We start from the raw sequence: 115,343 nt of genomic DNA on the forward strand, positions 1-115,343 counted from the left end.
TACTGAACAGTTTGGAACGTACAGGGATGGATAGTATTTCCGAAATACACACAAACTCAATATTTACTAAAAAAATATAAAGATAAGCTAGAAAGTACCCCTTATTGGGTATTAGATTTAAGCAACAATAGCGGTGGAGATTACAGTATTGGCTTACAATTAATAGATTATCTCTATACAAAACCTATTTTAAAATACAACGCAGAAATGCGAATGACCCCATCAAATTTTGAAAAATGGTATCAATTTATAGCAGATTATTATGAGAATGCAGATACCAAAACCAAACAAACGCTTGATGAGCGAATGCGTAAAATGAAAGCGCACTATGGCGAACTCTATAATGAAAGTGGAACACAGACAGACACTTTAAGAATTGATAAGGCAAAAGCTAATCCTAAAAAAGTAGCGTTACTAATTAATAAAAATACAGTAAGTAGTGGCGAACTTTTTACGATGCTGGCAAGGCAAAGCGATAAAGTAACAGTAATGGGCACAAATTCAGGTGGAATGATGGACTATGGCAATGTGGTGACTTACAAAACAACGTATCCAACCATAAGAGTGCAGTTGCCTACAAATCGACAGTTATGGCTTAACACTAATTTTTCAGTAGACAAAGAAGGCTTAAAACCGGACATTTATTTAAAAGGGAATAATTGGATAGAACAAGCTGAGAAATTAATAACAGAAAAAAAACCGTAGTTATCGATTGAATTTTGTGTTGAAGCCCTAATGCAAAGCCGAAACGTTACCAGCAATTTTATGATGACGGACCCTCGAAAATAAAAATGAGCGAAGCCAATTTTTTAATATTAAAGCTTTAACAACATTATGAAACAACAGCATTTCCAGATAAATCAAAATCAAATAAAAGCAGTTTTATTTGGTGTTGCAGTTGGAGATGCGCTTGGAGTACCAGTAGAATTTAAAAGCAGACAGGCTATCAGCGAAAATCCTGTTACTGATATGATTGGTTACGGAACTTACAATTTACCCCCAGGAACTTTTTCTGACGATAGTTCGCTTACGTTCTGCCTCGCTGAAGCTTTGACATCCAAGTTTAACCTAAACACAATCGGTCAAAATTTTGTAAAGTGGTGCTATGATAATTATTGGACTCCCAGAGGTGATGTCTTCGATATTGGCATCGCCACTCGACAAGCAATTGACCGTCTTGCAAGAGGCGAACGACCAGATTTAGCCGGAGGCTTTAAGGTGTCTTCAAATGGGAATGGCTCCCTAATGAGAATTTCACCTTTGCTTTTTTATTTGTTGGACAAGCCAATAGATGAACGCTACGAAATAACCAAACAAGTATCTTCAATTACTCACGGACATATTAGGTCTGTAATTGCTTGCTTTTATTACCTTGAGTATGCCAGACAGCTTTTTGAACGAAAGGACAAATTTGAAATTTATAAAAACCTGCAAACGGTAATTTCAGATTTCCTTAATTCATTAGCAATAAGTGCAACAGAGATTGCATTGTTTGACCGTTTACTGAAACAAGATATAAACGACTTAACAGAGGAAAGTATTTTTAGCAGTGGTTATGTATTGCATACGCTCGAAGCAAGCATCTGGTGTTTGCTTACAACTGACAATTACAAGGATGCTGTTTTGAAAGCGGTAAATTTAGGCGAAGACACAGACACTACGGGAGCAGTTACGGGCGCACTCGCTGGACTTCTTTACGGACTTGATAGTATTCCAACAAATTGGTTAACACAAATAGCAAGATATAACGACATTGAAGAACTTTCGGAACGGTTAGCCGAGCATCTTGCTAGTGAGCAACGAAGAAGCCGTTAAACATTAGCAACAATAATCTCTGGCTAAAACCTATCTTTAAACTAACAATATACTCTCCTACTAATAATGACAGTCGAAAATAGAAATGCTTTATTGACAACATTGTTTTACAGCATATCAGTGTCAGCAATTGTGCTAATGAATAATTCTGCCCAATTCAAATCCGGACCTTGTACTCCAGGCTTAGATTTATTATCGTTCTTCCTTTTAGGGCCAATAAGTATAGTGCTTTTAATCAAAAATGGGCTCTCGGCATTCTGCTACGAAAAACAAACCAAACAATCATTCCTTATCCACGTATTTGCATTAACCATTTGGTTGCTAGTATTATTTTTAAACTAAATCCAACAAGCCCGCTAAATCCTTATTTAAAATGTTACCATGCTCCAAAAAACTAAGTTTGCAGTAGCAACACTCGCCATCATTTTTTTATTGGGCTGCAACGCAACAAACCAAAGTGCAGAAGATTGGAAATCCATCACCATTGGTTATTATGTATTTGATTTTCCGGGCGATTTTGAATTGATTACTGAAAAAGGTATTGACTCCTATGTCGGTAAAATTAAAAATGACAGTATGCAGTTTGCTTTCGATTTTGGCATGTATACAAATAGTCTGGAAAAGTCCCCCGAAGAATATCTGCAAAACGGAAGTTGGCGTGAGGATCTTAGTTTAAGATTTATGGAAGATGGCGTTACGTACAACCAAAATACACTGCCAAAGGTAAAAGTTTTACTGATCCGCCCTGCTACTTTAAAAGACAGCTTGCTGGGAAAAGGCTGCGATTACGTTGCAAACTGCCAATATGCAGCTACGCAATTTAACCACCCTATTTATTTACCAAATGAAATTAAGCAGCTAAATTTCCTGATTGACACGGTGGATCATCACTACAAAAAAATAGTGTGGACAAAAGCGCCAATAAAAGGTGCCGCCTCAATTTATTTAAAGAAGTTGAACAGCGATAACTTAAACGCACAAAGTTTGGCCCTATCAATGTACAGCGGCTCATTAACTGCCAAGCAACAAGAAATGGCTTTAAAAATTTTTAAATCTGTACGTGTGAAAAATAAATAATAGCCCTAATTTAGGATATGAGATCTATCCTAGTTTTAATTTTATTTGGATTAACAGCTTGCGGAAGATTACAAAAACCAATTGAACAATCGCAACCAAATACTGGCGAAACACAAGAATCAAAAACAAGTCTAAAAACCGACAGCGTTTACGCTTTTAAATTAAGAATTGACACATTGCATGAAATCACTATTAAAAGAGAATATGTGAACCATTCAAATTACCATCAAACCTTCTATCTGAATAATGAAAAAATATATACAGACACGACCAACTATCTTGTCGACAGTAGCAAATACAGCAAGGTAATTGCCGAAAATGGCAATGTTCTACTTTTTATGGAATGTGATGGGCGACCAAACTTAGATTACATATCCGCTTATGCCATTGATATCAAAAACAAAAAAATGACTTATCTGTCTTCAAGCGTTTTCAATGATAGGCCGGGAGGCAAAACCAAACCTTTTACTGACATTGATGGAGATGGATTTTTGGAATACGGTGGTTTCGACTTATCGGAAATGCACCCACACCCGGATTCTATGTACTACAATCCTTCTAAATTTTACGAAATCAAAAAAGGCAGGCTGCTTTTCGACAGCCTACTCACTAAAAAAGAAGATATAAAGGAGAATGGAATTTACTTGGCTCAACCGCTTGATAAATACGGCAATTGCTGTCAGGTAATAAAAAAGCCGAAGTACAAACGCTAGTCAAACCATTAGCTACTATTAGAATAAAACACCTACTAAAAGAAATGAAAAACTTACCATTATCGGATTTTCCTACTATCATTACAGAAAGATTAATAATTCGACAGCCAACGCTGAGTGATATCCAAGAAATATTTTTGCTTAGATCTAACTCCGCTGTAAATAAATATCTTAACCGCAAGCCCGATGATACACCGGAAGAAACCTTAAACTTTTTTAACAAGGTTAATGAGAACTTCGAAAGTAAAATAGGAATTTATTGGTCAATTATGCAAAAACTTGACGATAAAGTGTTGGGAACAATCTGTCTGTTCGATTTTTCAGATCAGCATAAAAAATGTGAAGTAGGATATGAACTCCTACCTAACTATCAACGCAATGGAATAATGACCGAAGCACTAAGGGCAGTGACTAAATTCGTTTTTGAAACATTAAATTACGACACGATTGAGGCTTTTACACATAAAAAAAATCGGCGTTCCATTGACCTTCTTTTAAAATTGAATTTTAAAGAAACCGACGGGATAGAACTTAACAACGCTAACATAAAGATGTACCAATTACCCCGCCATTTATAATACTTCTAATTATCTGAGAAAATCTGCATAAGACAAATAGCTATTCAAACCAAATACCTAGTCATTTTCTAAATTTTGATTTTTATTTCATATTAATTAATTTGGGGAAGCCATTTCCTCCCGTTACGCTCCTTTACATCATCTTTAAGAACCATAACCAACAAACATCATGAAAAAAACTGATTGCGAAATCTGCGATCAAAAAGAATTGCCATTGAATGATACCATTAAAATTGATGGTAAAGTATATTGTGCAAATTGCCTTGAAACGCATTTCCCCGACCAAACTATGCTTGCAGGAAAGAAAATTGAGAAAGAAGTTGACCCAACAATTTGCGCATCATGTGCAAAAGACTTTGGCGAACAAGAACTTCAAAAAATTTCTACCTATCCTGTTTGTCAACAATGTGAAATCGACATTAAAGAGAGAGTCTTTCCACTATGGGTTAAGCTATTTTTTATAGCTGTTTTATTAATAGTAGCAATATCATTTGCTTGGAATTGGAAATATTACAGTGCTTATTCCAATATCAAAAAATCAAATGAGTATATGCAATCTGCCAATTATGGTAAAGCAACTGCCCTAATGCAGCTAGCAAGCGAAAAAGTTCCAGAGGTGGAAGATATCAAATCATTAGCAACTTATTTTAAAGGATTAGATTTAATGTCAAGAGATAAAAGTACTGAAGCTCTTGTTGAATTTGAGAAACTCAAAGACAAGCTTCCTCCAGATTATAATCTTAAACCATTAATCATTCAAGCTAGAGTAGGTTCATCTTTCGACCGAAAAGACTATGAAGGATTTTTGGAGGCAAGCAAAGAAAACTTGGCACTAGATTCAACTCAAGCAATATCTTTAACTTCAGTTGCATCTGCTTATGCATGTTTATACGCCCAACAAGGTAAATTGGAAGATAAATTGAAAGCAGTTAGTTATCTTGATAGAGCAAAAAAAATAGACAGCAATAGCAAAGAAATGAAAGACTATTACAATATGGTTGAATATAGGCTTTATAGTCGTAAAGTCATCAAAAGAAGCGATTTCATTAAACAATTTCCAAACGGTTGGACCAAATAAATCTATTACTATGTTTTTTATACCCGGCGAATTAATTTCAATTGTAACTTTTCCAGGCGTTATTGTGCATGAATTTGCACACATGCTTTTTTGCAAAATTAGAAAAGTAGCTGTATTTGACGCTTGCTATTTCAGAGTGGGAAATCCAGCAGGTTACGTAATCCATGAAAACACTAACAATTTCACGAGTACATTTTTAGTAGCTATGGGGCCTTTTATAGTTAATACGGCACTCTGTTTACTTATTTGTTTACCAGCTTATATGCCTATGGAGTTCTTTGGTATTCAACACCCACTCTCGTATTTTTTGATTTGGTTAGGGGTATCCATAGGAATGCATGCAATCCCCTCTAATCAGGATGCCAATAATGTTTATCAACAAGCTAAGGAGCAACTTAAAAAAAAGAATCTATTAGCCATTATATCTTTCCCACTTATTGGACTTATTTACATTTTTAACCTGCTTCGATTTTTTTGGGCTGATGTAATTTACGGAGTTGCTATTGGCATCGGTATTCCTAAATTAATTTTTGGCTAGGTTATCATTTAAACGAATCCCCTCACCAAAAAAATCTTTAAAAAAGAAACGGGGACTCGGCATACCACCTTGTCCCCGCCATCTAAATTAACGCTCTCAGATATATAAACTCATTTGAATTACCTTTATTGCATGAGCAGAAAAATTTTTTCATTTTCTAAAAACCGTACCAAAGCAAAAGCCCCGAACTAGGTCCGAGGCTTTGCTATATAACAATCAAAAATGAAAAACTATGGCATTAACACAGTGTCAATTACGTGGATTACGCCATTAGATTGGTTTACGTCAGCGATAGTGATTTTAGCATCATTACCTTTTGCATCTCTTACGTATAAATCTTTACCTTTTGACCAAAAAGTAAGGTTTTCGCCTTGTACGGTTTTCATTGTTGCTTTACCGTTTCCTTTTTTAACTGCAGCCCAAACCGCTTTAGAGCTATAGTTTCCTGCCAATACGTGGTAAGTTAAAATTTTGGTTAACATTGCTTTGTTTTCTGGTTTAACCAAAGTTTCTACTGTGCCTTTTGGCAATTTGTCAAATGCAGCATTAGTTGGTGCAAATACAGTGAAAGGACCTTTTGATGATAACGTTTCTACCAAACCTGCTGCTTTTACTGCTGCAACTAAAGTAGTGTGATCTTTAGAGTTAACTGCGTTTTCCACAATGTTTTTTGTAGGGTACATTGGAGCTCCGCCAACCATTACTGTTTTTTGTTTTGACATTTGAGCCGAAGCGTCATTTCCTACAAACATTACTGCTAATGACAATGCGCCTAGGGCTACAATTTTTGATAACTTTTTCATACTATTAATTTTTTTGATGGATTAAATTGTTTTCTCACATTTACGGAAACCGATAGTTGCTTGGTTTTTTATTTTTAATTTTTTTTGAAGGGATTAGTTTGATCTGCCTCAAAATCAAGGCTAATAGAATTCATGCAGTATCTTTTTCCCGTTGGCTTAGGGCCATCATCAAATACGTGGCCCAGGTGCGATCCACATCTCCCGCACAATACTTCGGTACGTACCATATTATAAGATAAATCTTCCTTGTACACTACGCTACCTTTTGCGCCGGGTTCAAAAAAAGAAGGCCATCCGCAGCTGCTTTCAAATTTCGAATCTGAACGGAACAGCCTATTACCACAAACCGCACAATAGTAAGTGCCTCGTTGATTAAACGTATTATATTTTCCAGTGAATGCTTTTTCCGTAGCACCCTCTCTCGCCACAGCATATAAATCGGGCGATAAAATTTTTTTCCATACGGTGTTGCTCACTTTAATTTTATTGGTTGCCGTACGAGAATAATATGGATTTTTGGCCTTCTGCTGTGCAAAAAGGGCAAATGCAGTGCCAACTAACAGGAGCACAAAGCATTGTTTTATTGTTGTCTTCATTGCTTTAATTTTATTTTTATTTACGAACTCCAATCAAAAACAGATTTTATTTGTTTCAACTATCATACAATTTTATATTTTTGTCACAAGCAATTTTATTTTTGAACACTCAGGTAAAGCTTTCTGAACAAGAAATTGTTTCGTTATTGCTTCAGCAAGACGAACGAGGATTTAATTATCTCTACGATAATTATTCGGCAGCGATATATGGGGTTGTTACCAGGGTGGTAGCTTCAAAAGACTATGCCGATGAAGTGATTCAGGATGTTTTTGTAAAAATTTGGAAAAACATCGCTCAGTTCGACGCAGAGAAGGGCCGTTTATACACTTGGATGATCAACTTGGCACGCAATACGGCCATAGATTATGTGCGATCCAAAGGATTTCAGAACGAACAAAAAAACCAAAGTATTCCAGATTTCGTAAATGACAGTAATCAGTACTCAACTACGTCAAATGTTGATCACATTGGGTTGAAAGATGTTTTGGCTCAAATTAAGCAAGATTGGCGGGAACTGATTGAATTAGCCTATTTTAAAGGTTATACGCAACAAGAAATTGCCGAAAGGCTCGATATTCCAATTGGGACTATCAAAACACGAACTAGAAACGCCCTCATTGAATTAAAACGATTGTTAAAAGACTACAGGTAAAATTGGATATTAAAGAGTACATAGCATCAGGCATTATCGAAGCCTACGTAATGGGACTAGCCTCTGAGGAAGAAGTTCGCATTTTGGAATGCGTACAAAAAAATAATCCAGAGGTTAGGCAAGCTATTTTGGAGGCTCAAAGTACTCTGGAAGACTTTGCCTCTCAACAAGCTATTGCCCCACCTGCCGAATTAAAATCGACCATTTGGGCCAAAATTTCTGAGGAAAGTGCTGAAAAACCAAAATCTGTAACTGTGCCTCAACAAATACACGAGGAAGAAGAAGTTACCAGCATTCCGCTGTACCCACCACAAAATACCGTAAGCCCAAATAAAACGTTCAATTGGTTTGCGGTAGCGGCAAGTATTTTATTAGTGGCCAGTGTAGCATTTAATTTTTATCTAAGCAATAATCAAAAGGCCACTCAGGAAAAGTTAGCCTCTTTAATTACCGAGCAAAAAAATAACACCATCGCTTATCAAAACTTAAAAAGCAGATGGGACATGGCTAATGACCCAACCGTGAAAACAGTGCCATTGTTAGGTGTTGAAAAACATCCCGACATGAAAGCAATGGTATACATGGAAGAAAAATCAAAACAAGTGTATTTGACCTTGGAAAACATGCCAGTTGCACCAGAAAATCAACAATACCAGTTATGGGCCATTGTAGATGGCAAACCGGTAAGCTTAGGTGTATACGACCAACAAGCCAAAGAGGAAATGCAAAAAATGGCCGTAATCAACGCTGCCCAAGCTTTTGCCATTACGCTTGAAAAACGCGGCGGCAGCCCCACTCCTACCATGGAAAACATGTATGTGATGGGTAAAATCTAATTAATTCATTTGAATCTTTTATTGGCAATTGCCTAAGCGTGGATTATCTAAAGAAGCGCATTTAAAAAGGTACTTGCTTTGCGAATAAGCTGGCGATGGATTATCAGTAACCACTAAAGACGGTAATGCAACACCTTTATAGCTAGGCATAGTTGTTTGCGCTGCCGACCCATTGCCCAAGCAAACATCTTTTGCAGCAGCATTTCCATTAAAACTGTAGTCAATCATTGCGTCCAACAATCGGTATACGGCATAATAATCGTAGGCATCTATCCCAGTTCTAGTACTCGGCAAAACATGATCGGCTACATAGTTATAACCACTAATGGATGCTGATTTTACCAAAACAAAATCCTTTTCCGCGTTGGCAATATTGCAATTTTTAAAGATATCGATAGCCATGCGATGATCGTTGGTATCATCATCATCATACACTTGCGTAATCAGCTTTGTATTAGCAGGAAAACTCTTCAACTGCGTGTCACTTAACCAATAGCTGTACCATTGCGCCATCGCAAAAATAAACCTTCCATTTTGTCCCCAGCCTTCTTCATTAAAGGCTTTTGAAGCTAGGCCAAAGGAAGCGCCACCACCAAAAGAGTGTCCAACAAAGCCTACTTTTTTGGTATCGATAAGCTGTGGATAATCTGTTACTGCTTTTTTGAAACTTTGCCACAATGTATTGTACCTCGAATCAATATCTACCCCGGTAGTTGGATATGGGGCAAAAACAACTACGTAACCTTTTTTTGCAATGAATTGATATAGGCCTAGGTTATAATTCACGTCTTCACCACCATAAGGATGTGAGTAAAATAGCACAGGTCGTGGCCCTGTAGCTTCCTTTGGGTAAAAAATAGTAACCTGTTTCCCCGTATAAGTTGGGCTAGCAAAACTTACGCTGGCAACGGTATAGGTGCCATCTGCACCGTATCCACTTTGTGGCCTAGAAATTGGGCCTAGTAAATCATCGTCAGTTTCTACTGGAACAGTATCGGTGCTGTGTTTGGAGCAAGATAAAAATGCAGCTAAAAAAACGAAAGCAAAAAGGTAGGCTTTTCTCATAAAAACATCATTTAAACTATCACTTGGAGTAAAAAAAATCCCCTTAGGTTTAATTCAAATAAAGATTTATCGATTAGCTTAACGATGCAAAAAGAAATTACCTAAAAGTGAGCTCACTTTAACTAGAAAGATGTCCTCTTCGCAAAAGCCCATTCCAAAAACTTAGGAAATGCTTTGCCCCAAGTGGGCACATCGTGTTTACCGCCCACCATTTCGTAATAAAAAATATCATCTGGCCGCTGGAAACCCTTTTTTACTAGCTCTTTAATTACATCAACGGTGTCATCTATGGAGTCGATAATAAAATTTTGATTTCTATCCGCTTTTTCGTCTTCAGTGCCAGTCATTAACCAAAATTTTAGGTTAGGCTTTTCTTTGGAATCCGCTATCATTTGATGTAAAATTCGATCACTATCGGTGTAGCCTTCACTTAAATCTTTTGTACGCCACCAAAAAGAACCCGAAAAAACGCCCACCACATCGAAGATATCACTATGGTTCCAAGCCACATCAAAAGCCGTTAAACCACCTAATGAAAATCCAGCGAAGGCCTTTTTACCATTGATGGGCTTACCTATTTCTTGGTGTAAAAAAGGCAGTAGCTCATTCAGTACAAACTCGGTATATAATTGCGCCTTGCTTCCCCTCTTTTTAAAATCAGGCTTATTTGCCACGCCATATTCCTGCAAGCGTTCTTCTCCAGCCTTAATTCCAACGGTAACCACAGGTTCTATCAGCCACTTGGCATAAAGAGATTTTAAGCTTTCCTCTAGCTGCATCTGCGCTAAATCCTGGCCATCGTTCACTAAAAGTAGGTGCAGCACCTCATTACCCAGTAAATTTTCTGGCATATACACTTCTATGTCAACAGTACGTTGCAGCGATTTCGATTTGAGTTGGTAGGCAGTTTTAATAACGACAAGTTTAAATTTACAGAAAGGCGAAGCTGTAGCGCTCCAATCCTCCCAATTAAAATGCAAAGTTACCAATAACTCAAAAAACAGGCAACCCGATAATTGAATTTGTGTTTTGAAATATTTGTAAGATTTTTTGTGCGTTGAAAATGATTTACTTATCTTGATAAAACAAATCCATTGCCCATGAGAGAAGAATTACAAAAATGGTATAGCCCTAGTCTCAATAAAGACATGGAGACTTTGGTTTTTGGCGATGCCGGACAACCAGTTATTTTGTTTCCAACCAGTATGGGCCGCTATTACGAGAATAAGGATTTCAAACTGATTGATGCCGTAGCGAACTTTATTAATGAAGGAAAAATCAAAGTTTACTGCCCTGATAGTGTAGATGCTTTGAGTTGGTACAATAAAAACATACACCCGGCAGATAGGGTAAAAAATCACATTTGGTACGATAAATATGTGTTGGAAGAGCTGCTTCCACTGGCAAAAAACCAAACCGGACATGCCAAAGTAATTACCGCCGGATGCAGTTTTGGTGGTTACCACGCCGCTAACTTTGGCTTTAGACATCCTTGGGCGGTAAGCCATATTTTTAGCATGAGCGGCGCTTTTGACATTACAGGACAGCTTGATGGTTTTTATAACGATGATGTTTATTTCAATAATCCGGTTGATTTTTTGCCAAATAACATCAACCCTGAACTTTGGGACTTGAAAATTGTTCTAGGAACCAGCGACCGTGATATTTGCCGACAGGACAATGAAAGATTATCAGGGATTTTGCACCAAAAAGGCATTAACCACTGGCTGGATATCCGACAAAACGCCGACCATGATTGGCCAATTTGGAGAGACATGTTCCCGGAATATATTTATCAATTATAAGGTAGTCAGGTATTAGGATTTAGGTATCAGTCAGCATTTAACCACTTCAACTTTTAAACAACAATTAAAAAACATATAGTACCGATGAAGAAAATAGGAATTTTATTTGGCCAAGAGCGTTCATTTCCTCAAGCTTTTGTAGATCGAGTAAATCAAAAAGCAGTTGCTGGAATTACAGCCGAATTTGTAAAAATTGATAAAGTTTTCCAAGCTGAACAACCTGAATATGCCGTAATTATAGATCGAATTTCTCAAGATGTTCCGTTTTACAGAGCCTATTTAAAAAATGCAGCTATGGGCGGTACTGCCGTAATTAATAATCCGTTTTGGTGGAGTGCCGATGAAAAGTTTTTTAACAACGCTTTGGCGGAAAACATTGGTGTTCCCGTACCTAAAACAGCTTTAATTCCGTCGAGAGAGCACCCAGATGACACCAACGAAAACTCCTTCACCAATTTGGTAATGCCTTTTGATTGGGACGCAATTTTCGAATACACCGGTTTCCCTGCCTACATGAAACCTTTTGATGGCGGCGGCTGGAAAGAAGTTTACAAGCTGCGCAGTAAAGAGGAGTTTTTCGAAAAACACAGCGAAACCAAGCAAACGGTGATGATGCTGCAGGAAGAAATCATTTTCGATGAGTACTTTAGATGTTACTGTATTGGCGGAAAGCATGTGCGCATTATGCAGTACGAACCACGCAACCCGCATCATTTGCGTTATGTAGTTGATGGACCAAAACCTAGCGAAAAGCTGCTAAAAACCATCGAAGATTATACCTTGAAACTGAACCAATATTTAGGCTATGATTTTAATACGGTAGAATTTGCAGTGCGCAATGGCGTACCAATAGCCATTGATTTTTGCAACCCAGCACCAGATGCAAGCCTGGAAAGCGTAGGCGCCGAAAACTTCGAGTGGGTGGTAGAAACCGCAGCAAATTATGCGATAGAAAAAGCCTTAGCGCAAGAATTTGGCAAAAACAACCTTACTTGGGGCAACTATGTAAAAAGTAGTGCCACCGGAACTCCATTAACAGGCAAAGCGCCTAAAACCGCAGCAAAAGCTAAACCAGCGGCAAAACCAAAGGCGGTAGCTAAAACAACAACCAAAAAATCAACCAAATAAAACCAATTTAACTATCTATGAATGAGTTTACCTTAGGGATAGAAGAAGAGTACATGATTGTTGATCCCGTAACAAGGGAACTAACATCACACGACCAAAAAATTGTAGAGGCTGCTCAAAAAATCCATAAAGATCAAGTAAAGGCAGAAATGCACCAAGCGGTAGTAGAAGTGGGAACTGGAATATGCAGAAACACTACCGAAGCGAGGCAAGAAATTTCTCAATTACGTTACACTGTGGCGCAACTTGCCGGAGAACAGGGACTCCGCATTGGTGCAGCTGGCACTCACCCCTTTTCGCACTGGGAAAAACAGCTCATTACCGAGCATCCGAGGTATAATGAAATTGTAAACGAGCTACAGGAAGCAGCCCGCTCCAACCTTATTTTTGGGCTACATGTACACGTGGGGTTTCAATCAAGGGAACTGGCCATACATATTGCCAATCAGGTGCGCTATTTTTTGCCCCATGTATTTGCTTTATCTACCAACTCCCCTTTTTGGGAAGGTAGAAATACCGGTTATAAATCGTTCCGCACCAAAGTGTTCGATAAATTTCCGCGTACCGGAATTCCTGATATTTTCAATAGCATTGAGGATTACGACAACTATGTAAAACTCCTTATCAAAACCAACTGTATTGATAACGCTAAAAAGATATGGTGGGATATCAGGGTGCATCCGTTTTTTGAAACGATTGAGTTCAGGGTGTGCGATTGCCCGATGTTGATTGACGAAACAATGGCTTTTACGGCCTTATTTCAGGCGTTATGCGCCAAGCTTTACAAATTGCGCTTGCAAAATTTAAACTTCATTTCCTACAGCAGGGCACTCATTAACGAGAACAAGTGGAGGGCGGCCCGCTACGGAATTGACGGAAATTTGATAGACTTTGGTAAAGAAATGGAAGTAAATTGCCGAAATTTGGTGCTCGAATTATTAGACTTTGTTGATGATGTAGTAGATGAGTTAGGTAGCCGCGAGGACATTAACTATGTACACCAAATTTTAGCGAATGGTACCGGAGCTGATAGGCAGTTGGCTGTTTATGAGCAAACCAAAAGCTATGAATCTGTGGTGGATTATATCACAACGCAAACCTTAATTGGTGCAAAATAAAATGAGCGATTTAAATAGCATAAAGATAGCCGTTATAGACATGAATAACGGGTTCCCCAACCAGGGAATGAGGGGTATACACGAAATTTTACATCGATATAAAACCTATCATCAGTTTGATTTAGTAGTAGATGTATTTGACATTAGACAAAAAAACGAAGTACCAGATTTAAGCTACAATATCTATATCTCTAGCGGTGGTCCCGGCAATCCTTATGATGGAGAGGGGCAGCAATGGGAATCGGATTTTTTCGATTTACTGGATAGGATAGATGATTTCAATTTGATCCATAATGAAAAGAAACACGTTTTCTTAATTTGCCATTCATTCCAGTTGGCCTGCAGGAAATATGGTTTGGGAGAAGTAATCCAACGCAAATCAAATGCATTTGGCATTTTCCCAATTACGATGACAGCTGAAGGAGCAGAAGAACGGGTTTTTAACGGATTACCCAATCCATTTTTTTCGGTAGACAGTAGAGATTGGCAAGTGGTTCAACCAAATCAGGTTGTTTTTGAAAAGATGGGCGCAAAATTATTGGCCATAGAAAAGGAAAGACCCCATGTGGACTTAGAACGCTGCATGATGGCCATCCGTTTCTCACCTTACATGATTGGCACGCAATTCCATCCCGAAGCAGATCCCGTTGGCATGAAAATGTACTTGGAACTACAGGAAAAAATGGACCTGATTATCAAAAATCATGGTAAAGAAAAATATGATGACATGATTGGCAGTTTAGAAAACCCTGATAGAATTATGCTTACCCAAAGTGTTATTTTACCTAATTTTTTGGATGAAGCCATCAACACCTTACAAGCGGTTTAGGCAGTACAACCATCATTGCAAGGTACAGCCTGCTCCGATAATTCGGAGAAGCAGTCTTAAAGCATTTCGGTGTTGATGAGATTGCTTCGTACCTCGCAATGACGAAACCAACAACGCAATTACCATGACAACAAGCCACAGAAAAACATTCAACGGTAACTTTAGCGAAGAAAAGTATCAAAATTTCTTAAGTCAGCTGGATGAAGGCTATCCCAAAATCACTTTTCGGGTAGCCGAGTCTCCATTGTTTATTCCTGACGATTTAAAGCAGAAATTAATCAGGGCTGGGGAAGAAATCATCCGCACAATTAAGCAGCCGAACTTCAAAAGTCTTACGCAAAAATCAATCCCAGGCAACTGGGAAGTTCCCAATGAAAATGACCACCCACATTTTTTAACCTTTGATTTTGGACTGTGCAAAAATGCTAACGGCGAAATTGTGCCTATGCTAATTGAGTTGCAAGGTTTTCCTTCGTTGTATGGTTTTCAATCACATTTGGCCAATACTTACAAAAAAGCCTACCAGCTTGACCCCAATCTTACACCCTACTTCAACGGATTAACCGACCAAAGTTATTTCGACTTGCTCAAAAAAGTAATTGTTGGGCCTCATGATCCAAAAGAAGTGGTATTGATGGACGTAGATGCCCCAAATCAGAAAACTGCAATCGATTTTTTCGTTACGGCAAGTAAAATCGGCATCAAAATACTTTCTATTGAAGATATCACGCAAGAAGGCAAAAAGCTTTACTATGTTGATGGTGACGAAAAAACGCAGATTAAGCGCATTTACAATCGTTTAATTTTCGACGAAGTGGCTAGTGACACCAGCATTTTCAATAAAGGCTTTGATCCCCGGGCAGCATTAGACGTGGAATGGATTACACATCCTAATTGGTTTTATCGTATCAGCAAGTACACTATGCCTTTTTTAAATGGCGAATTTGTTCCCGAAACCAAGTTTTTAAATGAAGTAGATACTATTCCAACAGATTTAGAAAACTATGTGCTTAAACCCCTATTTTCATTTGCTGGTATGGGTGTAATTATTGATGTTCAACCTGAAGATATTGCTAAGATAACTGATCCAGAAAATTGGGTGTTACAGAGAAAGGTAAGTTACGAACCAGTGGTGCAATCACCAAGCGGAGGGGTTAAAGCAGAAATACGCTTAATGTACTTGTGGCCTGATGGCGAAGAGCCGCAGCTTTGTATTAATTTGGCACGTTTAAGTCGCGGAAAAATGATTGGCGTACGCTACAACGCAGATTTTGACTGGGTTGGCGGTACTGTTGGTTTAATGGATGACACGCCATAAGTGGTTACTAAATGCAGCCGCTTTTTACAATCTTCCAACAATTTAGCATCCAGCAATTACACAATTAAGCTATATTTGTAAACATGGATATTCAGTTCATATTGATGATAGCGATTTTTGTACTGGCCGTAGCCTATATTGGCAGGTTGGTATATCGTAGCGTTAGTCCAAAAAGCAACTCTTGTAGCACTGGCTGTGGTAAATGTGCAGCAAACTTTGATCAAATTCCTGATTTAAAAAAATAGTTGCTATGGTTGAAAAATTTGCTGCCTATTTAAAAAGCCGAATGCCCATTACAGCGCAGCAAGCTGAAGAAGCTGTAAGTTGTCTAAAAACCAAGCAAGTTAAAAAAGGACAGTTTTTACTTAGTGCCGGCGATTTAAAAAGCGAAGCCTATTTCGTGAACAGCGGTTTATTACGCTACTATTCTGTTGATGAAAAAGGCAAAGAGCACATTATCCAATTTGCGCCAGAAGATTGGATGGTATCTGATAGGGATACCACTGTTTTCAATGAGCCTTCCATCTTTTTTATTGATGCCATTGAAGATACCGAAGTTGTAGTAGTAAAGGGCGATTTTTTCCCGGCCATGAAAAACATCATTCCTGAAATTTTAGAACTGAATATCTTGATGCTGCATAACTCCATTCGGTTTATGCAAAAGCGAATCAACATGTTATTGAGCGCCACTGCCGAAGAACGCTACCTTGATTTCATTAAATTGTATCCTAATTTAACGTTACGTGTTCCACAGTGGATGATTGCCTCCTATTTGGGCATTACGCCAGAATCATTAAGCAGGGTGCGTAAAGATTTGGCTAAAAGGCACTTCAAATAAAATAGCCATTGTTAATGTAGCAAAGTTTGCTAAATTCGTTAATGCTATTTCAATTCAACTTATACAGTTGCCTACCGCTTATTTTCTTTTTTCATATTGTTGTTTATAGCTTGCTTTTTTTTATCCGCGGCTTCAAACAAGAGCAGTATGCGGATAAGTTAATGGGTTCTTTTTTGTTCATAGCCGCCTTACTAATTGTCCCTTTTATGGTTGGGTTTGCCGGTTGGTACGACAATCAACCCTATCGAGATATTTTATTTTTTGTTCCTTTGGTACACAGTTTAGCCATTGGCCCGCTGTTATACTTTTATGTGAAAGCAATTTTTAACCGAGAGCTGAAGATTACCGCCTGGCAATGGCTTCATTTTGCACCGGCAGCGCTTTATCTATTGGTGAATACCGTTTTTAGTTTACTGGATTTATTTTATTTTAAAACCTACCATCTCACTAATGAACATGAAGATCCAGATTTTGCGACTTGGTATACCTACCTTTCCATCGCTAGCATACTGATTTACCTGTTTCTATCCATCAAACATTACCAACAATACAAGCGGTTTGCGGCCATTACCACATCATTTGCGGATCAAGTAAATCTAAAGTGGCTGCTGAATTTTTTATACGCATTTGCCTTGCTTAGCGTAATGCCTATCATCAACTCCATCTTATCCAACTTTACTTTTTTTGAACGATTAAGGTATTTTGGACCTTGGTACTACTATGTAGCTTTTGCAGTAGTGGTGTACTACATTGCTATTCATGCCTATCAGCTTTCAAGCCTTTCGTTAAACAAAGTGATGTTTGAGCCGCAATTATTGCAGGCTATTGATGAAGAAATTAGTGAACAAAACCATAAACAAAGCAATGGCTTAGCTGATGAAAAGTTGAACCACATCAAAAAGGAATTAGCTACCTTAATGGAAACGCAGTTGCTATTTGAGCGACCAGATTTAACACTTACCGAAGTGGCGAAAAAACTCAATACCAATTCGGTGGTACTCAGCAAGGTGGTAAACCAGCATTTTGGATTGAACTTTAACGATTACATCAATCAATATCGCGTTAGCGCCGTAATCAAGCGTATAGAACTTCCTCAGTATAAAAATCAAACCTTATTAGCCATTGCATTCGATTCGGGGTTTAACTCGAAGGCAACATTTAATAGAGCATTTAAAAAATTCACCAACAAAAACCCAAAAGATTTTCTGTAATCTATCGAAACCAACTAGCTATAAACGACTCATTTTATAATTTGAGCCCTGTTTTTTGACGCAAATCATAATATGAAGCGATGTGTGTTCATGGTACTGCTTACTTCGTACCAAAAATATGCACATCATGAAAAAACTTCTCCTTTTAATAATTTCAGCTATCAGCTTACCCACTTATAGCAAAGCACAACAAAAGGTGGATACCACTAAAACAACCACCCTGCAACAAGTGCTGGTTAATGCAACACCTCCGCCTATCACCATCAAAACAGATAAAATAATTTTAAATGTAGATAAAAATACCAATGCAGTTGGACTGAACGCCTTAGAGCTGCTGAGGCAAGCTCCAGGTGTAACGGTAGACGGGCAAGATCAGGTTAAAATGAGTGGTAAAACCGGTATTCAGGTATTAGTTGATGGTAGATTGCAAAGCCTAACTTCACAGCAAATTGTCTCCTTACTCAAAGGAACCAATGCTGCCAACATCAAAAGCATCGAAATTATTGCCAACCCATCCGCTAAATATGATGCTGCTGGTAACGCTGGAATTATCAACATCGTACTTAAAAAATCAGAACAAAACGGGCTTAGCGGCAGCCTTACAGCGGGTTACCAACAAATGAAAAACTACAGGCAAAACAGTGCCTTTAACCTTAATTTCAAGCAAAATAAAGTGTTGCTGTTTGCTAATGCGAATTTTGACAATAGCCTGCAAAACACACAGGTGAATAGTAGCAGAATTACCAGCGACAATACTTTTGATCAGCAAGGAATAGAAAAGCAGGGCTACAGTAACCCAGGTATGCGTACAGGGATTCAATACAAAATTGATGAAAGCCATCAAGTTGGCGCATTGTTTAACTATCAGCAGGTTTGGGACGATTTTCCGTCAGCCGCTAGCACCAATATTTACCACATTAATCAACTAGCGGATCAGCTTACTACGGTAACCCAAGCAAACTTGACCGAAAACCGCTGGGCCTACAACCTCAACTACCAATACACCAGTAAGCGCAAAACCACCTTCAGTATCGATGCCGATCAACTTAACTATAATGCTGATTTAACTAATGCAGTATCCAATGTTTTCCTATATAATACCACAACTGAAAACTTTGAGGCTAGCACCAAAACACAAATCAGCTTATCTTCAATTAAAGCTGATGCAACCTTTAGTTTACAAAACATCAACGTGGAAAGTGGATTAAAGTACTCGGCAAGCACTACCAAAACCAGTTTAGGTGCTTTGCAAACTAATAACCAAGGCTATGCTTTGGCGCAACGTAATCAGTTTAATTTTAGGGAAGACAACTATGCCGCTTACATTAATTTGAGCAAAAACATAGGCAAGTGGAATGTACAGGCCGGTTTACGCACAGAGTTAACTGCTTTACAGCGAAAAACGTTACTAGCGCCAACAACCAATAACTTACCAGATACCAACTATGTAAATTTCTTTCCAAACCTCTTCCTCCGCCGTCAGCTAAACCAAAAAATTTCTATTGGATTTGCGTACAATACACGTATCACCCGCCCGTCGTTTCAGGATCAAAACCCTTATCAATACCGTACAGATTATTATTTTTCTAATCAGGGCAATCCTTTATTGCTGCCACAAATTAGCCAAAGTTTAACTGCCGACATCACCTTGAACGGCCAAACCCAAATTAAACTAGGCTACAGTAGCACAAGTAATTTGATAGAAATTATCAGTACGCAACAAAACGACCAAACCTTAACCTTACCCGTTAACGCAGGAACTAGGAGCATGCTTAACTTAAGTATCAGCTCGCCTGCCCAAATAGCCCGCTTTTGGAACATTTACTACAGTGCCGAGCCTTACTATCAGTTTTACAATGCAGATTTGAGCAGCTATAATGGCTTAGCTAAAATAAATAACGGAGGTTTCGGTTTTAACGCCTACCTAAGCAACACGCTAGTGATTAGCAATACGCTTAAGGGAAGTATCAGCTGGTGGTTCAACTATGCCAGTAGAAGTTCCATTTACAGCACCAAACCGATTTCAAGCATAGATTTAAGCATGAAAAAACAATTACTGGCGGATAAACTTAGCTTAACATTTGCTTACCGCGATATACTGAATACCCAGCGTTGGCAACAAAGCATATTTTTAGGCAACGTAAACCAAACAAGCTTGCGTAAGTGGGAAAGTAGCGGCGCCTATCTTGCCCTTAGCTATGCTTTCGGAAACGGTAAAATTAAATCGGCTTCGCAAAAAGATAAAAGTGATGAACAGCTGAGAATTAAAGCACGTAATTAACAACGGGAAGTACACTTTAACTCCTGCAACCACAAACATCACCTTGCGGAAAAAGCGAGGTAAAGCAAAACATTGTAATTCATTTAATTACTTAACATACATCAACGCTTCGCTAAACAGCTTGTCTTAATTTTGTGTTATTAAATAGAAATCATACAAAATAAAAATATTATGGCAACAACTAAATGGGCATTAGACCCAACCCACAGCGAATTACAGTTTAAAGTAAAACACTTAATGATTACTACCGTGACTGGAAGCATTAAATCTTTCAGCGCAGAACTTGAATCAGAAGGTGATGATTTTACCAATGCGTCAATTTCTTTTTCAGGCGATATCAGCTCAATTGACACTGGCAATGGAGATAGAGATGGTCACTTAAAAAGTGGTGATTTTTTTGATGCGGAAAAATATCCTGCTATCAGCTTTAAATCAACTAGTGTTGAGAAAGATGGCAGCGACTATGCAGTTAAAGGTGATTTGACAATTAAAGATGTGACTAAACCTGTAAAATTAAATGCAGAGTTTGGCGGTATAGCAACAGATCCTTGGGGAAATACCAAAGCTGGTTTTACCTTAAGTGGCAAAGTTAACCGTACTGAATTTGGCTTAACTTGGAACGCAGCCTTAGAAACTGGCGGTGTAATGGTAAGCGAAGAAGTTAAAATTTTAGGCGAATTACAGTTTGTAAAACAAGCTTAACCTTCGATAAAAAAAATGCCGAGAAATATATCTCGGCATTTTTTTATCTTACTTATATTAGTTTCTCTGTATCAAGCAAACGGCATAAGCTACTACACCCTCTTCCCTACCTATAAAACCCATTTGTTCATTTGTGGTAGCTTTAATAGAAATATCATCTACACTAATGCCAATGGCTTCAGCAATATTTTCTTGCATTTGTGGAATATGTGGATTGATTTTCGGTGCTTCTAAACAGAGCATCGCATCAATATTACCTACCTCATAGTTTTTGTCTTTGAGGAGTTTTACAGTTTCTTTTAGTAGCACTAGGCTGCTAATTCCCTTCCATTGCGGGTCTGTATTTTTAAAATGGAAACCAATGTCCCTTAAATTAGCTGCACCAAGTAAGGCGTCGCAAATGGCATGCAATAGAACATCGGCATCAGAATGGCCAAAAGCACCTTTATGATGCTCCAAATTCACGCCTCCCACTACAAACGGATGATGATCTTTTAATTGGTGAACATCAAAGCCAAAACCTACTTTAATACGCATCATTACTTTACTACCTTATCAATGGTCCAAGCTAATGAAAATCTCAATGTATTAGCTAAAGGGCTATTTTGAGGATTGGCAACTAAATAGGAGAAATCAAGGTTAAATACGTTATACTTTAAACCTCCGCCCAAAGTAAGGTATCTTCTATCTCCTTTTGCAGGATTTTCATAAAAATATCCAGCCCTTACTGCAAACTGCTGGTTGTAAGTGTACTCAATACCTGTTGATATTCCAATTTCCTTTAGTTCTTCTTTGAAACCTCCGGGAGCATCAGCAAATGAGCCAAAAATACCTGCAGGCACAGAACGATCAGGATCTTTACCTGCAATAATTTCACCGTTGGCATCTCTTACTGGCTCTGTAGGAACCATCAGCTTATTGAAATCAAGAGCAAAGGTGAACTGATTATAATCATCTATGATAAAAGTTGTGGCGCCACCCAACTTCATATTTGCTGGCAAGAAACCTTTACTTTGGGTTTCTGCAAAGCTCATCTTTGTACCGATGTTAGATAGATTTAAACCTGCAGCCAAAATTGCGTCTTTGCCAAATAAAACTGTTGGCTTTCTGAAATAGGCAGATACATCCACCGCAACAGCAGTTCCTGCCTTTTGCTGGCTGCCACTACCTAAACCGGGCGTTAGGTTAGAGCGAATGAACCTTGCAGCAGTTCCTAGCGAGAAATTTTCTCCAAATTTACGCGAGTAGGTGGCATCAAAAGCTAACTCGTTAGGATTAAAATTTCCTTGAGTAATTCCATTTTCATCAGTAAATGCAATATCACCCAATGAAAAATACCTTAACGACGCACCAACAACCGTACGATCATCTACCTGATAAAAGCCGCTTAAATAAGCAAGGTTGATATCTGGCACCAAATTTTTAAGCCAAGGGCTATAGGACAAGCTCACGCCATAAGGCCTTTCTAAAAAAGCAAGTTTAGCTGGATTGATACTCATCGCGTTTCCGTCTGGAGCTACTGCCACACCAGCTTCGCCCATAGCGCCAGCTCTTGCATCAGGAGTAATTAGTAGGAAAGGAACGTAAGGGTAAACACCATTTGTTTGTGAGGTGCTACTACCAGAAGTCTGCTGAGCTAGAACTTTGTTTCCTGTGAACAACAATAAAAGCATCAAGCCCCTGCTCAGGGATTTCAATTTCATCATAAACCGTTTAATCAGCGCAATTTAACATAGTGTTTGCTAATTTCAAAAAGTATCTCACAGGTAATTGTCAAATCTGCATGCTTAACGTAAAACGAACCAAAATATTACATCTATCAGTTCTTTTATTTAAAAACACAACTTCAACGTCATCAGCAACGACTTAGCAAACGCTTAATTGATAAAGCAAGCAGGCACAACCTCAACTTGGGCAATTTTTTCCATGTTTTAAATTTTTATATATTTATCAACAATATAACTCAAATTCCTCCGTTAAGCTACCGTAAACAACAAACATTAATTATTTCCAAACAAACGCAGCGACAGGCTTTTATGATTTTTTTTCGTCAAGAAAAAAGATTTTTTATTTCACATTCTTTTTTTGTGTATTTTTAACCACTAAAGTGCAATTTGCAATATATGAATAGAATTTACTTATACGTTGTAGTATCATTGTTCAGCGTTGGGGCATTAAGCTCTTGCGGTGGCGGCGGCTCTAAAGGCGGCGCCGTGTCCGAGAAAACGGGCTATGCTTACAACAAACGAGAAAATGGCGGTTTCGAAGTAAAAAAGAACTTTAAACGAGGCCCTGGACCAGGCTTGATAGAAATTGAAGGCGGTGAATTCATTATGGGCGGTAGTGCGATGGACATTCCAGGACAAGACATGTCGGCCTATAATTACAAACGCCAAGTAACGGTAAGCTCATTTTACATGGACGAAACCGAAGTTTCAAATACTGACTGGTTAGAATACTTACACTGGATCAAAACTACTTTTAAAGGAAAGCAAGAATTGGCTCAGTATTATTATGAGGCACTTCCTGACACCTTGGTGTGGAGAAGACCGCTTTCCTATAACGAACCTTACGTAAACAACTACTTAAGACACCCTGCTTACGGCGATTATCCGGTGGTAGGTGTTAGCTGGCAACAAGCTACTGATTATTGCGTATGGCGTACGGATAGGGTGAACGAGTTCATCCTTAGAGAAAAAGGTATTATGACTCCTTTTAAAGAGCTGAATAAGCCTACAGCAAAAGGCGGTGCACCGGTTAAAAAATCTGATACTATTTTTAATACAGAGGTATACCTTAACGGCCAAATTAAGGATGTTGGCAAAAGAGCGCCGATTGATTTAAGTGCAAATGCAGCAAATGCAAATGGCAAGGGAAAAGCATTAAGAAATGTGAGATTAGAGGATGGAGAAATTTTCCAACCTTATCGTTTACCAACAGAAGCTGAGTGGGAATATGCTGCTCTGGGCTTAATTGGCAATACACAATATGCTAACATCAACGAAAAGAAAATTTATCCTTGGAACGGCTTAGGCATCACTTCTCCTAAAAAATCAACCAGAGGGATGATTTTAGCCAACTTTAAACGCGGAAAAGGCGATTATATGGGTGTGGGCGGTTCATTGAACGATAAAGGAAGTATCACACAATCTGTACGTAGCTTTACACCTAATGATTTTGGCCTTTACAACATGGCTGGAAACGTGAACGAATGGGTACAAGACGTATACAGACCAAATACTTTTGAAGCCACAGAAGGTTTAAACCCATTCCGTGGTAACGAATATGCAGATAAAGAAAGAGATCCTCAATCTGCTGTAATTAAAATTGATGGAAAGGGCCGTCCGGTAATGAAACCTGCTGCTGCTGGCGTAAAGCAAACATGGGCGCAGCTACAGTCTAAATATGTAGACTCTACTTACAAGTCTGATCAAAGGGGCTACAAAGATGAAGAGAAAAACTTAGGCAATGGCGAATTAATCACTTTGTACGATAACAAATCGAGAGTTTATAAAGGTGGTTCATGGAACGATCAAGCGATGTGGTTAAACCCTGCGGCGAGAAGATTTTTGCAAGAAGATGAATCTACTGCTGATATTGGTTTCCGTTGTGCTATGACAATGCTTGGCGCTCCAGAAGTAAAATCGGTAGGAAAACCGCAGTTTAGAAACAAAGCACCAAAACCATTTAAAGTAAAATAAAGATTGCTGTTTAGCATCATTTGAAATATAAACGAGAACGGCTTCCAAATTGGAAGCCGTTCTCGTTTAATTGACATGAGTTTTGGGTGTTATTTTGTGCCAACAGACCCTGAAATGATTTCAGGGTAACGCTATATGGGCGCTACGTCATGCTGCTGAATTCATTTCAGCATCAGCTTTTTAAAGAGCTTTCCAACCACATTTGTTTCGAATTAACTTTAAGCTGATTAAATCTAAAACCCACGTTAATTACTATCTTTTTATCTGAACCGTTTTAACTAAAGTGGATCAATACGGTGTTCTTTTCAATTTTGTCGCCTTTAGCTACTTCAATTTTTTTAACAGTAGCATCTGATGGCGATTTAATGATATTCTCCATCTTCATCGCTTCCAACACCAGCAAGCTATCACCTTTTTTAACCTCATCGCCCTCACTAACTAAGATGTTTAACACCAAGCCTGGCATTGGAGCTTTAAGCTGCGCTATTTTATTGGAATTTAGATTTTCCATGCCTAGCTGCTTTAACAACAAATCCAGCTGTGTGGCCACACTGATATCGTAAACCGTTCCATTCACCTTAATTTTGGCGATTTTTTCTGGTCGATTAATTTCAACTACCTCCACGTTATATGATTTACCGTTATGGATGATATGCTGTGTTTTATCATTAAGCTGCAGCACATCTAGTTCAGTAGCCGTACCATTTACTATCAGTGCCTCATTTGCTGTTTCAATGTTAAACTCAAAATTATTGTTGACCGTTACTTTATTCATATTAGTTAGTTAAAGCGTACTGAATTAAATTTGCGCCCATTTTTAACGCGTTGGATCTACTTTCTTGAGTATCCGAAGGGTATGTGCCGTAATCCTCCCATCCGTTACCTAAATCGCATTCATAAGTATAATAACAAACTACCCTACCTTCATAAATTAGGGCAAAACCCTGCGGCCTTTTGTTATCATGCTCATGTATTTTAGGCAAACCGTTAGGAAATTTAAATTTCTGGTGATAGATTGGGTGGTTGGCTGGCAATTCTACGAAGTTAAGTTCAGGGAAAACCTTTTTCATTTGTGGCCTAATAAACTTGTCTAAGCCATAGTTATCATCAATATGAAGAAATCCACCTCCAACTAAATATTTTCTCAAATTAGCAACTTCTTGTGCATTGAAAGATACGTTACCGTGACCAGTCATGTACACAAATGGGTAATTGAAAATTTCCGCACTTCCAGCATCAACAATTCCCTCTTCGGCAACGAAATTAGTAGCAATATTTTTATTACAAAATGCAATGAGATTTGGCAAGGCGGTTCTGTTGGCATACCAATCGCCGCCACCGGCATATTTCAGCTTCGCTAGTTTATAAGTTGGAGGAGCAGTAAAAGAAGTTAAAAGTAAAAAGGCTAAAGTTAAAGCCAAGGCGCATCTAACGATCCTTTGGCTAAGAACACACTTGATGATATTGGTAACTGATAATTGTACGCTTTGCCACTTCATTATTGTCTATTGATAAAATTCACCTCGAAGCAAGCTGCCAAACCAGCAGTTTCTGTGCGGAGGCGTGTATCACCTAAAGTTACTGGTTTAAATTCGCTTTGCAAAGCAAGTTCAATCTCTTCGGGGCTAAAATCTCCCTCGGGACCAATCAGTATCAAGTATTTTTGGTGAGGTACAATAACGTCAGCGATAGCCTGTTTTTGTGCATCAAGGCAATGCGCTATCATTTTAACGTCTTCAGTTGTCTGTTTCAAGAAGTTTTTAAATGAAATGGCTGCATTAACTTTTGGATGGTAAGCAGTTAATGATTGTTTTACCGCAGAAGTAACTACTTTTTCCAGGCGTTCTTCCTTTACCACTTTTCTTTCGGAGCGGTCACAGATTAAAGGTGTAACTTCGTCAATACCTATTTCCGTAGCTTTCTCTAAAAACCACTCCAACCTATCCATGTTTTTAGTTGGCGCAATGGCAATATGTAGGTGATGGTTGCGCTTACCAAACGCTGATTGCTTACTAATTACTTGTAGTTTAACTGCCCGTTTTGCTGTTTCAACAATCTCCGCTTCATAAAGTCCGCCGATACCATCAATTAAATGTACAATATCGCCTGTTTTTAAACGCAGCACCTTATTGCAGTGATTACTTTCTTCCTCATTTAAAGTATAAGTATCCGAGGCAATATCAGGTGTGTAGAATAAATGCATTCTTAAAGTTAAAAGTCAAAATTAAAAAGTAAAAACGGCAATTAACCAATTAAACGATTCGACAGTTAACTCCTTTTAATGAATATCCACCATATCGCTTTTATCGTAGGATAAATGCATCTTAAAGTTAAAAGTCAAAATTAAAAAGTAAAAACGGCAATTAACCAATTAAACGATTCTACAGTTAACCCCTTTTAATGGATATCCACCATATCGCTTTTATCGATAACAATCTCTAATTTAACCGTTTCGATATTTTGTTCTGTCTTTTTAAGGATGGTAAACAAATAACCATAGCATTCTTCTCGATCGCCTACTTCAGGTATTTTACCAAAAGCGTGAGAAACTAAACCACCCACAGTATCAAAATCTTCGTCCTCAGGCAAGTCATGTGGCAAGTGTTCGTTCACATCGTAAACCGTTGCGTAAGCGTTTACCACAAATTCGGTATCGCTAATTTTCTCTACAATAGGTTTCTCTTCGTCGTACTCATCCTGGATTTCTCCAACAATTTCCTCCACAATATCTTCCAATGTTACCATACCTGCAGTACCGCCAAACTCATCAAGTACAATAGCTATCTGTATACGTTTTTGCTGAAGCTCGCTAAGCAAATCGTTAATTTTTTTCGTTTCAGGAACGAAATAGGGCTTTCTGATGATATCAGCCAATGACCAATCTTGATTACTTGCTAGCAAAGGCAATACATCCTTTGCGTGGATAATTCCTACAATCTTATCAATAATTTCATCGTAAACCGGCATACGAGAATAACCTTCAGAGATGATCTTCTCAACCACGACTTCCTTAGAAGCATCAAGCTCGATACCGGAAATTTTGGTACGCGGTACCATGATATTTTTAACCACACGTTCATTGAAATCGAACACATTCTTTATCAACTCATGCTCGTTATCTTCAAGTGCTCCGCTTTCTTTACCTTGCTCTAATAAATACTGTAACTCCTCATTACTGTGCAATGATTCATGACCACCAGAAGTGCTGATTCCAAAAGGCTTTAAAATAATGGTTGCCAATCCGTTCAACACCCAGATAGCAGGCTTTAATACGATATAGAAACCTTGTAGCGGCGCCGAAACAAATAAGGTTGTTGCAACCGGACGCTGTATAGCTAAAGATTTAGGTGCTAGCTCGCCAAATACAATGTGCATAATGGTAATTACCGAAAATGCCACAATTGTGGCTGCAGTATGCAGCACGGCATCGCTAACGGTGATATCTAAACTGTTGAACATGTTTAGAAATATAGTGTGCATTACACCCTCACCAACCCAACCTAAGCCAAGTGACGCCAATGTAATGCCCAGCTGTGTAGCCGCCAAATACCCATCAAGGTTGTGGATAATATTTCGAGCCATTTTGCCCAATCTGCTTCCAGATTTTGCCTTGATTTCAATTTGCGACGCCCTTACTTTAACAATTGCAAACTCGGCTGCAACGAAAAAGCCGTTCAACAACACCAAAAATAATGCAAACAAAAGGCGCCACCCAATTGAACCAGTATCGGTTTCGGTTGGCGTAACCACGGCCAAAACAGATGTTGGTAAATTTGCACTAAACAATGCCACTAAGGGCGTACCGACGGAGTAAATCATTAAGAATTATCTAAATGTACTATTATAGAGCTCAATGCTCTCATTGATTACCTTATGTGCATATCTAACGCCCAAAAGATGCTCAATTGTAACTTGTTTATTTTCTAAGGCTTTATAATCTTGAAAGAATTTTACGATTTCTTTCATCGTGTGCGGAGGTAATTCGCCCAAATCGTTAATGTGGTTAACTGAAGGGTCGTTTTTTGCTACCGCAATAATTTTATCATCTTGCTCGCCGTTATCAATCATGTGCATTACACCAATAACTTTAGCCTCAATAATGGTCATTGGGTAAACATCTACTGAACATAGTACTAAGATATCCAATGGATCTTTATCATCACAATAAGTTTGCGGAATAAAGCCATAATTTGCTGGATACATCACTGAAGAGAACAATACTCTATCTAACTTGATTAAGCTAGAATCTTTATCTATTTCGTATTTCGCTTTTGATCCTTTAGGGATTTCGATTATTGCATTTACTGTTTCTGGCAAATTATCGCCAGGAGATACGCTGTGCCACGGATGGGTTTCGTCTTTAATCATCTTTTTCTTTAATCTCTGTTTCTTCTAAATTATTCGTATTTTTTGATATTCTATTTCTTACAAATGTGATTACTAACGGAATGGTGGTAACGGCTATAAATCCAAAAATGATATAACCTAAATACTCCTCAATCTGTTTTGCAAAACTTTTACCTAAAAAATAACCAAGCAAAGTTAAGGAACAAATCCATAAAAGTGCACCCGAAACATTGTACAGTACAAATTTCTTAAAGTCCATTTTTATAATGCCGGCTACAATAGGTGCAAAAGTTCTCACAATTGGCACAAACCTGCCCATAATTAAAGCAAATGCACCTTGTTTACGGTAATAATCTTCTGCTGTTTTTAGGAATTTCTTTTTGAAGAAGAAAGTATCTTCTTTGGTATGCAGCACAGGTCCGGTTTTTCTGCCAAACCAATAGCCTGTAAAATTTCCAGATATTGCTGCTACAATGAGCGTTAAAACCAGCACATAAATATTAACGTCCAATTTGCCTGTTGCCACAAACATTCCGGCTAAAAACAAAAGGTAATCTCCCGGAAGGAAAAACCCAAAAAACAAACCTGTTTCAGCAAAAATGACGAAAACAACCAAATAGAAACCACCTTCCCTAAGGAGTTTTTCAGGATCTATAAGATGCTGCAGATGGTTCCAAAATTGCTCCATAGTTACAATTATTCGTAAAACTACAAATAATATTCTATATCGCTATGCTATATTAAGTTTAAAATAAGCGAAGGATAAACGCCCAAAATTAAAATAACAATGGTTGATACTACCAATACAACTTTATATTGCACAGGGGTTTCCAGTTCAACTTCCTTGCCTTCTTTAAAGTAAACCGCAATAATCACTCTGAAATAATAGTAAAAACCAATCAAGGCATTTAGTATGGCAATTACCACCAATATAATTTGGTAGTTTTCCAATACGTTAAGGAACATCACATATTTACCAATGAAACCCGCTGTTAAAGGAATACCGGCTAAAGATAACATCGCAATGGTTAACGCCAATGCCGCCAAAGGATTGCGCTTAGCTAAACCGTTGAAACTCTCAATATCATCGCTACCTGTTTTTTGTTTTACATTGATTAACACTGCAAATGCAACTATACTTGCAAAAGTGTAGGCAGCAGCATAAACTAACACATTACTTGCCGAATTTGCAGTTAAAACAATTAACGAAAATAGTAAGTAACCAGCATGCGAAATACTTGAATAAGCAAGCATTCTTTTAAAGTTCTTTTGATAAAGCGCTGTAATGTTCCCTAAACACAGGGTGATGATTACAATTACCAATAATGCAGGCATCCAAAAATCATGCAATGGCTCAAAAGCACCAGCAAACAGTCTTAAAAATGCAGCAAATCCTGCTGTTTTAACCACCGTAGCCATAAATGCAGTAATTAGTGATGGCGAACCTTCATAAACATCTGGTGTCCAGAAATGGAAAGGCGCTGCACCAACTTTAAAGCACAAACCAACCATCATTAAAATTATTCCTGGGTAAAACAGAGGTGATACGTTGGTCATGTTGTTCACCAAGCTTGTTTGTATTACATCGATATCAAACGAACCGGTTGCGCCGTACACCAAGGCTATACCGAACAATAAAAATCCGGTAGAAAAAGCACCCATTAAGAAGTATTTTAATGATGCTTCATTTGAAGCGAAGTTCAATTTTCTAATCCCCGCTAGGATATACAAACACACCGACATGATTTCGACACCGATGAACAGCATAGAAAGGTTTTTGTAGGAAACCATGATAATGATGCCGCAAAGTGCAAATAAAATCAAGGTAAAATACTCGGCAATATTTGGGCTATTATCAGCGAAATAGCGCTGGGTTAGTAAAAAAATCAACAATGTTCCAATGATAGCGATGCCTCCGAAAGCTAATGCAAAGTTATCAACCTGCATCATTGAAAAATATACCGTTGGTTGATCCCAAGCACTAACGGTAAAGCCTAAGGCCACCAATAGACCAAGCAAGGTGATAGGCAATAAAGCTTTTTTTGCTTTAAATAAGCCAGTATAAAGAACTACTAAAGCCGTTACGGCAATGGTGATAATGATATTCATGCTTAGTTAATCCCTGTTAATTTATGATTAATCTGTTCCAATAAGTGTTGTACCGATGCCTCTGATAATTGCAATAATGGCTTAGGATACACGCCAATGATGATGATAAGTGCACAAATGGTATAAAGCACTATTTTCTCGGTTCCTGCGATGTCTTTAAAGCTTGCAGTTAAGGCATTTGTTTCGCCAAGCATTATTTTTTGATAGCTTCTCAACATGTACACCGCACCAAAAATAATGGTTAAACCAGCTACGGCTCCTAACCATGCGCTATAGTTGTACACGCTCATTAACAATAAAAATTCACCAATAAAGCCATTGGTACCTGGTAAAGCTACCGTTCCTAAAAGGACGATTAAGAAAGTAATTGCTAATTGCGGTGCCACTTTTGCTAAACCGCCCAACTCATCAACTTTATTAGTTTCTAAGCGAGATTTAATGATATCCAATACGAAGAATAATCCCACTACGTTAATACCGTGACTTAGCATCTGGATCATACTGCCCTGCAAACCCTGCTGGCTAATGGTAAAAATACCTGCTGCAATTAGTCCAACGTGACTGATTGATGAATAGGCTACCAATCGCTTAGCATCTTTTTGCTTAAAGGCAATAATAGCCGCATATACTATACCAATAACCGCTAAAGCCATTACCACTCCGGTCCAATCTTGAACACCGTGAGGTACTACTGGCAGTAACCATCTAATTACACCATAAATACCCATTTTTAGCATAATTCCTGATAACAACATAGTACCAGGTGTTGGTGCAGTTGTATACGTATCCGGCTGCCAAGTATGAAATGGAAAAATTGGCATTTTAATCGCGAACGCAATAAAGAAGGCCCAGAAAATCCATCCTTGTTGGGTAGCATCCAATTGCAATTTGTAAAACTCAGCTATTTCAAAATTATTAGCCGGATTTTGAAGATACAAATAGATAATTCCTAAAAGCATGAATAAAGAACCCGCAATGGTATATACGAAAAACTTCATGTTAACCTTGATGCGATCTTTACCGCCCCAAGTAGCACAAATGAAATAAATCGGGATTAAAGCAGCCTCCCAGCCAATGTAAAACAAGAAAGCATCCAGCGCAGTAAATACTAAAAGTAAGCCACTTTGCATGAATAAAATCAGTGCGTAGAAAGCATTGGCATTTTTATATTCGTTTTTAAAGCTAGCTAAAATGATAATTGGGGTTAATACGTTAGTTAATAACACCGTAACCAAGCTAATCCCATCCAAACCAACGTGGAAATTAATCCCTAGCTGTTGTATCCAAGTGAAATTGGTTTCAAACTGTGTGCTTGCATCTGGAATAAATTTAAACAACAAACCAAGGGCTACCGCCAATGAGAAGATTGAAAAAATTAAAGCAGCTACCTTTGCTGTGTTTTGCTTAGCAAATAAAGCCGTGGCTATTGCACCAACTAAAGGTAGAAATATGAGTATTAAAAGTTCCATTTATAAGATTTGAACTAATTTTAAGCGATAGACAAATAAGTGTAAAGCATTAAAGCTACCACACCAACAACCATCATAATGATGTAATAACCAACATTTCCCGACTGTAACAAACGCAAGCTTTTGCTTCCTTCGTTAGCCGTCCAACCTAAACCATTCACCAACCCATCAATCACTTTGTTATCAATGATTTTATAAAAGAAGGTAGAAAATGCGTCTAGAGGTTTTCTAATGATAGTATCGTAAATCTCATCTAAATAAAACTTGTGATAAGATAATTTTTCTAAAGCAGTTCGAGGAGCTTCGTCCGCTACAGGTACTTCGGCCTTTTTAACATATTTGCTATAAGCTAAAAGGATGGCAACAACTGCCGCTAAAACCGAAACGCCCATCAAAGTAAATTCAGTACTATGGCTCAGCTCCAAATGATTTTGGGTCACCTTTGCACCAGTTAACCAATGTGCTAACCACTCGTTTCCACCAAATACGTGAGGGATATTTAACAAACCTCCAAGGGCCGCTAAAATAGCCAATACTACTAATGGAAGTGTCATTGCTTTTGGCGACTCGTGGATGTGCTCTTCTACATGATGCGAACCTCTGAATTTTCCGTAAAAAGTTAAAAACATCATACGGAACATATAAAAAGCAGTTAAAAATGCGGTTAGCACGCCAACACCCCACAGCACTGGACTGTATTGATACGTATGGGCTAAAATTTCATCTTTAGAAAAGAAACCAGAAAATGGCGGTATACCTGCAATTGCAATTGTTCCTACCATCATCGTAGCGAAAGTAGTTTTCAATTTAGATTTCAATCCACCCATGTGGCGCATATCCTGCTCATGATGTAACGAGTGAATTACTGCTCCAGCTCCTAAGAATAACAAAGCTTTGAAAAAAGCGTGAGTTAATACATGGAAGAATGAGCCTGTGTATGCACCAACTCCCAAACCCAAGAACATATAACCAAGCTGAGATACGGTAGAGTAAGCTAACACTTTCTTGATATCAGTTTGAGTTAATGCAATTAACGCCGCAATTAACGCCGTTGCTGCTCCAATAATGGCAATGATATTTTGTGCAATTGGTGCTAAATCAAACACAACGCTTGAACGGGCAATCATGTAAATACCAGCGGTTACCATGGTAGCTGCGTGAATTAACGCTGAAACTGGTGTTGGTCCAGCCATCGCATCTGGCAACCAAGTAAATAAAGGCAACTGTGCAGATTTACCACAAGCCCCTATAAACAACAATATCGCAATTACTGTAATGGTTTCGTTTCCGGGCAACATGTTAGCTGCTTGAGGAAATACTTTGGCAAACTCTAAACTTCCAAAAACCTGGAACATTAAAAACACACCTAAGAGGAAGCCTAAATCGCCAATGCGGTTCATTACAAATGCTTTTTTAGCGGCACTTGCATAACTGCTGTTGGTAAACCAAAAACCGATTAAAAGGTATGAACATAAACCTACGCCTTCCCATCCGATAAACATTACGATGTAGTTTGATCCTAAAACCAAAATCAACATAAAGAAGATAAATAGGTTTAAGTAAGCGAAAAACTTTCCGAAACCAGCATCCTCATGCATGTATGCGCTTGAATAAACGTGGATCAAAAATCCAATGCCAGTGATGATCAACAACATCATTGCACTCAAAGGATCATATAGAAAGGATAATGGAATATGTAAGTTGCCTACACTAATCCAATCGAATAAGTTAACGGTAAATTGTTTTTCGGCGCTTGAGCTAAGCTCCATGAAAAAACAAACGCTAAGAATAAATGAAGCTAAAACCACCCCACTGCCAATTACGCCAACTACTCCTTTGCTCAATGTATTGCGACCTAAGCCGTTTATCACAAAGCCTAAAAGCGGAAGAACTGGAATTAACCAAAGTAAACTTGTAATCATTTTATTTTATTAGAATTACCACTTAAGGCGATTTAATACATTAATATCTATTGATTGTGTGTTGCGATATACCATAACGATGATACTTAAACCAACTGCAACTTCAGCAGCGGCCAAGGCCATGATGAAGAACACGAATACTTGTCCAGATGGATCATTGTGATGTACCGAAAATGCTGCCAAAAGCAAGTTAACCGCATTTAGCATCAACTCAACCGACATGAAAATTACGATGGCATTTCTTCGTGTTAGTACACCAACAACGCCAATGGTAAAAATAATGGCACAAAACCAAATGTAATGGTTTAATGGTACCGACTGCATATTTTCAAATAAACTACCCATTTGCTTTTTCCTCCTTTTTGGTTAATAGTACCGCACCCACCATTGCACTTAACAGCAATAATGAAGACAGCTCAAAAGGTAACATGAACGGCCCAAAAAGCTCTTTACCAAGGTTCTCTACCAATCCCAAACTTGGATTTTTTAATACTAGCGGACTTGTAATTGCCACCGATTTCAAAGAACCAATTAAAGTAACTACCAAGCATCCACCAGCTACTATGCCTATAATTTTAAGCAAAGCCGATTTATTGGGCTCATTTTCTTTATTGAGATTTAATAACATGAGTACAAATAGGAAAAGTACCATAATGGCTCCCATGTAAACAATAAAATTAACTACTGCTAAAAATTGTGCGTTTAGCAATACATAATGAACCGTAAACGTAAAGAACGTTAAGATTAAGTATAGCACACTATGGATTGGATTTTTTGCAAAAACCACCATCAGCGCAAATATTACGCTTAGTGTTGCTACGAAATAGAATACTGATGTACCCATTAATTTTTATTTAGTTTTGTTTCAATTTTACCGTCATTGCGAGGCACGAAGCAATCTTATTTGTTTTACTCTATCATTGTTAGGATTGCTTCGTTCCTCGCAATGACGGAAAGGCTTATTTCTCTAGTGGAGCTTCTACCAATTTATCTTTACCGTAAATGAAATCTTTACGCAGGTAATCTGCCGGCACAATTGGTCCATCTAAATAAATGGCCTCCTTAGGACAAGCCTCTTCACATAACCCGCAGAAAATACAGCGCAACATGTTAATTTCATAAACCGATGCATATTTCTCCTCACGATAAAGGTGTTTCTCATCGTTTTTACGCTCAGCGGCAATCATGGTAATTGCTTCTGCTGGGCATGATAACGCACAAAGACCACAAGCGGTACAGCGTTCTCTACCCTGCTCGTCTCTTTTTAGGGAGTGCATACCTCTCCAGTTAATCGAAAATTCACGTTCCTGCTCTGGATATTTAACGGTAGCTGGCTTCTTTAAAAAGTGGCTGATAGTAGTTTTTAAACCACTTGCAATTGCTGGCAAATACATGCGCTCTGCCAAGCTCAAGGGTTTTGGTACTAATACTTTTTTCTTATTGCTTAATGATTCCATGTCGCTCTAAAAATTATTTACTATAGCAATAACAATTCCTGTAATTACAATATTTGCGATGGCAAGAGGGATTAAACCTTTCCAACCTAAGCCCATCAACTGATCATAACGGAAACGAGGGATAGTCCAACGTACCCACATGAAAAAGAAGATAAATGCAAATATTTTCATGAAGAAGATAAAAGACCCAAATAATGGTGCCCAAGTTGGACCCCAATGCGCCGCAATGTAATCCATACCTGGATAGTTATAGCCTCCAAAGTATAGTGCTGCCATTACCGTTGAAGAAACAAACATGTTGATGTACTCAGCAAATAGGTAAAATCCTAATTTCATTGAAGAGTACTCCATGTGATATCCACCATTTAACTCGGCCTCACATTCAGGTAAATCAAAAGGTGCACGGTTAGTTTCAGCAAAGGCACAAACCATAAAAATAAGGAAGCCTAATGGTTGCTTAAAGAAGTTCCATGTGAACCATCCATCAGCCCAAAAACCATGTTGCTGAGATACAATCTCTTTTAAGCTAAGCGTATTGGTTACCAAAAGCAAAGCAATAATGGAAAGGCCCATTGCAATTTCGTAACTGATATTTTGCGATGCAGCACGGATAGCACTTAATAACGAATATTTGTTGTTTGATGCCCAGCCACCAATCATTACGCCATAAACACCTAATGAAATTACGCCGAAAATATAAAGTAAACCTACATTGATATCAGTTACCTGCAAGGCTACAGTTTTACCAGCAATTTGAACATCTTGCCCCCAAGGAATAACCGCTGTACCAATACAAGCACAGAGCATTGCTAAACCAGGACCTACCATAAACAGCCATTTATTAGCGTTTGCAGGTACAATTTCTTCTTTCATGAACATCTTTACCCCATCGGCCAATGGCTGCAAAATACCAAAGGGACCAGCTCTATCAGGGCCCAGCCTATCTTGCAAAAAAGCAGCTACTTTACGCTCAGCATAAGTAGAGTACATTGCAATGAGTAAGCTAATGGCAAATAATGCTGTAATTAGGATAAACTTCTCTATAACAAAATCGATTTCCATTAGATTTTAGTAGTTTTTTCTAGTTCACGTTTATTTGCTTCTTGTAACGACAAGTTTTCTTTAATTACTGGAAGCGGTTTAAATGTTTCGTAATGGTTTGAAGCGATTACCGAAGTATCAGGAATATGCGTTGGATGCTCTAAAGTCCAATCAGCAGTTTTCTTTTTATCGAAACGACATTCGTTACAGATAAATTCTTCCACCTCACCAAACTGATCTTTCCTGGCGGTCACACGCAACACATCTTCGCCTTTGTACCACAGTGTTACCTTACCATTACATTTTTCGTGTGTACAATTTCTGTGTGCATCAATTGGCTTAGTAAACCAAACACGGTTTTTGAAACGGAAAGTTCTGTCGGTCAAGGCACCTACAGGGCAAACATCAATCACGTTTCCTGAAAAATCATTATCTACCGCTGTTTGGATATACGTAGAAATTTCTGAGTGATCTCCGCGGTTTAAGATCCCGTGAACACGTTTATTGGTAATTTGATCGGCAGTAAACACACAACGGTAGCACAAAATGCAACGGTTCATGTGTAATTGAATTTTATCGCCGATGTCAATTCTATCGAAGGTACGGCGTTCAAATTCGTATCTGGTTTTTTGCAAGCCGTGCTCATATCCAAGGTTTTGCAAATCGCACTCACCAGCCTGATCGCAAACAGGACAATCTAACGGGTGGTTAATCAACAAAATCTCTACTACGCCAGCACGTGCTTCTAAAACCTCTGGCGAGGTAATATTTTGCACTTCCATACCGTCCATTACTGTTGTACGGCAAGATGCTACCAATTTAGGCATTGGTCGAGGGTCTTTTTCAGAACCCTTGCTCACCTTCACAATACAGGTTCGGCATTTACCGCCACTGCCTTTTAATTTGGAATAATAGCACATAGCAGGAGGTACGATGTCGCCCCCAATTTGGCGGGCAGCATTTAAAATGGTAGTACCATTTTCTACCTCTACTGTTATTCCATCAATGGTTACTTTAACTAAATCACTCATTCTTTAAGTCAAAAGTGAAAATTAAAAATTAAAAACCTAAGTGGTTTCTAACTATTCTTTATTTAAATTAATGATTATTGAGGCTACAATTTTTGAAATTTCGTCAACCTCTACCAATAACCCTTTTATTATCTCTCTATCTATTTCAATGACTTCAGTATCTCTAATCAAGCAAAGCCAATATTTTGTCTCATTTGCGGATTTTAATGCAATTGCATAAAAATTCCTAAAATCTTTCTTTGAACTTCCTGCCTTAGCCTCTACCAAGTTAGCCCCTACAGAAGTCGCACTTCTTAATAGTTGGTCAGCAATGGAAAAGTATAGTCTGTCAAATTTTGCGTTGGATATCAGGTTAATGATTGCTTTCGAAAAATGATAAGCTCTCTTTTTGATATCGTATGTCTTTTCTTCAGACATTTTTACTTTTTAATTTTGACTTTTAACTTCTTCAGGAGCTTTCTCAATCGGATTAGCATAATTTGCTAAACCATAATTAGTGCTTTGGCTTTTCATTGGCTCTTTTACATGCCATTCAAATTCATCTCTAAAATGCCTGATGGCACTTGCCACCGGCCACGAAGCTGCATCGCCCAGCGGACAAATGGTGTTACCCTCAATTTTACGCTGTACATCCCACAACAAATCGATATCATCCATGGTGCCATGGCCAAACTCAATTTTATGAAGGATTTTTTCCAACCAACCTGTACCTTCTCTACATGGAGAGCACTGACCGCAACTTTCGTGGTGATAGAAACGTGAAAAATTCCAAGTGTTGCGAACAATACATTGATCTTCATCAAAAGCGATGAAACCACCTGAACCTAACATGGTTCCTGTAGCAAAACCACCTTCCGATAATGACTCGTAACTCATTAAACGAGGTTCGCCATTGGCATATCTTAACGTTAAATTAGCAGGTAAAATTGGTACTGATGAACCTCCTGCAACAGTTGCTTTAAGTCGCTTACCATTGGCAATACCACCACAATATTCATCAGAATAAATGAACTCTTCCACCGGTAAACCTAACTCTATTTCATAAACGCCAGGCTTAACCAAATTACCCGAAGCTGATATCAATTTAGTTCCTGTACTTCTACCAATACCAATTTTAGCATATTCATCACCACCATCATTTACAATTGGTACAACGGCAGCTATGGACTCCACATTGTTTACTACCGTTGGGCAGCCATACAAACCAGCAATTGCGGGGAATGGTGGCTTAATACGCGGATTTCCTCTTTTACCTTCTAAAGATTCCAGCAAAGCAGTTTCTTCGCCGCAGATATAAGCGCCGCCACCTGGCTGTACATAAAGTTCTAAATCATAACCTGTGCCGAGGATATTTTTACCTAAAAATCCAGCAGCTTTAGCTTCAGCTATGGCACGCTCCAGAATTCTAATTTGAGGCATCATCTCCCCTCTTACATAAATATAAGAAGTATTGGCACCTAAGGCAAAGCTTGATACAATCATCCCCTCAATTAACGCATGAGGAATATGTGTCATTAAATACCTGTCCTTAAAAGTCCCCGGTTCAGATTCGTCGGCATTGCAAACCAAATAACGGGGCACACCTTCTGGCTTTGCCAAAAAGCTCCATTTCATCCCGGTAGGGAAACCTGCTCCACCACGACCTCTTAATCCAGATTTTTTAACCTCCTCCACAATTTCATCTGGAGTTAAGGTTTTCAATGCTTTCTCAACCGCACGGTAACCGCCTTTTTGGCGATAAACCTCTAGCGTATTGATACCGGGCACATTGATATGTTCTAATAATAGTTTACGTCCCATTTTGTTAGATATGAGATATGAGATGTGAGATGTAAGACTAGGTGTCCAATCTCAAACTCAAATCTATTGTCGCAAATCTTTATTTTTTAAATCGTCTATTAACTGATCTACCGATTGCTCGGTTAAATTTTCGTAAAACGTATATTCTGGGCCAATTTGTAAAACCGGACCAAAACCACAGGCAGCTAAACACTCTACACCTCTCCAACTGAAAAGTCCGTCAGCAGTTACTTCGCCCTCTTTTACACCCAGTTTTTGCTCAATATGGCTCATGATTTTTTCGGCGCCTACCAAACAACATGGTCCGGTACGGCAAACCTCTAAAACATATTTACCTTTTGGCTCTAAAAAATACATGGTATAAAAACTAGCTACCTCGTATACTTCAATGGGTTGGATATTGAGGTATTCAGCAACTTTATCCATTGCCGGTACGCTAGTCCAACCATATGCTTCTTGTACTAAATGCAGTAAAGGCAGCAGCGCTGATTTTTGTCTTCCTTCAGGATAGCGTTTTACAACTTCATCAAACTTAGCTAGCAAAGCTGATGAAAATTCTACAGGTTGTGTTTCTTCTACTTTAAGCATCTAATTCTCCTGCAATAATGTTCATACTACTCATGTTGATAATGGCATCGGATAATAACATCCCCTCGCTCATTTTAGCATACATTTGGTAATTGATGAAACTAGGTCTTCTAAAATGCAAACGATAAGGGCTTCGGCCACCATCGTTAATTAAATAAAAACCTAACTCACCGTTTCCACCTTCAACAGCGTGGTAAACTTCTGCTTTCGGCGCATCAATTTCGCCCATCACAATTTTAAAGTGATAGATTAGCGCTTCCATATTATTATAAACTTGTTCTTTTCCTGGCAGATAAAAATCAGGCACATCGGCATGGAATACACCTTTAGGCTCCGATTTTATTTTTTCCATCGCCTGCTCAATAATGCGCAAGCTCTGCCACATCTCCTCGTTACGCACTAAATACCTATCAAAGATATCGCCACTGGTACCCACCGGAATTTCGAAATCAAAATCTTGATAAGAAGAATATGGCTCACTGATACGTACATCGTAGTCGATACCTGTTGCACGCAACAATGGACCCGTCCAACTGTAGCTTAGTGCATTTTCTGCTGTTACCTCTGCTACACCTTTGGTACGATCGATGAAAATTCTATTGCGGTTTAGCAAGCCTTCAAACTCACGCAAGGCCACTGGAAATTCTTTCAAAAACTTATTGATTTTCGCAAAAGCGACATCATTAAAATCTCTTTCCAAGCCACCAATACGACCAATGTTAGTAGTTAAACGAGCTCCGCAAATTTCTTCGAAAATCTCGTAAATATGTTCTCTGTATTGGAAAAGATAAAGAAACGTAGTAGTTGCGCCGGTATCTTGAGCAATAATGGTATTACAGATGATATGATCCGCAATACGAGAAAGCTCCATGATAATTACCCTTAAATAATCTACCCTTTTTGGAGTTTGAATATTCAAAAGTTTCTCTACCGTCATGTGCCAACCCATGTTATTAATTGGCGATGAGCAGTAATTTAAACGATCTGTTAAAGGGGTAATTTGATAAAACGGGCGATGTTCTGCAATTTTTTCAAAAGCCCTGTGGATGTAGCCAATAGTGGAAACGCCACTAACGATACGCTCGCCATCCATTTGCAAAACGTTTTGGAAAACACCGTGTGTTGCTGGGTGCGTAGGCCCTAGGTTTAGGGTTACCAGTTCGCTTTGCGGATCGTTATCTGTATATACTGGTTGATTGTAACTCATAACTATCTACCAAAAAATTCGTCTTTTTTATCTACCCTGTTTGGATCTTCCAATGGGTATTGTTTCAGCATAGGATGCACGCCCAAGTCGTCCATATTTAAAATTCTTCTTAAATCTGGATGTCCTTCGAACTTCACGCCAAAGAAATCATAGGTTTCTCTTTCCATCCAATTTGCACCGTTCCACAACACTGTGGCACTCGCAATTTTTGGATCTTTTTCATTTAGGAAAACCTTAACGCGAACCCTAATACCGCTTACCATGCTATGCAAATGATAAACAACGGCAATATGCTCCTTTTCAGGATAATGTACCGCAGTAATATCGGTTAAAAAGTTAAAGTTGATACGGCCGTTTTCTTTAAGGAAAGAAAGCACGTCAATTACTTTATCTTTAGTGGTGGAGAAGGTTAACAAGCCATAAGGCTCAGAAACATCAAAAAGCTGCTCGCCAAATTTTTCTCCAAGCAGGTCAATCAATTCTGTATTTGTTGCTCTAGCCATTATTGTATTCCGTAACTCGCTAACAATTCTTTGTACTCAGGGGAATGTCTTCTTCTGCCCGATTCGTTTTTCACTAAATCCTGTATGCGCTGGAAACCGTCTAAAATAGCTTCCGGTCTTGGTGGACAACCCGGAACGTAAACGTCCACCGGGATGATTTCATCAATACCTTGCAATACCGAATAAGTATCAAAAATACCTCCGCTTGATGCGCATGCACCAACTGCCATTACCCAACGAGGTTCTGCCATTTGAAGGTACACCTGTTTTAACACTGGTCCCATTTTTTTGGCAATGGTACCCATTACCATTAAAACATCGGCCTGGCGTGGCGAGAAGCTTAACCTCTCTGAACCGAAACGGCCAAAATCATAATGCGAACCCATGGTAGCCATAAACTCAATACCACAGCAAGAAGTTGCAAAAGGTAGCGGCCACAATGAATGTGAACGGGCTAAACCAATTGCTTTGTCTAAAGAAGTGGCAAAAAAACCATTTCCTTCAATGCCTGGAGGCGCCTCAACTATTTTGATTTCACTCATGCTAATAAACAAAAATGCTTGCCCAAATATAATTAGGACAAGCAGCAAATTTACAATATTTAGTAGGAATTGGAGGTTAACAACATCATTTAGAAACAATCTAAATAATTAGCTTTTAACTTTCTAATGCCAATCTAATGCTCTCTTTTTTAAGATATAAATAAAGCCTAGTAATAGCGTTCCCATAAAGATAAACATCTCTATTACGCCATTCCAACCTAGCTCCCTAAAGTTAACTGCCCAAGGGTACATAAAAATTACCTCAACATCAAACAGTACAAATAAAATTGCTACTAAAAAATACTTGATTGAAAATGGCTGACGGGCGTTACCTATCACTTTAATACCAGATTCAAAGGTAGTAAGCTTATCGTTAGTTTTTCTTTTAGGGCCTAAAAAGTGGGTAGCTACTAATGTTACCACAACAAAACCTAAAGCAACAATTACCTGAAATATAATAGGGATAAAATCTTGCGCTGTACTTTGTGCTTGCATAACAATGATGATTTTTGGCAAAATTAAAATAAAAAGGCAGGATTACAAATCCTGCCTTTGGTATAAGCTTATAAAGATTACTTCTTAATTGGAGTTTTTTTAGCTGCTGCGCCACCGCCTGCTAAAAACTTCAAGTTGTCAGTTGCTAATGCATTTGATGGATCTAGTGCTAAAGTTTTGTTGAAATATTCTTTAGCTTTCTCCTTGTCAGTTGATGCCCAAACAGCTCCCAAGTAGTTGTATGCTTCAATTAACTGTGTTTTAGAAGCCGCTTCTTTACTTTTAGATAAAATTAGCTCAATGTATTTCTCATAATAAGGCACTGCTAATTTACCAGTGTTTTCCGCATCATCAAGGTTTTTGTTAACACGAGCTCTGTAAAGGTATGCTACTTCGTAATCAGGAGCTAACTTGGTTAGTTTAGAAAAAGCTGTATCGGCTTTAACCAGCATATCTTTGTTAGTGGTATTTCCTGCTTGGTTAGCATAGGCCCAAGTAAAATAGTTAGACGCACCTAAATAGTAATAAGCCATTGCTATGTTCGGGTTTTTAGAATTCGCTTTAACTACTTTTTCATATACTTCTGAAGCTTTAGCGAAGTTTTTAGCTGTATAATACTTGTTACCAATAGTTGCTAATTCTTCAACTTTAGTTGAATCTAACTCAACTGCTTTAGCAATATTAATATAGGCTAAGCTATCCTGACCTAAATTTTGTTGCGCTCTACCTAAATAAAGGTAATCCGAACCGATAATACGAGAAGCATCTTGAGTTCTACCGAAAAGCTCATTCATGTATTTCAAGCCTTGCTCGTAGTTTTTATTCTCAATTGATGAATAACCTCTCATCCTAGTTACTACGAAAGTTTTAGGATTTTTAGGATCTGGGGCATTTAAAGTAGCTACTTCTTTTTCTAAAGTCTCAAAATCGCTAGCATAAACCAAGAACTGTGCATAACGTAAACGAGAATCAAAAGACTTATCAGTTAGGTCTAGATATTTTCTCATGTTTTGTAATGCCTCCGCTTTTTTAGCCGGACCATTTTTAGGATCAGCAAAAGACCACTGCATTTGAACTTCAGCTAACTCCCTGTAAGCAGGACCATAGTTAGGATCTGTTTCAATTACTTTTTTGATCTCAGCTTCTGCCTCTGGGAATGCAAATGCATCTTTATACATTTTACCAATTTGTACGTGAGCTCTTGATAAGTTAGGACTGATATCTAACGCTCTTAAATACATTGGATAGGCTTCCGTATTTTTTCTTTGATAAGCATAAAAATCAGCTAAAGCCAAGAAAGTTTCAGGATCTTTATCTTTTGAATCTAGCTCATCAGCTTTTTGCAAATTTGGCAAAGCTTGTGCATAGTCTACATTTTTTTGATCAATGTAAGCCCTACCAATTGCTAAATAAGTTTGGTAGTCTTTACCTTTAATGCTAATCGCCTTATCAAAGTTAGTTTTTGCGTTAGCGGCGTTGCCTTGCAATAAATCTGCCTGGCCTAAACCAACAAAGTTTAAAGCATTTTTAGCATCAGCTGTAGTACCATTAGTAAAAGCGGCTTTTGCCGAGTCAATATCATCTGTTAATAAATAAACTTTTCCTAAGTTAAAGTAGTTGTCACCTTCTTTAGGTTGATTTGCCACTAAAGTTTTTAACATAGATGTTGCTTTTTGGTATTGTTCAGCATCTATTGCCTTTTTAGCATCGGCTAAACTTTGAGCAAATGAGGCAGTGCTACCCATCAATAATAAGCCTGTGGCCAAGGCTATGTTCTTCTTAATCATTTTCATTGTCTGCATTTGTTAATTTAAGAAATACTGCGACTGCATATTTACAGCTTCCTCTATTTCTCTAAGTTGATAAATTCTATTTTTTGTCGTTAGTTTTAAAGTTAAGTTCTCTTTCTGTTATCTTGTGAGGTCCTAGACCCGACTTCAATACTATTAATTGTCCGCGTTGACTTAATAACCAGTTTGCAAAACCCGTGCCTAAACCGTTCGTACCTTCTGCATTTATTACGTACACATTTCTTAAAAACGGATATTTGCCGTTGATTAAATTACTTTGTGTAGGCTGATAATAGGCATCTCCGCCCTTTTTATTAGGTAAATTTTTAACTGCTAAAGTTTTAACTTCTGATAAATAAGCCGATGAACCTTTAACATTTTTTAACAACCAGCTTACCCCAATTACGCCAATGTAACCTTTATTGTCAGCTACATATTTAATCACATCATCGGTAGTCTTAAGCGTATAAACGCCTTGTTTTGGCAACTCCTTAATACCAGCCGAATCAATAAAATACCTGATGGTACTTGAGTAGGCATTGTCAAAAACTAACTTTTTACCGGAAGTTGAGGTACCACGCATCACATTGTAGGCTTCCTCCACAGTAATTGTAGAGTCTGGTACGTTTTTATTAACTATTAATGCTAAACCATCAATAGCAAACCTGTCCGTATAAATTGGGCTATTCTTTTGCTTATAAAAAGATTCCTCGGCAGGTTTTAACATTCTCGACAAGATAAGCATTTTTATTTTGCCTTCCCTAAATTTTGGCAAAATCTCATTCTCATTACCAACAACTACATTTACGGTAGCATCTGGATAGTCGGATTTGAACACTTCGATTTGATCATCGAGAATACGAGCATAGGTTTCATCAACTAGTATTGTTGTATTACCCGAAGTACGCGTTTCACTAACCTTATCTTTATCTGTTTTCCGTCTACATGAAAAACAGGTAAAAGCAAAAACCAGAACGAGTGCTAAGCTCCATACTTTTCTCATTATAATCTGTTATCTCTTGTTATTCTAAAAAACCTAATGGCTGCATAAACAATTAATACCACGCTAAAAGCGATACGGTATTTTTGAGGAAACTTCTCTGAGTCTAAATTCATTTGATCACCAAAAAAAGCTACAGCTATTGCCAAAGCGAAAAAGATGACGATCATTGCGACCCCTAAAATAAACAGAAATCGCTTTTGAGGCGATTTCTGTTCTGAATTATCTGAATTAAACATGCTTAACTATTGCTGTAAGCTGAATTTAATTGGGATGTTATATTTAACACGCACCGGTTTACCATTTTGCATACCCGGATTCCAACGCTTGCTTAACTTCAATACACGTACTGCTTCTTCATCTGTACCGTAACCTAATTTTCTATCAATTTTGATATCAGTTAACGATCCATCTTTTTCTACAGTGAAGGATACGAATACGTTTCCTTGAATATTGTTTTCAGCAGCCATTGGTGGATATTTAATGTTATCTCCAAGGAATCTGTAGAATTTCTCGATACCACCTGGATAAGCTGGAGGGTTCTCCATACTTACGAAGTTGTATACTGTATTATCTTCTACTACTACTGCTTGTTTTGGACCTTCACCCGCAGCCGTAATTTGTACTGGCTCTGCAGTTGGGTCACCTTCAATTGTTTTCTGACCTGGGTCAGCTTTTTTCAAATCCTCAACGGTTGGTGGTTGTTCATCACGTACCAAGTTGTCTGGCTTAACAACTGGTGGAGGGAACTTCACCTGATCCTGCTTTGGTGGTGGTGGTTCCACCGGTGGAGGAGTTTGCACCTCTGGGTTAATTGGCGGAGGTGGCTGCATAATTACTTCGGTAACTTTTTCTGGAGGAGGTTCAGGAACCAATCCTTTAATTAAAGCATAAAGCCTTGGAGCCAGAAAAAGGAATACGAAAATTGCCGAAGCAATAAACAACGATTTAGTTGTATTAGAAGCGTTGGTTTGACGAAGCTCGTAAGCACCGTAAGCTTTATTCTTCTTTGCAAATACAACGTCAATCCATTCCTTATTAAATAAATCTATTTTAGACATTGCTCAATTTTTTATTTGTTATCAACTCGCTATAAAATCCCTTTAGATTTCATAAAATCTTTTTCGCTATCCAAAAGATGCTTAGGATCGTCATCAACCGCAGGTGCGCTGATATTGGTTTTAGTGATGTTGATTTCATCCATGATGTCTACAAAGTTCTTGTAGGTAGCACCATCGGTTGGTTTAACAATCACAACAATATCTCTACCTGTTGCGTCTTTAACGTCTTTTTTATTCTTCAACAACGAGGCTCTAATATCATTGAAACCTTCAATTGTTGGAGCTGATTTTCCAGCTTCTCCCATATACCAAGCAATTCTGTCGTTTTTGCCTAATAAAATGGTCATCGTCTGTGATTCTCTAAGCTCTAATTTATTTTCATCCGTTGGATCCTTATCAGGCTTTGCAATATCCATAGCCTGTGGCTTTGATAACGACGTGGTTAACATAAAGAAGGTAATCAAAAGGAAAGCCAAATCCACCATCGCAGTTAAATCTACTTTGGTCGACTGCTTTTTACTCCTTACCTTGCCTTTGCCCCCGTCGTTACTGGAGGTATCTAATTCTGCCATTGCTTAAATTCTATTTTGCACCGCCCTTATTCAGACGTGGTAATTAAACTAAACTTGTTAATTTTTTGTCTCTGAAGCAGATCAACTACTTTTCTAACTACCGGATAACTTTCTTCTGCGTTTCCTTTGATACTTAAACGCATATCGATACCGTGTAATTCAGAAGTTGCATAACGAGCCTCTTTAATCCAGTTAAATAACTCGTTGTTGTTAGTTGTATCCATAGGAATACCTGTTTGGATACCTGATTTACTTCTTTGCTCTCCATTCATGGCTAAAAACTGCTTTAAGTTTCCAAACGGCACACCAAACGTAGATACTACTGCAAATTTCTTTGCTTCTTCTTCGGTGAATGTTTGACCATAAATGTTGCCCATTCTAGCAAGTGTTGCTTTTTTAACGTCTTGACCAACGATTTCTAAGAACACTTTGCCTCTACCAATGCTCACAATAGAGATGTCTTTATCTGGCACTTTAAACTGTACCGAAGAAGACGGAGTTGTAATCTCCAATGGATCTGGCTGGCGGGCAGTGGCTGTTAAAATGAAGAAGGTAAGCAACAGGAATGACACATCGCACATGGCGGTCATGTCAATCGAGGTACTACTTCTTTTAACTTTTGCTTTCCCCATAATCTAAAAATTATTAATATTTTAACTAATGATGCTACTTGTTCCGGTTTTCCATAAAGCCGGCAAAAGAAAAATTAAAATAATTCTTATTTATGCGTACTAGCATAAGTTTGGATGATGCTGAAACCAGCTTCATCAATAGCATAAGTTAATTTATCGATTTTAGAAGTAAGGATGTTGTACATGATGATCGCGAAAGTTGAGGTAGAGATACCTGTTGCAGTGTTGATCAAAGCCTCAGAGATACCAGTTGCTAATGCAGCTTGATCCGGAGCACCTGAGTTAGCTAAACCACCAAACGCCTTGATCATACCTGTTACTGTACCTAATAGACCTGTTAATGTACCTACAGATACTAATGTAGCAATTACAGTTAAGTTTTGCTCTAACATTGGCATTTCTAAAGCAGTAGCTTCTTCGATATCTTTTTGGATAGCAACGATCGATTGCTCAACATCTAAGTTAGTATCAACTTCTACTTCGCTGTATTTTTTCAAACCTGATTTGATTACGTTAGCAACCGAACCTTCTTGTTTATCACACTCAGCCATTGCAGCTTGGATGTTACCAGTGCTTAAGAATGATTGAATTTTTTTAACGAAACCTTCTAAGTTACCTTTACCAGTAGCTTTACCAATAACGATTAAACGCTCAATTGAGAAAACGAATACCATTAAAAGCATACCAATTAGGATAGGTACAATGAAACCACCTTTGAAGGCCATACCACCGTAGTTACCTGGGTGAGGAAGAAATGAGTGAGTATCGTCATTATAGAAAGCTAAAGATAATGAACTGTTTGCTTTAGCTACATCTTCTGGAACGTTAAAGTTAGATGGTTTACCTAATACGAAGATAAAAAGGGTTACACCAATAAGGATACAGATTGGAATAACTAAGGTAGCAAATAAGTTAGACGCTGAAGCGCTGCTCTCTTTTTTAGCTGGTGTAGGTTTTGGTGCGTTTGCCATTTTTTTAATTTTTAGTTTTAGTACTTGTTTTTTAAATTTCTAATTAAATAAATAAGTTAATACAGTCAACGCAGCATAGGCCGAATTGTTGCGGAAGCAAATTTATAATTTTGATTTAAATTACAAATTAAATATTCGCTACACAATTAATTCGTTACTTAAGCTAGGTTGAAGCGTGCATAACTAAAAAAGATTGCCCCTTGAGACAATCTTTACGCAATTAAAACTAAAAATTTAATTAAATGCAAATTTTTGAAAGAAAAAAAAGTGTTACACCGCCATTTCTTTGAGCTGCGGCATGCCTTTTTTCATCTCTTCGTCGGCAAATTCAGTAAAATCCTCAAAGTTGTTTAAAAATGCTTTTGCCAGCTCATTTGCCTTTGCGTCATAAGCGGTTGCATCACTCCAGGTGTTTCTTGGATTTAGCACTTCGGATGGCACATTGGCGCAAGAAACCGGCATTGCCAAACCAAAAATTGGATGGTTTACAAATGTTGCATTTTCCAAATCACCATTTAGTGCAGCAGTAATCATAGCTCTAGTGTATGCTAATTTCATCCTGCTACCTATACCATAAGGTCCGCCACTCCATCCCGTATTTACCAGCCAAACATTAACCTGATGTTTTTTCATTTTCTCGCCTAGCAATTTAGCGTAGGCAGTTGGATGTAACGGAAGAAATGCCTTTCCAAAACAGGCCGAGAAAGTAAGTTGTGGTTCAGTTACCCCGGTTTCGGTACCTGCAACTTTTGCTGTATAGCCCGAAATGAAGTGAAACATGGCCTGTCCCGGCGTTAATTTGGCAATTGGTGGCAACACTCCAAAAGCATCAGCCGTTAAAAAAAAGATATTTTTAGGCACTGGTGCAACTGAAGGCTCCATGGCATTACTAATGTGGTGCAAAGGATAGGCTACCCTCGTATTCTCTGTTTTATCGATGTTAGAAAAATCTACATTACGCGAATGAGGGAAATAGTTGATGTTTTCTAGTAGCGCACCAAATTTAATGGCGTTAAAAATTTGCGGTTCTTTTTCCGCTGTTAAATCAACACACTTGGCATAACATCCCCCTTCGAAGTTGAATATGGTACCTTCGCCCCAGCCGTGTTCATCATCTCCAACTAAAGCCCTGTTAGGGTCAGCAGAAAGGGTTGTTTTGCCAGTTCCGGAAAGTCCAAAGAACACGGCCGAATCTCCATCCTTGCCCACATTGGCTGAGCAATGCATTGAAAGTGTATTTTTTTGATGTGGCAACACGAAGTTAAGTACTGAAAATATTCCTTTTTTTATTTCTCCAGTGTAAGCTGTACCGCCAATAAGTATAATTTTTTTAGAAAAGTTTAAGATGGAGAAGTTTTCTTGTCTGGTACCATCGGTGGATGGATTGGCCAAGAACGATGGGATGGCAATAATAGTCCACTCCGGTTGTTCGGGCAATTCCTCTTCTTCGTTATACCTTAAAAATAAATTGTTGGCAAAGATGTTTTGAAAAGCATGCTCGGTAACTACCCTAATGCTAGTTGCGTAGTTTTTATTGGCACAAGCGTAGGCATCTCTTACGTAAACTTGCTTTCCCTCTAAAAATGCTACCATTTTTTGGTAAAGCACATCAAAATAATGCTCACTAATTTTGATGTTTACATCTCCCCACCAAACAGTTTCGCGGGTTAGGTCATCATCAACAATAAATCTGTCCTTTGGTGAGCGGCCCTTGAATTTCCCTGTATCTACAGCTAAGGCTCCAGAATCGGCTAATGTCCCCTCGCCATTCTTGATTGCTTCTTCGACTAATTCGGGTACACTGAGCTGGTATTTAAATTCCAACGCAGAAAGCCCCAGGTAGTCTAACTGAGGTTTTTGGTTTCTATATTTGGTCATATTTTTGGTTTAAATATGCCGCAAAGCTAAGGAGATATTTATCCAAAAAACACCAAATTGTGATAAAAATTTTACTTATTGTGTCAATTACACTATTACGCAATTAACTGAAATACAAATAATTATAAAGAAAATTAGCCTCCAGACTTTTTAACTTTATAACCTTCTTTTTGCAGATGTAAAAACACCTTTTCTTTAAAATCTCCCTGCAAAATTATCTCGCCGTCTTTGGCACTTCCACCAACACCGCATTTGGTTTTAAGCGTTTTAGTGAGGTGTTGTAAATCTTCATAAGTACCAACAAAACCTGTAACCAGGGTAACCGTTTTACCTCCCCTATTTTTTCTGTCGAGCATAACTCTTAAATCCTGCTGTGCATTTGGCAAGGTTTCTTCAGCTGCACTGCTGGTTTCCTCGTAAACAAAGTCAGGATCAGTTGAAAACATGATACCGCTAAAATCATTAAACGTCTTTTTCTTTTTCATGCTATGTTCGATGGTTAATTAGTTCGCTACTTGATTTGTGTATTAGTCACACATCTTGTATCGGTTTGAATTTTTAAGGCTGTGTTAAAATATTTAACGAAGCAGGTACTATTTTTATTTCTAATTTTTCGCCCAATTGCAGTGGCTCGCCATCCAAATGTACCGCATCTGGGGCGTTGCGCTCAATGCGGATGTGTTTTCCTCTGATAATTTTCACCAAGCTTGACTGGTGTGTTTTTGCAGTGATCATTTGAAAAGCCAGCAAAGGAAGTTTTAACAATGAGATAGGGTGGATAATACAAACATCTAAATAACCATCAGTTAATGAAGATTTAGGCGAAATGTACACGTTGTTTCCATATTGTGACGAGTTGGCAATACTGATAGCAAATGCTGCCTCATCGTGTTTTACCCCGTCTATTTCAATGCGATAAGGTTGTGCTTTGTAGGTAGTAATTTCTTTAAAGCCTAGTTCAACATAACTTTTTAAGCCCCGTTTTTTATTACCGGCAAAAACCGAACTTAAATGGGCATCAAAACCCATCCCAGCCATGTTAAAGAATTTTTTACCATTTAGCTCGGCTGTATCAATGGTTTGAGGCTGCGCTATATTAATTAAGGCGATGGCTTTTTTAGGATCAAGAGGAATTTTTAAGAACCTGGCCAAACCATTGCCCGAACCAAAGGGAACAATACCCAATGTTTTATTGCTATGTACCAACTTACTGGCTACCTCGTTAATGGTGCCATCCCCGCCTACCGCAACTATGATATCGTAATTTTTCTTCTCTGCTTCCTCGGCAAGTTCAGCGGCGTGCCCTACGTATTCCGTAAATGTGTAAATGGGTGCAAATTTATCCTTGTCAAGATACTTATCTATTAAAGCAGGTAAAGTAGATTTCTTTTTACCTCCCGAAATAGGATTAATCACAAACAGGATATTGGACTTGCTCACCGACATAAATAATTAGCGCACAAAATAATTGATAATTTTTGAGTATTAAAATTTATTGTAGTAGTTTTGCGGGCGTTAGAGTGGACTGATTTGCTCATCCCTGTTTTGGGACGGATTGCAACCACGTAAAAAAAAGTGCTAATTTATTTCTACACTTCTATTTACCAGCCTATTTGGGTAGCCAGCCATTTTAACTTTTATTGTTTTTTTATTTAATAAAAATTTAAGATGTCGTATTTATTTACATCAGAATCTGTATCTGAAGGTCACCCAGATAAAATTGCTGACCAAATTTCTGACGCCCTAATTGATAACTTTTTAGCCTTTGACGCAGACTCGAAGGTTGCTTGCGAAACTTTAGTTACCACAGGCCAAGTGATTTTGGCTGGTGAAGTAAAATCAAAAACATATTTAGATGTGCAGCAGATTGCTAGGGATGTGATCGAAAAAATTGGTTACACCAAAAGCGAGTACATGTTCGAAGCAAAATCATGCGGTGTACTTTCAGCTATTCACGAGCAATCAGCGGATATTAACCAGGGCGTTGATAGAAGCACCAAGGAAGAACAAGGTGCTGGCGACCAAGGGATGATGTTTGGCTACGCTACCAATGAAACTGCAGATTTTATGCCATTGGCATTAAACCTGTCGCACAAATTGCTACAGGAGCTTGCCGTGTTGAGACGTGAAAACAAAGAAATTACCTATTTACGTCCGGATGCTAAATCGCAAGTAACGTTGGAGTACGATGACAACAACAAACCAGTAAGAATTGATGCTATTGTAATTTCTACTCAGCATGATGACTTTGCTGATGAACCTACCATGTTGGCGAAAATCAAAGAAGATATCATCAACATTTTAATTCCTAGAATCATTGAAAGCAATCCGCAATACGCACATTTGTTTAATGATCAAATCCAATATCACATTAACCCAACTGGCAAGTTTGTAATTGGTGGCCCTCACGGCGATACTGGCTTAACAGGAAGAAAAATTATTGTAGATACTTACGGTGGCAAGGGTGCTCATGGTGGTGGTGCATTTTCAGGTAAAGATCCAAGTAAAGTGGATAGAAGTGCTGCTTATGCTACACGTCACATTGCTAAAAACTTGGTTGCAGCAGGCGTAGCCGATGAAATTTTGGTACAGGTTTCTTATGCAATTGGTGTAGCTAAGCCAATGGGTATTTACATTAACACTTACGGTACAAGTAAAGTGGGTAAAACCGATGGCGAGATTGCTAAAATTGTAGAGGATATTTTTGATATGCGTCCTTATTTTATTGAGCAGCGCTTGAAATTAAGAAACCCTATTTATAGTGAAACTGCTGCCTACGGACACATGGGCCGCAAAGCAGAGACAGTAACTAAAACTTTTAAATCGCCAAATGGCGAACAAAAAACCTTAAATGTTGAATTGTTTACTTGGGAAAAACTAGATTACGTTGACCAAGTAAAAACTGCATTTGGTTTATAAAAATTAAAAATCACCTGGACACATCATGAGAGTGCCAGGTGATTTTTTTTTCGAAGGCTATATTCCTTTAGCTTTCATAAAACTTTTTTCCTCATCGAGTATATACTTATCGTCAATAGCGTAGGATTTAATTTTGTTAATGTGCATTTCATCTAAAATGTCTACAAAGTTGCTGTAAACAGAAGAATTTGTTGGCTTGATGATTACATACAGATCTTTAAATTTTGAATTTTGGTGATCTTTAGCAATTAAAGCGCTTTGTTGTAAAATCGCTTTGCGTATTTGTGATAGGTTTGCCACCTTCATTAGGCTATTACTGGCTTCTCCCATATAAAAAACCAGTTGGTTATCCTTCCCCAATAAAATGGTCATTGTTTTTGATGCTGGATAGGGTGTCCTAACTGCCGTATCAGCTGTTGTGTCAGGTTTCGCGATATCCATTGCATTCATCTTACCTAACGATGTGGTAAGCATAAAAAACGTAATGAGTAGAAAAGCTAGATCAACCATTGCAGTTAAATCCACGCCCATTACAGGTTTCCGAGTACTTCCTTTTACGGCCTTGCCGTTTTGAGGAACATTAAGAGTAGCCATTAGTTCATTTTTTTAATGATGATGGCTACGCTTAATTTATTCCATAAAGATTTTTATTTAATGGCTGTAATTACGCCGCACCCTATGCGGGGGCCTGAGTTTCCGGTAGGTTGCGTTTCGTAATCATCAATGCCACCATGCACAATAATGCCTCTGCCAATAATGTTGTTGGCTTCATTTTCAGCTACACTCCATCTGTTGGTAGTTACTGATATTTTAGCTTGACCTTTACTATCTAGCGAGATATTCCCAATATCGCCGGAGTGAAAACTTTCAGAATCCCATTTGCCATGCTGCTCATTAGTTGGGTTCCAGTGCCCATGTGTGTTTTCGCCCATGTTACCACAATCGCCATGTTCATGAAAATGTACTGCAACGCTGCTATCCGCTTTTTCCGGCATATTGATTTCGAGGTCCATTTTAATCTTCCCATCAGACATTTCAAAAAACTGTGCTTTACCAATTGCTGCTCCATTTGAAGTAGCATTTAAACTAGCAGTGGCAACTTCCCTATCTTTGGAAGTGCAGCCAAATGCAAAAAAGCAAGAGATTATTAAGGTGTAAAATAGGTGCTGTTTCATCATCAAAGTATTTAAATTCAACATTTTGTTAATTGATTGATAAGCGATTATTTATGTGGCACAATTACAACAACAGGGGTAGCATTTGGTTTGCTTGCATTTAGGTTTAATATGATAAGCTGAAAACTATTCGCCTACATGGTTGTTTTTACTATATAAATTTAACGATTATGGAACAGCCAGTTGAAATGAATACCCTTAGCCAAATCTTAGAGAAACTAAGAAAAAAAGGCATAGATCACGAGTTAAAAATGACCGATCACGGTAAAATGCAATCAAAAGATTTGAACAGAATTTACAGTACCGATGACCTAACCATAGTAAAAACCTATAGGTTCGAAGGCATGTCTGACCCGGCAGATAACTCGGTACTTTATTTAGTGGAAGACAATGATAAGAATATCGGATATATTTTGGATGCCTATGGTGCCTACTCTGACAACGATGGCGCAGCATTTGCAGATTTCCTTAAAAAAATTAATACCGCCGATAGGGATGAGCAGGAATTGTTTAAGTGAGCGGTTGATCAAAAATCTCCCAAAAAATGAATTAACATAGCCCATTAACCTCAAATTAATGGGCTTTTTTATTTCTTAAAGCAAATTTAGGCAAGATTAACTATCTTTAAGGCAGCACCATTTTTGTTAAACCTAACGAGTAAATGAAAAAGCCTGTTACCATTAAAGAGATCGCCAAAAAACTCAATTTATCTTTCTCTACCGTATCCAGAGCTTTGCACCAGCACCGTAGCATAAGCGCAGCCACGCAACAAAGAGTGCGTGAAACTGCCGCGGAAATGGGCTATGAGCCTAATCAAACAGCTATCTTCTTTCAAAAAGGTAAAACTTTTACCATAGGCGTAATACTTCCAGAGCTGGAAGAGGCTTTTTTTGCAGAGGCCATTAGTGCCATTGAAGACATCGCCTATGACAGCAATTATACGTTAATGGTAGCGCAATCACACGATGATGAAAAACGCGAAAAATTGCTCGTCGAGAAAATGAAAAATCATCGCATTGATGGCCTGCTGGTATCGGTAGCGAAAAACACAAATAACTTTGAGCATTTTGAACTACTCAAAAATTATGGCATCCCTATTGTTTACTTTGACAGGATTCCACCGCTTAAAAACATCAACTACGTAGCCAGCAATATTGAAACTGGAAGCATGGAGGCTGTTAACTATCTGTTGAAACGAGGGCATAGAAACATAGGCCTAATCAATGGTCCGCAATCCTTAATTTCTAGCGGGCAGCGAAAAGAAGGCTATATTAAAGCCATGCAAAAAAACAGGTTGAAGTTTGACCCCACTTTTGTGGTGAACTGTGATTTAGGCGAAGCCGGAGCCAATGAGGCCTTGGCAACTTTGGTAAAACACAAGCGCAAGCCAACAGCAATTGTAGGGTTTAACGATTACGTTACCGCCTTTGCCATTAAACAAGCGCTAAAGCTGGGCATTAAAGTAAACGATGATATTGAGTTTGTGAGTTTTTCCAATGCACCAATTACCAAATACATGCAGTATCCACCTTTAGCATCGGTGGAGCAGTTTCCAGCAATACAGGGTCAACGGGCCATCAATACCTTGTTGGATTTAATCAAAAACAAGGATGACAGCGAACAAGGCTGTTATAAAATTGTAATCGAATCGGAACTAAGGGAACATCAATAAGCCAACACAGTAATTGGTTGCTAGAGCTTGTCGACTTTAATAACCGCTATCATCCAAAGCAAAAGTATTTTTTCGCTCCTTCCATTTGCCTTGTGTAAAATCAGGAAATTGTTGCGGCTTGTTCCCCTCTTTTAAGGATTTGGTAGAAAGCGGCGTAATTACACTCATTGTCACTGAATCATACACATCAATTGGTGTTTGCTTTTTATCTCGCACTGCAATCACAAAGGCGTTGAAAACAAACCAATCCATACCACCATGTCCCGCACCAAGCGCATTGCTTTCGTATTTTTTCCACAGCGGATGATCGTATTTCTTGAACCAATCATCGGCCTTATCCCAACTGTGTGGTTTAGTTACGCCTTCAATGTGTACCGATTTATTGACATCCATCCATAAGCCATTAGTGCCTTGCACCCTAAAGCCCAAAGAATATGGACGAGGCAAGTGAGTATCGTGTGTTAACATCACCGTTTCACCGTTGGCACAATTGATTAATGTAGTGGTAACATCGCCGTTTTTATAGTTAATTTTGGCATTGGGATGACCAGGAGACTTAGCTTCAACATAACTTGCCAAGCCTTTTGCCTTCGAGCTAAACGAAACCAGGTTTGTAAATCTGTTTCCTCGGTTAATATTCACGCATTGCATGATGGGCCCAACGCCGTGTGTAGGGTATAAATCGCCATCAACATCAATATTAAATTGCGTACGCCATTGCGCTTCGCTTAAAGCATTTGGCCCAAACTCAACGCCACCACCATAATATTGCTTTCCGTTATTGAAAAGCACTTCTCTTAAGTCGTGCTGATAGCCCCCTTCCAAATGCACCAACTCTCCAAAAACGTTTTGCCTTACCATGTTCAGCGCAGCAAGTACATCACGGCGGTAGCATACATTTTCCAAAGTCATGTAGGGCACTCCTGTTTTTTCAGAGGTACGTACAATATCCCAATGTTCTTTGACTGTTAATCCTGCAATTACTTCGCAGCCTACATATTTTCCTGCATTCATGGCGTAAATAGCCTGCTCACAGTGAAATTGCCATGGTGTAGAAATGATTACCGCATCAATATCTTTTCGATCTAAAAGTGCTTTATAAGCATCTAAGGAGCCAGTGTATTCTTTTGCTGCAGCTTTGCCCGACTTTGCAATGGCAGCTCTACAAATTTTCAACGAGCTTTCCTGAGTATCACAAATGGCTACAATTTCCACATCTTCCCTAAGCAAACCAGCATTGATATGGTTCATCCCTCTAGCTCCCACCCCAATGTAACCTAAACGAACTTTTTGCGTATCTTTTGCGAATAAGCTACTTGATGGCAAAATGCTAAATCCAGCCGATGCAAGTGCACCAGTTTTAATAAAATCTCGTCTTTCCATACATTTGGTTTTGTTTGGTGGTGTAATTTTTGGTTAAATTATAAAAAATGACACATCAAACGCTATGTTGCCCACACATATTTGTTGCGCAAACGTTTGATATTTGCTCGTTGATAAAAAAACCTATGAACAAAACGATTAAACATACTTATCAAATTGCCCACTTTAGCATAGATGTAAGCTTTTGTGAATTCGTGGTAAGCATTGATTTTAGTCCTTATAAACAAACGAAAGACCTACAATTTTTGTACGGTTATAGTCCGCAGTTAATCGCACTAATCCAAGCACAATACCAAGAAATTTTTGGCAAGCAACTTCAAATTAGTGATGACTCTTTTGTGGCCGAAATTTGGGGACATTTATTTGCTTACCGGATAGCAATTTGGGTGAAAAAAAACCTGCAATTTAAGCCAATGCAAAAGCTGGCAAAGTTTGTTGCCTATAGAAGTGGGATTATAGATTGTGGAGAACGCCAAGCAGATAGTAACAGGTGGATTTGGGATTTTCTTGGCAAACTGTTTTTCCAAAAATACAAAACAGTACAACAATGAACTTTTGAACAAAGTGAAATTGAACTTTTAAACAAAGCAACTATCGCTTTTAATGCGCAATTTTGTTTCCGATATTTGATCATAATTAGTGAAAAAAACCTTAAAAATAATTAAATACACAATGTTTGTTTTACTGAGCATAGCAGTTTTGCTAGCTATATCTACCTATTTTTACATGCGGTTGCCAAAATTTGGTAAGGCGCCTAGCGGTAAGCGCTTAGAACGAATGATGCAATCTCCAAATTATAAAGATGGCAAATTTCAGAACATCAGTTATACCCCAAATTTAACAGTAGGCTATTCAATGGTTGGGATTTTGGTGGACATGTTTTTTAAAAAGCATCCCCGACGCAAGCCTGTAGATCCTATCCCTTCGGTTAAAACAGATTTGCTAAATTTACCAAAAGACGCTGACGTATTGGTTTGGTTTGGGCATTCATCGTATTTTATGCAAATCGATGGAAAACGCTTCTTAATTGATCCCGTATTCAGTGGAAATGCATCGCCTTTGCCCGGCACTACCAAATCATTTAAGGGCAGTGATGTTTACGGCGTGAACGATTTTCCGAATATCGATTACTTAATCATTAGCCACGACCACTACGACCATTTGGATTACGAAACTATTGTGGCCCTGCGCAACAAAGTTGGCAAAGTAATTTGCGGTTTAGGGGTTGGCGAACATTTTGAACACTGGGGATATCAAGCTGAGCAGCTTATTGAAAAAGATTGGAATGAAAGTGTACAGCTAGGCGACAACTTCACAATTAATACCGTGCCGGGAAGGCATTTTTCTGGTCGTGGATTCTCTAGAAATAACACCCTGTGGACATCATATGTATTAGAAACTCCTGTAGGCAAAATATTTATTGGTGGTGATAGCGGTTATGATACGCACTTTAAAACCATTGGACAGCGATTTGCCCCTATTGATTTGGCCATTATGGAAAACGGACAGTACAATGTGGCATGGCAAGCCATACATACCTTACCTCACGAAACTTTACAAGCGGCAAAGGATTTAGGTGCTAAAAGGTTATTTCCAGTACACTCTTCAAAATTTATGCTGGCCTTACACGAGTGGGATGAGCCGCTAAAAGAACTGACTAAACTTAACAATGATACCCTACCGCTGGTAACGCCGATGATTGGCGAAGTGGTTGATTTAAAGAACCAGCACCAAACGTTTAAGCAATGGTGGAAAACAGTAAGATAAATACGTCGGGGCAAGCTATAGAACTAACTTCCTGCTATATGGGTCCAGAAATATCTCCAGAACAGTTTATACCGGAGCATATTTTTATGTATTTGGCCAAAGGCGAAGTAGCAGGTTACGATGGCGACTCGAAGTACACCATGAAATCAGGCGAATACTGCTTGATCAGAAAAAATTATCTGGCAAGATATACAAAACAGGAGCTTAATGGTGAATTTGAAAAAGTTGTTGTGGTATTTGACGAAGCCTTCTTGAAAGCTTTTCAGCAAAAGTACCAGATCAATAAAGGCAATACCTTAGCTAAAGGTGCCTTTGTAGAACTAACCAAAACGCAGTTGATTACTAATTTTGTGTATTCTTTAATGCCCTATTACAATGCTGGCCATCAAATTAATGAAGCTTTTGACGTAGTTAAAAGGGAAGAGCTATTGTTAATTTTGCTACAAACAAACCCGCAGTTGGGCGATATTTTGTTTGATTTTGGCATTCCACAAAAAATAAACTTGGAAGCTTTCATGAACAGAAACTACAAGTTCAATGTGGGCTTGGAGCGTTTTGCCTACTTAACAGGAAGGAGCCTTTCTTCGTTCAAAAGAGATTTCCTTAAAATTTTCGCTGATACACCTAGCAGGTGGATTGTTAAAAAGCGACTAAAGGAAGCGCATTTTCTTATCCAAAAGAAGCATCTTAAACCTAGCGAAATTTATCTGGATTTAGGATTTGAGGATCTTTCTCATTTTTCCTTCGCCTTTAAAAAGCTATTTGGATATGCGCCGAGCAAGTTAATTGGTTAAACTTGCCACTTGCGCAAGACTACAACATTCTATTAAAACTTGCACCTTCATGTACTTCAAAAGATAACGCTGAACAGGACATGGAACATAAAAAAGGCTATAAAAGCAAGAACCCACTCAGATAACATGCATATCTTGGATCGGCAATGTAAGGCATTTGCTATCCTGCAAATTGTAATGGTTAATAACTGGAAATCTATCTCTACAACCCTTAAAAACATGAATATCACAAATAGAAGGCATTTGATGAAAGAGCCTAAAGGGTTCGATTTTGTAAAAAATAAATGACATGTGATGTTTTTAGGGCAACTAATTATATTATTGCCAATATAAACCCTACGGTAAGAGCACAAACCATGACAAAAATTAACCTCCAAACAGCTCCCATTGATATTTTCTTTGCTGCTATTAACAATCACAAATTATTCATGTAAGCGTGACAGCGATAACGCCATGTCACAGCTTAACCAAGCACTTATAGGAAGGGCAAAGCAATATTAAGAATGGGAAACCATTCTTTTCCAAGCTAAAAACAGGCAGGTCCTTTCAGCTGAAATCCAACAATTTATTAATAAATATGAGATACCCGATGATTATTTTAAGCATGTTGATATGCAATTTTGTGTTTGGCCAAAGAAAAAATCCGAGTATCGATACATTTATAACGGAAACAATTCTTAAGGGAATGGTCGTTAATAACGGCATTACGTTGAAAAAGGATCATGGCTACTTTTATGCTATCGCATTTTCCTTTGATAAAAATGGAAGAATAGATACCATGTTCCTTTCAAAAAGGCTAGATACAGAAGTAAAAAAAATATTTGCGCTTGATGATTCGTTGCTGAAAAGGATAAAACAATATGATTTGATATATAGTGAGTTCGCCTCAAAAATAGTACTGATGCCATTTTACCACTATAATTCTTCAGACGATGGCGTGTCCTATAAAAGCGGTTTTCTCACTAGTATTGAAAATCTAGTCCCAGAATCCGTTTTAGGCAAACCGCTTATTATCCGTAAACCCATAGTTAACGCTCATATTCCGCGAGCTATTAATTAGCATGGAGGATATCCTAAAAGTGGCCACCTGTTTTTTCAAAGTGGCCACTTTTTTCGCTTGAAAGTGTCCAGTAGAAAGCTTGTTTGATAGTGGTTTGATGTAGTTTAGGGTTAATGCGCCGAACGATATGTTTTAACGATACTGGTCGCTTTATAATCGGTTTTTTTGGGAAGTTTAGATGTAGCTTGTTGATCTAAATTTAAATAGGTTATTTAGTGGTGCCTGAAGTCCTTTGTGCTTCTGCCACGCAAAAGGCTGGTGAGGAAGCTTGGTTGCCTGTCGGATTGGATTAGAGAAATGTAAGTGGTGGATAATGGGTGCGATTGGGATGGAAAACAAAAACTATCAGCTGGAGTGGACAGTTTGGGACAGAATGATTGGCTACTACTGCCAAAATCTACAGCGCAGGCGGGGTTTTACTGCACTAAAACTTATTAGGTGCACAAAGCTTGAATTTAGCACTTCACTGTCATAGAAGTACGAAACTACCGCTTTTGCAAAACGGCTGTTATAGGGCGTTTTATTTCTATATGTCAAGAGCAAATCTAACATTTAGATTTTTCGTTAGGATTAATTTTTCAAGAATATCCTTTGATTTTTTAGTGTTTATAGCTACCAATGCATTTACACATTTCCTTAAAGTAGATTCGTTTTCATCGTCAAACTTTCGATAAATCTTGTCTTCCAATGCTATTTTTAAAAGTGCATCGCAATATCTTTCTTCTTTAAAGTCGCAAACTATTTCAACAATGTCTTCATGTTCTTCGTGCCACGTTTCAAGAATGATTTTATAGAAAATGTCGGAATAGTCCTTGTCCAACACATCTCGAAATGCCATAGCAATAGAAAACTTTAATTTTTGGATATCCTTGTCGGCAACCGCAGATTCTAAAAATTGAAGATTTTCAGTCTTATAGGTTTTATTACTTGTCCAGAATTTTGTTAACATATCTTGCCTTTCAAACGGATTTTCGTTTGTCTTCAGATATGCTGAATATATGTCTGTCAATTCTTTTCTCTTAAACACGGTCTTTCTTAAATGCCCTATAACGGTTTCGGGCTTTGCGTTCGGGCGGGCTTCGGAGAACAAAACTGTCGGCCAGCACTGAACTTGAATAGAAGCACAAAGCTCCAAGTTTGCACGTCATCCCGCCTGACGCAAAACCCGTGTTAGCACCAGTTATTTTCCCGTTAACCTGTTCCATATACTTTTTGGTTTAGTCTTGTCACGGAATTTTTCAACCACTTCGTCTGTCGGTAAGCCAAGATAACGTGTCGCATTATAAGCAACTAAATATTCTTTGTGATTTCTATAATCATTGTGCATTTCTGTAATTCGCTTATCCTTGAAGTCAGGCAAATAATATAAAACGTCAATGAGTTCATATTGGTTAGTTATTCTCGGCATTGTTTCAAGAACAATTTCAATCATTTGTGTGTCTTGACATATTTGAAAAATTGAATGCGCAATAGTCACTTTCATTGAACCTTTGCTTTTGTCTAGCAAGTCATAAAGTTTCGGTAATGCGTCTTTTGATTTTATGTGTCCAAGTCCAACTATTGGCCAATTGTCTTTTAAGCTTGCTAATTTTATAAGTTCAACTTCTGCAATTTTAAGCTCCTCGTTAGTCAAGTTGTCAAGCAGGTCGAGAGGAACGCCGTCTTTTCTCTGTGCCCAAGAGTTAGCTTCCAAAAATTCTTTTCTAAATATGCCGAGATTATTTGTCACTGTCGCCTTGCTATAATTGGTGCTAACTTATAAATTAAGTGTAATAAAACTACATAAAAGTACAAGAACTTGTTGGCTTTATTTAGTAATTATCTATACAATAGAACAGAATGATTGGCTACTATTACCGAAATCTACAAGCAATGCAAGTAGCATGATATATAGCCGTACTAGCCTTAGCCTAAACACACAATTATAAAGAAATATAACATCTAGATACACCTTACAAGAACGCCTTAACAAATTAAAACTGGTTGCAATTTCGGCTAAAAAGCAAAAACCCACTCAGATGATCTCTAAGTGGGTTTTTTGCGGTCCGGACGGGACATTGAAAATACCCTTCAGACCTATTTAAACATCGTTTTTCTTGGAATGCTCACCAGATGCTCACCCAAAAGCCACAACTAATTGACTGTCTATGAATTACATCAAATATACTAAAAAATGCCAAAAGTCAAGGAGAAATTGACATCTTGTATTTGTTCTGAGCAATAAATCAATATATAAATATTTCAGCAAATAAAAAAGAGCTTACACTTCTTGCTAGCCATATCTAGATTTAGAAGATTCTCCTCAAGCTGATCAGCTCTTGAATATTAAAAAAATATAAGTAACTTGTGATGAAGATTGAGCCTATTTTCTTTTTTTAATTAAGGCTATTAACAGATTAGATTTAACATTGTCGAATAATGTGCGTTCTCAACCCTACACATTTCCTTCAGTTGAACCTTCATATTAATAGCATTGCATAAACTTGATGCAATAGTTTTGATCTTGACCAAATACAAAAAGGAATTAATGACAAGCACCAAGAACACCATTAAGCTGCATGAGGCAATCGCTATTATTCTTCTGAACCTCCCAGGAAGACGTGCCTCGTTTGACACGATAGCAACTGAGATCGAAAAGAGAAACCTTTTCCCCAACAGGGCTGGTAATATCCCGCTTGCCAAACAGATTAAGCTGCGTAGTGCAATCAAGTCGAGCAGATACCTAAACACCTGGTTTGAGATAGCCTCCAACACGGAAATAAGATTAATTTAAGCACCATTTATGAGTATACCTAAACATTTAAGCCATAAACCAATCATAGGCGTTGACAATTACGACAAAATAGACAGCTTCTATGTCGGCAATACAGACGTTGAAGCACTTTCAATAGGCAATGCACAATATGACCATGATGAAATCTCTCTTAAAGTTTGGAGACGAGTTAGCAACAGGTGGAGCAGACAGAGCGAGGAGCTTCCTATCCATAGGAATCTAGATTTGAACATATTATTTCTTGCCGCACTACTTACTGATGTCAAATCCAATTATCCAAAATCTAGCTTGAGAGAAGAAATTGTAAATGAACAAAGGGTAGAAGAAATTAGGGACTATTATGAGAAAAATGAAAATAAGCTGAGGCCAAGACTTTTGGAACTCAAGAAAATACTCGACCAATTTCTATCATTAACCTAATCTGCTCTAACATGACTTCTCAAGAACTTTTCTTTTTATTATTCAATTGCCATACCGAAGATGAACTAGAAAAAGTCATAAGCTCGAACACAGACCTATTCCAATCTTCCAACTGGCATCCGCTTGGAGGCAATGAAAACAACTATGGTGTCATAGAAAACCAGCAGGCTTCTCCCATTGCCGCCCTAATCGAGAAAATTACCAATTCGGTGGACGCCACTTTGATGAAGAAATGTTATGAGGCCAGTATTGATCCAGTTTCTGAAGAGGCTCCTAAAACCATGGAACAGGCAAGAACGATATTTTTCCCCAAGTACAGGGATTGGGATTTGACAAGCCATAGAAAAGCGCAGGCTAAGGAAATACAGATACTGGCAGATGGACCAAGGGGCAACACATCTCTTACCATCTATGATAATGGGGAAGGGCAGCATCCTGAAAATTTTGAAACCTCATTCCTATCCCTGCTTCGCGGCAACAAAAATGAAATCCAGTTCGTTCAGGGAAAATATAACATGGGCGGAAGCGGTGCGATTGTTTTCTGTGGAAAGAAAGGGTATCAACTGATTGCCTCACGAAGATTTGACAAAACCGGAGATTTTGGTTTCACGCTGACTAGACAACATCCACTAACAAAAGAAGAGCAGGGCAGAAAGAAAAACACTTGGTACGAATTTTTAAAGCTTGAAGGAAAAATCCCCTCTTTTGCCATAGATAAATTAAACCTTGGTCTCCATGAGACTTGGTTTGAAACGGGCAGTATACTCAAACTATATTCTTACGACCTTCCCTCCGGAAGCCGTTCGGTAATCTCCAGAGACCTCAATCAAAGTATCAATGAGTACCTTTTTGAACCCGCACTACCAGTACTCACTGTTGACCGCTTGTATCGCTATCCCGATGACAGGAACTTGGAAAGAGATCTCTTCGGATTGAAGAGACGCCTCGAAGGTGACGACAACAAATATATCGAAGACTATTTTTCTGAAGATTATCACGAACAGGAGATTGGGAAATTCAAGGTCACCTGTTACGTATTCAATACCAAAATAGATGATAAAAATGTAAAAGAGACGAAGGAATCTATCCAAAGGGAATTCTTCAAAAACAATATGTCTGTCGTTTTCTCCATGAACGGGCAAGTACACGGTCATTTCACCTCCGAATTCATTTCAAGATCGTTGAAATTTACACTGTTGAGGCACCATCTTCTTATTCATGTAGACTGTACACACATGGAATATGATTTTAGAAAAGATCTCTTTATGGCTTCTAGGGATAGGCTGAAAGAAGGCGACCACACCACCAAGCTACGTAAATTCCTTACTTCAAAATTAGGCGGCACCAAAGGCAGGCTTGCCGAGATAGAAAAACGTAGACGAGATACCATATCCGTCGATTCCAAAAATACCCAGGAGATGCTGAAATCTTTCTCCAAGAATCTTCCAATGGATAGCAACCTGATGAAGCTGCTCAACCAAGCCTTTAAGCTAGACATCAAAGACGACAAGCCTAAAAAGAAGCCTGATGTACATAAAACAAAGAAAATAGAGCAGGAGGCTTTCAGACCACAACGTTTCCCCTCTTTTCTCAAAGTGAAATCACCGTCGGACGGTGGTAGAAAGTGTATCAACCTACCAAGAGGGCAGGAAAAGACTATCCATTTCAAGACAGACGTAGAAAACCACTATTTTGATCGAGTAGAAGAGCCGGGAGAGTTCACCATTGGGCTGGTAAGTTATACTGCAAAAGAAAATCAAAATACCGGTGGGGATAAAGCTGGTGTAGAGGAACAGATAGAGGATGTATTTAACATCAATACCTCCAGTCCTCATGATGGTACCATCCGTCTAAACCTAACCACCAATAATGAAGTGAAGGTTGGTGACGAGATTGAACTGAAAGCCACACTGACTGGCCCTGGAGAAGATTTGGAGGAACTATTCTGGGTAAAGATTGTAGACCCAGAAGCCAAGAAAGAGACCACCAAAAAAGAAGAAGAAGCAGAAGAAGACAACATCGGACTTCCCCCATTTGTATTAGTTTACAAGGAAAAAAAGGATGATTACTCCACTTGGGATGAAGTAGAAGAAGGTCTGGATGACAAAGTCGACTACGACGTGGTCATGATTCCACAGGTGAGCGGAGATAATGTGGATAAAATAGTAATTAACATGGACAGCCATGTACTCAAAAACTTTAAATCCAACTGTAAAAGTCAGGATCAGCTGGAAATCGCAGACAAAAAATACATCTCCTCGGTATACTTCCACACCTTGTTCCTGTATACTATTACCAAGAACAGAAAATATACCATCTACCAGACAAAAGAACACGAAGAAGAAGTGGATTTGGGAATTTATCTGAAAGACCTATTTTCTAGTTTTTACTCAGAATTTATCCTCAACTTCGGAACTAACGATTTGTTACAAATGGTAGGTGAATGAAGAATATGAATTCTACCGCACACATTTGACTAACTTTTAGAAAACAACAATAAAAATTGCTTTTCAGTTGAATTAAAAGCCAGATTTAAGATATAATAAATATTATGTAGGAATATAAGTTTCAAACGGCTAAGGTCTTAAAAAAACTCTAGCCGTTTTTTGAAATCGCTACAATAATAATTTTGCATCTAAAACTTGTAATCTCCTATCGATATTGGTCTTAATGGCCCCGTCTTTGTTAAAGGCATTTATATACTTATACAGTTCAGGATCAAAACTTCCACCATCTTTATCTAATAAAATTTGAGGTTTACTTGTATGATTTTTACGGTCATCTTCAAATTTCTTAAAACTAGCTGAAAGATTTTTAACATTAATCTTCTCTCCCTTTTCTATTTTTTTAGAAATAAAATTCATTACATCAACAAATGCCCATTTATTCCTAAAGTAGCCAGGTATTTGAGCATTTACCTTGTTTAATATATCTAAGCTGGCTTTCAATTTAGCGACTAATTCTTTAACTTCATCAACAGCATCTTCCTCACTAAGTTGCACATATAATTCGCTCATAGCTTTTGCTTTCAAGTCCTTATTGTTTTGGTAAAAAAATAAAGCAGCCGCGTGATCCAAGTATTCTTGATGCTTAAATCTTTTATCTACAATTTTTGAAGAAGCAAAAAATGGATTTGAAAGAAGTTTCTTTAATTCAGCACCTAAAATACTAGGGATGGCGTTCCTTAACTCAGCCGGATTTAATATTACACCTTGTTGCAGTCTTGCAAACAATTCATTTATTTCCGGCTCGGTTGCATCATAAATTTCGGAAAAGGAAAGCTCAAAATTTAAAATGATGTCACGAATTTCTTGTGATAATTCAGAAAATGTCAAACCATTTAATTTAACATCACCAATTTTAGTCTCTCCTAGTTTATAAATATTATCGACAAAATCCCAAATAGCACGCATACGTTGCTGCCCATCAGTCACTTCAAAAATATAACCAGAAGGATGATCTTCAAATCTCCTTAAATAAAATTTAGGAAGATCAAAACCTTTAATAATAGAGTCAACTAGTTTTTGTTTTCTTGACAAAGTCCAAACTTCAGTCCGTTGGTACTGAGGCTTAGGATTTATTGATTTTCTTTCATCAACTAAATCTTGGATTCGCCAAGTTAAATTTTGTTTTTTCATATTCTATACAAAGCAAGCTAAACAACCGTCTTCCTCTGCGTCTAAAATATCAATCAATTTGTTAGAGCGATAGTTTCGAGCAGCGTTTTGTTGTTTGGTTAAAAATTCTTTTTTTATTTGTTTAATACGTTCTGGGTTAATCAATTCTTCCAATCGTTCATCCTGCATCCAAGTATAACCATCCTTTTCATATTCCATTGCCAAAAAGAACTTAGCGGGGTTCTGTTCATAGAGCCATACCCATTCAATTTTTCGTTGAAAAAAGCAGAAAAAGCATCCCGAGCGGCTACGGTTATATTTTCCCTGTTTGCCGTTGACCTCATAGGGAATTTCTTCGTAATAAGCAGGAACCCCAACTCCGCTTTCACGCAATATCCTAAAAATATCATCACGGACCAATATAGACTCATTATCCAATAATGGAAAATTGTCCACCAAAGCAATAGGCAACTGACTATTCTTTAAACTTTGGAATGTAGCATGGTTAAATTCCTTGATGCCCAGCCCCAGTAGCGCTTTTAGCTTTTGATTCTGGGTATAGCCCATACGCAGAGGAGTTTTGATAATATCTACCGCTCTTTGGTAAAGGTTTTTGGTCAAAAGCCCCTTGTATAAATCCAATAGCTGTTTTTGGTTATCAGCAGCCAATACCTTACCTACGACCTCTTCGCTCCAAATATTTTCCCTGAAAGGGAAAATCGATTGCACATGGGGCTTGGTAGAAATATAGCCTTCCCGATCCTCATCACCACGGATTCCGACATAGGAAATCACCGGGGTATCACCTATATAATTCTCGAAAGGTTCAATCTTAAGCTTTTGTGTACACCAGCGGGCATTGGACGAAGGCAGATAGCCGCCAAATAACTGATGATAAAAATCAAATGGGTTATCTTGGTCGGCCTTCTTAGCATCGAGCTTCTTGATAGTCACCCCAAGTTTTGACTCCAAATTATCGATCAATTGGTAGGTTTCATCCAATTCCTTGCCTGTATCGCACGTATAGAACTCTATATCCATTTGAGGATATAGCTCCTTCATGTAAATGGCCAGTGCAGCACTGTCCTTACCTCCAGAAATACCTAACACATGTCTGACACTATTCTTCATTTTCCAATGTCTGCTTCAACAGTTTAGCTAATATAGCAATTTTTGTATTTCTATTCTCTGTTTCCATCATACCGGACAATCCGGCTTCCAACTGTTGAAAGTTGGGGTCTGCATTTCTAGGCAAACGCACAATCCGCTGGTTCACGGTACTTCCTGGAGCAGTTAGTTCAAATTTGAACACTTCTTCCTGTTCCAGATTAATATTCTGCATGGCCATGTCATTCAAATTGTCAAGCTCATGTATCAGGTTCAAGAAACGCTCCTGTAACTGGTCGACCTCCTTATCCGTAATCTGATCCAACGTCTTGCCCACGGTAGCCTGCGCTACGGAAGAAAGCCAAGCAGCCCTATCATCCAAGGGCGAGCATAGTCGATCATAAAAGGTTTTCTGATAGGGCAGCAACAGGTATTGTTTCAAGGCACCTTGGTAACGTTGGCGCAATTGCGCCTTATAATCGGCAAAAGCGTTATTGTTATTCCATAAAGAATTGATGATCCCCTCAAACCTGCTCAATAATTCTTCGTAAGCGTTTCGTAGCTCTCTGATAGCCTCCTGAAGATCTATACTGAATTGCTTCAATAATTCTGGATTATTGCTGAGCTGTATCAAGTCATATCCCAAACCACTGGGCAAATCCTCAAAAAAAAGCTTCTCTGGTTCCGTTGCATCTGTCAAGGCCTTCCTCACCAACTGTGCCTTTCTGCTTACATTCCTGGTCTGTTTAACATAGGGCTTTAAGTCCCTGTAAAACTTAAAGAACGGAATGATAGTTTTGATAAAGGTCTCATTGGAGGTTCTATTTGTTTCAGTAAGCGACAATAAGTCGCGATATTGATTGAACAGACGTACTTTGATCCCATCGGTATCGAATGCCTTGATACTGTACTGATGCGGATTTTTGACCAACAGCTCCAACACCTCCGTATCGATTTCTGGAATAAAGCCATTTTGTCCATACAGCGCAAAACTATCTGTTTTCATCAAGAGATAGATGGGAATCCAGCAGTCCAAAAAGCCTTTTTTCAATTTAAATGGCGCCAGTTGAAGATGTTCATAAAACTCTGATACGGTACGCCTTGCACCCACGGTGGTTTCGATAAAAGCCTGACAAGCCACAAACAATGGCCTAAAGGCATACTCATCTTCCTCATCCTCGGCAATCTCCCTCAAGATCCATCCTTCCTCCGTCAGACGATGTATGCCCGTCTCCCTAAGTAAAGAAAGATAGATTGCCCTTTGCGGTGGAAAACCGGTAATACCAAGTCCCTCTTCATTTTCATGATTGATGATCGCCTCCAACAATGCTTTACGGGCAGTTGAAATCGCAACAGAAAGCTTTGTACGGTTAGCCAACTCACTCTTGAATATCGGTGTTGACGGATAAACCTCGTCCACAATATTAGAAAGGAAAGAATTCAGTTCCCTACTATTTTCAAAAGTGATATTTCTTCCCGCGTAATACCAACGAACAGATTCCGGATCATAAAAGCCCTCATAAAGAAAATAATTGAGCAGACTTTTCTGGATGTCTATAATCGCGCCCAACTCTCTTTGGATAATCTTGTCCGAAGCGTATTTTGCCCTTGCGATTTCCGCCTTCTCGATTTCTTCGATACAATGTCGTATATCATCAACCCTTAAGAAGTGGGCGTAGATTACCGCTTGGTTCTGTGATGCCGATTCCCTAAGGATGCCAGCTGCCGTAACGTTAGGACTGAAGACTAGGTTAATATACCCATCTACCTGACCACTAGGTTGTGATGCTCTGTAAAGGTCATCCGTAATCTTATATTCAAATACTCTTGGTGTACCTCTTTCGTAATAGGCCCGTTTTGCCGAAACTGGAGCCAACGGTAAATAGCCATTTAGGAAACCCACAATATTGTTTGCCCTGCTAATTTCCTGACCAGCCTCGTTTATCGCATCCTCAATATTTACCAGGGTGGTTTCAGAGTAGAAAAAGCGGCGGGAATACCTATTATAACCCAATAGGTTTCTTTTCTCCAAATTTTCGATGGCCTGACCTACGCCCCTAAGTTTTGAAGTAAGCTCAATATAGGCGACGATAAAGTCTTTATCCAACTTGGCGCCAGCATGACTGAAAATATTGAGCAGACCAATGGTCTTGATCAAGGTGCTGTAAAGCATATGCTCTTTATCCTCTACTTCACCTTCCACCCGCTCAAGGGCATTCTTGATTTCCGCCCACTTGGTATGATGGATATTCGACTTAGAGCCTAGAAATGAATAGAGATTGTAGCTAAGGTAATCGTAGATATTAGCGACACCGTAGAAATTTTGACGTTCAGCATCAAATTCATCGAGGCCATAGAAACTATCCGTATTCAAAAAGGTAAAGAGCGAACGCTCATTTTGGCCATATTGTTGCAGTGCAAGTGCCAATACGCTTCCAGACAATAAGTCCAATGGCCAGATTTTCTTGGCCATTTCTTCCTCAAAGTAATCCCTTAGGGGAAAGGCATTGGACTTTCCGATGATGTCTATCAATTGCCTTATATGGCCGATATTCTCTTTTTGTGGCCTTCCCTCAACTACACGACTGGCCAAAAGCAAGAGCTGTTCCACAGGTTCATTAAAGGTAAGCTCTTTAAAACGTCCCTTAACTTTGGTCCACTCATTCCGTTGGGTGGCATTCAACGATATCGCATATGCGGAAAAATCCTGATGCAGCGTGGTAATAAACGCGACCTCATGACCAGCATTGTTGACCAATTCCGCTATCTGCTGCAAAAAGTAAAGTTCCTTTTCCGCGCTATGACGTGAAGCATATTCTAGAAACTTCCCGAATTCGTCGATCAGGAAGATAAAGCCCCTTCCTTTGGCATTAGCTTCTACAATCCTAGTTTCCAGCGCCTGCACAATAATAGAGGGTTTCATCTTCGAAACACCTATAATTTCAGCGACGCTATCAATGACAGAATCATAGCTTCCGACCAATTTCAATATCTCAAAGCTTGAAAAGCGCATCCAGTCCTCACGTTCCACGAATACCTTTTCTTCGTTGACATGATAGGCCAGAGCATTAAGAAAAGTCGATTTACCAGTGCCATAGGCACCAATCAGATTGAACGACCTTATACCTGCAACATAACTCCTGATGAGCGAATCAAATACCTCCTGTGCATTCGGGGTAACGATATAATCCGCTACCTCAAAGTTGTTCAGCAGTATATTTTGGGATGGAGAAAAATGTTTAACCATTATAGTATCCTTCTAAAAATATGTCTTTTTCCAGTTCCTGCCGAATCTGTAGCACCCTATTCCCGGCAGTTTCATTATATACAAATTGCGTAGGAAACGCTTGGGCCAACTCGATCAGTTTGTCCTCCAGGCCCTTTTCGGTGATACAAAAAACATTCCCTGGGGAATTTATACCTTCCAATAAGTCCTTGAATGCAATAGTACCTACCTGACCTCCATAAACATCTACAATCACATAGGCCAAAATGGCCAATGGAAGTTCTGTCCTGTTTCCCCTAACTACGCGAAACCATTGTACGATGTTCTTGCCTTCCGTATCCAGTTTACTGAACGGACGGACCAGGTTCAGTTCAATCAACAGATTAGCAGTCTCCTCTTCTACATCAGTCTTACCATCATCTGCACGATTATAAGTTCGCAGGAAAACATTCGCATCAGCATCATAGGTCTTATCACTAAAATGCTTTAGCCCTGCCTCTTCTGTCTTACGCTTCAGGAAAGCAATCAGTTGAGGTTTGGTAAACTCGTTCTTCTCTTTCAGAAACTGGTTAAAAAAACTATTGAAAATAAAAACCCGCTGATTTTTGATGATCGAATAATGTAGTAACCAGAGGCTGGCCGTGTCTTCCAGATATGGATCGGCACCAGCCAATAGAAAGTGGCCAAATTCTGTCAACTGGTCCGCTTCATCGATAATATTAAAGCCCCTTAACCAAAACTTGATCGAGGTGGTCATGTTCTTTCCAACCCCCAGATGTACAACGGCGTCTTCGTCGGAGAAGGAACGTTCAGCAATTAAATGCTCATATCCCTTCTTCAGCCAAAATTGCCTACAAACAAACGTCTCATGACCACTAAAACCTATTTTCATACTTAAATATCCACATTTACCTACCTAAAAAAAAGCACCCGAAACCTAAAGTTATCCACATTTGCAAAAACCTGAATATCAATGTTTTAAAAACATACCAGTTTCAAACTAAATTTAACCGTGTTAACAACTAAAAAGAGCCATTTTGAGAAGTCATTGGTATCTTTATCCTATAAATAAGGGAGCGATTAACTCCCTTATCAGCTTAATAGAAAAAACAATATTCCCGCAGGGATATTGGTAATTCAAATTCCTCGGAAGATAGGTTTTCCGGGGAATTTTTGTTTAGGCAAAACTAAGCTAATTTTTATTCCCATTTTCAAGGATCGTGTAAAAGTTTCACATATTTCACAATCTGAAATTTAAAACTTCCAATTGGTCTAACCCTACGTACCTCATTTGACCAAGACCACCCTGTGCACTTTTGAAAAACAAAAGCGTACAACCATGACAAAGACCCAAAAAATACCCAGCTACGGTAAACCCCAACTCAAAACCAAGCGCATCCGCATCAACCCCCGCTGTAAGATACGGAAACTGCTCCAATCATTTGCTCCGCCCCGGAGCACCAAAACGCTCAAAGAGCAACAGCGTTAAAACCAACCTTCATTAACCACCAACCCACCGTTCTAAAACACCGACCAACAGGCCGCACCTTTAACACCCCAGTGTTTTGCAAGATGTATTTTCGCATGCGCGAAAAAAATCTTGCCGCCCTTGAGGTCGGGGGATTTGCTCGGAACTCGCAAATCCTTGGAACACCCAAAAGTGACAGCCCATGCCAAGAAAAAAGCAGGAAAACGAGGAAGAAATACTGAGCCGCAACCTCATCGTAAGGGTGAGCCAGCAGCAATTCAACAGACTTGAAAAACTACGCAGGGAATCGGGCCACCAGACCATCGCCGAAATCGTGCGCAGGATACTCTCTGGAAAGAAGCTCCACCTGTTCTATACAGACACCACCATAAACGCACCGATGGAGGAACTCGCTGGTATACGCAGGGAACTCAAGGCCATCGGCATCAACATCAACCAGATCACCCGAACCTTCAACACCGACAAGGAAGGCAGCCAGCGCCAGCAGTACATCCTACAAGTCGCCAGTCTCTATCAAAAAGTCGATACAAAAGTAGAAAGACTGCTAACGCTCATCACCAAACTCGCCGAAAAATGGTTACAAGGATAATCAGCGGACAGAGCATCCGCGGACTGCTCATCTATAACGAGAACAAGGTGGCAGAGATGCAGGCCAGCCTGATCATGGCCAGCGGCTTTGCCATGGACATCGATGGGCTCGACTTTAGGGGCAAGCTCAACCGCTTCGAACACCTCACCCAGTTAAACCAAAGGGTAAAGACCAATGCCCTGCACATCATGCTCAACTTTGACAGGAATGACAAAGTGGACACCCAAAAGTTCCAACAAATCGCCCAGCGCTACATGGAGCGCATCGGTTTCGGCGAGCAGCCCTTTCTAGTCTACCACCACAAGGACGTCAGCCATCCGCATATCCATATCGTGACCACCAACATCCAGCCCAATGGCAAACGCATCGACATCCACGGCATTGGAAGGACGCTATCGGAAACAGCAAGAAAGGAACTGGAAACAGAATTTGGCCTCATCAAGGCAGAGGGCAGGAACAAGAGTGAGGTACTTGCGGTCAAGGCCATTGATATTGAAAAGGTCATCTATGGGAAGGTACCGACCAAACGGGCCATCTATAACGTGGTATCGGAAGTCATGCGCAGCTATAAGTTCACTTCCCTTGCCGAATATAACGCCATCTTAAAACAGTTCAACGTCACGGCCGACCGTGGGAAAGAGGACACGCTGATGTTCGAAAAACGGGGACTCATCTATTCGCTGACCGATAGCAAGGGCAACCGAGTGGGTATTCCCTTTAAGGCGAGTGCATTGGCTACCAAGCCTACCTTAAAAGAAATAGAAAAGAAATTCGAGCGCAACAGGGAAAAGCGCAAGCCCTATAAAGAAAGCATTGCCCGGCGCATCGAATGGGTATTCGGTGGTTACGATAGCATTACGAAAAACACATTCATGGCAGAGCTACAGAAACAACATATCGGCGTGGTGTTTAGGCAGAACGAGCAGGGCTTTATCTATGGTGCCACTTTCATCGACCACCGTACCCGCTCGGTCTTTAACGGCAGTGATTTAGGCAAAAGCTACGGCGCAAAGGCATTGACCGAACGTTTTAGCAGTACTGACCACAAAAAGACCTATCTCAGACCGGTCAGACCACAAACCACCTACCTAAGCAACAACAAACCTACCCGTTATCTTGCCCCTATTGCTCCGAACAGGTATCTCAAAGAGATCATAGCACCTACATCGCCCAATGAACCGACCATGCCCCGCAGAAAGAAGAAAAGAAAAAAAGGACTACGCATTTAAACTAAAAATCATGAATACCGGAGAAGATATACAGGCCCTGCGCAAGATTGCCGATTTCACCAGGCTCATCAGTGTGTTTATACTGGCCATCCATTTTTACCTCTGCTGTTATCTGGCCTTCAAGCAATGGGGCTGGACCGCGGAAATTACCGACCGCATTATGGCAAATATTGCCAAGACTGGTTTGTTCAACAGTATCCTAAAACCTAAACTCGCCAGTCTGCTCTGCCTAGCGATTTCCCTAGTGGCCATTTCGGGCAGAAAGGACGAGAAGATACAGCTCAGGCCCATTATCGCCTACCTGCTGAGCGGACTGATACTCTATTTCATCAGCGTGCTCTGTTTCTATCTGAACGGCAGTCCGAGCATCATTGCCATAAGCTACATCACCCTCACCGCTACGGGCTACATGCTCATACTCACGGGCGGCGGCCTGCTGTCAAGGCTCATCAAGGAAAAACTAAAAAAGGACATCTTCAACACTGACAACGAAACCTTTCCGCAGGAAGAGCGGCTACTGGAAAACGAATACTCGGTCAACCTGCCCACCAAATACCGCTTAAAAGACGAACAAAGGGACAGCTGGATCAACGTTATCAACCCCTTCCGTGGGATGCTCGTAGCGGGAACGCCCGGTGCGGGAAAGTCCTATTTCGTCATCCGCCACATCATCGACCAGCACATCCGCAAGGGCTTTTCGATGTTCCTCTATGATTTCAAGTACGACGACCTCTCCAGGATCGCCTACAACAAACTGTTGAAGTACAAAGATAACTACGAAATAAAGCCCTCTTTTTACATCATCAACTTTGTACAAAACCTATGCTATGAAATACCAAACCTCCATTTACAAAGAAAAGCGGAAGCACGATATCAATGGTGTGTTTACCATCCTCTACAAAGACAAAGATGGAAAACAACGCTATTGTCGATTTCACAACACTGGTTTCAAACGCCAAAAACTGGCACGTGGTGGATACGTGGACAACATTCCAAGGACTGTCACCAAAACAGGTGGTAGAAATAGCCTCATTACGAGGTTGCAGAACAAGGTTTGTGAACTATGTGGGGCTACCGAGAATCTCGAAATGCACCACATACGCAAACTGAGCGACCTGAAAGGAAAACAGGATTGGGAGAAAAGAATGATTGCAAGAAAAAGAAAAACATTAGCAGTATGTTCAAAATGTCATTACAAAATACACGCAGGAAAGTTAGACTGAATAAATTGTTCGGAGAGCCGTATACCTGGAGACAGGTACGTGCGGTTCGGAGGAGAGGGCTTGGAAACCTACCACAGTTAATGTGGCAAGGCGCTGGGCTCTTATCCTACCGCTACACGCATCCCAAGGACCCCGAGCGCAGCGATGAAGGCTTTTTTGAGGGCATCGGCAACGACATCAAGTTCTGGATGGACAAGCAGTCCTACAATTTCCGCAACAGCATCAAGGAATGGATGAGCCAGGTATTGCAGGTCATCTTTGCAGCTGCTTCTTTGTGCATAAATACCATCCGAACCTTTTACCTCATCATCTTGGCAATCCTCGGCCCGCTGGTCTTCGGCTTTGCGGTCTTCGACGGGTTCGGACAGACCCTGACCCAATGGATGGCACGCTATGTCAATGTCTTTTTGTGGCTGCCCGTGGCCAATATCTTCGGCAGCATCATCGGAAAGATACAGGAGAACATGCTCAGGATCGATATCGGACAGATTGGTGCCCAGGGCGATACCTTCTTCAGCGACACCGATATGGGATACCTTATTTTCCTCATCATTGGTATCGTGGGCTACTGCTCGGTACCGAACGTGGCGGGCTATATCGTCCATGCGGGCGGTGCCAATACGCTCCTGCAGAAAGTGACCAGTATGGTCTCCTCCGGTGCGGGAGCAGGCGGAGCAGTAGCAGCGGCTGGTGGAGGCAGGATGGCGCAGGGTGCTGGAAATATCTTGAGTGCGGGCAAACATATCGGCGAGGGCTATTCGGGCAAGGCCGAGGGTACGGGAACGCATGGTGCCGTAGGTCGGGCCCTGGGAAAAGCGGGCGGCTATATGCACGATAAACTGTCCGGGAATTAACCTTTAAATCTTTTAATCATGTTTACACAGTTCAGGAACATCGACACCGCCTTTAGGCACATCAGGACTTTCAGCATCTTTCTGATCCTGGCCAATGTAGCTAGCATGTGCTTCTGTATCTACAAGAGCTATGACATCGTGGACCGGGCACAGAATAGGATACATATCTTATATAACGGCAAGGTGCTGGAAGCGGTCGCATCGGACAAAAAGAGCAATCTGGAAGTGGAGCTCCGCGACCATATCAAGACCTTCCACCAGTATTTCTTTACGCTGAGTCCCGATGACAAGGCGATACAGGCCACCATGTCAAGGGCGCTCTATCTGGCCGATGAATCGGGCAAGAAACAATATGACAACCTTCGCGAATCTGGCTATTACAACAACCTCATTTCTGCCAATATTTCCCAGGAGATTAGTGTAGATAGCACCAGATTGGATATTGACCAGTACCCCTATGCCTTTACCTGCTACGCTACCCAAAGGCTGGTTCGCTCCAGCAGTACCCTCGTGCGCAGGCTGGTCACCCAGGGCAGGGTGCGCGACATCAAGAGCCAAACGGACAACAATCCGCACGGTTTTCTGGTGCAGAACTGGGAGATACTCGTCAACCAGGATGAACCTTTAAAGCCTTGACAAGATGAAGCTATTTAAAAAGAAAAGGGAAGCGCTGTCCAGTGATGAGCTTGCCGGAAAGATTGCGGGAAAGATCATTTCGGTGCAGCAGCGTGTGGCCAGCTATCTCAACAGCAAGGCAGGACGGCTTTCGGGCAGGAAACTGCTTTATGGGCTGATGGCGTTTTGCCTGATATTCGGAGGTTACCTCTTGTACCTGCTCTATAGCGCCATCAGTTAACAGATTATTCACCATTTAATATTATATCGTATGGAAAAAAAGAAAAGGGACAAGCGGAAGCTACTTTTGGTACTGCCGCTACTTGTCATCCCCTTCCTTGCACTGGGCTTCTATGCCCTTGGCGGTGGAGGCGGAAATGCAGCTGCCAACTCTGAAGGTTTAGGGGCTGGTATCAACACCTCTCTGCCCGATGCCAGCTTCAAGGGAAAAGAGGAGCCCAAGGATAAGATGGGCTTTTACAGGCAGGCCGAACGTGATAGTTCGGGCAATAAGGACGATAACGGCATCAAGGCCGTGGCCGACCGATTGGGCTTTGCAGGGCAGGAAGAAGACCCGCAGACCAGGGCCATCAACGAAAAGCTGAAGGCGCTGAATGTGGAAATGACCAGGCCTGCACCGGTTGCGGGGTATGCGGGTGCCGCTAACGGCACAAGGCCACAGCCAGCATCCATGAAGGGCGATGTGGACAGGTTAGAGGCACTGATGAAGACCATGCAATCTGGCGGCAAGGGCGACGACCCCGAAATGGCCCAGCTCGCTTCGATGATGGACAAGATTATTGCCATACAGAACCCTAATCTGGTCCAGGAGCAGCTGAAACAGTTGCCCGTTGTGCCAGATAGTGCCTTTAGGGCCATACCAGCGGTCATCGAGGGCAACCAGAAAGTGGCTCAGGGAGCGGTGGTCAAGCTGCGCTTAACGGATACCCTACGCATCAAGAATATATTGGTACCGAAAAACCAATTGCTGTTCGGTGCCTGTAACATCACCAACCAAAGGCTATTGCTCAATATCAGGCATATCCGATTGGGCAGCTCCATCATTCCCGTAGACCTATCGGTGTTCTCGCTGGATGGCCTGATTGGTATCGATGCGCCAGAGGCCGAGTTGGGCGAGGCTGCCGGAAACGGTGCTTCATCGGCATTACAGGGGATGCAGCTATTGACGATGGAGCAGTCCCTAGGTGTACAGGCCGCAGGCGCGGGGATAGATGCGGCAAAGAACCTTTTGAGCAGAAAGGTCAAGCGCATCAGGGTCAAGTTGAAGGGCGGCCAGCAGGTACTGCTGCGCAATAACGAGCACAGGCCATGACACCGATGATGGAAATGAGGCAGAACATTGCCCAACTGCTGGACGACCTTAGGGCGATAGGACTGTACAGCGAGGAACTGGAAAAACGGATAGAAGATTTCTACGACGACCCGACGAGCTTTGACCAAGTGTCGGCTTCGAGGTACTTCGGTAGCGAAAAGGCCAACTTTGAGCTCTATCTGGGCTTTGAGCCCGATGGCCGCCTTTCATTGGACGGCTATGCCCTGCTGCTACCCGCACAGCATCCACTTCCCATTCACTTTGTGTACAACGGTGTCGACAGCAAGCTTTTGGAAGATGAGATAAGTATCATAGATTGGAGCAAGCATCCCGGGGGAAGGCTACGGAGCGATTACCAAATGTCCGATGAACTGACTGCAAGAATGGATTTGGTATTCAAGGACATCTACCGTTTTTCGGTACCGGACCCCAAAAGGCCCAACGAGGACCACCATCGGGCACAGGACATCACGGACTACCTAATGTACACCTACTTTAGGGATACCCCTTTGCAGGCCGCCATCATCGAGGGCAACCCCACTCGCATGGAACTGTTCTACAGGCAGGTGCCCTTTCCACCTTCGGTGCGAACGGGCGTGGTGGGTAAAGTGATGGGCAATATGTCCGAACTGGAGAAATTAAGCGCCTTGGCGCATTCCGATAACATTAAAGATAAACAGACCATGAATTTGAACAACCGAGACGATCTCAGAGATGAGATGAGAATGTTGGGCTTCAGCGAAAAGCTGATAGCCCAGATGGAAGAAAACATGAAAAAGGACGTGCCACTCTTCAAACTGCACGAGACCATTAACGGCACCAGGGGACGTGTTGACCTGAGCCTGGAGTTCAAGCAGTCGGGACAGTCCGACTTCTATTATTTCAACCGCTACGAGGCTACCCTGAACAAGGGCAAGGCACTGGAAGAGGGACAGCAGTACTTTGTCATTACCCCGCCAAGGGACGGCAAGCCACAGTTCAAACCTGTTGGCAACGTGGTCGAGGCCATCGAACTGTTCAAGGCGCAGAAGGGCGACAGTGCCCTGTCCGTTGGCAAAAAGTTCGAAGACAGCCAGCAGCTGGCACTGATGGAGGGCGGCAAGGTCAACTATGTGGCCAAGGATTTCCAGTCGACCTACTATTCGCAGAACCTGCCACAGACTTTTTGGGTCGACCACGGCAAGGGCTTTACCGCCGAACAGGCCGCAAACCTGGTGCAGGGCCGTACCGTCTACCGTGACGACCTGTTGAGCAGGGACGGCGTACCCTATAAGGCATGGATGCAGCTCGATACCGACAAGGCGAGGGACAAACACAACAACCTTGGCTTCAAACAGTTCAACGACCCGTCCTATGGCTTCGACCTTTCCAAGGTGTTGGACAGTTTCAAGATCAAGGACATCGAAGACCCTGCCAAGCGCGAAAAACTGGAAACCTCATTGCGCAACGGCAACCGCCCGATGGTCACTGCCGTTAAGGACGGAAAGGAAATCAAACTCTTTGTGGAAGCGGCGGTACGCTATGGCAAGCTGAACTTTTATGATCTGGACGGCAAGCCCGAAAAGAGGGAGGCACTGATGAAGGAGACCGCCCTTTCGCAGAGTATGTCGCAAAGCAGGTCTAACGAGCAAAGGCAACAACAGAGCCAGGGGATGCGAATCTAGTGGTAATCGCCATTTATTTCACAAACAGAACTAATTCTATAAATAAACTATAATTTAGCTATATCGGAAAACTGTCTAATGGCAGTTTCCATAACATTAAAACTAATTTTAAATCAATATGGAAAAATTCGCAAAGGTAAAGGAACTGGTGGCCTCGATCGAAGAGGACGTAACCAAGTTCTACGAAAGGCACAACAGTGCTGCTGGTACGAGAGTAAGAAACAGTATGCAGCAATTGAAAGTGCTTGCTACGGACATACGCAAGGAAATCACCGAGCGCAAGAATGCAAAATAACAGCACATACTGTTTTGGGAGAAAGGCCGTGCCAATTTTGGTACGGCCTTTCCGTTTTTATTAGGATTAACCTTAATTTTACGACCTTGTAAGCCTCTTCCATTATCCATGACATTTTTTTTATGTTAATATTTGAGGCCATTTTTTAAAGGTACGGATGGACAGTATGAATTTCAAAACAATCCTCTGAAATAGTCAACGCAATATTTTTAAACCATTTCGAAGAAGGAAATGTCCTGACCTGCCTGCATTCGAAATTGCTAATCTGTTCTATGACCCCATATCTAATAAGGAAGACTTTATCAAAGAACTCAACAACCGTCCCCATTTGGACTACGTGGCCAGATAATGGAAAACCCAGGTCATCTAAGTCAAATGAAATGCCTCTGAAAGGTTTGAATTCACTTAACGTTTCCCTGTCACTTAAGTCATCCTTAAAGCGACTAAATAATACATTGCCCTTTCGTGTAATCGCAAATGAGTTGCCGAGCGAGTTAAATGTATAAATCACATCATCTTTTGGCGCGGCATGTTCAATGGTTTTCGTAAGAGAACGCTTTTCTGAACCGATCTCTGTAATTTTCATATTTCTATTACTGCCATCATCCACTGAAAAATTAATCCCTATGGTTTCCTTTTGTTCCTCGACCTTGTTAACAAAAAAACTGGCATCGGTCGAAGACTTGTAGTTCACAAAATTATATTGTGCCCAACCAGTACGCAGAGATGATTCATCAATCGGATCCTTATTAACGTTAGTACGATCCTCCCTAGAAACTATTGCTCCCAAAAAAAGTCCATCTCTGGCACTTACCAAGATGTTGCCAATACGTGGGTTTAAACCAATGGTTTTACTATCAAAGACTCTATTGAAGCCTTTTGAAGCAAGTGAAACACGATCGTCATTAAAGCCTAGCTGACATTCGAACAGACCATCACGATTTCCTAAGTATGCCCTTTCACCATATAGAACGAAATCCAGTGCCCCTTTTTCAGGCAATTCGCAGATTACTTTAAAGTCTTCAACATCAAGTTGAATTTCGCAAACCTTGTTAGACATACGATGCCAAAAGTTATCAAAAAATGTACGATAAGACTCGTCGTAATCAAATGTGCTTTTATTATGTAGGCTGTCGTTTTTAAACAGCAACTTTATCAATAATTCGTTTTCAGCAAGGGTATTGGTATAAAGGTACTTGTCAAAGAGTTTTTGATGGGAAATTGCTCGAAGTGTGTTATCCTTATTAAGAATAAAAAGTTGTCCCATGTAAAAGAAAGCATCTGTTACGGAACTGGCTAATCTGATAGTTATAGGTCTCAATATTTCCCCCTTTCTATTCTACTCCTTGTAAGGTCGGTTATATACTCCGCCTTAACCATTAAGTCCAAAAGTTCCTCACTTGGCGTATCATGTTTGGTAATACACCTTACTGGGTATCCATGCCAAGCGTCGCTACAATTTGAAGTTACAGGGAATTTAGCAACTTTTTGGCCATCCTGTCCCAGCATGACTTTGCCGTTGTCTATAATTGAGAAATAGCAATTGTTCTCATTACAGTACAGATGTTCTTCATGTGATTCTGCGTGAATAAATACCGAAAATTCTGCGTTCTCCTTAATGCACCAATTTGTACCCTCCGAATTTCGAGAGTTTACACCATGTTTTGGATTAGGCTTGTAGTAATAACTGTTTTTTGGGGAGGGCCCATATCTGCCGTCAGAATGTCTAATATTGGCTTGTATCATTGGTTAAGAGTCATTTAATTATTGAAGATATCTGTTTTTTCCGAAAGAACAAATAGGCTTTCCTAATCATATCGACTTGTTGCTATGTTTTAACCAAAGTTCCAAGCGAAAAGACATCTGCAAACGAACCTAAATAATACATCTACAGCTAGTTTTTGGCAAAACTTCTACTACCTCTGTTAGAAATACCCTCGGTCTTTTTGGTAGCAAATTTCTCAACAATCCACGATACCTAGTCAAGGCCAAGCCCCAAGGGGTTTGCTGAAAAAAAAATCTTCCCTGCTCGCTGCGCTCCCGAGGTATTTTTTTTCGCAAAGCCTTGCCTGTATCGTGGATTGGTTTAGGTGCGGTTGCCTATCAAAAAGACAGGAGGCTCCTGCCGACTGCCTTTATACTTAAAAGCGATAGCAGGATGAAAACGAGAAACGGCAGAAGCCCACCCACAGCACCCACCGCCCGAGCGGTCAGACCGCAGGGCATAGCGAGAACCGCCCTATTTGGGCAGATAGTGGAAATATTTATTGAACATAAACTAAAAATTAGACATCATGAAAACAATCGTAATCGGAAGCAAAGGAGTAGAAAACGCTACAGCACAGCACAAGGCAACAGATAAAAAGGCAATCCGTCCGGCAGTACCGGCAAGGGACAGCATTACGGGGCAGGTTATCGAAGAGCCGAAAGCCGAAGCCCCAAAACCGCAGGCGGAGAAGACCGAGCAGCCAAGGGAAACTGCAAAGCAGAACGCAGCGGCCCAAGCCCCAAAGGTAGAGCCGACCAAGACAGAGATTAAGGCACAGTTGAAAGAGGAAAAAGCACCGCTCAACCTTGACAGCACGATTAAATTAATCGAGACCCTACATCGCCGCAAAATCCAAAGGGATAAGCTATTGGATACCATCGGCACGTTGGAAGCCTTCGAGGTGGCACAGTTGGACGATGCCGAGGAGACCGACAGCAACCACTTTCAAGGTTGCATACTGACCATTGAGGACGACAAGGGCAAGGAGTTCAGCACCAAGAACCCTTTTATCATCAATGCCGTTGCCAAATACGTGAACACGCTCTGCGTGGACAAATTGGCTGAAATCGAGGGCGAAATCATTATCCCCAACTAAAACACAATGCCCCTGTGCCCGAGCACGGGGGCGTTCTTTGTTCCACTAATCCTAATATCATGGAAGAAGCATTTATCGAACACCTTGACCAGCTCTATTGGCAGGGCTACGGGGAAACGCTCAAAGAGGGCGACCAGCAAACCTATTATACACAGTTCATCGAATTTTCAACTAACCATGAATTACCCATATGAACCGTCAGCTCCATCTGACAATTAAAAACAAGATGATAAACAGATGAAATATGAAACCGTTTTTATCATGGTACGTGTGGCAGTCCACGCAGACCATAGCCAGTTATCGGACATCGTTAACGAGCTGGAAACGCAGTCTAAATTGACCCTAACCGATACGGCAAACATCAACGTGCTTGAAACCGAGATTTTGCTCTCTAGGGTTCGCAACGTGAAGAACATCCACCACACCCCAAAGCACGAACCCTTATGAAGTGGTTCGGGGAGTGCGCCACACTTGACCAGGTCAAGACACTATATAAACAGCTGGCAAAGCAGTACCACCCCGATGTTGGTGGAGATACCGCCACCATGCAGGAGGTGAACAGGGAATTCGCCTATATCAGCGCCCATTTTATCAAGGGGGCAAACCTATCGGAAGAGGAAACGGAGAAAGAAATCCTTTCTTCGGAAGCCTACCGTAAAGCGATTGGAGCCATTGCCCACCTTGGGGGCATCACCATCGAGCTTGTAGGCTGGTGGATTTGGGTAACGGGCGATACCTATGCCCACAGAAAGGCACTAAGGGAAGCGGGCTTGATGTTCGCCCCGAAAAAACTCGCTTGGTATTTCCGTACAGCGGAATACAAGGTCTCAAAGGGCGGTAAAAAATCATTGGACGAGATACGTGCGAAATATGGTAGCGAGGTGCTGCATGGCTCGAAGCCAAAAAACAGTTATATCCATTGACCTAAAGCGGAGGCGCAACCGTCCAAAGGGCGCATCTTTTATGAAACACGATTTTCAGCAGCGCAGGGAAAGGCGTATAGCCAACGCCAAAAGGTTGGCTAAAAAAAACGAAAGTGAGGCGGAAACGCTCTATAACTCCGCAAGGGAAATGGCAAGCTTTATACCGATGGGGCAGCCCATTCTGGTCGGACACCACTCCGAGAAAGCCGACCGCAGGTACAGGGATAAGATACACAACAAATTCGGCAAGTCCTTTGAAAAGATGGACAGGGCGGCATACTATGAAAGCAAGGCAGAAAGCATAGCCAACAACGATGCCATATCCTCTGACGACCCGAATGCCCTAGAAAAATTGGAGGAAAAACTAAAGTCGCTACAGGATGAACAGGAGTTCATGAAATCCGCTAACAGATACATCAAGAAAAAGGATAAAGATGGTTTCCTAAAGATTGCGAACGCAACGGAAAAACTATGGGAGGAACTGACCACCCCCAACGTGATGGGCTATATCGGCTTTGCATCCTACAGCCTTAGCAACAATAATGCAAACATCAGACAGGTGCAGAACCGTATCGCACAATTGAAAAACCATGCGGAAAGACAACAGATTGATAAGACCATTAACGGCATTAGCATTTTGGAGAACACGGAGGCCAACCGTTTGCAAATCATCTTTGAGGGCAAGCCATCGGAAGAAACAAGGAAACGGCTAAAAGCCCGAGGCTTCAGATGGTCGCCATCAGAGGGCGCATGGCAGCGGCACATCAGCAATGATGCCTATCATAGTGCCATGGCAATCGCTGAAAGTACCGACAATGAAAATTAAACCGATTATTAAACCAAAGGCGGGCTTCACAGCCCGCCCAAAACCTAAAGATATGAAAGCATTAGCGCAATTTGACAACAGGGACAAGCTAAGGTTGTTGCACGACCTTTTTCCCGAGGAAATAACGGCACTGCTCGACCACCTTTTGGCAGTCTGTTCGGATTTCAAGGAGAACAGGGAAGTTTATGCCAAGGAGTGGAACAACGACTTTATGCCCTTTGATTATTGGATGAACCTTTCCGAGGAGGCAGAGGCAATACTCAAGAAATACAGGACGGATATGGTAAGGAGCAGTCGGGTATTTTCCGACCAGTTAAGTTTTACCTATGCGGTGATATTCGTAAATGACCGCATCGTAAAGTATGCCGAAAGCCATAGTGATAATGAAAAATTCACACAGGCAGTAGCACTACTGTTCGAATAAAGTAAAACGGACATCTTTAAGACCTCATTTTCCCGCTTTGGTGGTGAAAATGAGGTCATTTTTTGCACGCGCTAAGTGCCTGAAATGTTCTTTCAAGAGAAGTAAAGGTATCCATATTGTTATAAATGGTCTTAACATACCTACTATCGAAATATCAAGCCCTTAGCAAATTGCCAAAGGCAACACGGCTGCCCTCGGTAGGGTGATAGGAGGGGAAGTATTGGATGTAACCATAGGCTACCAGTTCCTTGATGCACTTGTGGTAGGTGGCAATCGACCTGATCCTGGAAAGCGACATCAGTTCCCTTCTGCTCACCTTGATAGGCCGCAAGGTTTGCTCGGGTACCAATGAATAGACGGCAGCAATCAGCGACAAATGGCTGTTGTACAATCGCTCATCCTTTCCCAAGCGTTGTAGCACATCGGCAAATGCTACCTTTCCCATCTTTCCCTTCCCGTCTTGTTCTTTTCAAGTATGGCTAAGATATCCTCTCTTTTGTAAAAGTATATTTTGCCTACCCTGCTCGGCTGTAGTACACCATCAACCCGCAGGTTCTGGAGCGTTCCGGGAGATATATTGAGCATCTGCCTTACCTCTGCACTTCGTAGCCACTGACCTTTTTCGGTGGTGCCACCAATCTTTAGTTCTTCGAGCTTGTCAAAAAGCTCCCGCTTGAATAGCTCCAGGTCGCTTTTGGTAATTAAGTCTATCGCTGTCATAACATTTCTTTTCCGCTAAGATCAGAAGATGTAATACGGCAAATGAGGCACGCTGGTCTAGACCAATTAGATTTTAATCTGCTTCCCGTTTTGTGTCTACAAACATCCCATTATCCCTGTGGCAACTTTCATTAAAATAATATTCGTCTTTAGAGGCATCATAAATTACCCTGCCCTGCAAGCGAAGTTTACGATAAACCCGTTCCATTTCATCAGTACGGCCTTCATTAGGATATACTTTTACACGATTTGAACTGGAAACGATTCTCTTTCCACCATATTCCTCAAAGAGCACCGAAAGCATTGCTCCAGATATTCCTTTTCGGCTAACGGCCGAATTGTCAGGCCTTGATTGGTTTATAATCTTCACCTGGAACTCATTTTCAAAAACCTGTATCACAAATTCACCACCTTTTGGTTTATCACAGGACCTAACTACAAATTCCTCGACCTCACCATCGATTTCATTCTGGATGGTACTTTCGCCCTTTCTTCTTTCCCACGTAAAATACTCTTCTTCTTCTACGATAGGGTTTATGATTTTTATCTTCATATCCATACAATATCCTGTCGAGCTTTACTTTTAAATACTATAAATATTTTTTAAAAAAAATGTGCGGAACCTGCCGCACATTTAAAGATCATTAGGCCAGTTTCATCTTCAGCCTTTCCATGTCCGCACCTATTTTCTGGTCCATTACCTTGGCATAGATCTGTGTCGTCTTTATGCTGGTATGACCCAACATCTTCGACACGCTCTCTATGGGCACACCATTGTTAAGGGTGACGGTAGTGGCAAAGGTATGGCGTGCAATATGAAAGGTCAACGGCTTTTCAATTTGGCACAATATTGCAATCTCCTTGAGATAGGCATTCATCTTCTGGTTGCTCATTACAGGCAGAAGCGAATTTGCGACTTGGCACCTGACATCATCATGGTATTTTTCGATGATTTCCATAGCTGCGGGAAGCACCGGAATACGGGACAGCGTGTCCGTCTTTTTACGGTGCGTAAAAATCCATCGGTTGCCGTCTGCGCCCTCTACCAGTTCCTCCCTTTTGAGCTTGAATACGTCAGCATACGCAAGTCCAGTATAGCAACAGAAAACAAACACATCCCTTACCACGGCCAGGCGTTCGATTGTAAATTCCTTTGCCTTCAGCCGATCGAGCTCTTCCAGATTGACCACCTGCCTATCGACCTGCTTGGCCTTTGGCTTGTAATTGATATAAGGGTCTACCGTAAGCCAGCCATTGCCCAGACAGATACGGATAACCTTGCCCAAGTTCTTCAGGTATTTGATGGTACAGTTGTTCCCGTTTTTTCTGACGCTCCTTAGGTAGTAGTCAAAATCCTCCAAAAAAGTATAGCTGATCTTAGAAACAGGAATGTCGGAAATACCATATCTGGACTTCATAAAATCTTTGACGTGGCTAAGGCATGTTTCATACCTGCCCAGCGTACTCTTTTCGTACTCCTGTCCCAACAATGACCTCATCTTATCGTTATGGTCCGTGAAAACAGCGATCAATGTACGTGCTTTTTCCACCTTGCCCAGGAAACGGTTCTTTAGTGTTTCGGCGGTGAGCAGCTCTTCATTCAGCGCCATCAGCCTATAGAGTTCCTCTGCCTTGGTCTGCATCCTGTCCAGTTGTGAATTGATGGTACGGGCCTCTTCACGGCTACCGAGCATACGCCCCTCTTTGGTATCCCATTTCTCTGCCGTACAGCTTTTATTGGTGGAAATTTCTGCCCTCTGGCCCTCTACGGTAAAGCGCAGGTAGATTTTGATGGGCCCCTTGGTTTTCGCATTTCGCTTTTTTAGGTAAAAAAGCAGGTTGACATTTGTAATCATCTCAAATGAAATTAGGTGAACAAAATTGTTAATTTATCCACTGGCAGTCAAGATGTTTAGCTGTTGAACAAGCTGTACAACAATGCGTTAAGGTGTTTCTGGTGAGCGTTTTATAATTTTTCGGATGCTCACCGAAATGCTCACCAGAAGCATGTGTTTTTATGTATATTTTGGTGATATCCTAGAAACAAAAAAGCCCTTAAACATGACATTTAAGGGCTTTTAGTGCTTTTTGATACTTTAAAAGCGGTCCGGACGGGACTCGAACCCGCGACCTCCGCCGTGACAGGGCGGCATTCTAACCAGCTGAACTACCGAACCGTTTTCCTTACTTTCAGACGTCCGTCTTTCCGTTTGGGTTTGCAAATATAGCTTGATTTATTTGTTTTGCAATAAAAATTTTAAATTATTTATAACAAGCTGTCTTTCAGTGATAAAATTTTAAATCCATAAAATTAAATCTTCCCTACTCCCTACGTTTTTAACGAAAGCGGCCTAATTAACTGCTCCCTCTTTCATTTTTTCTGCATTTTCAGCAAACTGCAGCTTATCAATCAGCTCTTGGATTTCACCATCCATAATAGCTGGCAAGTTATAAAGCGTTAAGCCAATACGGTGATCGGTAACACGTCCTTGAGGGTAATTGTAGGTTCTGATCTTTGCCGATCTATCTCCCGTTGAAACCATCGTTTTACGTTTAGCCGCAATATCACCATGTTTTTTCTGTACTTCTAAATCATACAACTTGGAGCGCAACATTTCCATGGCCAGCTCACGATTGGCCAACTGCGAACGTTCCACCTGACAAACTACCACAATACCCGATGGCCTGTGCGTTAATTGCACCTTCGTTTCTACCTTATTTACGTTCTGTCCACCAGCACCGCCCGATCGAGAGGTTTGCAAATCCACATCAGCTGGGTTAATGTATACATCCACCTCCTCAGCCTCTGGCAACACCGCTACCGAAGCCGCCGAAGTATGCACACGTCCCTGCGTTTCTGTATCAGGCACACGCTGCACACGGTGTACACCACTTTCATACTTCAAGGTACCGTACACATCATCTCCGCTCACCTTCAACACCACCTCTTTGTAACCTCCGGCAGTACCTTCAGTTACATCCATTACCTCCACTTTCCAGCCTCTTGTATCAAAATAGCGAGTATACATCCGGTACAAATCGCCCGCAAAAAGCGCAGCCTCATCACCGCCGGTACCACCTCTAATCTCAAACACCGCGTTTTTAGCATCTTCTGGGTCTTTCGGAATCAACATCAATCTAATGCGCTCCTCCATTTCCTCCTGCTGCACCAACAAAATATCCTGCTCCTCCTTCGCCATTTCACGCATCTCAGGATCTTTCTCGTTGCTTAAAATATCTTTATTGGCCTCAATGTTGCTCATTACGTTTTTGTACACCTTGTACTCCTCTACAATCTTCGTAAGGTCCTTATACTCCTTGTTAAGGGCAGCAAAACGCTTCATGTCCTGTATCACATCAGGATTACTCAATTGCTCTTCTACATCTTCCCAGCGCAACTTAATGGCTTCTAATTTATCTAACATATTTTTATAAGAAAATCACTTTCAATATTCCAATTAAAGCAAGCCCCGCTTTCCGCTACTCCCGATAAAATCGGGGATTCGCTTCAATCGGGTTTATTACACTAAAAACAGTGCAAAAATGACACGCTTTAATTATCGGACAGCAAAAATACGGCTTTTTCGCTTAACACCGCAATTAATTTATTGCCCACCGCAACCTGCTTAATTGGCAATGTTATAGGCATCTTTTGCTTGCTACTCTCCAAACTACCAGGCTGATATTTGAACAGTTCAGCACCCTTAAAGTAAACAATGGTATTGCTGGTAATGTTGAAATCGGAGAGACTATCAATTGGCAAATCCTTAACGAAAGCACCAAACCTGTCAAATTGCAGTATACCTCCACTTTTGCGCTGCAAAAATACGTATTGGTCAGATGCTACAATCTTCCTTGCATCCACCACTTCATCAAACAGCTGAAACAAACTTGCCGACCTAATATCTTCTGTAAAATTACTACTAAGTTTGATCAGCACATTGGCGGTTCTATCGAAAATCCAAAGACTGTTATTATTTCCCGATGCCACTGCTGACACCAATAAGTTGCCATTTTTGGCGAAGGAGTAATTGGCAATTTCGTTCAAATTATTATTTAAAACCATCACCTGCTGAAAATCGGCATAAAACAAAACGATGCGCAAAGGATCCGAGACATCAACACTTTGCAGTCTACCAAACCTATTGTTGCTATAGCGCCATTTTAGCTTGCCAGTCCTATCGTATTTCAACAACTCGTCCCTTTCTGATAAGAGATAAATATTATCCAAGTTATCAACATAAACCGACTTGGCAACCGTATCAATTTGGGCTACTTGTTTCAATTGCGCATTGGCTGTGCTATTTTGCAACAGCACCACAATTAAACAATTACACAACAGAACAATTAACCTTCTCATTTTTCGAAATACGCTAGCTTCAATGTTTCGCCATCAAACACACCGTACGAATTATAGTTTAACCACTCGCCAATGTTAATATACGTGCTGCTTTCGCTTAGTTTAATGGTTAAGGGTAAATGCCGATGTCCAAACACAAAATAATCAAAATGCTGCTTGCTCAATTGCTCTTTTGCATAAACTGCCAGCCATTCCTTATCCTCTCCTACAAACACCTCTTCGGTTTTGCTGGCCGCCCTGCTATGCGCCGACCAACCATTGGCAATGCCCATACCAATACGAGGAGGAACCATTCCAAACAACCATTGGCATATTGGGTTTCTGAAAATCTTCCTTAAAAATTTATATTTTCTATCTCCGGGACCTAAACCATCACCATGGTGCAAAAAAAACTTCTTACCATTTCGCTCAATCAGCAATTCATCGCTAATTATCTCCATCCCTATTTCCTGAGTAAAATAATCTTTCACCCACATATCATGATTGCCCTTGAAGAAATAGATTTTTATGCCGCTATCCGCCATTTCGGCCAGCTTACCCTGCAACCGAACAAAACCCTTAGGCACAACATATTTGTATTCAAACCAAAAATCAAACACATCGCCCATTAAAAATAATTCGCCACAGGTAGGCTGTATAAAGTTCAACCACCTTACAATACGGTCTTCACGCCTTCTGCTCTCTGCATGGTTTGGAGAACCCAAGTGAAAATCCGATGCGAAATATATGTTCTTAGTCATGTAGGTTTCAAATTTACAATTTTAGATTTTAGATTATGGCATGTAATGAATTTGTAGGCTTGCATAAAAGTCGATTTAGATTTTTGCAGCTTTAAATTAAAGTCAGCAAACCAGCTCAAAACCAATAGATTTCAGTTTATTTTAAGCGCAGGCATTAAACATTAGCGGATGAAAAATGCTAAATCTATAGGATTTGTAGAAATTATTGCATTCTATCTAGAATTCATCTAAATAGCTGCATGTTTTTATAACTTAATTTTGTACTTTTGCACAAAATTTTTAAATATGATCTCTACTGATATAGCTATTATTGGCGCCGGACCGGTTGGTTTATTTGCAATTTTTGAAGCGGGTTTGTTAAAGATGCGTTGTCATTTAATTGATTATTTACCACAGGTGGGCGGTCAGCTATCAGAAATATATCCTAAAAAACCTATTTACGATATCCCTGGATTTCCTTCGGTTTTAGCGCAAGAGCTTATTGATAACTTAATGGAGCAGGCAAAACCTTTTCACCCAGGTTTTACTTTGGGCGAAAGAATTGAAGGTTTGGAAAAAAGAGGTGAAGCCGATTTTGTACTAACCACCAACATGGGAACCGTAATTGAGGCTAAGGTAGTAGTAATTGCTGGCGGATTAGGTTGTTTTGAACCTCGTAAACCTGCAGTTGCCGGATTGGAGAAATTTGAAAATGGCCGCGGTGTAAATTACATGATCTTGGATCCGGAGAAATACCGTGGTCAAAAAATGGTAATTGCTGGTGGCGGCGACTCGGCCTTGGACTGGACTATTTTCCTTGCAGAAGTATGTAGCGAATTAACCTTGGTACACCGTAGCGAAAGCTTTAGAGGCGCTCCAGACTCGGTAGCCAAAGTAATGGAACTAGCCGAAAAAGGCAAAATCAATTTGGTTTTAAACAGTAACCTTAACGCAGTACATGGCGAGGGTAAATTGGAAAGCGTTGAAATTATCCATAACAAAACGATGGAAACGATGAGCGTTGAAGCTGATCACTTGATTCCTTTATTTGGCTTGAGCCCTAAATTGGGACCAATTGAGCAATGGGGCTTAAACATCAGTAAAAGTGCCATCGAAGTAAATGTTGACGACTACTCGACCAATGTACCGGGAGTTTATGCCATTGGCGATATCAATACTTACACCAATAAATTGAAATTGATTTTATGTGGCTTCCACGAAGCTGCTTTAATGAGCCACAGCGCTTATCAGTACATGAACCCTGGTGTAAAATATACCATGAAATACACCACTGTTAACGGCGTAAGTGAATTTTAAGCATTAAAAACAGCAATCGAAAATGAGCGATATCAATATTACCGTAGAAGATAGAGAAGGCAATGTAGCTGAGCTGGTTGCCCCAACAGACATGGGCCTTAGCTTAATGGAATTTCTTAAAGCTAGCGAGTACGATGTTTTAGCAACCTGCGGCGGCATGGCTTTATGCGCTACCTGCTGTGTGGATGTACTTGAAGGTGAGGATAAGCTGAACGAAATGAGTGATGATGAGTACGCTATGCTTGATACACTTCCTGATTTATTACCAAACTCCAGATTAGCATGCCAACTACAGTTAAGCCCTGCAATGGAAGGCTTAAAGGTGAGGTTACATGCTATGGATTATTAGCCCCTCTCTGCCTTCGGCATCACTTTACTAAACAGCTAGTTAATGTGAGTACTGCTCTCACCCAGCTCAACTGACCCCGAAATGAATTCAGCGTGACGGGTTTATGAGTGTATTGCTCTGACCACATCATACCTGCAAAGAAAAATTTATGCAGTATTTAATCAACTTTTTAATAGAAGAAATGATTAAGATATTGGCAGACAACATTACATACGCTAATTAAGAAGCAAATAACCCACTTTACGCTGAAAAATTAACGTATAGATAGTTCCTTTAAAACATTTTCATTAACACATTAATCATCGCTCCTCTCTCCCTTTGAGGGAGAGATGTCCTTAGGACAGAGAGGGTACTTCGCAAACATTTAAAATCTACGAGGCCATATTTAAAAAAAATATGATTGAATCTAATTTGACGATTCGTTTGCCTTTAATGTTGGGCTGCCAATGGTTTTGTAATTGCCATCGCCTTTTAAAATAGCCAGCATTTGATTTTGGTTATGGAATAAAGACTTCGCTTTAGCAATTTCCTTATCGTACTGAAAAGCCTGCTCTATCCGCCCTTTTTCTTGATAATAACGACTGATGATCTGGGTTTCCAATGCCCTTTTAATCTCTAGCTTATGAGCAGCTAAATCGTTCTTCTTGGCATTCGCTATTTTTGCTTTCAAAGCTTCTAAATCAGCCTTAACTGGCGATTTTTCATCTCTATCCACTTCTTTTTTCAATTCGTTAATCAGGCGTTCGCTTTTGGAAACATAGCTATAATCTTTATTACCTAAAGAAGCAATGAACTGACCATATTGTGTATCTGAAATTTGAAAATCTTTAGCGGAGGCTACAGTTTGGTTGTTCTTTTTAAAAGCATTGGCATAATCAAAAAATAGGTTTTTGTTCAATAATGATATAGTTACAGGACTATACTTATCAGCTTCAATAAATACATCCGGATAAATTCCAGCACCATCGTAAACGGTACGACCCGCTTTGGTGCCAAAAGCTTTCAAGGTACTATCTGCAAATTTCTGCACTGAACCGTCCTGTTTACGGTGTGCATAGTCCAATGCTTGGATACATCGCCCAGATGGCGTATAATATTTAGCCACAGTAACCTTTACCAAGCTGTTATAAGGCAAATTAAAGGTTTGCTGCACCAACCCCTTGCCGTAACTGCGTTGGCCCACTACAATGCCCCTATCAAGGTCTTGGAAAGCGCCTGCCACAATTTCTGAAGCTGAAGCTGATGAACCGTTAATTAAAACCACAACGGGTAACGTTGGTGCAATAGCATTGGCCATCGTTCTGTAGCTGATACTTTTTTCGGGGTTGCGGCCTTTTTGGGTAACCACCAATACGTTTTTATCTACAAATAAATTGATGATTTTTACTGCTTCCTGCAAAATACCACCGCCGTTGTTTCTCAAATCCAAAATCAATCCCCTTGGTTTTTGCTTATTGATGCTTTCCAGTGCCTCTTTAACTTCTTGACCCGAATTTTCTAAAAATTTATCTAAGCGGATATAGCCTATCTGCTCATCAAGCATGCCGTAATATGGCACATTTTTCTGCTTAATTTCTTCCCTTATCAACGATTTTTCGAGGGTTTTACCATCTCGCAACAAGGTTAGGCTAACCGGCGTACCCTTTGGTCCTCGCAGTAACTGGCTAATTTGGCTCCTATCTTTTCCAGTTGTTTCAACGCCGTTAATCTTCAAAATCTGATCTCCAGGCTGTACATCGGCTTTGTAGGACGGATACCCTTCGCTTACCTCGTTAACAAACAACTTACCATCAATAGTGAGGGTGCCAGCGCCTATGCCACCATATTGGGTACTCACATATTTCAGTTTGTAATCTTCAATTTCCGATTCAGGGACATATTCTGTATAAGGATCCAAGCTACTCAACATGGCATCAATCCCATTTCGCATCAACTCTGATGGATTAGTTTCATCTACGTAATTGATATTGATTTCCTTGTACAAAGAGGCAAATACATCCAAGTTTTTTGAAACCTGAAAAAGATCTTCTTTAAAAGCTAAGGTAAATGTGGTAATTACTAAGATGGCACCCAGCAGCGCTATTTTTACTCTCTTCATGAAATCAGGTTTAAGTGAAATTCAATGAAAACCAAGTTGCCATTGAACCGCATCAGCTATGTACAACAACGCATTGTCGCACAAATTGAGAAGTAAATTTAATAAACCCTTGCGATTTTTCAAACCAAAGGGCTATGGTATTGGAAAAGGTAATGTAAAGATTTGGAGATAGGCTATAACCTATTCCCGTCAGGATCCGCCAGCGCCTTACGAATTGTAAATTCGATATAAGCAGCATCACGGTTTACCAACTTAGCCAAAGTATGCACCAATTGGTCTTCTTGCCCTGGAGTAAAAGCAATTTCTACTGCAGCTAATTCGCGGTATTTCCTTAAAAACTTTGTTTTTACTTTTTGCCAAGTTTCCGTTGTAAGAGTAAAATTTGCCATTGGTGAAAAGATTATGCTTGCAAAAATAGCATTTTTTGAACTTTTATCTAATTATTGTTAAACTACCTGTTAATGGATCGCAATTGGCGCTCAAAATGATCTTATAAAAGTAAACGCCAACGGGCAGATTGTTTCCAGCTTGGGTGCCATCAAATGGTTTATTGTAGCCCTTGCTGGTAAAAACTTTATTGCCCGTTCTATCAAAAACGTTAAAAGTTGCATCAGGATAATTATCAACCCCTTCTATTTTCCATACATCATTGATGGCATCGCCGTTGGGCGTAAACGCATTAGGCACTTTTATAGGTGTAATTTTCAGCGTACCGAAATCAGCCACATCACTTAATACTTCACAGCCAAACCTATCGGTCACGCTCAAATAGTATTTATCCAAAGGAACATTATTTAGCTCAATACCGCTTGCCACCTCATCACCATTAGCATTAAACCAAGTGTAGGTGTAGGGAGCTGTTTGTCCATTTACGGAAATTCCTTTTATGCTTCCTTTTGTGCCATCGCAATTTACATAAAGCTTTTGAGCCGCTTGGTTAATTACGGGCAACGGAATTCTGGTAATGCTATAACTTTTAATGGTGTAGCTGCAGCCAAAGTTGCTGTAGCCTTTCAGTGTATATGTACCCGGCGATAAATTACTGATACTGGGCCCTCTACCAATTTCACTACCGCTGGCGTTAAACCACCTCAATTCATCCGGCTGCACGGTTTGAAACCCCATCACCTGGATGCTCCCATTTGATGAACTGCAGCTGGCATCATTCACCTGCTCCCGCGAAACTTTATAATCAAACTCCACATTGTTAACCGTGTAATTTGGCGAAATGATATTACAGGTTCCCAACTGAGTGGTGAAATAGTATATCCCGCTAGGCACGTTGAGCAAATCTGCCGCCCGACTTACTTCGGTACCGGCGGAGTTGTACCAAATTTTAGAGGAGCCATTTAATGTGGTTATACCTTTAATTGATCCGTTTGATTGACCACAGTAAGCTGCAGTAATCACTTTATTTGCCTCGGATATTCCTGTTGAATTAGAACTTATGGTGTACGACTGCGAAATTACCGAACAGGAATTATTTTGCCTTGCCGTTAATTTGTAAGTGCCGGGACCTACATTCTCCAAATCTTTTGCGTTACCTACAATGGCACCGCTGGCATTGCGCCATTCGAATATGGAGGCATCATAAGTCACAATGCCCTTAATGCTCCCCGTTGGTTGATTACAAATTACATTGGTGATAGTTACCCTGGTTTCATCAATTAATGGCTTGGAAAACGTTGCAGTGGCGCCATCTGGATTAGTTCCCATACTAGTTACAGACCTGGATAAATCAATTGCTCCATTGTAGCTCCAGTTGCCTGTACTATTTGTGGCAATGGTGGCAATCCAATCTTTCCCCTGACAATCAGAACAGGCATCGGTATAAAATAGTTCAATTTTCGAATTTGGCAGATAAACACCGTTTACATTAGTAGCAGTAATATTTGAAATTTTAGAAGTGGTAACGGTTTTGTTGTTGGGCAAATTTACAAAGTCGATGGCTTTAATATTGCAATTGAAACTGTTGCGCAGGATGGAAACTGGATAAGTGAGCTCAAGGGTTACCGCTAGCTTGTTATAGGCTATTTCGTTACCTGTATTTGCCACACTACCTCCAATAACGCCACCAGCACTAAACTTGATGTAAATGCCCACATCATTACCAAAAGTACTCGTTCCCAAGCCGTTGGTGCCAATCTTATTGTTTTCTATATTGTAGCCACCATTTACATAATCTAAGTAAATACCCCTAGCTTGGCCGCAAATATAATTACCCACAATTTTTGGCCTACTTGCATCGCCGTTAATGTAAATTCCATTGGCATTAGCCGCCCTATATTGCGTATTTTTGTTAACTGATAAACCTATGGTATTGTTAATGATGCTAATCTGTTGATCGGCCCCGCCTAATGCTATACCATTTCTGGTATGTGCGGCGATGATATTTCCTTCTGCAAGCAAATTGCCGCCTACTAAGCCATCTTTAAGAAAACTCACATCAATTGCCGACTCATTAGGTAAAACTGCCTGACCGTTTGGGGAAAGCCCAAATATGTTTGCACTTATTTTTAGATTAACCACATCCTGCCTAGGAATAATAAAAGGCGAAAGAATACCGGCATAACTCCCATTGAAACAATTAGGCTTATTTACGGCTCCTATAATGATATTGGTTGAATTGCGAAGGTAAATCCCCGATTTTTTCTCTTCAATTGGGCCTAAAGGATCAGATTGAAAGCTGGAAAATTCAATACCGTAAATCTCTACATCTTTTGCATTATCCAAACGCAAGCCACTAAAGTAAATGGATGATATTTTGGTTAGCGACACCTTAATGTTTGGATTACCTAAAAAGCTTGTTGGCTGGCTAGTGCCGTCGATAACAATGTTAGAGCTTAAGATAGGAAGCTCGGAACTTAACTGAATAGTTACTCCTGCAGCGTTTGTTGAAATTAAGTTGAAATAGATAAAATCTCGGTCGACAATTCCATTGGCATTGGCAGTTTGAATAGCATCTCTAAGCGTCCCAGGGCCCGAATCAGCGTTGCTTGTAACCACAATTACAGCGCCTTGTGTAACCCGCCAAACAACCAATAATAAAAGCGTTAACCAAAACCTCATGTTGTAAAAATAAAAAAACCAAGCCGAAAAGTGGCTTGGTTTTTTATGCATTATCTATACACCTAGTAAAATGTTGTGTAAAAGCTAAGTGTTGGTGGGAAAGTAACGTTGTTAATGATACCTCTAACATACAACGTATAAGCTCTTCCTTTTGTAAATGTACTTGTAAAAGTAGTTGTTACCGCGGTGTTAGTTTGAGGGTTAACAAGTAAAAAGTTCAATGATGTAGTTGGACCTCCGCCCGGACTAGAAATTTCCGCCCAATCTGAAGCAGCACCTACCGCTATATTACTTAATATCTTTGGATCAGCAACGGTTGTTCCTCTCACCAAATCCAAGCTGGTACCGCCACTTAAAACATTAACTAATTTAAAGAAAACTTTTGTACTGTCTAATGCTGGCCTAACATCCTCTATAACTAAATTAGCAGGGATTTTTTTGTTCACTGCATCATAAGTTCCGTTAGGAATTATTGTATAGTACTTTCCTGGTGCCGGATTAATTGTAGCACTGAATACCTCCAAACTTGGATCAGCAGTAGCAGCAGGAATTATTTTCCCTGTTAAAGTTTGGCTTCCAGGTGTAGCAACCGCATATCCAAAGTCAGGAAACACTTGATTATAGATATAACCCGTATTTTCAATTCCAGTGGTAGATTGTTTAGTAGAAAACTTAGCTCCATTTAAGTAGAAGTTAACCACAGGACTATTTGGACTCAAATTTAAAATTTTCAAATAAGAATACTTCGGATCACCTACGGCAATTTTTTCATACTTGGTGTTCTCAACCAAGCCCTTATCTGGTTTACAAGATGCAAAGAATACAATGCAACCTGCCATAAAATATAATATCTTTTTCATTGTCGTATTTATTAAGGTTCAGAAAACCACATTTTAACTGTATGATAATCAACTTTATCGGCTCCAATTTTTCTCAACGCTTCAATATTCCAGATATATTCTGAGTTATATCTAGGGCGATATCTCTGCGCTGGTTTTCCTCCGTTATCAGCAAAGAAAGAAGATGGGAATACATACACTTGATCGTAAGGTTTATTGCCTTGAGCATCACCTACCATGTAGTTGTATTTACGTAAATCCGACCACGTTTCAACAAAACCGTAAGCATATAATGCTAGGTATTTTTGTAACATGATATCCTTAAGTGTTAAAGTTGCTTCCGTTTGCTTTACAGAGGCGCTAGTCATGTAAGCTGTTTTTTGTGCAGTAGTAATCGCTGTACCTAATGCACTCACAAAGTCGATACTAGATGAAATACCATTTTGGTAAGCAATTAAAGCTGTTGTTTTATCACCTTTTCTGAATGCAGCTTCAGCTTTGATAAATTGCATTTCCGAATAAGTCATGATTGGGAAGCCAGCATTGTCTTTGAACAAATATCTACCAGTTCCAGCTCCTGGGTTAACAGTTCCAAATGAACCCCAAAGGTTTGGAATTTGCGCTGGAGCAGTTCCAGCAGCAGAACTGCCAGGTGTAGTTCCTCTATACACACCGTCCTGACTAGGGGCAATCATAGTGGCTCTTCTTGGATCAATTACTGAACCTGCAGTACCTGTAAAATAAGTTCCATCTAACAAACCAACAATAATCCTAGTCTGTCTGTAAGATGCTAAGTTAGCTCTAACCGGACCGTAGAAGTTAGCATCTGTACTATTAGCGCCATTGTTAGGAACAATGAAGTTATCGCCATTGTTAGCTAATGATTTATCTACATACTCGATTACTTTGTTTGGATCATAGCTTGCTTTGTTGATCAAATTGCTAGCATTTCTAGCTAAAATACCGTAACAAAACTTAATCCATTTGCTAGCATCACCTTTATAAACCAAATCACCAACAGCTAATTTAGCAACAGTACCAGTACCGTCAGTTCTTGAAAATGCAGCAATTGCTTCAGTAGCTTCTTTAACCGCTTCTGCGTAAGCTACTTGTTGAGAATCGTAATCAAATTTATAGCGGTTAGGCTCATAAGCTTGCTTCACGATGATATCACCATGGTAATCAGTAGTGATTTGCCATCCCCAAGCTTTCAAAGCTTTAGCCAAACCAACATAATTCCACTCTTGTTTAGTTGAACTATCTTCAATGATAAGATTTAAGTTAGCTCCTAAACCATAGTAGTTTGTACGCCAGATTTCTCCCATGGCATCACTTGCTGCTAACCATCCGTGTGTTTCACCTACGTTAACAGCACCTCCAAAGTATTGGATTAAGCCGCCCAAGTAACGTGAATCAAACTGTACACCACGCTCCATTTGAGCAAAAAGTGGTGGAGTAAGCGTTTTACTATCTGGAATTTGTGGCGTGGCTGGATCCGTGTTGATATCAAACCACTTTTTACATCCAGAGGAAGTAACCGCTAATGCAATTAATAATATATATATCTTTTTCATTTCTGTAATGATTAAAATCCTACCCTTAAACCAAAATTGTAACCCCTAGGTAATCCAGAAGAACCGAAATCAATACCTGTACCACCTGTACCGCCAGAAGCTGCACTTAAGCCGTTAACAGATGGATCTACACCTTTATAGTTGGTTAACAACCATAAATCAGTTCCAGTAAAGAAAACACTTGCGCTGCTTAACACCTTAGTTTTAGCTAAGAATGATTTAGGTAAGCTGTAGCTCAAAGTAATATCTTTCAAACGTAACCAGTTGATATCTTTCTCGATAAAATCTCTCGTGTTATAGTTTGTAGAATAGTACGAAGTACTTCTAGAAGGGATTACGATAATATTATTTTTCGTAGGAGTTGCCGTATTTTCCAAACCGTCACGTAAAACACCTTCGATGATTCTAGGCTCTTCACGATCTAATGTTCTTGTTGACATACCTCTTGCGTATAAATAAAGCTCGGTAGCATTGTAAATATCTCCACCTTTTCTGATATCAAATAAGAATGATAATTGGAAATTTTTATAAGTGAAGGTATTGTTTAAACCGATACCAAAATCAGGAGCCGTATCACCAATTTGAGTCCAATCAGCACTTACATAAGGCATACCATTGGTTGGGTTGATTAAGATATCACCGTTGTTGTTTCTCATGTACTCACGACTTGCCAATGCTGATACCGAAGAACCTTTCACATATTGTCTTCTCACGTTATCAAACAACCAAGTATCAGAAACGTAGAAGGTATCTTGCTCACCTGGTAAAGCTTTAATTTCGCCTCTAACTCTGGTTACGTTAGCTCTAATATTCCATGAGAAGTTTTCTTTTTTGATAGGTGTACCGCTCAATGAAAGCTCAAAACCGTTATTTACAACCACACCACTGTTGATGTACATTAATATACCTCCAGTAGCATAACTTAAACGAGGAGCGGTAATCTGGCCATCACTATTAACGTGATAGTAAGAGAAGTTGGCAGTTAACCTATCTTTGAAGAAACCTAAATCAATACCAGCCTCAGTTGAGGTGGTAAACTCAGCTCTCAAATCAGAGTTACCTAAAGTTACATCAGTTGCAAATCCGCCACCTGTAGTACCTTGAGCAATTAGCTTAGTTCTAGTGATGTAAGCATAACGTGGATCTTTACCTGACTGACCCCAAGATCCTCTTAATTTACCTGTTGATAACCAACCAAGTTTTTTAAACGGTGCTAGATCAGAGAATACGAAACTTAATGAGGTAGCTGGATAGAAGAAAGAAATTCCTTTATCGTAAGGCAAGGTCGATGAAAAATCCATACGGCCTGTAAAAGTTAAGTACAGAATATCATCGTATCCCAACTCAGCTTGCCCAAAAGCACCCATCTTTCTCTTATTTACATCCGTATACTGTACACGTTGCGTGGTTGGGTCAGTATTGTTCATACTGTAAAAATTCGACTGATAGAATTTTGTACCTTTTTGTGCGGTCACTTCATCGCTAAAATCCAGAAGGTCGTAACCTACCCTTAATACTGGAGAAAATTTACCAAATTTCTTCTTAGCAGTTGCTACAAAAGCTGCATTGTACTGCACTTGATTCTCAGCAAAGGTGTTAATACCACCACCTACGTTAGAACTTCCCGAAGCAGTTGAGAAATAAGACTCCGGATGGAAAGCGCTTAAACCTTGCATGGTATAAACGTCCATACCCACATTTCCTTGGAAACTTAACCAGTTAGTTGGTTTATAAGTAAGGCCTATATTACTAAGTATGCGGTTTAATTTATCATAGTTTGGATTGTTTTCCATTGCCCAAATAGGGTTATCAATTTCTGCTGAATTTACACCAGTAATTGTTCTTCTACCTCCTGTAGCAGTATACCTATTTGTAATATCGTCTACTAAAGGCCAAGTTAAAACACTTAACATTGGACTTGATGCACCTTTATAAGTTTTATCTGTTTTGTTAGAGATAAAGTTCAAAGAAGCATTTGTACTAATTTTATCGCTTACTTTTGCTGTACCAGTTAACCTTAAGTTCAAACTTTTATAATTTGTACCTGGAATAACACCACCTTGATCTGTATAGCTTAAAGAAGTTCTTACACTCAAGGCATCAGTACCGCCCTCAACAGCTGCATTATGTCGTTGTGTGAAACCAGTTTGATAAAAAGCACCTAAATTGTCGTATTTTTTAAAACGCTCAGGGTATCTAGCACCGAAGAAAGTTCTAGTACGAACCTCTTCATCAAAAATACCACCGTCACCACCGCCAAACTCATCTTGTACATCAGGGAAACGATAAGCAGTTTCCATTCTGAAAGAGTTATTGTAACTTACTTTAGCTTTACCAGCTTTTGCTCTTTTGGTTGTAATTACCACAGCACCAGAAGCACCTTGAGTACCATATAATGCAGAAGCCTCAGGACCTTTCAAAATAGTAACCGATTCGATTTCCTCTGGGTTGATATCCATCCCCCTGTTACCATAATCATTACCTCTGTTAAAAGTTCCTTGTCCTACCAAGTTGTACTCGCTAAAAGTATTGTTAGAGATAGGCAAACCATCTACCACAAAAAGCGGCTGGTTGTCGCCATCTAAAGAAACCGCTCCACGGATAATAATTTGTGAAGAAGCTCCCGGAACACCTTGAGTTGGCGTAACAGTTACACCTGCTACCCTACCTTGAAGTGCATTAATAAAGTTGTCACGCTGGGTTTGCGCTATTTCAGGGCCACCCACCGACTGTGCATCGTAACCTAAAGATCTTTTAGACCTTTCGATACCGAAAGCAGTTACCACAACCTCGTTAAGGGCTTTGGTATCGGCACTAAGAGCAACGTTAATTGTTGTAGAAGCTCCAACGGTTTGTTCTTTAGTTGTCATACCTAAGTAGATAAACTGAAGCACATCTCCTTTGTTAGCTTTGATGGTGTAAATACCGCTAGTGTTGGCTTGAGCCGCAACAGAGCTTCCCTTAACCTTAACAGTGGCGCCCGGTATTGGCATGCCATCTGCCTCAGAAGTTACCTTTCCTGTGATAGTAACCTGCTGCGCCATTACCTGCAATGCCAAGAGAAAGGATCCCAAGAACAGCATGAGTAATTTTTTTTTCATAAACTCTCGTTTGGTTAATTAGTAATTAAATCGTTTAGTTGTGATATTCGTTGTAGGAGAAAAACGCATATTAACGCAATTACCCTATTTCTTAAGTAAATATCACAACTTTTTTGATTAAAAAAAGAATTTTTCTGAAAAAAATATAAATTACCGTTAGAACCCCGCAGAAATCCGCATTAAAATTTCACGCCTTTTAAGAATTGATTACGAATTAATTATTTTTTGCTACCTTAAACCCTTGTTAAATACCACTAAAAAATGTTAAAAAAAGAACGCCACAACATTATCATGCGTCAAATTAATCTCCATAATCGGGTGTTAAGCTCGGATTTAGTGGAGTTACTAAATGTATCTGAGGATACAATAAGAAGAGATTTACAAGAGCTAGCCGACGAAAATCTTCTGAATAAGGTACATGGCGGCGCTCTCTCAAAATCTTACCAATCATCTTTTGATGACAGCAAGGTATATGCTAAAGATGCAAAAATCACCATTGCTAAAAAGACAGCCTCTTTAATTAAGGACGGCATGGTTGTGCTTACTGGAGGAGGGACAACTGTAATTGAGTTAGCAAAGCAACTGCCGCAGCATTTGCATGCCACATTTATCACCATTAGTCCTTTAGTGGCAGTTGAATTGGCTAAATACGAAAAAATTGAGGTAATTTTAATTGGCGGCCTGTTTGCAAAAAACTCGCAAATTAGCTACGGCGGCCATGTAATTAGCCAACTGGCTGATATTAGGGCAGATTTGTGTTTAATGGGAACTAGTGCACTAGACCCTGTTGACGGCGTTACTGATACCGACTGGGAAATTAACCAGTTGAAAAAAGCGATGATTGCCTCGTCGAAAAAAACAGCCGTGTTATGTATCTCTGAGAAATTGGGGATTACACTGAGGTTAAAAGTTGCAGGGCTAGAGACTATTAGCTATTTAATTACAGAATTAGATCCAAGCAGCGAAACATTGGCTTCCTATCAAACTAAGGGATTGCAAATCATTTAACCGATATTCTTAATAAACAACAAAGGCCAGAATTTCTTCTGGCCTTCGTTGTTTAGAAACGGCTTTATTAAAAAGCGGGATCTGCTGGAGTGTTGGTATTATTATCCCTCTCGGTAAATGGATAAGGGAAGAAATTCCTCTTTCTCTCAGAAGTAGGTCTGTTGAACCTACGCATATCTTCTATCTTCAAACCCGACATGTACAATTCAACACAACGTTGCTTGTAAACTTCGTCTAACAACTGTGCTTGAGTTAACGGCCCAGCTATAGCAGTTAGACCTGCGCCCACTCCAAAAGGATCAGCAGAAGGTGCTTTAGTTATCACTTTGTTCAACTCAACTAGCGCATTGGTCAAATCTGGTGTAGCTTGTCTAGCTAAAGCCTCGGCTTTAATCAAAGTAATTTCGCCCGGCAAATAAATAGGATACGAAGTTGTGCTTGTCAACCCAAAACCTCCAATTCTCACTGCAGGTGCGGATGATGATGTTGCTGTATAAAAAGTTAACCTTTTATCTGCAGCATTCGGGACATTCGTTCCAGTTAAACCTAAGTTGGCATCAGTCGGCTGGAAAACATTATTGCTCGAGGTGGCAATTTCAAAAATTGGATTAAGCGTAAGCACATCAAAGTTAAACGTCGACTTCTTCGTTAAATCAACTAGATTAGCTGCGCTTAAAGCCAGCGTATAATTTCCAGCAAACAATGCATAACGAGCTTTTAACGCATAAATCGTATTGGCAATATCAATTCCAGCTGGAATATTACTAGCAAAAGAAGTGCTGATTGGATTTGCTTGTATAGTAGACAACGCATTGTCTAAAACAGCGATCGCCTTTACAAACCCTTCATTTCGAGTGATAAAAGTAACATTTTTACCTGTACCCGAAGGGATTTTTTCCCAGTATTGCGACATGTTTCCTAAAGCCAAAGCTTTAAAAATACTGGCATAGGCAATCAAACCAGATGCATAATTTTTATCTCCAAGCTGCGCTGCATTAACTATTACGTTATCAGCATCATAAATAATCTTACTTGCATTAGTCCACATATTTGCTAAAATGGTGTTCGTACCATCAACTGCAATACCACCTGTGAACAACTGTAACTCAGGAACATTACCTTGGTTCATCAGTAGCACTTCGTTGGTAACGAAGCCATTCGCAGTAATTGAATTGTATAACAATCCTGGTCTGCTTGAAGTGTATAACTTGTGTAAGCCAACCGCAACACCTGTCAATCCTTTTGATGAGCTCAATACGTCGTTAGCATTGGCTCCTCCCGCATTTTTGTAATCCTTTTTACAAGCGGCAGTACCCAAAAGTAAAAAAGCCATAAAAATCGCAGGAATTTTGTTTATATATCTTTTCATATCTGAATTCTTATGATTAAAATTTAACCTGTAAACCTAATGTGAATGTGCGTGGAATTGGAACAGAGCCGAAATCAATATTACGTAAAATAGTTGACTGACCTCCAGAGTTCAACTCTGGGTCGAATCCTTTATAATTATCCCATGATACCAGATTCCTACCGCTTAAATTAACTGTCAAATCTCTCAAGAAAGAAACTTTTCCTACATTGTAGCTTAAAGAGATCTCTCTTAATTTAACAAAAGAGCCATCATCAACACGCCATTCTTCGATAGCATATACGCCAGCAATGTAACCACGAGGATAAATTCCCAAATGCTCTTTCTCAGCTTCTTTTCCATTACCAACTCCTTGTCTTGTACGCCAGTCAGCATTCCATACTTCACCGCCTTGCACGGCATCTAACTGAATGCGTAAATTAAATTTCTTATAAGAAAAATCATTCACGATGGACATCGTATAATCAGGATTTGGATCGCCCACCACTTTACGCAATGGAGTTCCCGTTGGCAAACCATTGGCATCTCTTTGAACTGTGTAGGTAGTAGCTGATGTTTGAATGCCCCTTTCAGTTAACGGTATACCTGCTGCGTTTTTTAATAAGCTTCCATCTGCATTACGTGCAAAGAAAGTACCATAAAACACACCCACAGGCTGGCCATCAATGATAGCAATAGGCGCTCCAGCATTTGTACTCAACAACCTTAAGCCCCCAGTTCCAACAGCTGTATTTCTGTTTCTATTATAAATGATGCTGGCATTCCATTTAAAATCTTCAGTTTTTAATGGCATACCTGTTAACATCAGCTCAACACCTTTGTTTTTTAAGCCTCCAAAGTTGTCTAGCAAGCTCGAGAAACCATTAGTAGGTGCAATAACCACTGGCAGTAGTAGTTGATTTACCTTTTTATTGTACCAGTTAAAGGTAAGTCCTAATCTATTTTTAAAGAAAGACATATCAGTACCAATTTCCAACTCTTTTTGAACCTCCGGCACAACAGAAGTATTAGCCAAAGTCGAGCTAGAATTTAATGCTGTTTTGCCTAGGAACGAAGAAGAAGTATATTCGTTGAATCGAGCGTAAGGACCAATACCAGTAAGGTTACCTGATTCGCCATAAGCTGCTCTCACCTTAAATGAGTCCCACCAAGAGGAAACGCCTAAATCTTTCCAATAAGCAGCTGAAGACGGCACATAGCTCATATTTGCTTTTAAGTAAGTTTGCGTTCTTTGATCTTCACCAAATACGGTAGATTGATCTACACGGATGGCGGCAGTCACAAACCAGTGGTCCTTATACTTGAAATTTTGCTGTAAATAAGCTCCGCTAATGGCAAATTCAGATCTTGAATCACTATTAGGTAGCATTGTGCTAGCACCATTTACCGTTTGTACAAATGGCGCCAGACCTCTACCATTTAACAGAGAATATAAATCTTTTTGATACTGAAAAGAGCCTCCAAGTTGTGTCGTTGACAACAAATTTTCAACCACTTTAGCATTATAAGTCAAGTTCAGCTCATTATTAAACAATGTAGTGGTGGCATTTGCAGCACTAGCGTAACCGTTTAATGTTGGGTCTATCGCTCCGGTTGTTCCACCGCCGTAATATGCGGGTTGTGCATTGTATGCAAATGGGGGAATGAATGTTGTTCCATTTTGGATCGAATTATCCACACCCATTGTATAGTCGATAGACAGGTTTTTTACTGGATTTAATTTTAAACCTGCGTTTGCAATAATGCGATTTGTAAATTGCCTTTGTTTGATATCCTCTATTATGGAAACAGGATTTACTCGTCCATTAATATTCACTGCTTTCAGATTGCCCAAAGCATCTCTCGCCCAAATGTCATAGTAATTTCCAATTATATTAATAGAGTTTAACGGGGAAAAGAAAGAATTGCCATCAGGTTTTTCATTCGCATTGCTATGAACATAATTAAAACCTGCTGTCAACTTAGCCCAACTATTTAATTTCTGATCTACATTTGCCCTAAAATTATATCTAGTAAAATCAGTGTTTTTAACAATCCCTTGATTTTTAAAATAACCTGCTGATGTGTAGAATTTGGTGTCATCATTTCCGCCAGATACTGAAACGGTGTTATCCGTACCCATCGCAGTTCGGAAAATATAATCCTGATAATTGTAACGTGTTACGGCAACGGTATTATTTACGGCCGGACTTATGACATCTAATGGCACGTCAAATGCAGACCCAAACTTTGTTGGCGCCTGGTTAACTTCAACCTTTTTACGGAGTTCAGACATAATCATGCTGGTTGAAAAACTCACTTGTGGTTTACCGGAAGATCCTCTTTTGGTGAAGATTTGAATAACACCTGCATTAGCTCTAGAACCGTAGATAGCCGCAGCTGCAGCACCATTTAGCACCTCAATGCGTTCAATATCGTTCGGATTGATATCTACCATCCTATTCTGCCCAATACTTCCAATGAAATTCGCTCCGTCATAATTTTGAGAAGTGTTCGTAACTCTTGTTGTTGAATTATTTACGACAACACCATCGATGATATATAATGGATCCGACGAAGAGTTAATGGAACTTACGCCCCTCAACCTTACACTCATTCCACCTGCTGGATCACCGCTATTTTGGCTAATCTGAGCGCCGGGAGTTTTTCCTTGTAAACCCGAAAGTACATTTCCACTAGGTGATTTCAATAAGTCATCGCCTTTAACTGTACTAACGTAACTACCTAATTGTTTTCTTGTGGTACCTTGCGAAGTACCTGTTACAATCACTTCATCCAATCCCATCGCATCTTGCCCTAGGGCAAAATCAGCATTGACATTAGTATTGCTTCCGAGCGTGATTTGTTTTGTTGAGGTTTTGTAACCGATGAACGTTACTGAAAGTTGATAGTTGCCTGGGTTAAGTTTGGCACTAAGAGAATAAGTTCCATCGCTGTTTGCGGCTACGGCGAAATTAGTACCTTGCACCTTCACTCCTGCACCGGGAATTGGGGCTTTACTACCTTCTTCAGTAACCTTTCCAGTAATTACGTAACGTTTACTTTGCGCATTTGCTGTAACGAAAAACAGCAAAAAGATTGGCACTAAAAAAAGTACCCTCAAATGGACTTGCCATGAAGTTTTGAGTTTTTTCATACCTGATGTGAATATAAATGGTTAGTTTGTTGGCAAAATTGCCCGATATAGTATTAACTAAATCCCGATAAATATCAAGATTTTATTTTTACAATACCGCAAAAAAACGCAAATATCTTACAACTTATTTGGGCAAACTCAATTTTCCCATGCAAATAGATGGCACATTAACCCTTTCACCAAAATAAATTTGCCCACCGCAAAGGGTTTCATTAGCTAATAATGCAAACAATACCGCCTCTTTGGCATCTGGGTGAATTTCTAATGCTGAGGTGGTTTTGAAGGTGATTTGGGGCAATGCTTCCTTCAAAAAATCCAATAACAAAGGGTTGTGCATCCCACCACCGCTTAGATACAGCACAGGGTTATGCATATCGCTAAGCACCCTTTGAATCGAGTCAATAATACCTTGCGCAGAAAAACGGCAAAGTGTCGCCATTACATCTTCTTTGGCAATAGATGCTGTATCGCTTGCCTTTTGCGCATGCTCCAGGTAACTTAAACTGAACAGCTCAGGACCCGTAGTTTTTGGAAAAGCCGCTCCGAAAAAACTATCGTTCAGCAATTCCTTCAACAGTGCTTCGTTTACTTTACCTTTTCTTGCAATAGCAGCATCTTTATCATAATACAAGCCTGCAAAATGCTGCTGCACATATTGATCCATCAACGTATTGCCAGGACCTACATCTGTTGAAAACACCTTAGCAGCATCTAAACTGCCGGGCAAGTAAGTATAATTGGCAATTCCTCCGATATTAAGCATGATCCGATCTTCATTTTCTTTAGAAAAAATCAAATAATCACCATAAACGGCCAAAGGCGCTCCCTCTCCGCCTCCAGCGATATGTTTTTGCCTAAAATCACTCAAGGTAATGATGCCCGTATGCACTGCAATATGATCACCATCTCCTATTTGCAATGTTGCATTGGGCAGCCCTTCCCTTTTATGTAATGATTTGGGCGCATGGTAAATTGTTTGCCCATGGCTCGCAATGAAATCAATTTGATCGTTTCGGTAACCCCACTCTGCAATGGCAGCATTAATGAGTTGTGCATGAGTAATGGCCACCTGTTCATTCATCAAACAAACCATCTCCAAGTCAACTTCCCGTTTCGAAAAAATTGACTTCACCTGTTTTCTAAATACATCAGTATAATCAGCTGTTTTAAAATGAAGCAGTTTAATTTCGGTATTAGTGCCGTTACCTTTAAAAGCGCACAAGGCAATATCTAAACCATCCATAGAGGTTCCCGACATTAGGCCTATGATTAGTTTTTCTTCTTTATTTGATTTTTGGTAAAGGTTGGCGATTTGGTTCATCTTCTTGAAAAATAAGTAACCAAATAAACAAAAATTATATCCAAGTTGGCAAGCAGTAGCATGATTTATAGCTTTTAGCTCTTTTTGACAAAGCCGCTAAAAAAAGTTTTTTAATTTTTTTAAAAAGTGCAAACGCTTGCATTGGTACTTAAAGGCACTTTTTACGCAATGCTAAAGCATTCGGGTAGTTACCGCTATTTTTTTTTATAGTTAACTGTTCTATATTTACTGCTCCGTTCAATAAAAAACCAAGATTAATGGCAAGATTAAATCTCTTAGAAGAAACGAGGTTCGAAAAGCTTCCAGTAAGTATTTTTAAAAATCCGAAAGAAGCTTCTTTAAGTGTTGCAAATCGTATTGCATCACTGATTAAAGACAAACAACAAAAAGGCGAAAATGCAGTACTAGGCTTAGCTACAGGTGCTACTCCGGTAGCAGTTTATGCAGAATTGGTGAGGCTACACAAAGAGGAAGGCTTAAGTTTTAAAAACGTAATTACTTTCAATTTGGATGAGTATTTTCCAATGCAACCTAACTCTGTACAAAGTTACGTAACCTTTATGAATGAAAATCTTTTCAATCATATTGACATCGACCGAAACAATGTACACATTCCCGATGGCACTTTAAAACTTGAAGAAATTCCAGCTTTCTGTTTAGAATATGAAAAGAAAATAGAAAGACTTGGCGGACTGGATATTCAGATTTTAGGTATTGGTCGTACAGGCCACATTGGTTTTAACGAGCCGGGATCCGCACCAAACTCAGGCACCAGATTGGTGACTTTAGATGATTTGACACGTAGAGATGCTGCCCGCGATTTCGGTGGTAAATCTAACGTGCCAACCAAAGCTATAACCATGGGTATTGGTACTATTTTCAAAGCTAAGGAAATTATTTTAATGGCTTGGAATAGAAAAAAGGCTTCCATTATCAAAAAAGCCGTTGAAGGTGAAATTTCAAGTGAAGTACCAGCAACCTATTTACAACTTTCCGATAATGTTGAGTTTATTTTAGATCAAGATGCAGCTTCTGACCTTACTAGGTTTAACACTCCTTGGTTGGCAAGAGATTGCGATTGGACTCCTGAACTTACCCGTAAAGCGGTAATTTGGTTGGCAAGGCATTTGAAAAAACCTATCCTAAAGTTAACGGAAGATGACTATAACAACCATGGTATGGCGCAGTTAGCTACCGAACATGGCCCTGTTTACGACATTAACATTGATATCTTCAATAAATTACAGCATACTATTACTGGCTGGCCAGGTGGTAAACCTAATGCCGATGACAGTCAGCGTCCAGAAAGGGCAAATCCTGCCAAGAAAAGAGCAATTGTATTTTCTCCCCATCCTGATGATGATGTAATTTCTATGGGTGGAACTTTTATCAGATTGGCCGACCAGGGTCACGAAGTACATGTGGCATACCAAACTTCGGGTAATACTGCGGTTTGGGATGATGATGTGTTACGTTTCGTTGAATTCAACATCGATTTCTCTGAAAAAATGGGCATTGACCAAACACAAATGAGAAAAACTTACGAAGATATGCGTGAGTTTATGTCCAATAAACTTCCTAATCAGGTAGATACCGAAGAAATCAAATTGGTAAAAGGTTTAATTAGAAAAGGTGAAGCCATTGCAGGAGCTCGTTTTTCAGGACTTCCTGATGAAAACATCCATTTTATGGCCCTACCTTTTTATGAAACCGGCAAAGTGAAGAAGAATCCAGTTTCTGATGTAGATGTAGAAATGACCATGGAATTGCTTCAAAAAGTAAAGCCACAACAGGTATTTGCTGCTGGCGATTTTGAAGATCCGCATGGCACGCACATTGTTTGTTTTAATATCATTGTAGAAGCATTACGCCGTTTAAGAGCTACCGAAGACTGGGTAAACGACTGCTGGCTATGGATGTACCGAGGTGCTTGGCATGAATTTGAACCGCATGAAATTGAAATGGCAGTTCCATTGAGCCCTAACGAAGTGGAACGCAAGAAATTGGCTATTTTCAAACACCAATCTCAAAAGGATATTCCAGTTTTCCCTGGTGATGACCCTCGTGAGTTTTGGCAAAGGGCGGAAGACAGGAACCGAGAAACGGCAAAAATTTATGATGATTTAGGTTTAGCCGATTACGAGGCGATGGAAGCTTTCGTAAGATACCACTATTAGTCTCCCTTAGCTGATCCTGAAGAAGGAGAATGCGAACTTATTTTCCCTCGCTTTGGGAAAGATGTTAGAAGGGCAGAGGGGTTTAAAAAATATCTTCTATCTTTAGCGTAACAAACTAAATGATAGAAGATATTTTTATTTAAACAGTATGGAAAATAAACCACAGCGTCTCTTATCGCTCGATTTTTTCAGAGGACTAACGGTTGCTGCCATGATTTTGGTAAATAACCCTGGCAGTTGGGCACACATTTACCCTCCGTTGGAACATGCAGAATGGCATGGCTGTACACCTACCGATTTAGTATTTCCATTTTTTCTTTTCATAGTTGGCGTTTCTATCGCATATGCCATGGGCAGCAAAAGAGAAGACAGCACTACTCACTCGAAAACCATTTTCAAAGCACTAAAACGTTCTATCACCTTATTTTTACTAGGTTTTATCTTAGCATTCTTCCCGCGTAATTTTAGCGATTTCAATTTTTTTGAAGCGTTAAGTACGGTGCGTATCCCTGGAGTTTTACAACGTATTGCGGTAGTGTTCCTTATTTCATCTATCGTATTTTTAAAGCTAAGCGATAAACGGATTTTCCAAACCATGGTGGTGCTACTTTTTGGCTATTGGGCGTTAATGAATTTTGTTCCAGTACCTGATTTTGGGCCCGCAAACTTGGAAAAAGAAACCAACTTGGGCGCTTGGCTTGACCGTACCATTTTAACAGAAGCACATTTGTGGAAATCTGCCAAAACTTGGGATCCCGAAGGCATTTTGAGCACTATACCAGCCATCTGTACCTGTTTATTTGGCGTGTTGGTTGGCGTTTACTTGAAAAAGAAAAACGTTGAACCA

113 protein-coding genes and 1 tRNA gene (1 of these 114 running past the window's edge) are annotated in these 115,343 nt (G+C 39.9%); 51 read left to right on the forward strand and 63 right to left on the reverse strand.

Features of this window, described 5'->3' with window-relative positions; translation table 11 throughout:
• The first annotated feature begins 30 nt into the window (after positions 1-30).
• The 7 genes from DUT68_RS11950 (at position 31) to DUT68_RS11980 (ending at position 5,799) form a co-directional block, all read left to right on the forward strand.
• Complete coding sequence (locus tag DUT68_RS11950) at positions 31-705, forward strand: S41 family peptidase (RefSeq protein WP_237088335.1); 675 nt, start codon at positions 31-33, stop codon at positions 703-705.
• Positions 706-834: 129 nt separating this feature from the next.
• Entirely contained in the window at positions 835-1,815 is a 981-nt protein-coding gene (locus DUT68_RS11955; RefSeq protein ID WP_113638446.1) for an ADP-ribosylglycohydrolase family protein, read from the forward strand.
• Between the two features lie 381 nt (positions 1,816-2,196).
• The gene (locus DUT68_RS11960; protein WP_113638447.1) at positions 2,197-2,892 is read left to right on the forward strand and encodes a hypothetical protein; all 696 of its coding nucleotides are present in this window, start codon (positions 2,197-2,199) and stop codon (positions 2,890-2,892) included.
• A 17-nt stretch (positions 2,893-2,909) separates the two neighbouring features.
• Positions 2,910-3,605, forward strand: coding sequence for a hypothetical protein (locus DUT68_RS11965; RefSeq protein WP_113638448.1), 696 nt, complete (start codon positions 2,910-2,912; stop codon positions 3,603-3,605).
• A 44-nt stretch (positions 3,606-3,649) separates the two neighbouring features.
• On the forward strand, positions 3,650-4,183 hold the full coding sequence (locus DUT68_RS11970; protein WP_157960854.1) for a GNAT family N-acetyltransferase: 534 nt from the start codon (positions 3,650-3,652) through the stop codon (positions 4,181-4,183).
• A gap of 169 nt (positions 4,184-4,352) precedes the next feature.
• Complete coding sequence (locus DUT68_RS11975; RefSeq protein ID WP_113638450.1) at positions 4,353-5,261, forward strand: hypothetical protein; 909 nt, start codon at positions 4,353-4,355, stop codon at positions 5,259-5,261.
• A 10-nt stretch (positions 5,262-5,271) separates the two neighbouring features.
• Positions 5,272-5,799 carry a metalloprotease family protein gene (locus DUT68_RS11980; protein WP_113638451.1) on the forward strand — a complete coding sequence of 176 codons (528 nt, stop codon included), beginning with the start codon at positions 5,272-5,274 and terminating at the stop codon, positions 5,797-5,799.
• 230 nt (positions 5,800-6,029) lie between these two features.
• Here DUT68_RS11980 and DUT68_RS11985 read toward each other — a convergent pair whose 3' ends face one another.
• Entirely contained in the window at positions 6,030-6,602 is a 573-nt protein-coding gene (locus tag DUT68_RS11985; protein ID WP_113638452.1) for a fasciclin domain-containing protein, read from the reverse strand.
• Between the two features lie 74 nt (positions 6,603-6,676).
• The gene (msrB, locus tag DUT68_RS11990; RefSeq protein WP_113638453.1) at positions 6,677-7,198 is read right to left on the reverse strand and encodes a peptide-methionine (R)-S-oxide reductase MsrB; all 522 of its coding nucleotides are present in this window, start codon (positions 7,196-7,198) and stop codon (positions 6,677-6,679) included.
• 80 nt (positions 7,199-7,278) lie between these two features.
• Here msrB and DUT68_RS11995 point away from each other — a divergent pair, with 80 nt between their 5' ends.
• Complete coding sequence (locus DUT68_RS11995; protein ID WP_237088327.1) at positions 7,279-7,851, forward strand: RNA polymerase sigma factor; 573 nt, start codon at positions 7,279-7,281, stop codon at positions 7,849-7,851.
• Positions 7,852-7,853: 2 nt separating this feature from the next.
• The gene (locus tag DUT68_RS12000; RefSeq protein WP_237088328.1) at positions 7,854-8,687 is read left to right on the forward strand and encodes an anti-sigma factor; all 834 of its coding nucleotides are present in this window, start codon (positions 7,854-7,856) and stop codon (positions 8,685-8,687) included.
• An 18-nt stretch (positions 8,688-8,705) separates the two neighbouring features.
• Here DUT68_RS12000 and DUT68_RS12005 read toward each other — a convergent pair whose 3' ends face one another.
• Positions 8,706-9,752, reverse strand: coding sequence for an alpha/beta hydrolase (locus DUT68_RS12005; protein WP_113638454.1), 1,047 nt, complete (start codon positions 9,750-9,752; stop codon positions 8,706-8,708).
• Positions 9,753-9,874: 122 nt separating this feature from the next.
• Positions 9,875-10,732, reverse strand: coding sequence for an alpha/beta hydrolase (locus tag DUT68_RS12010; RefSeq protein ID WP_262510299.1), 858 nt, complete (start codon positions 10,730-10,732; stop codon positions 9,875-9,877).
• Between the two features lie 120 nt (positions 10,733-10,852).
• Here DUT68_RS12010 and DUT68_RS12015 point away from each other — a divergent pair, with 120 nt between their 5' ends.
• The 10 genes from DUT68_RS12015 to DUT68_RS12060 all read left to right on the forward strand — a co-directional run bounded on the left by DUT68_RS12015 (position 10,853) and on the right by DUT68_RS12060 (position 20,982).
• Positions 10,853-11,557 (forward strand): esterase family protein, encoded by a 705-nt coding sequence (locus tag DUT68_RS12015; RefSeq protein WP_113638455.1) that lies wholly within the window; start codon positions 10,853-10,855, stop codon positions 11,555-11,557.
• Positions 11,558-11,641: 84 nt separating this feature from the next.
• Positions 11,642-12,685, forward strand: coding sequence for an ATP-grasp domain-containing protein (locus DUT68_RS12020; RefSeq protein ID WP_113638456.1), 1,044 nt, complete (start codon positions 11,642-11,644; stop codon positions 12,683-12,685).
• 17 nt (positions 12,686-12,702) lie between these two features.
• Entirely contained in the window at positions 12,703-13,803 is a 1,101-nt protein-coding gene (locus DUT68_RS12025; protein WP_113638457.1) for a carboxylate-amine ligase, read from the forward strand.
• Position 13,804: 1 nt separating this feature from the next.
• On the forward strand, positions 13,805-14,632 hold the full coding sequence (locus DUT68_RS12030) for a type 1 glutamine amidotransferase (RefSeq protein WP_113638458.1): 828 nt from the start codon (positions 13,805-13,807) through the stop codon (positions 14,630-14,632).
• Positions 14,633-14,756: 124 nt separating this feature from the next.
• Positions 14,757-15,950 carry a hypothetical protein gene (locus tag DUT68_RS12035; RefSeq protein ID WP_113638459.1) on the forward strand — a complete coding sequence of 398 codons (1,194 nt, stop codon included), beginning with the start codon at positions 14,757-14,759 and terminating at the stop codon, positions 15,948-15,950.
• An 83-nt stretch (positions 15,951-16,033) separates the two neighbouring features.
• The gene (locus DUT68_RS12040) at positions 16,034-16,195 is read left to right on the forward strand and encodes a FeoB-associated Cys-rich membrane protein (protein WP_113638460.1); all 162 of its coding nucleotides are present in this window, start codon (positions 16,034-16,036) and stop codon (positions 16,193-16,195) included.
• Between the two features lie 5 nt (positions 16,196-16,200).
• Positions 16,201-16,788: a Crp/Fnr family transcriptional regulator gene (locus DUT68_RS12045; RefSeq protein ID WP_113638461.1), complete on the forward strand. Its 588-nt coding sequence runs from the start codon at positions 16,201-16,203 to the stop codon at positions 16,786-16,788.
• Between the two features lie 41 nt (positions 16,789-16,829).
• Positions 16,830-17,999 carry a helix-turn-helix domain-containing protein gene (locus DUT68_RS12050; protein ID WP_113638462.1) on the forward strand — a complete coding sequence of 390 codons (1,170 nt, stop codon included), beginning with the start codon at positions 16,830-16,832 and terminating at the stop codon, positions 17,997-17,999.
• Positions 18,000-18,126: 127 nt separating this feature from the next.
• Positions 18,127-20,280 carry an outer membrane beta-barrel protein gene (locus DUT68_RS12055; protein WP_157960855.1) on the forward strand — a complete coding sequence of 718 codons (2,154 nt, stop codon included), beginning with the start codon at positions 18,127-18,129 and terminating at the stop codon, positions 20,278-20,280.
• A 171-nt stretch (positions 20,281-20,451) separates the two neighbouring features.
• Positions 20,452-20,982, forward strand: a complete 531-nt coding sequence (locus DUT68_RS12060; protein ID WP_113638464.1) for a YceI family protein — start codon at positions 20,452-20,454, stop codon at positions 20,980-20,982.
• Between the two features lie 57 nt (positions 20,983-21,039).
• Here the strand turns inward: DUT68_RS12060 and ispF are convergent, their stop codons facing one another.
• Entirely contained in the window at positions 21,040-21,519 is a 480-nt protein-coding gene (gene ispF, locus DUT68_RS12065) for a 2-C-methyl-D-erythritol 2,4-cyclodiphosphate synthase (RefSeq protein WP_113638612.1), read from the reverse strand.
• Positions 21,520-21,521: 2 nt separating this feature from the next.
• Complete coding sequence (porV, locus tag DUT68_RS12070; RefSeq protein WP_113638613.1) at positions 21,522-22,685, reverse strand: type IX secretion system outer membrane channel protein PorV; 1,164 nt, start codon at positions 22,683-22,685, stop codon at positions 21,522-21,524.
• Between the two features lie 420 nt (positions 22,686-23,105).
• On the opposite strand from porV, the gene DUT68_RS12075 reads away from it, so the two are divergent.
• Complete coding sequence (locus tag DUT68_RS12075) at positions 23,106-24,683, forward strand: SUMF1/EgtB/PvdO family nonheme iron enzyme (RefSeq protein ID WP_113638465.1); 1,578 nt, start codon at positions 23,106-23,108, stop codon at positions 24,681-24,683.
• Between the two features lie 274 nt (positions 24,684-24,957).
• Here DUT68_RS12075 and DUT68_RS12080 read toward each other — a convergent pair whose 3' ends face one another.
• From DUT68_RS12080 to DUT68_RS12230, 31 genes are all read right to left on the reverse strand, one after another.
• Positions 24,958-25,458, reverse strand: a complete 501-nt coding sequence (locus DUT68_RS12080; RefSeq protein ID WP_113638466.1) for an acyl-CoA carboxylase biotin carboxyl carrier protein subunit — start codon at positions 25,456-25,458, stop codon at positions 24,958-24,960.
• Between the two features lies 1 nt (position 25,459).
• Positions 25,460-26,182 (reverse strand): DUF4159 domain-containing protein, encoded by a 723-nt coding sequence (locus DUT68_RS12085; protein WP_113638467.1) that lies wholly within the window; start codon positions 26,180-26,182, stop codon positions 25,460-25,462.
• Positions 26,182-26,886 (reverse strand): 16S rRNA (uracil(1498)-N(3))-methyltransferase, encoded by a 705-nt coding sequence (locus DUT68_RS12090; protein WP_113638468.1) that lies wholly within the window; start codon positions 26,884-26,886, stop codon positions 26,182-26,184. Before DUT68_RS12090 ends, DUT68_RS12085 begins: the two co-directional genes overlap by 1 nt.
• 194 nt (positions 26,887-27,080) lie before the next feature.
• Positions 27,081-28,502 (reverse strand): hemolysin family protein, encoded by a 1,422-nt coding sequence (locus DUT68_RS12095; protein ID WP_113638469.1) that lies wholly within the window; start codon positions 28,500-28,502, stop codon positions 27,081-27,083.
• Between the two features lie 6 nt (positions 28,503-28,508).
• Positions 28,509-29,051: an inorganic diphosphatase gene (locus DUT68_RS12100; RefSeq protein WP_113638470.1), complete on the reverse strand. Its 543-nt coding sequence runs from the start codon at positions 29,049-29,051 to the stop codon at positions 28,509-28,511.
• Positions 29,044-29,718, reverse strand: coding sequence for a DedA family protein (locus DUT68_RS12105; RefSeq protein ID WP_113638471.1), 675 nt, complete (start codon positions 29,716-29,718; stop codon positions 29,044-29,046). The genes DUT68_RS12100 and DUT68_RS12105 overlap by 8 nt, the downstream gene beginning before the upstream one ends.
• 47 nt (positions 29,719-29,765) lie before the next feature.
• Positions 29,766-31,139, reverse strand: coding sequence for an NADH-quinone oxidoreductase subunit N (locus DUT68_RS12110; protein WP_113638472.1), 1,374 nt, complete (start codon positions 31,137-31,139; stop codon positions 29,766-29,768).
• A gap of 2 nt (positions 31,140-31,141) precedes the next feature.
• A complete protein-coding gene (locus tag DUT68_RS12115; protein WP_113638473.1) occupies positions 31,142-32,608 on the reverse strand; it encodes a complex I subunit 4 family protein in 1,467 nt (488 codons plus the stop codon).
• 20 nt (positions 32,609-32,628) lie between these two features.
• Positions 32,629-34,527, reverse strand: coding sequence for an NADH-quinone oxidoreductase subunit L (gene nuoL, locus DUT68_RS12120; RefSeq protein ID WP_113638614.1), 1,899 nt, complete (start codon positions 34,525-34,527; stop codon positions 32,629-32,631).
• Positions 34,528-34,545: 18 nt separating this feature from the next.
• On the reverse strand, positions 34,546-34,875 hold the full coding sequence (gene nuoK / locus DUT68_RS12125) for an NADH-quinone oxidoreductase subunit NuoK (RefSeq protein ID WP_113638474.1): 330 nt from the start codon (positions 34,873-34,875) through the stop codon (positions 34,546-34,548).
• Positions 34,868-35,374: an NADH-quinone oxidoreductase subunit J family protein gene (locus DUT68_RS12130; protein ID WP_113638475.1), complete on the reverse strand. Its 507-nt coding sequence runs from the start codon at positions 35,372-35,374 to the stop codon at positions 34,868-34,870. Before DUT68_RS12130 ends, nuoK begins: the two co-directional genes overlap by 8 nt.
• 115 nt (positions 35,375-35,489) lie before the next feature.
• A complete protein-coding gene (locus DUT68_RS12135) occupies positions 35,490-35,987 on the reverse strand; it encodes a NuoI/complex I 23 kDa subunit family protein (RefSeq protein WP_113638476.1) in 498 nt (165 codons plus the stop codon).
• A 6-nt stretch (positions 35,988-35,993) separates the two neighbouring features.
• A complete protein-coding gene (gene nuoH, locus DUT68_RS12140) occupies positions 35,994-37,049 on the reverse strand; it encodes an NADH-quinone oxidoreductase subunit NuoH (RefSeq protein WP_113638477.1) in 1,056 nt (351 codons plus the stop codon).
• Complete coding sequence (locus DUT68_RS12145) at positions 37,049-38,059, reverse strand: NADH-quinone oxidoreductase subunit G (RefSeq protein WP_113638478.1); 1,011 nt, start codon at positions 38,057-38,059, stop codon at positions 37,049-37,051. The genes nuoH and DUT68_RS12145 overlap by 1 nt, the downstream gene beginning before the upstream one ends.
• A gap of 51 nt (positions 38,060-38,110) precedes the next feature.
• On the reverse strand, positions 38,111-38,476 hold the full coding sequence (locus tag DUT68_RS12150; RefSeq protein ID WP_113638479.1) for a four helix bundle protein: 366 nt from the start codon (positions 38,474-38,476) through the stop codon (positions 38,111-38,113).
• Between the two features lie 9 nt (positions 38,477-38,485).
• Positions 38,486-39,859, reverse strand: coding sequence for an NADH-quinone oxidoreductase subunit NuoF (gene nuoF / locus DUT68_RS12155; RefSeq protein ID WP_113638480.1), 1,374 nt, complete (start codon positions 39,857-39,859; stop codon positions 38,486-38,488).
• Between the two features lie 63 nt (positions 39,860-39,922).
• Positions 39,923-40,447 carry an NADH-quinone oxidoreductase subunit NuoE family protein gene (locus tag DUT68_RS12160; RefSeq protein WP_113638481.1) on the reverse strand — a complete coding sequence of 175 codons (525 nt, stop codon included), beginning with the start codon at positions 40,445-40,447 and terminating at the stop codon, positions 39,923-39,925.
• Positions 40,440-41,654, reverse strand: a complete 1,215-nt coding sequence (locus DUT68_RS12165) for an NADH-quinone oxidoreductase subunit D (RefSeq protein ID WP_113638482.1) — start codon at positions 41,652-41,654, stop codon at positions 40,440-40,442. The genes DUT68_RS12160 and DUT68_RS12165 overlap by 8 nt, the downstream gene beginning before the upstream one ends.
• A 2-nt stretch (positions 41,655-41,656) precedes the next feature.
• Positions 41,657-42,157 carry an NADH-quinone oxidoreductase subunit C gene (locus DUT68_RS12170; RefSeq protein WP_113638483.1) on the reverse strand — a complete coding sequence of 167 codons (501 nt, stop codon included), beginning with the start codon at positions 42,155-42,157 and terminating at the stop codon, positions 41,657-41,659.
• Entirely contained in the window at positions 42,157-42,699 is a 543-nt protein-coding gene (locus DUT68_RS12175) for an NADH-quinone oxidoreductase subunit B (RefSeq protein ID WP_097133603.1), read from the reverse strand. The genes DUT68_RS12170 and DUT68_RS12175 overlap by 1 nt, the downstream gene beginning before the upstream one ends.
• Before the next feature lie 123 nt (positions 42,700-42,822).
• Positions 42,823-43,194 (reverse strand): NADH-quinone oxidoreductase subunit A, encoded by a 372-nt coding sequence (locus DUT68_RS12180; protein ID WP_113638484.1) that lies wholly within the window; start codon positions 43,192-43,194, stop codon positions 42,823-42,825.
• A gap of 77 nt (positions 43,195-43,271) precedes the next feature.
• Positions 43,272-44,996 (reverse strand): tetratricopeptide repeat protein, encoded by a 1,725-nt coding sequence (locus tag DUT68_RS12185; RefSeq protein ID WP_237088329.1) that lies wholly within the window; start codon positions 44,994-44,996, stop codon positions 43,272-43,274.
• Positions 44,997-45,063: 67 nt separating this feature from the next.
• Positions 45,064-45,987 (reverse strand): PstS family phosphate ABC transporter substrate-binding protein, encoded by a 924-nt coding sequence (locus tag DUT68_RS12190; RefSeq protein WP_113638486.1) that lies wholly within the window; start codon positions 45,985-45,987, stop codon positions 45,064-45,066.
• Positions 45,987-46,223 (reverse strand): hypothetical protein, encoded by a 237-nt coding sequence (locus tag DUT68_RS12195; RefSeq protein ID WP_113638487.1) that lies wholly within the window; start codon positions 46,221-46,223, stop codon positions 45,987-45,989. Before DUT68_RS12195 ends, DUT68_RS12190 begins: the two co-directional genes overlap by 1 nt.
• Positions 46,224-46,229: 6 nt before the next feature.
• Entirely contained in the window at positions 46,230-47,045 is an 816-nt protein-coding gene (locus DUT68_RS12200; protein WP_113638488.1) for an energy transducer TonB, read from the reverse strand.
• Between the two features lie 29 nt (positions 47,046-47,074).
• Entirely contained in the window at positions 47,075-47,617 is a 543-nt protein-coding gene (locus DUT68_RS12205) for an ExbD/TolR family protein (protein ID WP_113638489.1), read from the reverse strand.
• 26 nt (positions 47,618-47,643) lie between these two features.
• Positions 47,644-48,249, reverse strand: coding sequence for an ExbD/TolR family protein (locus DUT68_RS12210; RefSeq protein WP_113638490.1), 606 nt, complete (start codon positions 48,247-48,249; stop codon positions 47,644-47,646).
• Positions 48,250-48,335: 86 nt separating this feature from the next.
• The gene (locus DUT68_RS12215) at positions 48,336-49,220 is read right to left on the reverse strand and encodes a MotA/TolQ/ExbB proton channel family protein (protein WP_113638491.1); all 885 of its coding nucleotides are present in this window, start codon (positions 49,218-49,220) and stop codon (positions 48,336-48,338) included.
• Between the two features lie 270 nt (positions 49,221-49,490).
• The gene (gene pckA / locus DUT68_RS12220) at positions 49,491-51,098 is read right to left on the reverse strand and encodes a phosphoenolpyruvate carboxykinase (ATP) (protein ID WP_113638492.1); all 1,608 of its coding nucleotides are present in this window, start codon (positions 51,096-51,098) and stop codon (positions 49,491-49,493) included.
• A 134-nt stretch (positions 51,099-51,232) separates the two neighbouring features.
• Positions 51,233-51,583: a translation initiation factor gene (locus DUT68_RS12225; RefSeq protein ID WP_113638493.1), complete on the reverse strand. Its 351-nt coding sequence runs from the start codon at positions 51,581-51,583 to the stop codon at positions 51,233-51,235.
• 73 nt (positions 51,584-51,656) lie between these two features.
• Entirely contained in the window at positions 51,657-52,544 is an 888-nt protein-coding gene (locus DUT68_RS12230) for a diacylglycerol/lipid kinase family protein (RefSeq protein ID WP_198659588.1), read from the reverse strand.
• A gap of 222 nt (positions 52,545-52,766) precedes the next feature.
• On the opposite strand from DUT68_RS12230, the gene metK reads away from it, so the two are divergent.
• Complete coding sequence (metK, locus tag DUT68_RS12235) at positions 52,767-54,017, forward strand: methionine adenosyltransferase (RefSeq protein ID WP_113638494.1); 1,251 nt, start codon at positions 52,767-52,769, stop codon at positions 54,015-54,017.
• Between the two features lie 57 nt (positions 54,018-54,074).
• Here metK and DUT68_RS12240 read toward each other — a convergent pair whose 3' ends face one another.
• Both DUT68_RS12240 and DUT68_RS12245 read right to left on the reverse strand, forming a co-directional pair.
• A complete protein-coding gene (locus tag DUT68_RS12240) occupies positions 54,075-54,611 on the reverse strand; it encodes an ExbD/TolR family protein (protein WP_113638495.1) in 537 nt (178 codons plus the stop codon).
• Positions 54,612-54,664: 53 nt separating this feature from the next.
• A complete protein-coding gene (locus DUT68_RS12245; RefSeq protein WP_237088330.1) occupies positions 54,665-55,192 on the reverse strand; it encodes a superoxide dismutase family protein in 528 nt (175 codons plus the stop codon).
• Between the two features lie 170 nt (positions 55,193-55,362).
• Here DUT68_RS12245 and DUT68_RS12250 point away from each other — a divergent pair, with 170 nt between their 5' ends.
• Positions 55,363-55,710 (forward strand): hypothetical protein, encoded by a 348-nt coding sequence (locus tag DUT68_RS12250; RefSeq protein ID WP_113638496.1) that lies wholly within the window; start codon positions 55,363-55,365, stop codon positions 55,708-55,710.
• Between the two features lie 143 nt (positions 55,711-55,853).
• Positions 55,854-56,864, forward strand: coding sequence for a LacI family DNA-binding transcriptional regulator (locus tag DUT68_RS12255; RefSeq protein ID WP_113638497.1), 1,011 nt, complete (start codon positions 55,854-55,856; stop codon positions 56,862-56,864).
• Between the two features lie 36 nt (positions 56,865-56,900).
• On the opposite strand, the gene DUT68_RS12260 is transcribed toward DUT68_RS12255, so the two are convergent.
• Positions 56,901-58,247 (reverse strand): Gfo/Idh/MocA family protein, encoded by a 1,347-nt coding sequence (locus tag DUT68_RS12260; RefSeq protein WP_113638498.1) that lies wholly within the window; start codon positions 58,245-58,247, stop codon positions 56,901-56,903.
• Between the two features lie 125 nt (positions 58,248-58,372).
• Here DUT68_RS12260 and DUT68_RS12265 point away from each other — a divergent pair, with 125 nt between their 5' ends.
• The 4 genes from DUT68_RS12265 to DUT68_RS12285 all read left to right on the forward strand — a co-directional run bounded on the left by DUT68_RS12265 (position 58,373) and on the right by DUT68_RS12285 (position 61,868).
• A complete protein-coding gene (locus DUT68_RS12265; protein WP_113638499.1) occupies positions 58,373-58,798 on the forward strand; it encodes a hypothetical protein in 426 nt (141 codons plus the stop codon).
• Positions 58,799-58,919: 121 nt separating this feature from the next.
• Complete coding sequence (locus tag DUT68_RS12270) at positions 58,920-60,014, forward strand: MBL fold metallo-hydrolase (RefSeq protein WP_198659589.1); 1,095 nt, start codon at positions 58,920-58,922, stop codon at positions 60,012-60,014.
• 38 nt (positions 60,015-60,052) lie between these two features.
• Positions 60,053-60,808, forward strand: coding sequence for a helix-turn-helix domain-containing protein (locus DUT68_RS12275; RefSeq protein ID WP_237088331.1), 756 nt, complete (start codon positions 60,053-60,055; stop codon positions 60,806-60,808).
• Positions 60,809-61,397: 589 nt separating this feature from the next.
• Positions 61,398-61,868 carry a hypothetical protein gene (locus DUT68_RS12285; RefSeq protein WP_113638503.1) on the forward strand — a complete coding sequence of 157 codons (471 nt, stop codon included), beginning with the start codon at positions 61,398-61,400 and terminating at the stop codon, positions 61,866-61,868.
• Positions 61,869-62,394: 526 nt separating this feature from the next.
• On the opposite strand, the gene DUT68_RS12290 is transcribed toward DUT68_RS12285, so the two are convergent.
• Together DUT68_RS12290 and DUT68_RS12295 are read right to left on the reverse strand one after the other, a co-directional pair.
• On the reverse strand, positions 62,395-62,895 hold the full coding sequence (locus DUT68_RS12290) for a hypothetical protein (protein WP_157960857.1): 501 nt from the start codon (positions 62,893-62,895) through the stop codon (positions 62,395-62,397).
• Positions 62,896-63,048: 153 nt separating this feature from the next.
• Positions 63,049-63,597 carry a hypothetical protein gene (locus tag DUT68_RS12295; protein ID WP_113638505.1) on the reverse strand — a complete coding sequence of 183 codons (549 nt, stop codon included), beginning with the start codon at positions 63,595-63,597 and terminating at the stop codon, positions 63,049-63,051.
• A 798-nt stretch (positions 63,598-64,395) separates the two neighbouring features.
• Here DUT68_RS12295 and DUT68_RS12300 point away from each other — a divergent pair.
• Genes DUT68_RS12300 through DUT68_RS12310 form a run of 3 tightly spaced genes read left to right on the forward strand, consistent with a single transcriptional unit; the run spans position 64,396 to position 67,508 of the window.
• Positions 64,396-64,641 carry a hypothetical protein gene (locus tag DUT68_RS12300; RefSeq protein ID WP_113638506.1) on the forward strand — a complete coding sequence of 82 codons (246 nt, stop codon included), beginning with the start codon at positions 64,396-64,398 and terminating at the stop codon, positions 64,639-64,641.
• A 9-nt stretch (positions 64,642-64,650) separates the two neighbouring features.
• Positions 64,651-65,061 carry a DUF6530 family protein gene (locus tag DUT68_RS12305; protein ID WP_113638507.1) on the forward strand — a complete coding sequence of 137 codons (411 nt, stop codon included), beginning with the start codon at positions 64,651-64,653 and terminating at the stop codon, positions 65,059-65,061.
• A gap of 11 nt (positions 65,062-65,072) precedes the next feature.
• Positions 65,073-67,508: a hypothetical protein gene (locus tag DUT68_RS12310; protein ID WP_198659590.1), complete on the forward strand. Its 2,436-nt coding sequence runs from the start codon at positions 65,073-65,075 to the stop codon at positions 67,506-67,508.
• A gap of 168 nt (positions 67,509-67,676) precedes the next feature.
• Here the strand turns inward: DUT68_RS12310 and DUT68_RS12315 are convergent, their stop codons facing one another.
• The 4 genes from DUT68_RS12315 to DUT68_RS12330 form a co-directional block, all read right to left on the reverse strand.
• Positions 67,677-68,699, reverse strand: a complete 1,023-nt coding sequence (locus DUT68_RS12315) for a DUF262 domain-containing protein (RefSeq protein WP_113638508.1) — start codon at positions 68,697-68,699, stop codon at positions 67,677-67,679.
• A gap of 3 nt (positions 68,700-68,702) precedes the next feature.
• Entirely contained in the window at positions 68,703-69,809 is a 1,107-nt protein-coding gene (locus DUT68_RS12320; protein WP_113638509.1) for a phosphoadenosine phosphosulfate reductase family protein, read from the reverse strand.
• Positions 69,799-72,561, reverse strand: a complete 2,763-nt coding sequence (locus DUT68_RS12325) for a hypothetical protein (protein WP_157960858.1) — start codon at positions 72,559-72,561, stop codon at positions 69,799-69,801. The genes DUT68_RS12320 and DUT68_RS12325 overlap by 11 nt, the downstream gene beginning before the upstream one ends.
• Before the next feature lie 463 nt (positions 72,562-73,024).
• The gene (locus tag DUT68_RS12330; RefSeq protein ID WP_113638511.1) at positions 73,025-73,903 is read right to left on the reverse strand and encodes a DUF4007 family protein; all 879 of its coding nucleotides are present in this window, start codon (positions 73,901-73,903) and stop codon (positions 73,025-73,027) included.
• 778 nt (positions 73,904-74,681) lie between these two features.
• Here DUT68_RS12330 and mobC point away from each other — a divergent pair.
• The 10 genes from mobC to DUT68_RS12380 all read left to right on the forward strand — a co-directional run bounded on the left by mobC (position 74,682) and on the right by DUT68_RS12380 (position 82,302).
• Positions 74,682-75,089 (forward strand): plasmid mobilization relaxosome protein MobC, encoded by a 408-nt coding sequence (mobC, locus tag DUT68_RS12340; RefSeq protein WP_113638513.1) that lies wholly within the window; start codon positions 74,682-74,684, stop codon positions 75,087-75,089.
• Positions 75,074-76,318: a relaxase/mobilization nuclease domain-containing protein gene (locus DUT68_RS12345; RefSeq protein ID WP_113638514.1), complete on the forward strand. Its 1,245-nt coding sequence runs from the start codon at positions 75,074-75,076 to the stop codon at positions 76,316-76,318. Before mobC ends, DUT68_RS12345 begins: the two co-directional genes overlap by 16 nt.
• Positions 76,319-76,328: 10 nt before the next feature.
• Positions 76,329-77,339, forward strand: a complete 1,011-nt coding sequence (locus DUT68_RS12350) for a YWFCY domain-containing protein (RefSeq protein WP_113638515.1) — start codon at positions 76,329-76,331, stop codon at positions 77,337-77,339.
• On the forward strand, positions 77,299-77,541 hold the full coding sequence (locus DUT68_RS18685; protein WP_370738883.1) for an HNH endonuclease: 243 nt from the start codon (positions 77,299-77,301) through the stop codon (positions 77,539-77,541). The genes DUT68_RS12350 and DUT68_RS18685 overlap by 41 nt, the downstream gene beginning before the upstream one ends.
• A gap of 80 nt (positions 77,542-77,621) precedes the next feature.
• Positions 77,622-78,395, forward strand: a complete 774-nt coding sequence (locus DUT68_RS12355; RefSeq protein WP_113638618.1) for a conjugative transposon protein TraJ — start codon at positions 77,622-77,624, stop codon at positions 78,393-78,395.
• Between the two features lie 18 nt (positions 78,396-78,413).
• The gene (traK, locus tag DUT68_RS12360) at positions 78,414-79,031 is read left to right on the forward strand and encodes a conjugative transposon protein TraK (RefSeq protein ID WP_113638516.1); all 618 of its coding nucleotides are present in this window, start codon (positions 78,414-78,416) and stop codon (positions 79,029-79,031) included.
• Between the two features lie 4 nt (positions 79,032-79,035).
• Complete coding sequence (locus DUT68_RS12365) at positions 79,036-79,251, forward strand: hypothetical protein (RefSeq protein ID WP_113638517.1); 216 nt, start codon at positions 79,036-79,038, stop codon at positions 79,249-79,251.
• Between the two features lie 30 nt (positions 79,252-79,281).
• Entirely contained in the window at positions 79,282-80,343 is a 1,062-nt protein-coding gene (locus DUT68_RS12370) for a conjugative transposon protein TraM (protein ID WP_113638518.1), read from the forward strand.
• Complete coding sequence (locus DUT68_RS12375) at positions 80,340-82,007, forward strand: hypothetical protein (protein WP_113638519.1); 1,668 nt, start codon at positions 80,340-80,342, stop codon at positions 82,005-82,007. The genes DUT68_RS12370 and DUT68_RS12375 overlap by 4 nt, the downstream gene beginning before the upstream one ends.
• Before the next feature lie 118 nt (positions 82,008-82,125).
• Positions 82,126-82,302: a histone H1 gene (locus tag DUT68_RS12380; protein ID WP_113638520.1), complete on the forward strand. Its 177-nt coding sequence runs from the start codon at positions 82,126-82,128 to the stop codon at positions 82,300-82,302.
• Positions 82,303-82,447: 145 nt separating this feature from the next.
• Here the strand turns inward: DUT68_RS12380 and DUT68_RS12385 are convergent, their stop codons facing one another.
• Positions 82,448-83,569 (reverse strand): hypothetical protein, encoded by a 1,122-nt coding sequence (locus tag DUT68_RS12385; protein WP_113638521.1) that lies wholly within the window; start codon positions 83,567-83,569, stop codon positions 82,448-82,450.
• Between the two features lie 1,027 nt (positions 83,570-84,596).
• Here DUT68_RS12385 and DUT68_RS12395 point away from each other — a divergent pair.
• The 6 genes from DUT68_RS12395 to DUT68_RS12415 all read left to right on the forward strand — a co-directional run bounded on the left by DUT68_RS12395 (position 84,597) and on the right by DUT68_RS12415 (position 87,339).
• Positions 84,597-85,166 carry a hypothetical protein gene (locus DUT68_RS12395; RefSeq protein ID WP_113638523.1) on the forward strand — a complete coding sequence of 190 codons (570 nt, stop codon included), beginning with the start codon at positions 84,597-84,599 and terminating at the stop codon, positions 85,164-85,166.
• 59 nt (positions 85,167-85,225) lie between these two features.
• Entirely contained in the window at positions 85,226-85,360 is a 135-nt protein-coding gene (locus tag DUT68_RS18600) for a hypothetical protein (RefSeq protein WP_262510300.1), read from the forward strand.
• A 76-nt stretch (positions 85,361-85,436) separates the two neighbouring features.
• Positions 85,437-85,613, forward strand: coding sequence for a hypothetical protein (locus DUT68_RS12400; RefSeq protein WP_157960859.1), 177 nt, complete (start codon positions 85,437-85,439; stop codon positions 85,611-85,613).
• Positions 85,610-86,089: a J domain-containing protein gene (locus DUT68_RS12405; RefSeq protein WP_113638525.1), complete on the forward strand. Its 480-nt coding sequence runs from the start codon at positions 85,610-85,612 to the stop codon at positions 86,087-86,089. Before DUT68_RS12400 ends, DUT68_RS12405 begins: the two co-directional genes overlap by 4 nt.
• A gap of 40 nt (positions 86,090-86,129) precedes the next feature.
• Positions 86,130-86,915: a DUF3560 domain-containing protein gene (locus tag DUT68_RS12410; protein WP_113638526.1), complete on the forward strand. Its 786-nt coding sequence runs from the start codon at positions 86,130-86,132 to the stop codon at positions 86,913-86,915.
• On the forward strand, positions 86,905-87,339 hold the full coding sequence (locus tag DUT68_RS12415) for a hypothetical protein (protein WP_237088332.1): 435 nt from the start codon (positions 86,905-86,907) through the stop codon (positions 87,337-87,339). Before DUT68_RS12410 ends, DUT68_RS12415 begins: the two co-directional genes overlap by 11 nt.
• 432 nt (positions 87,340-87,771) lie before the next feature.
• On the opposite strand, the gene DUT68_RS12425 is transcribed toward DUT68_RS12415, so the two are convergent.
• From DUT68_RS12425 to DUT68_RS12455, 7 genes are all read right to left on the reverse strand, one after another.
• Positions 87,772-88,059 (reverse strand): helix-turn-helix domain-containing protein, encoded by a 288-nt coding sequence (locus DUT68_RS12425; RefSeq protein WP_113638528.1) that lies wholly within the window; start codon positions 88,057-88,059, stop codon positions 87,772-87,774.
• Between the two features lie 73 nt (positions 88,060-88,132).
• Positions 88,133-88,612 (reverse strand): hypothetical protein, encoded by a 480-nt coding sequence (locus tag DUT68_RS12430; RefSeq protein ID WP_157960860.1) that lies wholly within the window; start codon positions 88,610-88,612, stop codon positions 88,133-88,135.
• A gap of 91 nt (positions 88,613-88,703) precedes the next feature.
• Positions 88,704-89,915, reverse strand: a complete 1,212-nt coding sequence (locus tag DUT68_RS12435) for a site-specific integrase (RefSeq protein ID WP_113638530.1) — start codon at positions 89,913-89,915, stop codon at positions 88,704-88,706.
• A 247-nt stretch (positions 89,916-90,162) separates the two neighbouring features.
• Positions 90,163-90,236, reverse strand: a tRNA-Asp gene (locus tag DUT68_RS12440).
• Positions 90,237-90,410: 174 nt separating this feature from the next.
• Complete coding sequence (gene prfA, locus DUT68_RS12445; RefSeq protein WP_113638531.1) at positions 90,411-91,484, reverse strand: peptide chain release factor 1; 1,074 nt, start codon at positions 91,482-91,484, stop codon at positions 90,411-90,413.
• 128 nt (positions 91,485-91,612) lie between these two features.
• The gene (locus DUT68_RS12450; RefSeq protein WP_198659592.1) at positions 91,613-92,371 is read right to left on the reverse strand and encodes a hypothetical protein; all 759 of its coding nucleotides are present in this window, start codon (positions 92,369-92,371) and stop codon (positions 91,613-91,615) included.
• A gap of 44 nt (positions 92,372-92,415) precedes the next feature.
• Complete coding sequence (locus DUT68_RS12455; RefSeq protein WP_113638533.1) at positions 92,416-93,159, reverse strand: UDP-2,3-diacylglucosamine diphosphatase; 744 nt, start codon at positions 93,157-93,159, stop codon at positions 92,416-92,418.
• Positions 93,160-93,444: 285 nt separating this feature from the next.
• On the opposite strand from DUT68_RS12455, the gene DUT68_RS12460 reads away from it, so the two are divergent.
• Positions 93,445-94,455, forward strand: coding sequence for an NAD(P)/FAD-dependent oxidoreductase (locus DUT68_RS12460; protein WP_113638534.1), 1,011 nt, complete (start codon positions 93,445-93,447; stop codon positions 94,453-94,455).
• 22 nt (positions 94,456-94,477) lie between these two features.
• Positions 94,478-94,804 (forward strand): 2Fe-2S iron-sulfur cluster-binding protein, encoded by a 327-nt coding sequence (locus DUT68_RS12465; RefSeq protein WP_113638535.1) that lies wholly within the window; start codon positions 94,478-94,480, stop codon positions 94,802-94,804.
• A gap of 406 nt (positions 94,805-95,210) precedes the next feature.
• Here the strand turns inward: DUT68_RS12465 and DUT68_RS12470 are convergent, their stop codons facing one another.
• The 6 genes from DUT68_RS12470 to DUT68_RS12495 form a co-directional block, all read right to left on the reverse strand.
• Positions 95,211-96,902: a S41 family peptidase gene (locus tag DUT68_RS12470; protein WP_113638536.1), complete on the reverse strand. Its 1,692-nt coding sequence runs from the start codon at positions 96,900-96,902 to the stop codon at positions 95,211-95,213.
• A 173-nt stretch (positions 96,903-97,075) separates the two neighbouring features.
• The gene (locus DUT68_RS12475) at positions 97,076-97,291 is read right to left on the reverse strand and encodes a hypothetical protein (protein WP_113638537.1); all 216 of its coding nucleotides are present in this window, start codon (positions 97,289-97,291) and stop codon (positions 97,076-97,078) included.
• A 43-nt stretch (positions 97,292-97,334) separates the two neighbouring features.
• Positions 97,335-99,971 carry a gliding motility-associated C-terminal domain-containing protein gene (locus DUT68_RS12480; protein ID WP_157960861.1) on the reverse strand — a complete coding sequence of 879 codons (2,637 nt, stop codon included), beginning with the start codon at positions 99,969-99,971 and terminating at the stop codon, positions 97,335-97,337.
• 62 nt (positions 99,972-100,033) lie between these two features.
• Positions 100,034-100,831, reverse strand: a complete 798-nt coding sequence (locus DUT68_RS12485; protein ID WP_113638539.1) for a DUF4397 domain-containing protein — start codon at positions 100,829-100,831, stop codon at positions 100,034-100,036.
• Positions 100,832-100,842: 11 nt separating this feature from the next.
• Complete coding sequence (locus DUT68_RS12490) at positions 100,843-102,384, reverse strand: SusD/RagB family nutrient-binding outer membrane lipoprotein (RefSeq protein WP_113638540.1); 1,542 nt, start codon at positions 102,382-102,384, stop codon at positions 100,843-100,845.
• A gap of 11 nt (positions 102,385-102,395) precedes the next feature.
• Entirely contained in the window at positions 102,396-105,485 is a 3,090-nt protein-coding gene (locus DUT68_RS12495; RefSeq protein WP_113638541.1) for a SusC/RagA family TonB-linked outer membrane protein, read from the reverse strand.
• Between the two features lie 261 nt (positions 105,486-105,746).
• Between DUT68_RS12495 and DUT68_RS12500 the strand changes: the two genes are divergently transcribed.
• Complete coding sequence (locus DUT68_RS12500) at positions 105,747-106,493, forward strand: DeoR/GlpR family DNA-binding transcription regulator (RefSeq protein WP_113638542.1); 747 nt, start codon at positions 105,747-105,749, stop codon at positions 106,491-106,493.
• Between the two features lie 67 nt (positions 106,494-106,560).
• Here DUT68_RS12500 and DUT68_RS12505 read toward each other — a convergent pair whose 3' ends face one another.
• From DUT68_RS12505 to DUT68_RS12515, 3 genes are all read right to left on the reverse strand, one after another.
• The gene (locus tag DUT68_RS12505) at positions 106,561-107,862 is read right to left on the reverse strand and encodes a RagB/SusD family nutrient uptake outer membrane protein (protein WP_113638543.1); all 1,302 of its coding nucleotides are present in this window, start codon (positions 107,860-107,862) and stop codon (positions 106,561-106,563) included.
• A gap of 16 nt (positions 107,863-107,878) precedes the next feature.
• A complete protein-coding gene (locus DUT68_RS12510) occupies positions 107,879-110,998 on the reverse strand; it encodes a SusC/RagA family TonB-linked outer membrane protein (RefSeq protein WP_113638544.1) in 3,120 nt (1,039 codons plus the stop codon).
• 124 nt (positions 110,999-111,122) lie between these two features.
• A complete protein-coding gene (locus DUT68_RS12515) occupies positions 111,123-112,319 on the reverse strand; it encodes an anhydro-N-acetylmuramic acid kinase (protein WP_113638545.1) in 1,197 nt (398 codons plus the stop codon).
• 257 nt (positions 112,320-112,576) lie between these two features.
• Here DUT68_RS12515 and nagB point away from each other — a divergent pair, with 257 nt between their 5' ends.
• Positions 112,577-114,496, forward strand: a complete 1,920-nt coding sequence (nagB, locus tag DUT68_RS12520; RefSeq protein WP_113638546.1) for a glucosamine-6-phosphate deaminase — start codon at positions 112,577-112,579, stop codon at positions 114,494-114,496.
• A 148-nt stretch (positions 114,497-114,644) separates the two neighbouring features.
• A protein-coding gene (locus DUT68_RS12525) for an acyltransferase family protein (protein ID WP_113638547.1) crosses the window boundary here: on the forward strand, positions 114,645-115,343 show its 5' portion. The gene runs 450 nt beyond the window's last position; the window shows 699 of its 1,149 coding nt (coding positions 1-699); the start codon lies at positions 114,645-114,647; its stop codon lies beyond the right edge, outside the window.

Origin of the sequence: Pedobacter zeaxanthinifaciens, from assembly GCF_003313335.1 — a bacterium.
Taxonomy (GTDB): Bacteria; Bacteroidota; Bacteroidia; order Sphingobacteriales; family Sphingobacteriaceae; genus Pedobacter; species Pedobacter zeaxanthinifaciens.

Excerpts from the sequence above, each read along its gene's own strand:
- DUT68_RS11955 (WP_113638446.1), top strand. The coding sequence starts at position 835 with ATGAAACAACAGCATTTCCAGATAAATCAAAATCAAATAAAAGCAGTT.
- DUT68_RS11960 (WP_113638447.1), top strand. The coding sequence starts at position 2,197 with ATGCTCCAAAAAACTAAGTTTGCAGTAGCAACACTCGCCATCATTTTT.
- DUT68_RS11965 (WP_113638448.1), top strand. The coding sequence starts at position 2,910 with ATGAGATCTATCCTAGTTTTAATTTTATTTGGATTAACAGCTTGCGGA.
- DUT68_RS11970 (WP_157960854.1), top strand. The coding sequence starts at position 3,650 with ATGAAAAACTTACCATTATCGGATTTTCCTACTATCATTACAGAAAGA.
- DUT68_RS11975 (WP_113638450.1), top strand. The coding sequence starts at position 4,353 with ATGAAAAAAACTGATTGCGAAATCTGCGATCAAAAAGAATTGCCATTG.
- DUT68_RS11980 (WP_113638451.1), top strand. The coding sequence starts at position 5,272 with ATGTTTTTTATACCCGGCGAATTAATTTCAATTGTAACTTTTCCAGGC.
- DUT68_RS11985 (WP_113638452.1), bottom strand. The coding sequence starts at position 6,602 with ATGAAAAAGTTATCAAAAATTGTAGCCCTAGGCGCATTGTCATTAGCA.
- msrB (WP_113638453.1), bottom strand. The coding sequence starts at position 7,198 with ATGAAGACAACAATAAAACAATGCTTTGTGCTCCTGTTAGTTGGCACT.
- DUT68_RS12005 (WP_113638454.1), bottom strand. The coding sequence starts at position 9,752 with ATGAGAAAAGCCTACCTTTTTGCTTTCGTTTTTTTAGCTGCATTTTTA.
- DUT68_RS12015 (WP_113638455.1), top strand. The coding sequence starts at position 10,853 with ATGAGAGAAGAATTACAAAAATGGTATAGCCCTAGTCTCAATAAAGAC.
- DUT68_RS12020 (WP_113638456.1), top strand. The coding sequence starts at position 11,642 with ATGAAGAAAATAGGAATTTTATTTGGCCAAGAGCGTTCATTTCCTCAA.
- DUT68_RS12025 (WP_113638457.1), top strand. The coding sequence starts at position 12,703 with ATGAATGAGTTTACCTTAGGGATAGAAGAAGAGTACATGATTGTTGAT.
- DUT68_RS12030 (WP_113638458.1), top strand. The coding sequence starts at position 13,805 with ATGAGCGATTTAAATAGCATAAAGATAGCCGTTATAGACATGAATAAC.
- DUT68_RS12035 (WP_113638459.1), top strand. The coding sequence starts at position 14,757 with ATGACAACAAGCCACAGAAAAACATTCAACGGTAACTTTAGCGAAGAA.
- DUT68_RS12040 (WP_113638460.1), top strand. The coding sequence starts at position 16,034 with ATGGATATTCAGTTCATATTGATGATAGCGATTTTTGTACTGGCCGTA.
- DUT68_RS12045 (WP_113638461.1), top strand. The coding sequence starts at position 16,201 with ATGGTTGAAAAATTTGCTGCCTATTTAAAAAGCCGAATGCCCATTACA.
- DUT68_RS12050 (WP_113638462.1), top strand. The coding sequence starts at position 16,830 with ATGCTATTTCAATTCAACTTATACAGTTGCCTACCGCTTATTTTCTTT.
- DUT68_RS12055 (WP_157960855.1), top strand. The coding sequence starts at position 18,127 with ATGAAAAAACTTCTCCTTTTAATAATTTCAGCTATCAGCTTACCCACT.
- DUT68_RS12060 (WP_113638464.1), top strand. The coding sequence starts at position 20,452 with ATGGCAACAACTAAATGGGCATTAGACCCAACCCACAGCGAATTACAG.
- ispF (WP_113638612.1), bottom strand. The coding sequence starts at position 21,519 with ATGCGTATTAAAGTAGGTTTTGGCTTTGATGTTCACCAATTAAAAGAT.
- porV (WP_113638613.1), bottom strand. The coding sequence starts at position 22,685 with ATGAAATTGAAATCCCTGAGCAGGGGCTTGATGCTTTTATTGTTGTTC.
- DUT68_RS12075 (WP_113638465.1), top strand. The coding sequence starts at position 23,106 with ATGAATAGAATTTACTTATACGTTGTAGTATCATTGTTCAGCGTTGGG.
- DUT68_RS12080 (WP_113638466.1), bottom strand. The coding sequence starts at position 25,458 with ATGAATAAAGTAACGGTCAACAATAATTTTGAGTTTAACATTGAAACA.
- DUT68_RS12085 (WP_113638467.1), bottom strand. The coding sequence starts at position 26,182 with ATGAAGTGGCAAAGCGTACAATTATCAGTTACCAATATCATCAAGTGT.
- DUT68_RS12090 (WP_113638468.1), bottom strand. The coding sequence starts at position 26,886 with ATGCATTTATTCTACACACCTGATATTGCCTCGGATACTTATACTTTA.
- DUT68_RS12095 (WP_113638469.1), bottom strand. The coding sequence starts at position 28,502 with ATGATTTACTCCGTCGGTACGCCCTTAGTGGCATTGTTTAGTGCAAAT.
- DUT68_RS12100 (WP_113638470.1), bottom strand. The coding sequence starts at position 29,051 with ATGATTAAAGACGAAACCCATCCGTGGCACAGCGTATCTCCTGGCGAT.
- DUT68_RS12105 (WP_113638471.1), bottom strand. The coding sequence starts at position 29,718 with ATGGAGCAATTTTGGAACCATCTGCAGCATCTTATAGATCCTGAAAAA.
- DUT68_RS12110 (WP_113638472.1), bottom strand. The coding sequence starts at position 31,139 with ATGAATATCATTATCACCATTGCCGTAACGGCTTTAGTAGTTCTTTAT.
- DUT68_RS12115 (WP_113638473.1), bottom strand. The coding sequence starts at position 32,608 with ATGGAACTTTTAATACTCATATTTCTACCTTTAGTTGGTGCAATAGCC.
- nuoK (WP_113638474.1), bottom strand. The coding sequence starts at position 34,875 with ATGGGTAGTTTATTTGAAAATATGCAGTCGGTACCATTAAACCATTAC.
- DUT68_RS12130 (WP_113638475.1), bottom strand. The coding sequence starts at position 35,374 with ATGGGTACATCAGTATTCTATTTCGTAGCAACACTAAGCGTAATATTT.
- DUT68_RS12135 (WP_113638476.1), bottom strand. The coding sequence starts at position 35,987 with ATGGAATCATTAAGCAATAAGAAAAAAGTATTAGTACCAAAACCCTTG.
- nuoH (WP_113638477.1), bottom strand. The coding sequence starts at position 37,049 with ATGGAAATCGATTTTGTTATAGAGAAGTTTATCCTAATTACAGCATTA.
- DUT68_RS12145 (WP_113638478.1), bottom strand. The coding sequence starts at position 38,059 with ATGAGTGATTTAGTTAAAGTAACCATTGATGGAATAACAGTAGAGGTA.
- DUT68_RS12150 (WP_113638479.1), bottom strand. The coding sequence starts at position 38,476 with ATGTCTGAAGAAAAGACATACGATATCAAAAAGAGAGCTTATCATTTT.
- nuoF (WP_113638480.1), bottom strand. The coding sequence starts at position 39,859 with ATGGGACGTAAACTATTATTAGAACATATCAATGTGCCCGGTATCAAT.
- DUT68_RS12160 (WP_113638481.1), bottom strand. The coding sequence starts at position 40,447 with ATGCTTAAAGTAGAAGAAACACAACCTGTAGAATTTTCATCAGCTTTG.
- DUT68_RS12165 (WP_113638482.1), bottom strand. The coding sequence starts at position 41,654 with ATGAGTTACAATCAACCAGTATATACAGATAACGATCCGCAAAGCGAA.
- DUT68_RS12170 (WP_113638483.1), bottom strand. The coding sequence starts at position 42,157 with ATGGCTAGAGCAACAAATACAGAATTGATTGACCTGCTTGGAGAAAAA.
- DUT68_RS12175 (WP_097133603.1), bottom strand. The coding sequence starts at position 42,699 with ATGAGTGAAATCAAAATAGTTGAGGCGCCTCCAGGCATTGAAGGAAAT.
- DUT68_RS12180 (WP_113638484.1), bottom strand. The coding sequence starts at position 43,194 with ATGCAAGCACAAAGTACAGCGCAAGATTTTATCCCTATTATATTTCAG.
- DUT68_RS12185 (WP_237088329.1), bottom strand. The coding sequence starts at position 44,996 with ATGCAGACAATGAAAATGATTAAGAAGAACATAGCCTTGGCCACAGGC.
- DUT68_RS12190 (WP_113638486.1), bottom strand. The coding sequence starts at position 45,987 with ATGAGAAAAGTATGGAGCTTAGCACTCGTTCTGGTTTTTGCTTTTACC.
- DUT68_RS12195 (WP_113638487.1), bottom strand. The coding sequence starts at position 46,223 with ATGTTTAATTCAGATAATTCAGAACAGAAATCGCCTCAAAAGCGATTT.
- DUT68_RS12200 (WP_113638488.1), bottom strand. The coding sequence starts at position 47,045 with ATGTCTAAAATAGATTTATTTAATAAGGAATGGATTGACGTTGTATTT.
- DUT68_RS12205 (WP_113638489.1), bottom strand. The coding sequence starts at position 47,617 with ATGGCAGAATTAGATACCTCCAGTAACGACGGGGGCAAAGGCAAGGTA.
- DUT68_RS12210 (WP_113638490.1), bottom strand. The coding sequence starts at position 48,249 with ATGGGGAAAGCAAAAGTTAAAAGAAGTAGTACCTCGATTGACATGACC.
- DUT68_RS12215 (WP_113638491.1), bottom strand. The coding sequence starts at position 49,220 with ATGGCAAACGCACCAAAACCTACACCAGCTAAAAAAGAGAGCAGCGCT.
- pckA (WP_113638492.1), bottom strand. The coding sequence starts at position 51,098 with ATGACCAAATATAGAAACCAAAAACCTCAGTTAGACTACCTGGGGCTT.
- DUT68_RS12225 (WP_113638493.1), bottom strand. The coding sequence starts at position 51,583 with ATGAAAAAGAAAAAGACGTTTAATGATTTTAGCGGTATCATGTTTTCA.
- DUT68_RS12230 (WP_198659588.1), bottom strand. The coding sequence starts at position 52,544 with ATGTCGGTGAGCAAGTCCAATATCCTGTTTGTGATTAATCCTATTTCG.
- metK (WP_113638494.1), top strand. The coding sequence starts at position 52,767 with ATGTCGTATTTATTTACATCAGAATCTGTATCTGAAGGTCACCCAGAT.
- DUT68_RS12240 (WP_113638495.1), bottom strand. The coding sequence starts at position 54,611 with ATGGCTACTCTTAATGTTCCTCAAAACGGCAAGGCCGTAAAAGGAAGT.
- DUT68_RS12245 (WP_237088330.1), bottom strand. The coding sequence starts at position 55,192 with ATGAAACAGCACCTATTTTACACCTTAATAATCTCTTGCTTTTTTGCA.
- DUT68_RS12250 (WP_113638496.1), top strand. The coding sequence starts at position 55,363 with ATGGAACAGCCAGTTGAAATGAATACCCTTAGCCAAATCTTAGAGAAA.
- DUT68_RS12255 (WP_113638497.1), top strand. The coding sequence starts at position 55,854 with ATGAAAAAGCCTGTTACCATTAAAGAGATCGCCAAAAAACTCAATTTA.
- DUT68_RS12260 (WP_113638498.1), bottom strand. The coding sequence starts at position 58,247 with ATGGAAAGACGAGATTTTATTAAAACTGGTGCACTTGCATCGGCTGGA.
- DUT68_RS12265 (WP_113638499.1), top strand. The coding sequence starts at position 58,373 with ATGAACAAAACGATTAAACATACTTATCAAATTGCCCACTTTAGCATA.
- DUT68_RS12270 (WP_198659589.1), top strand. The coding sequence starts at position 58,920 with ATGTTTGTTTTACTGAGCATAGCAGTTTTGCTAGCTATATCTACCTAT.
- DUT68_RS12275 (WP_237088331.1), top strand. The coding sequence starts at position 60,053 with ATGGGTCCAGAAATATCTCCAGAACAGTTTATACCGGAGCATATTTTT.
- DUT68_RS12285 (WP_113638503.1), top strand. The coding sequence starts at position 61,398 with ATGATTATTTTAAGCATGTTGATATGCAATTTTGTGTTTGGCCAAAGA.
- DUT68_RS12300 (WP_113638506.1), top strand. The coding sequence starts at position 64,396 with ATGACAAGCACCAAGAACACCATTAAGCTGCATGAGGCAATCGCTATT.
- DUT68_RS12305 (WP_113638507.1), top strand. The coding sequence starts at position 64,651 with ATGAGTATACCTAAACATTTAAGCCATAAACCAATCATAGGCGTTGAC.
- DUT68_RS12310 (WP_198659590.1), top strand. The coding sequence starts at position 65,073 with ATGACTTCTCAAGAACTTTTCTTTTTATTATTCAATTGCCATACCGAA.
- DUT68_RS12315 (WP_113638508.1), bottom strand. The coding sequence starts at position 68,699 with ATGAAAAAACAAAATTTAACTTGGCGAATCCAAGATTTAGTTGATGAA.
- DUT68_RS12320 (WP_113638509.1), bottom strand. The coding sequence starts at position 69,809 with ATGAAGAATAGTGTCAGACATGTGTTAGGTATTTCTGGAGGTAAGGAC.
- DUT68_RS12330 (WP_113638511.1), bottom strand. The coding sequence starts at position 73,903 with ATGAAAATAGGTTTTAGTGGTCATGAGACGTTTGTTTGTAGGCAATTT.
- mobC (WP_113638513.1), top strand. The coding sequence starts at position 74,682 with ATGCCAAGAAAAAAGCAGGAAAACGAGGAAGAAATACTGAGCCGCAAC.
- DUT68_RS12345 (WP_113638514.1), top strand. The coding sequence starts at position 75,074 with ATGGTTACAAGGATAATCAGCGGACAGAGCATCCGCGGACTGCTCATC.
- DUT68_RS12350 (WP_113638515.1), top strand. The coding sequence starts at position 76,329 with ATGAATACCGGAGAAGATATACAGGCCCTGCGCAAGATTGCCGATTTC.
- DUT68_RS12355 (WP_113638618.1), top strand. The coding sequence starts at position 77,622 with ATGTGGCAAGGCGCTGGGCTCTTATCCTACCGCTACACGCATCCCAAG.
- traK (WP_113638516.1), top strand. The coding sequence starts at position 78,414 with ATGTTTACACAGTTCAGGAACATCGACACCGCCTTTAGGCACATCAGG.
- DUT68_RS12365 (WP_113638517.1), top strand. The coding sequence starts at position 79,036 with ATGAAGCTATTTAAAAAGAAAAGGGAAGCGCTGTCCAGTGATGAGCTT.
- DUT68_RS12370 (WP_113638518.1), top strand. The coding sequence starts at position 79,282 with ATGGAAAAAAAGAAAAGGGACAAGCGGAAGCTACTTTTGGTACTGCCG.
- DUT68_RS12375 (WP_113638519.1), top strand. The coding sequence starts at position 80,340 with ATGACACCGATGATGGAAATGAGGCAGAACATTGCCCAACTGCTGGAC.
- DUT68_RS12380 (WP_113638520.1), top strand. The coding sequence starts at position 82,126 with ATGGAAAAATTCGCAAAGGTAAAGGAACTGGTGGCCTCGATCGAAGAG.
- DUT68_RS12385 (WP_113638521.1), bottom strand. The coding sequence starts at position 83,569 with ATGGGACAACTTTTTATTCTTAATAAGGATAACACACTTCGAGCAATT.
- DUT68_RS12395 (WP_113638523.1), top strand. The coding sequence starts at position 84,597 with ATGAAAACAATCGTAATCGGAAGCAAAGGAGTAGAAAACGCTACAGCA.
- DUT68_RS18600 (WP_262510300.1), top strand. The coding sequence starts at position 85,226 with ATGGAAGAAGCATTTATCGAACACCTTGACCAGCTCTATTGGCAGGGC.
- DUT68_RS12405 (WP_113638525.1), top strand. The coding sequence starts at position 85,610 with ATGAAGTGGTTCGGGGAGTGCGCCACACTTGACCAGGTCAAGACACTA.
- DUT68_RS12410 (WP_113638526.1), top strand. The coding sequence starts at position 86,130 with ATGAAACACGATTTTCAGCAGCGCAGGGAAAGGCGTATAGCCAACGCC.
- DUT68_RS12415 (WP_237088332.1), top strand. The coding sequence starts at position 86,905 with ATGAAAATTAAACCGATTATTAAACCAAAGGCGGGCTTCACAGCCCGC.
- DUT68_RS12425 (WP_113638528.1), bottom strand. The coding sequence starts at position 88,059 with ATGACAGCGATAGACTTAATTACCAAAAGCGACCTGGAGCTATTCAAG.
- DUT68_RS12430 (WP_157960860.1), bottom strand. The coding sequence starts at position 88,612 with ATGAAGATAAAAATCATAAACCCTATCGTAGAAGAAGAAGAGTATTTT.
- DUT68_RS12435 (WP_113638530.1), bottom strand. The coding sequence starts at position 89,915 with ATGATTACAAATGTCAACCTGCTTTTTTACCTAAAAAAGCGAAATGCG.
- prfA (WP_113638531.1), bottom strand. The coding sequence starts at position 91,484 with ATGTTAGATAAATTAGAAGCCATTAAGTTGCGCTGGGAAGATGTAGAA.
- DUT68_RS12455 (WP_113638533.1), bottom strand. The coding sequence starts at position 93,159 with ATGACTAAGAACATATATTTCGCATCGGATTTTCACTTGGGTTCTCCA.
- DUT68_RS12460 (WP_113638534.1), top strand. The coding sequence starts at position 93,445 with ATGATCTCTACTGATATAGCTATTATTGGCGCCGGACCGGTTGGTTTA.
- DUT68_RS12465 (WP_113638535.1), top strand. The coding sequence starts at position 94,478 with ATGAGCGATATCAATATTACCGTAGAAGATAGAGAAGGCAATGTAGCT.
- DUT68_RS12470 (WP_113638536.1), bottom strand. The coding sequence starts at position 96,902 with ATGAAGAGAGTAAAAATAGCGCTGCTGGGTGCCATCTTAGTAATTACC.
- DUT68_RS12475 (WP_113638537.1), bottom strand. The coding sequence starts at position 97,291 with ATGGCAAATTTTACTCTTACAACGGAAACTTGGCAAAAAGTAAAAACA.
- DUT68_RS12480 (WP_157960861.1), bottom strand. The coding sequence starts at position 99,971 with ATGAGGTTTTGGTTAACGCTTTTATTATTGGTTGTTTGGCGGGTTACA.
- DUT68_RS12485 (WP_113638539.1), bottom strand. The coding sequence starts at position 100,831 with ATGAAAAAGATATTATATTTTATGGCAGGTTGCATTGTATTCTTTGCA.
- DUT68_RS12490 (WP_113638540.1), bottom strand. The coding sequence starts at position 102,384 with ATGAAAAAGATATATATATTATTAATTGCATTAGCGGTTACTTCCTCT.
- DUT68_RS12495 (WP_113638541.1), bottom strand. The coding sequence starts at position 105,485 with ATGAAAAAAAAATTACTCATGCTGTTCTTGGGATCCTTTCTCTTGGCA.
- DUT68_RS12500 (WP_113638542.1), top strand. The coding sequence starts at position 105,747 with ATGTTAAAAAAAGAACGCCACAACATTATCATGCGTCAAATTAATCTC.
- DUT68_RS12505 (WP_113638543.1), bottom strand. The coding sequence starts at position 107,862 with ATGAAAAGATATATAAACAAAATTCCTGCGATTTTTATGGCTTTTTTA.
- DUT68_RS12510 (WP_113638544.1), bottom strand. The coding sequence starts at position 110,998 with ATGAAAAAACTCAAAACTTCATGGCAAGTCCATTTGAGGGTACTTTTT.
- DUT68_RS12515 (WP_113638545.1), bottom strand. The coding sequence starts at position 112,319 with ATGAACCAAATCGCCAACCTTTACCAAAAATCAAATAAAGAAGAAAAA.
- nagB (WP_113638546.1), top strand. The coding sequence starts at position 112,577 with ATGGCAAGATTAAATCTCTTAGAAGAAACGAGGTTCGAAAAGCTTCCA.